Raw genomic sequence first — 105,113 nt, 5'->3', positions numbered from 1 at the left:
GTATTACCGCGGCTGCTGGCACGTAGTTAGCCGTGGCTTTCTGGCCAGGTACCGTCAAGGTACGGGCAGTTACTCCCGTACTTGTTCTTCCCTGACAACAGAGTTTTACGATCCGAAAACCTTCTTCACTCACGCGGCGTTGCTCCGTCAGACTTTCGTCCATTGCGGAAGATTCCCTACTGCTGCCTCCCGTAGGAGTCTGGGCCGTGTCTCAGTCCCAGTGTGGCCGATCACCCTCTCAGGTCGGCTACGCATCGTGGCCTTGGTGAGCCGTTACCTCACCAACTAGCTAATGCGCCGCGGGCCCATCCTGCAGTGACAGCCGAAACCGTCTTTCAAAAGAAGATCATGAAATCTTCGATATTATTCGGTATTAGCCCCGGTTTCCCGGAGTTATCCCAATCTGCAGGGCAGGTTGCCCACGTGTTACTCACCCGTCCGCCGCTGACTTGAACAGAAAAGCAAGCTTTTCAGTCAAGTCCGCTCGACTTGCATGTATTAGGCACGCCGCCAGCGTTCGTCCTGAGCCAGGATCAAACTCTCCAAAAAGTGTTTGATTGCTCAATTGTTTCTATGTAAGATGACAAGCATCTTACATAGAAGTTTCTTGCTTAAAACGTTGACGTTTTTATTGATTTTGTTCAGTTTTCAATGTTCAATTTGTTTCGTTTTTGCTGTCGCCATCTGACGACTTAAATAATATACCATGTATAAAATTAAAGAGCAAGCCTTTTTTGAAAAAAACAGCCTTTTTTAATTGGCTGTTTTCTCTTCACTTTTTTCGATGTACAAGTCTCTTCGTTTTACTAGATCTATGACGTCTCCATTTGGAAGCTGAACGAGCGGTCTTGTTTTATGTCCCGGTTGAACAAACATCACTTTTCCTTCACTTCCATTTGATAATGTGACCTGCATGCCTGGAGATAATTCCGCTACTAATGAAAATAAGGCATCCATAACAGAAAGATCAAACTGTCCGAATAAATCCTGCTGAATCATTTCAACAGCTTTAAAAACAGATTGTCTTCCCCGAAACAGCCGCTCGGTCGTCAATGCATGGTATGTATCCGCCAGTCCGATTAATTGTGAGATCGCATGTACTGCATTTCCTTTTGCACCCGCAGGATAACCAGATCCGTCTAAGCGTTCATGATGCTGATAAATTGCCAGCTTCGCTTCCGGTTTTAAAAGCTTTAAATCTTTTACCATTTTGTAACTGGCGACAGGATGATTTTGAATTTCTTTGTATTCATTCTCAGTCAGCGCTGTACTTTTTGTTAACAGAGACATTTTGGTTTTTGACATGCCGCAGTCTGCTAATAATCCAGCAAGAGCCGATTGAATGATTAATCCTTTGTCATAATTCAGCTTTTGGGCGATCATGCCGCTCAGCAGCCCAACTGATAGTGTATGATGATAAAGATATACGTCTTTTTTAGAGTAAGCTGAAATTTTTTGAAGCTGTTCCGGATTTTCTAACGTATACTCCAGAATTGGCAAAATGATAGTACGCATCCGGGCAATTTCCACATTCATGCCTGACTGCCACCGTTGAAATTCTTCTTTAACACTTTTCAACGTTTTAAAATAAAGTCGCTCCATTGGGTCGTTCATAGGCAGCGCACTAATCGATGGCGATGCTGAGTATAATGATGCGGGCGAATCTTCTTCTACTATTACATCTACTGATTGGATAGAAAAAGCACGTAAAAACCGAATATGCTGGTCTGTCAACATCGTCCCGGATGAGATGATGGGATTGGATGTTCCAGCCATAACTGCTTCTTTTAATAGATATCCTGGTTTAATATTTTCAAGAGCTATATACATTTGCCGCCTCCTCCCATGCCTTTATGCCTAATTATAAAGATATTAGAACAAAATGGATAGACAAAAAAAGCACAGGAGTATTGAAACGCCTGTGCTTTATCTTTATTCTTCGAGTTTTTCTTCGTCTTCTAATTCTTCTTCGAGTTCTTCTTCGTCTTCTTTTTCAACTTTCGCAACGGTAGCCACTGTTGCGTTGTCGCCCAGTCGAATAAGTTTTACGCCTTGTGTATTCCGGCCGGTAATAGAAATTGTTGCAATGTCCATGCGAATCATAACGCCGCCCATTGTAATCAGCATAAGGTCTTCTTCACCAGTGACCGTTTTAACAGCGATAAGAGCCCCATTTTTGCCAGTAATGTTAAGCGTTTTAAGTCCTTTGCCACCACGTGTTTGAATGCGGTATTCGGATTCAGGCGTTAATTTCCCATACCCATTTTCTGTGACAATTAATATATAATCATTTTCTTCAACAAGTTCCATTCCAACCGCGTAATCCCCTTCTGATAAGGTGATTCCTTTTACACCTGTTGACGTACGACCCATGGAACGGACATTGTCCTCTGGAAAACGAATGAGCATACCGTTGCGTGTTCCCATAACAATATGTTTTTCACCATCTGTTAACCGAACAGAAATCAATTCGTCTTCGTCACGAATATTCAAAGCAATCAGGCCATTGGTCCGAATTTTCGCGTAATCCATCAATGGCGTCCGCTTAACGATACCCTGTTTAGTCGCAAAGAACAAGAAGGAATCCTCCGTGAACTCTTCAACGAATAACATAGAGTTGACCCACTCATCTTGTTCTACACCGAGAAGGTTGACGAGGGGGATCCCTTTCGCTGTCCGGCTGTATTCAGGAATCTGATAGCCTTTTAAACGGTACACTTTTCCTTTGTTTGTAAAGAAAAGGATCGTATCATGGGTGGAAGTTGTAAGCAGCTGCTCAACAAAGTCATTTTCATTCGTGCCCATCCCTTGAATACCGCGTCCCCCGCGGCGCTGGCTCCGGTATGTGGAGATTGGCAGGCGCTTAATATACCCTTTGTGCGTTAATGTAATAATAATTTTTTCAACCGGAATTAAATCCTCGTCCATCAAGTCACCTGGCGCTCCGTCTGTAATCTCCGTGCGGCGCTTATCATTAAACCGGTTTTTGATTTCAATCAGCTCTTCGCGGATGATCTCGAGAATTTTCTCTTCATCGGCCAAAATGGCTTTTAACTCTGTAATAACAGCCAGCAGATTCTGATATTCTTCTTCGATTTTGTCACGCTCAAGACCGGTAAGGCGCTGCAAACGCATATCCAAAATAGCTTGTGACTGTTTTTCAGATAGACCGAATTGTTCCATTAAGCCCTCACGAGCAAGATCCGCTGTTTGTGAGCCACGAATCAATGCAATAATACGGTCGATATGATCCAGCGCAATACGCAATCCTTCTAAAATATGAGCACGCGCTTCTGCTTTATTTAAATCAAATTGTGTGCGGCGGCGGATAATTTCCTGCTGGTGCGCTAAATAATGTGTTAAAAATTCTTTTAGTCCGAGGACTTTCGGATGTCCGTCGACAAGCGCCAGCATATTAATTCCAAAACTTGTCTGCATGGCCGTATATTTATATAAATTGTTTAAAACAACACTCGCATTCGCGTCACGGCGGATTTCCATCACGATTCGCATACCTTCTCGGTCAGATTCGTCTCGAAGATCGGTAATACCGTCAACCTTTTTATCACGCACGAGTTCAGCGATGCGTTCAATCAGCTTCGATTTATTAACTTGGTACGGAATTTCCGTCACAATGATCGTTTCTTTGCCATTGGCTTTTTCTTCAATTTCTGTCCGCGCACGTAAAATAATGGACCCACGTCCTGTTTCATAGGCTCGGCGAATACCGCTGCGGCCCATTAAAATACCAGATGTTGGAAAATCAGGGCCGGGAATATGTTCCATCAAATCTAGAACAGACATCTCCGGATTTTTGCTGACAGCAAGGATGGCATCAATGACTTCTCCTAGCTGATGTGGCGGAATATTCGTAGCCATACCAACCGCAATGCCCGAAGCCCCATTTACGAGCAAATTAGGGAATCGGGCTGGCAGAACAACAGGCTCCCGTTCAGATCCATCATAGTTATCCTTGTAATCAATTGTATCTTTATTTAAATCACGCGTAATTTCCATGGCGATTTTGGACATACGGGCTTCTGTATAACGCATTGCTGCGGCTGCATCGCCATCTACTGAACCGAAGTTTCCATGGCCATCCACAAGCATATAGCGATAGTTAAAGTCCTGCGCCATCCGTACCATCGTTTCGTATACAGCTGAGTCGCCGTGCGGATGATATTTACCGATAACATCACCGACAATCCGTGCAGACTTTTTGTATGCCTTATCGGCAGTCATTCCAAGATCATTCATTGCGTACAAAATACGGCGGTGCACCGGTTTCAAGCCATCACGAACGTCCGGAAGCGCCCGGGATACAATAACACTCATCGCATAATCAAGAAACGATGACCGCATTTCCTGGCTTATATTAATCTCTTTCACGTTGGAGCTCGGCATATCAGCCATGAAAAATCCTCCCTTTAAGAAAAGTGCAAGGCGCACAGCTTTAGGTGACATGCATAAGACGAATTGTCTTTAGAGCAAAGGCTAAAATCGCGGCATCGTGCCGCAACGCCTTTTTGACTCACATCCTATGAGCCCTCGAGCTGATGGCGCCTGGAACTGGACAATGTTTAAAAAAGTTGGAGCGTCCGCAAATACGGACGCTTTCTCAACCTATATATCAAGATTTTTTACGTATCGTGCGTTGTCTTCAATAAATTTACGGCGCGGTTCTACTTTATCGCCCATTAAAATTTCAAACGTTTCATCTGCTTCCATTGCGTCTTTCAGTGTTACTTGCAGCAATGTTCGCGTAGATGGATCCATTGTCGTTTCCCATAGCTGGGTCGGATTCATTTCCCCCAGACCTTTATAGCGCTGCAAAATTGGCTTTGCATTCGCCGGAATGGTTTTCATGATTTCATCCAGCTCATGATCGTTGTATGCATAACTAATGTTCTTGCCCTGCTGCACTTTGTAAAGCGGCGGCTGGGCAATATAAACATAACCTGCTTCAATAAGCGGCCGCATGTACCGGAAATAGAATGTTAACAGCAATGTCCGGATATGCGCGCCATCTACATCGGCATCCGTCATGATCACCAATTTATGATAACGCGCTTTCGACAAGTCAAACTCTTCGCTAATGCCTGTGCCAAGCGCCGTAATCATTGCCCGAACTTCATTGTTGGACAAAATTTTATCTAAACGTGCTTTTTCCACGTTTAAGATTTTCCCACGCAGCGGCAAGATTGCCTGAAAGTGGCGGTCACGCCCTTGTTTCGCTGAACCACCCGCCGAATCTCCTTCTACGATATAGAGTTCGCTGATTTTCGGATCACGCGATGAACAGTCCGCCAGTTTACCGGGCAGGCTTGATACTTCAAGCGCGCTTTTCCGGCGTGTCAATTCACGGGCTTTTTTGGCAGCCATTCGCGCACGTGCAGCCATCATCCCTTTTTCAACGATTTTCCGCGCGGTATTTGGGTTTTCAAGCATAAACGTTTCAAAACGGCCTGAAAAGACATTGTCTGTGACAGTACGCGCCTCTGAATTACCGAGCTTTGTTTTCGTTTGACCTTCGAACTGTGGATCTGGATGTTTAACTGAAATAATTGCTGTCAGCCCTTCACGAACATCTTCCCCTGATAAATTGCCGTCAAGCTCTTTAGCTAAGCCATTTTTTCGAGCGTAATCGTTAATCACACGTGTCAGTGCCGTTTTAAAGCCGGATTCGTGTGTACCGCCTTCGTGTGTGCTGATGTTATTGGCAAATGAATAAATATTGCTTGTATAGCCGTCATTGTATTGAAGGGCGACTTCGACTTGAATGCCGTCACGCTCGCCTTCCATGAAGATGGCTTCTTCGTGAAGAGCTTCTTTTGTACGGTTTAAATGTTCTACGTACGATTTAATTCCGCCTTCATAGTAATATTCATTTTTCTTTTCAGTTTCTCTTTTATCTTCAAGTATAATTTTGAGTCCGCGATTCAAGAAAGCCAGCTCACGAAGACGCTGTGCGAGTATGTCGTAATCATACACAAGCGTTTCGGTGAAAATTTCATTATCCGGCACAAAGTGAATGTGTGTGCCGGTCATATCAGTGTCCCCAACGATTTTCAAATCTTCCTGCGGAACGCCCTGCTTAAATGCCTGATAATGAATGTTTCCATCGCGGTGAACATACACTTCTAAAAGCTTCGAGAGAGCGTTAACGACAGATGCGCCGACACCATGAAGACCGCCGGATACTTTGTAGCCGCCGCCGCCAAATTTCCCTCCGGCGTGCAGAACAGTCAAAATAACCTCAACAGCCGGACGGCCCATTTTTTCGTGAATGCCAACTGGAATGCCGCGACCATTGTCTTTTACCGTAATGCTGTTGTCCTCTTCTATGATGACATTGATTTCATCGCAATAGCCGGCCAGTGCTTCATCGATACTGTTATCGACAATTTCCCAGACAAGATGGTGCAGTCCTCTTGCACTCGTTGAGCCAATATACATACCTGGACGTTTTCGGACAGCTTCAAGTCCTTCGAGCACCTGTATTTGAGTTTCATCATAGGAAGGTGTCGTATTATTTTGCGGGCCCATAGTCAAATCCAGTCACCTTCTCTTTCGGTAATATAATCTTATTTTATTTGTGTAATCGCGCCAGCTGTTACGCTGTAAGCCGATGCAGCATTTAATGTGTCATGCTCAATGCCATCTGTATTTGTTGTCGTCACAAACGTCTGCACTTTGCCGTGGATCGTGTTCAGCAAATGCGACTGGCGGTAGTCATCAAGTTCGGATAAGACGTCATCCAGCAGCAAAATTGGGTATTCGCCAATTTCTGATTGAATGAGTTCGATTTCAGCAAGCTTTACAGCGAGAGCAGTTGTTCGCTGCTGTCCTTGTGACCCAAATGTTTGAATATTTTTGCCGTTCACATAAAAAAGGAGATCATCCCGATGTGGGCCGGTTAAGGTAACGCCCCGGTCCACTTCTCTCGTCCGGCCTTTTTGATACGCGGCGAACAAAGCCAAGCGTATTTGCTCGTCGCTCTGCTCTTCCGTTATCCCGGCTGCTGGCTCGTAGACGATGGCAAGTGTTTCAATGCCGCGTGAAATACCTGAATGAAGCGGTCCTGCCCATTTTTGAAGCAGACGAATAAATTCAAATCGCTTTTTCATCACTTTCATCGCCAGCTCCACAAGCTGTTCGGTCAAAACATCAAGCACTGTAAAGTCCGATGCTCTTTTCGTCTGCAGCTGCTTTAAATAATGGTTTCGCTGCTGCAGGACTTTATGATAAAGGCTCAAGTCGTGCAAATAGACAGGTGAGACCTGCCCGATTTCCATATCAATAAACCGCCTTCTTACTTGCGGACTGCCTTTTACAAGCGTTAAGTCTTCGGGTGCAAACATGACGACATTCATGTTTCCAATGTATTGACTAAGGCGTGTCTGCTCCAAATGATTGATCTTGGCTTTTTTTCCTTTTTTTGAAATAACAAGTTCAATCGGGAGCGACTGGTGCTTTTTTTGCACTCGCCCTTTTATTTTAGCATATTCCGCTTCCCAGCGAATTAAATCTTTATCATTCGACGTCCTATGCGATTTGGCCATGGCCAATACATAGATGGATTCAATTATATTTGTTTTCCCTTGGGCGTTTTCGCCAATGACGACATTTACAGTATTATCAAATTCAACGAGGAGCGATTCATAATTCCGATAGTTCTCCAAAGCCAGTTGTTCAATGTGCATATAGAAACACCTTCCGATGGCTGTTAATCGCTGCCTTCCTCAGTTCCAAACCCTACTTCGTATACGCCGTCACCAGGAATTTCAACTTCATCTCCTTCGTAAAGCTTTCGGCCGCGTCTCATATCAAGTTCTCCATTCACGTATACTTCATGCTCACTCAAGTACCATTTTGCCTGACCACCGGTTTGAATAATGCCGGCCAGTTTTAGAAATTGGCCAAGGGTAATGAATTCCTCGTTTTCTGCTTTTTTTGTCATCATAAGTTCTTTTCCTCCGTAAAAATCCTAGTACTTTATTTTAACATAAATACAAAAAAAGCGGGGCCAATACGCCCTGCTTTTTCGGAGATTGATTAATATGTGCGCACCGGCAAAATTAATTGCAGAGTGGAATCATCATGAAGCGGCCGGATAACGAATGGACGCATAGCTCCAGTAAATTGAATTTCAATTTCTGTCCCTTCAATTGCTTTCAGTGCATCCATCATATACTTCGCGCTGAATGAGATTTTTAGTTCATCTCCTTCAGCTGCCAAGCTGTTCACTTGCTCAGTTACTTTACCAATCTCCGGGGAATTAGATGAAATTTCCACGGTTCCATCATCGCCGCTGCTCATTTTAATAACGTTATTTCTTCCTTCACGCGCTAAAAGTGAAGCACGGTCAACCGCCTGTAAATATTCTTTTGTATTTAAGTCAATTTTTGTTTTGTGTTCATCTGGAATAAGGCGACTCGTGTCCGGGTAATTTCCGTCAAGCAATCTTGAGAAAAACAGCACATATTTTGAACGGAACAATACTTGGTTTTCCGTCATGACAATTTCAACCGGTTCATTCGTGTCATCCAAAATTTTACTTAGTTCCGTCAAGCTTTTCCCTGGGATCACAACATTGTATTCCCCTTCCGGAAGTCCAGCTGCTGCGGTTTTACGAAGTGCAAGACGATGGCTGTCAGTTGCCGTGCAAATGAGCGTACCATTTTCAATCTTCCAGTTGACCCCTGTTAAAATTGGACGTGTTTCAGATGTGGATACAGCAAACACAGTTTGTCGAATGAGTGTTTTTACAAGGTCAGCGGGCAGCTTAAAAACATTTTCGTCATCGATTTGCGGCAAATGCGGGTATTCATCTGCATCTTGGCCATTCAAGCTAAACTCCGCGTGGCCTGAACGAATGATCGTTTGGAATGAAGACGATGTTTCAAATTCAATTGTAGATGCGGGCAATTTGCGGACAATTTCATTGAAAAATCGTGCGTTTAAAACAACTCCGCCTGTTTCTTCAATTGTGGCGATTAAGACTTCTCCTTCTTCACTTGGAATGAATGATTCGATTGAAATATCTGAGTCGCTTCCTGTCAGTGTGATCCCCTCGTCTGACGCGTGAATTTTAATTCCTGTCAAAATGGGAATTGTCGTTCTCGAACTTACTGCTTTTAATACATCTTGTATTCCGGCAGCGAGCCGGTCTTTTTGAATCGAAAATTTCATGGGAATACCTCCGAAATTATTTTTGAATAATGTTTCATATAGTGATAATTTTAATTATTTTATATTAAAAAAATATAGTCGTAGTAGTAGGCGCTGTTGATTTGTGGATAAGTGGATAAAAACAGAACAATAACAGTCTATCCACATGTGGACAGACTGTTGATGAACGCCCCTTTTTATTCACAGCTTATTAAGCTTTTAAAATGGTGATGATTTCTTTCACTTTTTGAGCAGCGACAGGATCAGTTTCCATGAGTTTTGAAATTTTCTCATGTGCATGAATCACCGTCGTGTGATCGCGTCCGCCAAACTCCTCGCCGATTTTCGGCAGCGAAAAATCGGTCAGCTCGCGCGACAAATACATCGCAACCTGCCTCGGGAATGCGACTAATTTCGTCCGTTTCCTCGCAGTGAAATCTTCTAGGCGAATACCATATTGTTCTCCGACTACCCGCTGAATGTCCGGAATGGTGACAACTTTCGGACGCGCTCCTGGAATAATGTCTTTCAGCGCCTCTGCTGCTACGGTTGCATTCACTTCTTTGCTGATTAAAGACGAATATGCGACGACGCGGATCAAGGCCCCTTCAAGCTCCCGAATATTTGTATCAATTTGATTCGCGATGTAAAGCATCACTTCATTCGGGACATCCAAGTTTTCTGCACGTGCTTTTTTACGCAAAATAGCAATACGTGTTTCAAGATCCGGCGGTGTAATATCTGTGATCAGTCCCCATTCAAAACGAGAACGTAACCGGTCTTCAAGTGTTGGGATTTCTTTAGGAGGCCGATCGCTTGAGATGATAATTTGCTTGCTTTCCTCATGAAGCGTATTAAACGTATGAAAAAACTCTTCTTGCGTCTGTTCTTTCCCAGCTAAAAACTGTATATCATCAATAAGCAGCACGTCGACATTCCGGTATTTATTCCGAAACTCTACTGCTTTGTTGTCACGGATCGAATTAATAAATTCGTTCGTAAACTTTTCAGATGACAAATACACAACTTTTGCGCCAGGGTTATGTTCAATTACATAATGGCCGATTGCATGCATCAAGTGGGTTTTACCTAGACCAACGCCGCCATAAATAAATAAAGGATTATATGCTTTCGCAGGTGCTTCAGCGACTGCGAGCGACGCGGCATGAGCGAATCGATTACCGGATCCGATGACAAACGTATCGAATGTGTACTTCGGATTCAGCATGCTTTGAATCGTTGCGTCACTGTTCGATTTCGATTTCGGAGTCGGTGTCAGCTGCTCAGAGCGATGCGTTGGTGGAACGTAGGATTCCATATCGTGAACGTCTGGTGAAATAAAATAAACATCCAGCTTTTCGCCTGTTAATTCATCAATAATTTCAGATGTTAAGTGGGTATAATGCCCTTCAAGCCAATCGCGGTTAAAAAAATTAGGTGCCGCCACAACAATGGCATCTCCCTGAAGCGAATGGGCTTTCGTCGACTTTACCCACGTTTCGTAGCTTGGCTTGCTAATTCGTGTCTGGATGCGCTCCAGCACTTTGTTCCATAGATCATCAATATTCTCCATTGGCCCCTCCTTACTAACTGTCAGCACAGCTTGTTTAATGTTTGTACAATACGAATCGAGCGGATTTCAAGTAATATTCATAATTATGCATGATAATGTTTGTGAATAAATATATAATAAGATGAAACTAGTTTTTCGACAAAATCTACAGCTTGTGGATAAAAATAAAAACACCCTGTTCATTATTTTTCCACATACTATCCACAACTGTGGATAGATAATATGTCGAATTTAGTTATCCAGAGTGAAAACAAAATAATAATAGCAGAAAAAATGAGAGCTTGCAATGACTTCAATTAATTATCCACAGGCGTTAAAACACTGTTCAAAAGATTGTCCACAGGGTGAGGACTTGTGAAAAGACCATAGAAGAAGCTGTGGATAATCAGTAAATGCTGTCGATTGCTGTCCACAGTGAAAAATAAGTCAACAAAAAGCGTTTTCTGTACAACTTAGATTCCTCATCAAAAAGACAGTAAAATAATTTGAATCTGTGACCGTTTTAAAATTTGGTTGACAGGATTCATGTACATACTTATAATTAACAAAGACTGTTTTGAAAATATGAATTTTAAAACCTCAGGGAGGTGTTTTAATATGAAAAGAACGTATCAGCCTAATAAACGTAAAAGAAGCAAAGTTCATGGTTTCCGTGCACGCATGAGTTCTAAAAACGGCCGCCGTGTTTTAGCAAGCCGCCGTGCTAAAGGCAGAAAAGTACTATCTGCATAAGACCACTGACCATTCAGTGGTCTTTTTTTCTAAAGATTGCTGAGGGGCCGCAGGATGTGGGTCGCGAAGGCGTTGCCGCAGGAAGCGGCGAAGGTATAGCCTTTGATCCTTAAAAAGAGCCGGCAGGTGCCATAAATGAAAAAATCATTCCGCATTAAAAAAAACGACGATTTTCAAACGGTCTTCAGTAAAGGGAAGTCGTTCGCGAATCGCCAGTTTGTTGTGTATATGTATAAAAAAGAACAAAACGTGCCGTTCCGGATTGGTCTGTCCGTCAGCAAAAAGCTCGGCAACGCTGTCGTGCGTAATCGCATAAAGCGATATATAAGACAGAGTTTTACGGAATTGAAGGCAGACATTAAGCCCGGATATGACTTTATCGTCATTGCACGAAAGCCGGCTGCAGACTTGTCCTGTGCAGAAGTGAAGGGAAGTCTTATACACGTCTTGAAACTGGCGCGGGCGCTTCAGGGAAAACAATCGAATCCACTCAATAAGAATTAAGCCAATGACAGGGGGCGCAACCGCTTGAGAAAAAGAACGCTTTCATTCCTGATCGTGGCTCTTTTTTCCGTCTTGCTCGCAGGGTGTACGGAAGTCAATCAGGACATAACAGCGGACAGTGAAGGATTCTGGAATGAATACGTCATTTATCCGCTATCACAATTTATTACAGCCACGTCTAACTTGGTAGGCGGCTACGGTCTTGGTATCATCGTCGTTACGATCATTATTCGGATCATCATTTTGCCGCTTATGATCAAGCAGACAAAAAGCGCCAAAGCGATGCAGGAGATCCAGCCTGAAATCAAAAAAATTCAAGAAAAATACAAGTCAAAAGATGCGCAGACGCAGCAAAAGCTTCAGCAGGAAACGATGGCGCTATTTCAGCAGAATGGTGTCAATCCGCTTGCCGGATGTTTCCCAATTTTGGTTCAAATGCCAATTATTATTGGTCTTTACCAGGCGATTATGCGGACGGGCGAAATTAAAAACCACACATTCTTATGGTTTGATTTAGGCTCGCCGGACATTATTGTGTCTGTTTTAGCCGGTGTGTTCACGTTTTTTCAGCAAAAGTTAATGATGGCGGGAACAGCCAATCAAAATCCGCAAATGGCGATGATGCTATGGCTGATGCCGATCATGATTATTGTTTTTGGGATTACCCTCCCATCTGCACTTGCGCTTTACTGGGTTGTCGGCAGTATTTTTATGATTGTTCAAACATTGGTAATCAATGGTCTGCCAAAGAAAAAAAATTCAACAGTTTCATAAAAGACTTAATCGAAGACATTGTCTCTAAGACAATGTCTGTTTTTATGTATAAAAAGGGATAGTATTCCAAATAAAGAGCGGATGCAGCGAGAAAGTTATCAACATGTGGATGATTATTCGTCTTTTTTTCACCGGCTGGCTGTGGTATTCTATTTATTTAGGGAATGACATGAAAGCCAGCAGGCGATAACATACATCAATATCAATATGGAAGAGGTGAATGAAGTGGAGTTTGATACGATTGCCGCTATTTCGACGCCGCTTGGCGAGGGAGCGATTGCGATCGTCCGGCTGAGCGGCGATGAAGCGATTGCGATTGCGGATAAAGTGTTTAAAGCACCGGGACAGAAAAAACTGTCCACAGTGCCGAGCCATACGATTCATTACGGTCATTTAATGGAGCCATCCACAGGCCGCATTGCAGAAGAAGTCATGGTGTCTTTAATGAAAGGTCCTAAAACATTTACACGTGAAGATGTTGTGGAAATTAACTGCCATGGAGGCATCACAGCCGTTAACCGTGTTCTGCAGATTGTGTTAAATGAAGGAGCGCGTCTTGCTGAACCGGGAGAATTCACAAAACGTGCTTTTTTGAACGGCCGTATTGATTTATCGCAGGCGGAAGCTGTCATGGATTTAATTCGTGCCAAAACGGATAAAGCGATGAACGTTGCCCTTAACCAAGTAGAAGGGCGGTTGTCAAAGCTGATTGGGCGGCTGCGCCAGGAAATTTTAGAAACACTGGCACACGTGGAAGTAAATATTGATTATCCGGAATATGATGATGTGGAAGAAATGACGCATCGTGTACTGCTCCAAAAATCACAGTTTGTTCGGTCTGAAATTGATCGGCTGCTCCGGACTGCGGAACAAGGGAAAATTTTGCGCGAAGGGTTATCCACTGTCATTATCGGACGTCCGAATGTCGGGAAATCTTCGCTTCTTAATGCACTTGTTCATGAAAACAAAGCGATTGTAACCGATATTCCAGGCACGACACGGGATGTCATTGAAGAATACGTCAACGTGCGGGGTGTACCGCTTCGACTTGTCGATACGGCGGGCATTCGAGAGACGGAAGACATTGTAGAGCGGATCGGCGTGGAACGTTCAAGAAAAGTATTAAAAGAAGCCGATTTAATTTTACTTGTGTTAAACTATTCCGATCAGCTGACGCCCGAAGACGAAAAGTTATTTGAAGCAGCGGCTGGCATGGATGTCATTGTGATTGTCAATAAAACAGATCTTGAGCCGAAAATAAACATGGAGCGCGTAAAAGAACTGGCACATAACAGCCAGCTTGTGACGACATCGCTTCTCGAAGAAAAGGGCATTGATGAACTTGAAGAAGCAGTAGCTGGGCTCTTTTTCTCTGGAGCAGTCGGCGCACAGGATATGACGTACGTTTCTAATTCACGCCATATTGCTTTATTAAATCAGGCGAATCGTTCGATTTCAGACGCCATCAGTGGGGTCGAATCGGGTGTGCCAATTGATATCGTTCAAATTGATTTAACAAGAACGTGGGAGCTGCTCGGCGAAATTATCGGCGAAAGTCTCCACGAAAGCTTAATTGACCAGCTATTTTCACAATTTTGCCTCGGGAAATAAGCAATGGAAAGGATTAATAACAGCATGAATTATTATGAAGCAGGCGAATATGAGGTTGTTGTTATTGGAGCAGGCCATGCCGGCGTAGAAGCGGGTCTTGCTTCTGCACGCACAGGAGCAAAAACGCTCATGATTACGATTAACCTTGATATGATCGCATACATGCCATGTAACCCTTCTGTCGGAGGTCCGGCAAAAGGAATTGTCGTCCGTGAAATTGACGCACTTGGCGGCGAAATGGCAAAAAATATAGATAAAACACACATTCAAATGAGAATGCTTAATACAGGAAAAGGCCCGGCTGTTCGTGCATTGCGCGCGCAGGCGGATAAAGTGCTGTATCAGCAGGAAATGAAAGAAACGATTGAGCAGGAGCCGAATTTAACGCTTATTCAAGGAATGGCGGAGCGTCTGATCATTGAAGAGGGCGAGTGCCGGGGCATCATTACCCAAACAGGGGCGATGTATCGTTCAAAAGCTGTTATTATTACGAGTGGAACGTTTATGCGCGGAGAAATTATTCTTGGCGACTTAAAATATTCGAGCGGTCCTAACAACCAGCAGCCTTCTGTAAAATTATCTGAGCATCTGGAAGAGCTTGGCTTTGAGCTTGTTCGCTTTAAAACGGGTACACCGCCGCGTGTAAACAGCCGGACGATTGATTATTCGAAAACAGAAATTCAGCCGGGAGATGACGTGCCTCGGGCTTTCAGTTATGAAACGAAAGAATACATTACCGACCAGCTGCCGTGCTGGCTTACGTATACGAATGAAGAAACACACAATATTATCGGCGAAAACTTGCATCGCTCACCGATGTATTCCGGTGTGATTAAAGGCCGCGGACCACGATATTGTCCATCTATTGAAGACAAAGTCGTCCGTTTTAACGACAAGCCGCGGCATCAGATTTTCCTGGAGCCGGAAGGACGGAAAACGGAAGAAGTATATGTGCAGGGCTTTTCCACAAGTTTGCCGGAAGACGTTCAGTATCGCATGCTTCGCACGATCCCAGGTTTAGAGAAAGCCCAGCTGATGCGTGCCGGCTATGCAATTGAATACGATGCGATGGTACCGACACAGCTTTGGCCGACATTGGAAACGAAAAAAGTGAAAAACCTATATACAGCGGGACAAATTAACGGTACATCGGGCTATGAAGAAGCAGCAGGACAAGGGTTGATGGCCGGCATTAATGCCGCATGCCGTGTACTCGGCAAAGAAGAAGTAGTGCTAAGCCGCTCCGATGCATATATCGGCGTAATGATCGACGATCTTGTCACAAAAGGAACAAGTGAGCCCTATCGTTTACTCACATCCCGTGCAGAATACCGACTTCTTTTGCGCCACGACAACGCGGATCTTCGCTTAACGGAAATTGGCTATAAACTGGGTACAATTTCAGAAGAGCGTTATGCAGCATTTACCGCAAAAAAAGCAGCGATCATTGAAGAAATTGAACGACTCAAAGCAACAATTATTAAACCGGATGAAAAAACACAGTCGCTCATTCGTGAAGCCGGCGGAAGTGAATTAAAAGACGGCATTCGCGGTGCAGATTTATTGCGTCGTCCGGAAATGACATATGACGCGATCAAGCAGCTGATTCCGGCTGATGCACTGCTTGATGAAGAAATAGAAGAACAAGTGGAAATTCAGATTAAATACGAAGGCTACATTGAGAAGTCCTTGCAACAAGTAGACCGTATGAAAAAGATGGAAAACAAAAAAATTCCGGCTGACATTGACTATGATGCAATTAGCGGTATTGCCAACGAAGCGCGTACGAACTTAAAAGAAGTCCGCCCGCTTTCCATCGCGCAGGCATCGCGTATTTCCGGTGTTAATCCAGCTGATATTTCGATCTTGCTTATTTACATTGAGCAGGGCCGCGTTGCGCGGACCGGCAGCGAATAAGAAAGGACCCGACAAATGAATATCAATCAATTTCAATCCGAACTATCTTTAAAAGGTATTGAATTAACCGAACAGCAGCTCAATCAGTTTAACCGCTACTTTGAGCTGCTTGTGGAATGGAACGAAAAAATGAATTTGACGGCGATTACCGATCGGGAAGATGTTTATATGAAACATTTTTACGACTCGCTTACAGCGGCTGTGTATACAGATTTAACAAAGCCGCTGCGCATTTGTGATGTTGGTGCCGGTGCCGGGTTTCCAAGTATACCACTGAAAATTGCGTTTCCAAATTTAAATGTGACGATCATCGACTCATTAAATAAACGCATTACTTTTTTAAATCATCTAGCATCTGAGCTTAAGCTTGATCACGTCCAGTTTGTTCATGGACGTGCGGAAGAAATGGGACAAAAACCGGAACACCGTGGACAGTATGACCTTGTAACAGCCCGTGCGGTTGCCCGCATGTCCGTCTTATCTGAGCTGTGCCTGCCATTTGCAAAAATCGGCGGCGCTTTTGTTGCCATGAAAGCAGCCAGCGCGGCCGATGAAATGGAAACAGCTGCAAAAGCAATTAAAATACTTGGCGGCAAAACAGAAGATGTCTTTTCATTTCGCCTGCCGATTGAAAACAGTGAACGAACGATTATTGTGGTCCGAAAAGAAAAAGAAACGCCGAAAAAGTATCCGCGCAAAGCCGGTACTCCGAATAAAACACCAATCGAATAGTTCGTGGCAGGAACAGGGCGCCTCATGGCGAATACTATCAGAATGGAGAATGTAAAAGGTGGTGTGAACATGAAGCGTCCTTTTTCCCGTCTATTTGGCGGAAAAAGTGAAACAGACATGATGCTTCCCGTGGATGAAGTAAAAGAAATTGCGGTGGAATGGATCGAGCCAAATCAATTTCAGCCGCGTTTTGTGTTTCATGAAGAAAAAATAGCAGAATTGGCATCAACCATTGCCGTTCATGGCATTATTCAGCCGATTGTCGTCCGGGAAGCAGAAGATGGAAGGTACGAAATTATAGCGGGAGAAAGGCGCTTCCGAGCGGCGAAAAGCCTTGGCCATGAAACGGTTCCCGTCATTATTCGTCCATTTACGGATGAACAGACCGCTTCAGCGGCACTTATTGAAAATGTTCAGCGGGAAGAGCTATCTCCAATCGAAGAAGCGATTGCGTATAAAAAGCTGCTGAATTTAAATAAAACGACGCAGCAATCACTCGCAGAAATGGTCGGGAAAAGCCAGTCATTTGTTGCGAATAAACTCCGCTTGCTAAAATTGCCGGAAGAAGTGCAGCAGGCCGTGGCTGAAAGGAAGATCACCGAACGTCATGCAAGAGCGCTTTTGCCGCTTAAAAAGCCGGAATTGCAATGTGAGCTGCTGAGTATCATGATCAATAAGCAGCTCAATGTAAAGCAGACAGAAGACCGCGTTGTGAAAATGCTGGAAAAAGACCCGCCGCGTCCCCGTACAAAAGCGGTCAGTCGTGATATCCGTATTGCGCTGAATACAATCCGCCAGTCACTTGCCCTCGTTCAACAAAGTGGGATCAACGTAGAACAGTCAGAAGAAGAAAACGAGGATTTTTATCGAATCACGATTCAAATTCCGAAAAAACCAAAATAATGCTTCAAAACGCCGTTTTTACTGAAAAACGGTTTTTTTTTGACGGGCATCAAAAGCCAAAACGCTTCACTTTTGATAAAATAGAAAGCAGACAACACCGACAGACGAAAGCAGGTGGCTTCTTTTGGGAAAAGTAATCGCGGTCGCCAATCAAAAGGGCGGCGTAGGGAAAACGACAACATCAGTGAACCTTGGGGCTTCGCTCGCCTCACTCGGCAAGAAAGTACTGCTTCTTGACATTGATCCACAGGGGAACGCGACAAGTGGTGCCGGGATTGAAAAAAAAAGCGTTGAGCAATGCATTTACGATGTAATCGTAGATGATGTGGAACTCACAGATGTGATTAAGCAAACAGCAGCAGGGATGTACGCAGCACCGGCCACAATTGCGCTGGCTGGTGCTGAAATTGAGCTTGTATCGGCTATTTCCCGGGAATTAAGGTTGAAAAAAGCACTGGAGCCGATTCGTGAAAGTTTTGATTATGTGATTATTGACTGCCCGCCATCGCTTGGCTTATTAACGATTAATGCGTTAACGGCAGCCGATTCCGTTTTAATTCCGGTTCAATGTGAGTATTATGCGCTAGAAGGTTTAAATCAATTATTAAACACCGTTCGGCTCGTTCAAAAGCATTTAAATAAAGACCTTTACATAGAGGGTGTTCTGTTAACGATGTTTGATGCCCGGACGAATTTAAGCATTCAAGTGGCTGAAGAAGTGAAAAAATATTTCCATGATAAAGTATACAAATCAGTCATTCCTCGTAATGTACGGCTAAGTGAAGCGCCGAGCCACGGCAAACCGGTTTTATTGTACGATGGCCGTTCACGTGGTGCGGAAGTGTATCTTGATTTTGCGAAAGAGGTGGCAGAACATGGCTAAAGGACTTGGCAGAGGGCTGGATGCACTTTTTACGGATTTAGGACCGGACAAGAACAGCTCTGTGCAGGATATTTCAGTAAAAGAGATTCGCCCAAATCCGCATCAGCCTCGAAAAATATTTAATGAAGAAGCGATTGAAGAGCTGAAACAATCTATTCAGTCACACGGCATTTTGCAGCCGATTGTGCTTCGGAAAAGCATTAAAGGCTATGAAATTGTGGCAGGCGAGCGCCGGTACCGCGCCGCAAAAGCAGCTGGAATGAAAGAAGTGCCAGCGATTGTCAAAGAATTGACGGAAGCGCAAATGATGGAGCTCGCACTGCTCGAAAACTTGCAGCGCGAAGATTTGACGGTGATGGAAGAAGCAGCTGCATATCAGCTTATTATAGATAAATTAAAGGTAACGCAAGCGGAACTCGCTTCCCGCATTGGCAAAAGCCGGCCGCACATCTCCAACTATGTACGCCTGCTTGACTTGCCTGCAGGCATTCAAGAAATGATCGCGGAAGGAAAGCTGTCGATGGGTCATGCACGTGCTTTGCTTGGTGTAAAGCCACACAAAAAGCAGTTTGAAGCCGCCCAAAAAACAGCAGAAGAAGGTTGGACAGTCCGCCAGCTTGAAAACTGGATCCGGGAAGAGAAAGAAAATGTTTCACGTGAAACAAAGCCGGTTAAAAAAGACGTTTTTATTTTGGATCGAGAAGAAGCGCTCCGGGAACGATTCGGTACAGCAGTTCAAATTCGCCAATCCAAAAGTGGCAAAAAAGGCAAAATTGAAATTGAGTATATGTCAACGGATGACTTAAACCGCATTTTAGAAATGCTTGATAATAAAGGATGAAAAATATTTATAAGCTGTAAGCTTCTCTTTTAGGAGAAGCCTTTTTAATTTGAAAAGTAACCATCATGCAGGAGGTCCGTATTTAATGGATTCTGTTGCCGCTGTGATGACCGGAATTTCGCAAACAGGCTCGTTATAATGTTCTAAGATGGAATTGGAAAAGCTTTTTTCCCCACCTTTGCATTGGCTTTGCCATATTACAAACTTTTCAATCACTTTTCTGTAAAAAAGCGTCTTCTCCTGTTAAACTGAGAACGACTTATTTAACTAGCAGAAGGAGGGCTCTTTTTTGGAGGAACCATCATTATCTACATACCAGCGTGCCCTCGAATCGTTATGGGCTAAATTCACAAATGAAGCAACGTGGCTTGCTTTCGGGGGAGCCGCTCTTAAAATCACCCTGACGATTCTGGCAGCCTGGGTCCTTGTCAAGGTAGGGAAAATTGCGGTCCGCAATTTTTTTGCCATTCGTTCAAAAGCACCGCTTACGTTTTCCGAGCGGCGTGAAAATACACTATTAAAGCTGATTGAAAACGTCCTTGCGTATGTTGTTTATTTTATCGCGCTCGTCAATGTCCTTGGTGTTTTGTCTTTTGATGTTAAAGGATTAATTGCCGGAGCTGGAGTGCTCGGTCTTGCGATTGGTTTTGGCGCCCAAAGCTTAGTAAAGGATGTCATTACCGGCTTCTTCATTATCTTCGAAGATCAGTTTTCAGTCGGAGACTTTGTCCGCATCGGCCAGTTTGAAGGAACGGTCGAAGAAATTGGCTTGCGCACGACAAAGTTAAAAGTGTGGACTGGAGAAACTCACATTCTTCCCAATGGCAGCATTATTGAAGTGACGAACTTCTCGCTTAATAACAGCGTTGCGGTTGTAGATGTAGGAATTGCGTATGAAGAAAATGTTGAAAAAGCAGAAAAAGTGATCAAAGAGCTTTTAGATACTTTAAAAGATAAATATCCGGAAATTGTGGAAACGCCGCAGTTTTTAGGAATTCAAACATTAGCGCCTTCTGACGTGACACTCCGCATTACGGCGGAAACAACGCCGATGAACCACTGGTATGTGGCACGGATGATGCGCAAAGATATTAAAGAATGCTTGGACGCCAATGGAATTGAAATTCCGTATCCACGCATGGTTATGTACTCGCGCACGGAGCAAGAAGCACAAACAGAACCAAAACAGGCAAAAAGCGGGGGGACAGCATGATGGAAGAAAAACAATTTGAGTTAAATAATGTTGTTGAAATGAAAAAAGCCCATCCGTGCGGCACAAACCGCTGGAAGATCATTCGTCTTGGCATGGATATCCGGATCAAATGTGAAGGCTGCGGACACAGCGTGATGCTGCCGCGACGCGAATTTGCGAAAAAAATGAAGAAAGTCCTGACAGAGAACGGCGAATAAGCCGTTCTTTTTTAGGCCCGCAAGGCGGGGTCACAAAGGTGTTGTGACAAGACGTCACGCAGCTAGCCTTTAATTCATAGGAGATGAAATGAAATTGCCTTTTTCCGCTGCAGTCCATATAATGGGGAAAGGTTTAGAATACAGTGTCCGTTTTTACAGAAAACAAGGAGTGAATAAATAATATGGCATTAACAGCAGGGATTGTCGGGCTTCCGAACGTTGGCAAGTCGACATTATTTAACGCAATTACAAAAGCAGGGGCCGAGTCGGCCAACTATCCATTTTGTACAATTGATCCAAACGTCGGCATCGTGGAAGTGCCGGATGCGCGCCTTACAAAGTTAACGGAAATGGTCACACCGAAAAAAACGATTCCAACTGCGTTCGAATTTACCGATATCGCCGGAATTGTCAAAGGCGCGAGCAAAGGCGAAGGACTTGGAAACAAATTTTTATCTCACATTCGTGAAATGGACGCGATCTGCCAGGTCGTCCGTTGTTTTGATGATGAAAATATTACGCACGTGTCTGGAAAAGTAGATCCGATTGATGACATCGAAGTCATTAATCTGGAACTTATTTTGGCGGATTTGGAGTCTGTGGACAAGCGTCTTGCGCGTGTGGTAAAGCTTACCAAACAAAAAGATAAAGAAGCTGTAGCAGAGCATGATGTTCTCGTTCTCGTCAAAGAAGCGCTCGAATCTGAAAAGCCGGCCCGTTCGGTTGAATTTACGGAAGAACAGCAAAAAATCGTGAAACAGCTGCACTTGCTGACAGCGAAACCAATGCTGTATGTAGCCAATGTGAGCGAAGAGGAAATCGCGGATGCGTCCGAAAACGAACATGTGCAAAAAGTGCGTGAATACGCTGCTGGCACAGGCTCAGAAGTCATTGTGATCAGTGCGAAGGTTGAAGAAGAAATTGCAGAGCTTGATGATGACGAAAAAGCAATGTTTCTTGAAGAGCTTGGCATCGAGCAATCTGGTCTGGATCAATTAATCACAGCAGCTTACTCTCTGTTAGGACTTGCCACGTACTTTACAGCAGGCGTGCAGGAAGTGCGCGCATGGACGTTCCGTCAAGGCATGAAAGCACCACAATGTGCCGGCATCATCCATACCGACTTTGAACGCGGTTTTATTCGTGCTGAAACTGTTTCGTACGACGATCTTGTCGAAAACGGCTCCATGGCAGCAGCAAAAGAAGCTGGCAAAGTCCGCCTCGAAGGAAAAGAATACGTGATGAAAGACGGAGACGTTGTTCACTTCCGGTTTAACGTTTAATGATTTGTTCGAATGCTAAAAGCGCCGCTTCGTGCGGCAACGCATTCATGACTCCACTGGATTTCTGGTGGAGTTTTTTCTATGGAGGTCGCTCGTTTGAAAGACATTAGTTATGGTGCTTTGCTGGCGGCTTTTTTATTTATGACGATTCCGCTTTGGCTGTCGTATAAGCAAAAGCTTGGCATTTCAAAAGAGATCCTTGTGGCGTCGATTCGCGCATGTATTCAGCTGATGATCATTGGATACATCATTACGTTTGTGTTTGCCATTCAGTCCCCTATTGTTTTTTCATTGATTATTTTAGTTATGATCGTCATTGCGGCAAGAACATGTGCCAAGCAGGGCAGTTCATTCCATTCCGCTTTTTGGATTGCATTTACAGCTATTTTGGCAACTGAACTTGTGTCTGTGGCGATATGGGTTGTGTTTAATATTGTCGATTATGAAGCGCAATATATTCTGCCGATGAGCGGGATGATTATCGGCAGCTCAATGGTCGCAGTCAGCCTTGTTTTTGACCGATTGCAGCGGGAGTTTGATTTAACAAAAGAACTCATTATGGGGAAACTGGCGCTTGGTGCAACGAATCGTCACGCATCGCAGGAGTTGATCGAAGCGACTGTGAAAGCGGCGCTTATTCCAAGTACGGAAGCGATGAAAACAATTGGTCTCGTGCAGCTGCCTGGTATGATGACCGGTGCTATTATTGCCGGAGCATCACCGGTCATCGCGGTTAAGTACCAGCTGGTCATTGTGCTGACAGCATTCGGAAATACAACGATTGCAGCAATTATGGTCTGCTTTTTAACGTACCCTGCTTTTTTTAAACAAAGAATGTTTTAAAGTTGCAATAATCAAACGTGCGTTCTATGATAGAGGAGTGTTCCCCAATCTAGCCATGAGTACCTTTTTATTTAACTGCATTGCGAAAAACGTTGCGCTGTTGAGAAATTCATGTTATAATTTCGACTTGTGAGTAATGAAAATTTGCTCCTTGCCCTTTTACATAAAAGGGCCGCATAGTCCACGAGGAGGTGAACGAAGATGAGAAAGTACGAATTCATGTACATTATCCGCCCGAACATTGAAGATGAGGCGAAAAAAGCGCTAGTTGAGCGTTTTGACACTATCCTTACTTCAAACGGTGCAGAAATCATCGAGTCAAAAGAATGGGGTAAACGTCGTCTAGCTTACGAAATCAATGATTTCCGTGAAGGCTTCTACCAACTAATTCAAGCTAAAGCTGAAGATGCAGCTGCAGTAAATGAATTTGACCGTCTTGCGAAAATCAGCGATGACATTATCCGTCATATCGTTGTTAAACAAGAAGAAAAGTAATTAAAACACAATAAATACACACATCTTTTTCATCATGTTTCAGTTTGAAACATCTTAAAAGAAAAGGAGTTGATTCTGATGATAAACCGAGTGGTTTTAGTGGGTCGTTTAACGAAAGATCCTGAACTTCGCTACACGCCATCCGGCGCAGCGGTTGCGACGTTTACGCTTGCGGTGAACCGTACGTACACGAACCAGCAGGGTGACCGGGAAGCGGACTTTATTAACTGTGTGATCTGGCGTAAACCGGCTGAAAACGTAGCAAATTTCTTGAAAAAAGGAAGTCTTGCCGGCGTTGAAGGGCGCATTCAGACACGCAATTATGAAGGCCAGGATGGAAAGCGCGTTTACGTGACAGAAGTCCAGGCAGACAGTGTCCAATTTCTTGAGCCTAAATCCGGCGGCGGTGGAGGCAGCAGCCAGCAGTATGGCAATGCTCCTCAGCAGCAGGGTGGCGGACAACAGCCAAGCAATCAGGACTTTCCATTTGGCCAGCCACAGCAGAATCAACAGCGCGGCAATAACAATGCCGGTTATTCTAAAATGAATGAAGATCCGTTTGCAGATAACGGTCAGCCGATTGATATTTCAGACGACGATCTTCCGTTTTAATTAAAGTTAAGAGGAGGGGAAACTCATGGCAGGACGCAGAGGTGGACGTAAGCGCAAAAAGGTTTGTTATTTCACATCTAACGGTATTACACATATCGACTATAAAGATGTTGATTTGCTTAAAAAGTTCGTATCTGAACGTGGAAAAATTCTTCCACGCCGCGTTACAGGAACTAGCGCTAAATACCAACGTCGTTTGACAATTGCAATCAAACGCTCACGGATGGTAGCACTTCTTCCATTCGTTGGAGAAGAAAGATAAGAATAAACACAAAACACAATGCTGATTCGTCGGCATTGTGTTTTTTTTTGCGTTGGAAAACAGAAAAACACTATTTTCATTCCGAAACAAAATATTATCAGATGGATGGTGAAGACCACATCATCGTTTTCAATAATGTTCCTTGTTTAAATTGGATAGCAGGTGCTGTTTTATAAAAGGGCTAATTTACTTGATCGCTCTAAATCAGTTGGACAGTCTCTTCTATGGACAGGAGTTATCCTCCTTCAAGCTCAAGAACAGCTAAAAGCATTCGGACTGTGGCGGAATCATTAGAACAATTAATGGGACTAAGTGCTGAATTAAAAGAAGTAGTGGATCAATTTAAATGGGCTTAAAGAGTAAAAGAGATGCCAAAACGAGAGGCAGCTCTTTTTTCAATATAATCTTTACAATCAATTAATAATATAACGGGTCTATAAAACTATAATGGGATGTGGAGATAGATAGAAAGATGTAGAGTGGTGAAATCAATTCGAATGAAATTTATGTTACCCATTGCATTTGTTCTCATTAGTGCATTTGCCTTTATTATTTTTTTTACCGGATTGAAAACAGAGCAGCGGATTGAAAAGAATATGGCCGTTCAGACGGAAGGGTTTGTCAAAGAATTAAATAATTCAGCAGCCGCATTTTTACAGAAGTACGAAGACAGCATTCAGCTTTTGTCAGAATCGGCGCAAGTGATCCAATACGCTAATTCCACTCAGGCAGCAGTGCGGCCGGACAGTGAATCGGACAGGCAGCAGCAGGCTGTTTTTAACCGTTACACGGATATTTACAAAGATGTGCTTAGTGTGTATTACGTATCGGCTGACGGCGCCTTTAAAATGACACCGGCAACGGTACTTCCGGACGATTTTAATCCGCTTGAAACACCGTCTTATCAGCAAGCAATTGAAAGCGATCAGCCGGTCTGGAGCGAGCCATATGAGAGTAAGACGGGTGATTATGTGATTACCGTTTCAAAAGCCATTATGAACGGAGGAGAAGTGCTTGGGGTCATCGGGACCGATATCAATTTAACGAGTATGACGAACTGGATGAACGAGCTGAATATTGGATATGGAGGTTATCCGGTTGTATTGTCAAACGAAGGAAAAGCGATTATCCATCCGTCAGAAAAAGGAAAGGATGTTTCAAAAGATCCCATTATGACGGCTGTTCTTTCGGGAGAAAAAAACGGCATTATTGAAACAGACAGCGGATTGACCGTGTACAATACAATTGCACAGACCGGCTGGAAAATCGGTGCTGTCTATGAAAAAAAGAATTTATTCGGTGTTTCCAATGACATGAAAAAAATTCTCGCGATTACGGCATTATCTGTTCTTGTCATCGTGATGGTTGTCACGTTTTTACTAACGTCCAGCATTATAAGGCCGATTCAGAAATTAAAGGCATCGGTTAAACAAGTAGCGGACGGCAATTTGCAGACGCATGTCCACGTTTCGGGAAATAATGAAGAATTAATTCAAGCCATTCGTCAATTTCAAATATGAAGAAATAATGAAAGTCCGATCTTGTGTTCGGGCTTTTTTTGTTTTAAAGTTGAATGGGGGACTAAAGGAATGTAGAATAAAGAAGGAGAATGCCGGAATGTACGGCAAATGAACGGAGTGTTAAAGTGGGGAAGACAAAAGTCATAACAGAAGGAGCAATGATGCTGGCAATCTTTACGGTTCTGCTGCTGATCTCAGTGTATGTACCTATTGTTTCAATTGTCGGCGCGCTATTTTTATTGTTTCCTTTTTTGATTTATAGCGCTAAATATCCGGCCGGTCCATCGTTTATGCTGCTGGCTGGCGCAATCGCTGTGGCATTTATTGCGGGAGGTATTGTATCTGTGCCTGTGGCAGTCATGTATGGGACGACGGGGCTTGCGATGGGTATGCTGATCCGGAAGCAGTCGGATGGCTGGATGGTTTACATGGCAGGAAGCCTGGTGTTTCTTGTGAATATTATTATTCAATACGTCGCCACGGTGCTGCTGCTTGATATTTCGTTTGTAGACCAGTTCAGCAGCGCCTTCAAGCAATCCATGATAGAAACAAGCGATATACTTGGGCAGGAAATGCCTTATACAGAAGATCAAATTAATACGGTTATTCAGTATATAGGCGCGCTTTTACCAGCTATTTTTGTGATGATTGCATTTATCGTCGTCCTGCTGCTGATGACGGTTAATTATCCAATCGTCAAACGGCTTGGCATCAGCATAAAACCGCTCAATCCGTTCCGGACAGTTCAGCTTCCGCGTGCGATTTTATGGTATTATCTTTTCTTTATGGTCGGTGCTATCGTCGTAAAACCGGAAAGCGGTACAACGTGGTACGATATTTATGTGAACGTCATGTTTATTTTGCAGGCATGCTTATACATACAAGGGCTCTCACTTGTTTTTTTCTTTGCACACAGCAAAAAATGGCCAAAAGCAATTCCGGTCATTCTGGCCGTTTTATCAATTCCCCTTATTCCACTTCTTTATCTTATCCGATTATTAGGTATAATTGATTTAGGATTTGACTTAAGACAGCGGATGCAAAAAAAGCCTTAAAGCGCTTTTTAAAATCAGCTCTATTGAACGCACCGAATGGAGCTTTAGAATGAGGAGCTGAAGCGAATGCTTTCGTATTACAACAGGCGAATGGTCCAACTGCCGATGATCGTCGTTTTGCTTGTGCTTGCAGCTGCGTCGGTCTGGCTGTTCACCTATAATCGAATCGCCGGCGCCGGATTAATGACCTTAACAATTTTTCTGCTCCTCTTTTTATATTTGGCAGAAAGAAAAGCGCATGAAGATGTACAAAAATATATTACTACCTTATCATACCGGCTGCAAAAAGTCGGCGAAGAAACGCTTCAAGAGCTGCCGATTGGTATTTTGCTTTATAACAAAGAATATGTCGTGGAATGGGCAAATGCTTTTTTGACCTCTTATTTTCAAGAAGAAACGCTCGTCGGAGAATCGCTTTATGAGGTAGCAGAACCATTGCTGCCGGCGGTCAAAAGTGAAAAAGAAGCGATGATTGATTTGAACGGCAAGACATTTCGTGTCATCTCAAAACCGGATGAAAAGCTTCTTTACTTTTTTGATGTTACAAAGCAAGAGCTTACAGCCCGGCAGTTTAAAGAAGAAAAGACGGCGCTCAGCATCATTTTTCTTGATAACTATGATGATTTAACACAAGGAATGGATGATCAGACGCGCAGCAGCTTGAACAGCTTAGTGACTTCTATGCTGAATGGCTGGGCAAAAGAACATGGCATGTTTTTAAAACGCGTTTCCTCTGAGCGTTTCTTTACAGTAATGAATGAGCGGATCTTGCACAAGCTTGAAGAAAATAAATTTTCCATTTTGGATGAAGTACGGGAACAAACAGCGAAGCATTATGCACCGCTCACACTGAGTATCGGTATCGGGCAAGGTATGGTTCCGCTGCCGGAATTAGGTGACCTGGCCCAGTCCAGTTTGGATCTGGCTCTTGGACGAGGCGGCGATCAGGCAGCCATTAAGCAGGGAGACGGAAAAGTAAAGTTTTACGGTGGAAAAACAAATCCGACCGAAAAACGCACCCGCGTACGTGCGCGCGTTATTTCTCATGCGCTTCGTGATATAGTAACAGATAGCGATAAAGTCATTGTGATGGGCCATAAATATCCGGATATGGATGCGGTCGGCGCATCGATGGGGATTCGTCACGTTGCAGAATTAAATGGACGTGAAGGTTACATCGTCATTGATTTTTCGCAAATTGATACAGCCGTTAAACGTCTCCTTGGTGAGGTGAAAGCACAAAATCCATCGCTTTATTCGAGGATTATTACGCCGGAAGAAGCGCTTGAAATTGCGACAAACCGAACATTGCTCGTTGTCGTTGACACACATAAACCGTCTCTTGTCATTGAAGACCGGCTGTTGAAGAAGGCGGAACGGGTCGTTGTGATTGACCATCACCGGCGCGGAGAAGAATTTATTAAACACCCACTCCTTGTGTATATGGAGCCGTATGCATCTTCCACAGCCGAACTTGTGACAGAGCTTTTAGAGTATCAGCCAAAGACGAAAAAAATATCCATGCTTGAATCGACCGCACTGCTTGCCGGCATTATTGTGGATACAAAAAGCTTTTCACTTCGGACCGGCGCCCGGACATTTGATGCGGCAGCTTATTTGCGCACACAAGGCGCGGATACGATTCTTGTCCAAAAATTTTTAAAAGAAGACATCGGCACATATATTCAGCGCAGCCAGCTTATTGAAACGGTTTATTTCTATAAGGATGGCCTGGCAATTGCTAAAGGCGACGATAATTATATTTATGATTCTGTACTGATCGCCCAGGCAGCAGATACGATTTTGACGATGAACGGGGTTCAGGCATCGTTTGTCATCGCCCGACGATCAGAAGATATGATCGGCATTAGCGCCCGCTCGCTTGGCGAAGTAAACGTGCAAATTATTATGGAGCAAATGAATGGCGGCGGCCATTTAACGAACGCAGCCACACAAATTCGTGGTGCATCGGTAGAAGATGCAGAAATAGGATTATGTGGCGTGATTGATGAAATGATTGAAGGAGGAACGGAAGAATGAAAGTGATCTTTTTGAAAGACGTAAAAGGAAAAGGCAAAAAAGGTGAAGTGAAAAATGTTGCAGACGGCTATGCGCATAACTTTTTAATTAAAAATGGCTATGCGGTCGAAGCGACTTCCGGCAACCAAAATGCGCTTGATGCACAAAAGAAAAAGCAAGCTTCACTTGTAGCTGAAGAGCTGGAAGAAGCGAAAAAGTTAAAAGAAACGGTTGAGGCACTAACGGTTGAACTGCACGCAAAAACAGGTGAAGGCGGCCGGCTTTTCGGTTCAGTTACTGCAAAGCAAGTCGCAGACGAGCTGAAAAAAACACACAATATTAAGCTGGATAAACGAAAGATGGACCTTGCGGACGGCATTCGCGGTCTAGGCTATACAAATGTACCGGTCAAATTGCATAATGATGTAACAGCGGTGTTAAAAGTGCACGTAACAGAAGAAAAGTAAACGTATAAAAAATGTGATCGGAATTATCTGATCACATTTTTTTCGCGGGGAGGGTGACGATGAGTGATGTATTAACGGACCGTGTGCCGCCGCAAAATATTGAAGCAGAACAGGCTGTACTGGGGGCGGTTTTTCTTGAGCCGTCCGCGTTAACAGTCGCTTCTGAAATATTAATTCCAGAAGACTTTTACCGGAATGCCCACCAGCAAATTTATCTAACGATGCTCAAGCTTGGTGATCACGGAAAAGCGGTTGATGTTGTAACGGTTACAGAAGACCTGGCAGCCCAGAAACTGATTGAAGATGTTGGCGGTATTTCTTATTTAAGCGAGCTTGCGTCGGCGGTGCCGACAGCAGCCAATATTGAATATTACGCCCGTATTGTCGAAGAAAAATCTCTTTTGCGCCGATTAATCCGGACTGCCACAACAATTGCGTCGGACGGGTATGAACGGGAAGATGAAGTAGAAGGCCTTCTTAGTGAAGCGGAAAAAAGCATTATGGAAGTGGCGCAGCGAAAAAATGCCGGCGCGTTTCATAACATTAAAGACGTGCTTGTCCGCACGTATGACAACATTGAGCTTCTCCATAACCGAAAAGGAGACGTCACCGGCATTCCAACCGGATTTGCAGAGCTCGACCGGATGACAGCTGGTTTTCAGCGGAACGATCTTATTATTGTGGCTGCTCGTCCATCTGTCGGGAAAACGGCGTTTGCGCTCAATATTGCGCAAAACGTGGCGACGAATACGGATGAGACCGTTGCGATTTTTAGTCTGGAAATGGGCGCAGAACAGCTTGTCATGCGGATGCTGTGTGCGGAGGGCAACATTAATGCGCAAAACCTGCGGACAGGTGCACTGACCGATGAGGACTGGCGTAAGCTGACGATGGCGATGGGCAGCTTGTCCAACTCCGGCATTTACATTGATGATACGCCGGGGGTGCGGATTGGGGAAATTCGTTCCAAATGCCGCCGTCTCAAGCAGGAGCAGGGGCTGGGAATGGTTTTAATCGATTATTTGCAGCTTATTCAAGGGAATGGCCGCGCTGGCGAAAATCGTCAGCAGGAGGTATCGGAAATTTCCCGTTCCTTAAAATCGCTCGCTCGTGAACTCGAAGTGCCGGTTATCGCACTTTCCCAGCTTTCCCGCGGCGTTGAGCAGCGGCAGGATAAGCGGCCGATGATGTCAGACATTCGGGAATCCGGTTCGATTGAGCAGGATGCGGATATCGTCGCGTTTTTATACCGTGATGATTATTATGATAAAGAATCAGAAAACAAAAACATGATTGAAATCATTATTGCCAAACAGCGGAACGGCCCGACCGGTACCGTTGAGCTTGCTTTCGTCAAAGAATATAATAAATTTGTGAACGTTGAGCGGCGTATGGATGAGATGGGTGCGCCGCCGGGAGCATAAAAAAGTCAGCGATTCGCTGGCTTTTTTATTTTAAGAAAGCATATGTTTTTGGGTAGTGTCTAGCTCAAGGCGCCTTGCGCTTTTCGAGTAAAAGCGAATGAAAAATTCTTAGTAACTTAAAAATGTTCGTCTTTTCTGTTTGACGAACGGTGTTTTTTACTGGTAAAATGAACGTGTTTGACAAAACGTTTTTCATGAACCTTCGGAGGTGCAAAAAATGTCATCAGTAGTCGTAGTAGGAACGCAGTGGGGCGATGAAGGAAAAGGGAAAGTAACCGATTTTCTTTCTGAAAACGCAGAAGTCGTAGCTCGTTACCAGGGTGGTAACAATGCGGGTCATACAATTAAATTCAATGGTGTTACATACAAACTTCACTTAATCCCATCCGGTATTTTTTATTCGGATAAAATTTGTGTGATTGGAAACGGCATGGTTGTCGATCCGAAAGCGCTTGTAAAAGAACTTGCATACTTGCACGGACACGGCGTATCAACAGATAATCTGCGAATTTCAAACCGTGCGCACGTTATTTTGCCGTACCACTTGAAAATTGATGAAGTGGAAGAAGAGCGTAAAGGCGCGAATAAAATTGGGACAACGAAAAAAGGAATCGGTCCTGCTTACATGGATAAAGCTGCACGTATGGGTATCCGTATGGCAGATTTACTGGATCGTGAAACGTTCGAAGAAAAATTAACGCATAACATCGCTGAAAAAAATCGCCTGCTTGAGCTCTTCTATGAAACAGAAGGCTTTAAAGTGGAAGATATTCTTGATGAATATTATGAATACGGCCAACAAATTAAAGACCTTGTTTGCGACACGTCTGTTGTCTTGAATGACGCGCTTGATGAAGGCCGCCGCGTTTTGTTCGAAGGCGCGCAGGGTGTTATGCTTGATATTGACCAAGGAACATATCCATTTGTTACATCATCCAACCCTGTAGCGGGCGGTGTTACAATTGGTTCTGGTGTTGGTCCATCGAAAATTACACACGTTGTCGGCGTTTCAAAAGCGTATACAACACGTGTGGGAGACGGTCCATTCCCAACCGAGTTAATTAATGAAATCGGCGACCGCATCCGTGAAGTCGGCCGCGAGTACGGCACCACAACAGGCCGCCCGCGCCGTGTTGGCTGGTTTGACAGCGTGGTTGTCCGTCATGCACGTCGTGTCAGTGGTTTGACAGATCTTTCATTGAACTCAATTGACGTCTTAACAGGCATCGAAACATTAAAAATCTGTACAGCATACCGCTATAAAGGCGAATTAATTACAGAATACCCAGCTAACCTTCGCACACTCGCAGAATGTGAGCCTGTATACGAAGAGCTTCCAGGCTGGACAGAAGACGTTACCGGTATGAAAGACTTGAGTGAACTTCCTGCGAATGCACGTCACTATATTGAACGTGTGTCACAACTGACAGGCATTCCATTGTCTGTATTCTCTGTAGGACCGGACCGTAATCAAACAAACGTTGTCCGCAGCGTTTGGGGATAAATATAAGGATGAATGAAAGGCTGTCTTAAAACGAGACAGCTTTTTCTTCTTTGAAGAAATAACTGAACTTATAAAACTACCGCCGCCGGCAATAGGAATCCCATCATGTTTAGATGAAATTTTGTTCATCATGATCGATCATTTCATCAAAAATCGATAGCTAAATAGATGAATCCTTCTCTGCTTACAAAAAACATGTCCATGCTCATGATTAAATGTTCACATATAACGAAAAAATGTAGAATTTTGGCTTTATTTCCTTGGAATGTTTGGGGCTAGACGCAAAAATGTCAAAATTTCATCGTTTTGTTCGTTTATTACGACAAATATGGTGAAAATGTATTGTCACCTTTTCACCCATGTGATACTATTAACAACGTTGCTGGTGAACAGCATATTTATAAATGGTCCGGTAGTTCAGTTGGTTAGAATGCCTGCCTGTCACGCAGGAGGTCGCGGGTTCGAGTCCCGTCCGGACCGCCATTTTTACTTTAACCTATTGTTATGTTATTTCTTGATGGCGGCCGTGCGAACCTATGAATTGTCCTTCATGAACAACGGCCGCTGTATTTTTTAAAACGATGATTTTATATTTATGAATGTATCTGATCTTGGCTCAGTAGCTCAGTCGGTAGAGCAAAGGACTGAAAATCCTTGTGTCGGCGGTTCGATTCCGTCCTGAGCCATCGAAAAAGCATCGCGGTGATTTCGCTCCCGTGGTGCTTTTTGTTATTTCTGTATATATGTTACGGGATGCTGCCGTTCGTCTGCCGTGGTAAAGTTAAGAAAAGCGAAAGAAGCGGAAATATGATAAAATATTATATTTGAAGCCATCTTTTACTCAGTGAAAATAAAAGTGAGGGACATACATGATGCAAAAGAAAATATTGGTTGTCGATGATGAAAGGCCGATTGCAGACATTTTGCAGTTTAATTTGAAAAAAGAAGGATACGATGTGCAGTGTGCTTATGACGGTGACCAGGCCGTTGAAATGGTTGAAGAAATGCAGCCGGACCTTGTGCTGCTTGATATTATGCTGCCAGGCCGTGATGGTATGGAAGTATGCCGTGAAGTACGGAAAAAATACGACATGCCGATTATTATGCTGACGGCAAAAGATTCCGAGATCGATAAAGTATTAGGTCTTGAACTTGGGGCAGATGATTATGTGACGAAGCCTTTTTCTACACGGGAGCTTATTGCGCGTGTAAAAGCGAATTTGCGGCGCCATCAGGCAGCACCGGTTCAGGAAGAAGAAGCAGCGAACACGAATGAAATTACAGTTGGTGCGTTGACGATTCATCCAGATGCGTACATCGTGTCCAAGCGCGGTGAAACGATTGAACTGACCCATCGTGAATTCGAGCTTCTTCATTATTTAGCAAAGCATATCGGTCAGGTAATGACACGTGAGCATTTGCTGCAAACAGTCTGGGGATATGATTATTATGGAGACGTCCGGACTGTAGATGTAACCGTAAGACGCCTTCGTGAAAAGATTGAGGACAACCCGAGCCATCCATCATGGATCGTGACCCGAAGAGGTGTCGGCTACTACTTGCGCAATCCTGAACAGGAGTAATGTGAATGAAACGAGTAGGGTTTTTTCGTTCAATTCAAATGAAATTTGTGCTGATTTATGTGTTGCTTATTTTATTTGCGATGCAGATTATCAGTGTGTATTTCGTCAATTCCCTTGAAGAAAAGTTTACGACAAACTTTAAAACATCCTTGGAGCAACGGGTTAACTTGCTTGAATACAATTTGCGTGAAGAAATGCTGAAAGAGCGTGATGAACAATCAAATACGCTGGAGCAGGATACACAGCGTATTTTGGAAGATTTTTCAGAGGATGATATTATCGAAGTGCGCGTTATTGACATAGAGAATCGGATTATTGGTACATCAGACGCAAATAACCGGGGCATTGTCGGCCAGCGAATGCCCAATATCTCGGTGAAACGGGCGCTCTCAGCCGGGCAAACAGAGGAAGAAATGTACATTGACGAAAACTCCGGCCAGCGGGTCTGGGTGCTGACATCACCGATCTTCTCTAACAGTGAAGTGATTGGTGCTGTCTACTTAGTTGGCAAGATTGAGACGGTCTTTACTCAGCTCGATGATATTAATGAAATTTTGTTTTCCGCGGCGATTTTAGCGCTCGCGATTACGGCCATTCTGGGCATCACGTTAGCTCGAACGATTACCCGCCCTATTACGGATATGAGGCGTCAGGCCGTTGCACTTGGAAAAGGGAACTTCTCCCGGAAAGTAAAAGTGTACGGGCAGGATGAAATCGGTGAACTTGCCGTAACATTTAACAATTTAACGAAACGGCTGCAGGAAGCACAGGCGACAACAGAAGGAGAACGCCGGAAGCTTTCTTCTGTTCTTTCTTACATGACGGACGGGGTTATTGCGACTGACCGGCGTGGACGCGTCATTTTGATTAATGAACCAGCGTCTAAAATGCTGAATGTTTCACGTGAAACAGTTATTTCACAGCCGATTGTTTCACTGCTGAATTTGGAAGAGGACTACTCATTCGACGATTTGTTAAATGAGCAGGATTCGGTTATTTTGGATTACAGCACGCATGACCGGCCATATGTCCTTCGGGCGAACTTTTCTGTTATTCAAAAAGAAACCGGCTTTGTGAACGGCTTAATTACCGTTCTGCACGATATTACCGAGCAGGAGAAAATTGAAATGGAACGCCGCGAGTTTGTAACGAACGTATCGCATGAGCTGCGTACGCCGCTGACAACGATGCGCAGCTACTTAGAAGCGCTTGCGGACGGAGCCTGGCAGGACCCAGACATTGCGCCGAATTTTCTTGATGTAACGCAGACGGAAACCGAGCGGATGATCCGGCTCGTAAACGACTTGCTTCAGTTATCGAAGTTCGACAGCCAGGAATACAATTTAACGAAAAAAGATACAGATTTTATTGACTTTTTCAATAAAATTATTGACCGATTTGAAATGACGAAATCGCAGGAAGTGACATTCAGGAGAAAGCTGCCGCGTTACCCGGTTTATGTCACGATTGACCAGGACAAGCTCACACAAGTCATTGATAACATCATTTCCAACGCGCTTAAATATTCACCAGAAGGCGGACTTGTTTCGTTTAATGTGGAGGAGCATGGAAATACGATTCAAATCAGTATTAGTGATCAGGGCATGGGAATCCCGAAAAAAAGCCTCGACCTCATTTTTGAGCGCTTTTACCGGGTAGACCGCGCCCGTTCAAGAAAAATGGGTGGGACCGGTCTTGGACTCGCCATTGCAAAAGAACTCATTACCGCGCACGACGGCCACATCTGGGCAACGAGTGTTGAAGGGAAAGGAACGACGATTTTCTTCACGCTGCCGGCGGATCTTTCCGAAGAGGATGATTGGGAATGAATTACGAAAAAATCAAATCCGCAGTACTTGCACTGCTCGTGTTGATCAGTCTTGCCTTTACATGGGGAATTTGGAACTACCAGCCATCCTATGAAACGATTGCCGATGGAGCGGACGATATTGTGACGGAAGTAGAGATTGGCCAGCAACGGAAAATTTCCGAATTGGTAAAGCCGTCAAAAATCATCTCACATCAGGGCAGCAGTCATTACGGCACTGTTTCTGAACAAGAGCTGGACTGGATAATGGATGAAATGACAAAGTGGACGTTCTTTGAGCCTGAAGATGTGTCCCGTTCATTATTAAATAAACAGGAATTTTCAGAGCTGTTGTCTAATGATTCGCATGTGGAGCTGTTTTTTTCTTCTTCGGTGCCCTTTAACACAATAAAGACGATGTTTTCTTTTAATGATACAGCCGTTCCAAATGCTGTATTCAACCGAATCATTATTACAGAAGAAGAAAATAAAGCGTTCGTTTATTTTGTTTCTGTACAAGAAAGACTTGTTTTTAGAAGCCAAATTGAAACAAGATCGCTGAAAGAGTTTAAAAATCGCTATGTGGAAAATTCCGAACGATTGAAACCATATATTTCCTATCAAATTCCAAAAGGATCACTTTTATATGTACAGAAAGAACCGCCTGTGTTAACCATGCAAAGTTACTTGTCGGAACAAATTGAGGAAATTGAGGCAGAAACGTTTAAGCGTGCACTTTTTAATGATCCAAGCTATGTAAGACGTGGTTCGCGTTCAGACAGTGACGAATACACGGACGGCTCGAGCTTTATGCGTATTAACAGCAACACAGGAACGGTTAGATACGTAAATTCAGCAGAAACTCCTCAATCCATGCCGCTGGACCAACTTATTGAAAAAAGCATTAACTTTGTTAATGACCATAATGGCTGGGTAGATGATTATCGCTTATTTAAAGCAGAGCCGGGCTCATCTGATATTAGCTATCGTTTGTTTTTAGGTGACTTTCCCGTTTTTGATTCACAAGGCATGGCTGAGCTGTCGCAAAGTTGGGGACAGGACCGGATTTATCAGTATGACCGCTCTTCTTTTATCGTTCAGCGTGATAAACCGTTGCCAGAAGAGACTGTTGAATTACAAAGCGGCCAGAAAGCATTGAATCAAGTTATCAATTTAGAAAGTATCGATCCATTGCTGCTGACAGATATGCGGATTGGGTACGAAATGACGCTGGAACAAGAGTCTCGGAAAATTTTGACACTAAAGCCTTTCTGGTACTATCAATATAACGGCGAATGGCAAAAGCTCTTCACGGATGAAGGGAGACCGGCAGATGGATTGGAGTAAAACAAAAACCATTTTTATCGCCGTGTTTCTCGTGCTGGACATTTTTTTGGCTGTGATGTTTTTTAATAAATACAGCGCATCCCGCTTCGAAGTCATTAAAGCAACAACGATTGAACAAAAGCTGGATGAAGACGGGGTAAAATATGAAAAAATGCCGGCAGATTCCGGCGAGCGTTCGATCATCACCGCCAAGCCGAAAATATTTTCCGAAAACGATTTGCTTTTTTTAACGAAGCAGGAGTTGGCTATTAGTAGTAAGGGCACCAAAATTGCGAGTGTGCTCGACAAGCCATATGATACGGATGGAGCAACACGGGATAAGCTCAATTCATTCGTGAAAAATAACGTCTATCAAGGCGGCGAATATTCATATTGGGAACGAAGTCAAGACGGGCAAACCGTCACGTACTATCAAAAAATTGAAAATAAAAAGCTGTTTGAAAATGCTTATGGGACGCTGACCTTACAGCTCGATGATGATGGAAATATTGAAGAGTACTCTCAAACAATGCTCGAAAGTGACGATGAAGACCGGAACGAAGAAGCTATTTTGCCCGCACTGCAGGCACTTGATGCGCTTTATAAAAATGGGTTCATTCAGCCGGACAGCAAGATCAGTGATGCAGAGCTCGGCTATTATACCGTGCAGCTGAATGAATCACAAGTGCTTGAATCACAAGTGCTTGAATCACAAGTGCTGCAAGTTTTGTCGCCAACGTGGTATTTTCAACTGGAAAAAGGCGATATAACTGAAGAAGTGTATGTAAACGCATTTGACGGATCTATTTATCAGACAGAAAAAGAATCGTAGTAACGTAACTGGAGTGAAAAGCATGACAATGCAATTTAGTGTACTGGCAAGCGGCAGCACCGGCAATGCGATCTTTGTTGAATCAGACGGTCAGTCTTTTCTTGTCGATGCCGGTCTTTCAGGCAAAAAAATGGATGAGCTGTTTTCATCGATTGGACGAAAAATTGCCGACCTGTCCGGCATTTTTGTCACACACGAGCATAGCGACCATATTAAAGGACTCGGTGTGCTGGCGAGAAAATACAAGCTGCCGATTTACGCGAACGAAAAAACGTGGAGGGCGATGGACCGGTTGACCGGTGCAATTGATGACAGCCAGAAGTTTACGTTTGAAACGGAAATGATAAAAACGTTCGGTGCTGTGGATATCGAGTCGTTCGGTGTATCACATGATGCAGCGGAGCCGATGTTTTATATTTTCCATAATGGCGGTAAAAAACTCGTCTTAATTACTGATACCGGCTATGTAAGCGACAGGATGAAAGGGCTCATCTCTAACGCAGATGCGTATGTGTTTGAAAGCAACCATGATGTAAGTATGCTGCGGATGGGCCGTTACCCGTGGAGCATCAAGCAGCGCATTTTAAGCGATGTCGGGCATGTTTCGAATGAAGATGCAGCGCTCGCGATGAATGATGTGATCGGACCGCAAACGAAGCGTATTTATTTGGCGCACTTGAGTGCCGACAATAACATGAAAGAACTCGCGAAAATGAGTGTGACGCAAATGCTTGAACAAAAAGACGCCGGTGTCGGTCATCAGTTTCACCTGTATGACACGGACCCAAAAGTGCCCACACCACTCACGGTGATTTAATAAAACGTTCCGCGGCAATCAGCCCGGAGCGTTTTTTTGCTGTGGGGCATTAAGAGAAATAAAAAATCGTATAGTAAACCTGCAAATCTTCACTTGAAAAATCGCTGACAGCGTATAAGTTGCCCTTCTTTTCGGCAAAAGCGTATAATTTTTTTAGAATAGCCGCTAAGAACGGTGAAACAATAAGTTGGCAGAAAGGGATGAATGATATTGGGCTATTATGATGAAGGGCGCACAGAACGAAACAAGCGCGGCGGAAAAGGCGGCTACTTTTTGTCAGGACTTGCCGGCATCGTGATTGGGGCCGGGCTTGTCGTGACAACACTTCCATCGATTGTGGATTATCAAAATAATGACGTATCCGTTTCTGAAAATGAGCTGGCTGGCAGCTCGGAACAAGTAGCAATAGATGTAACAACAGACGTGACACAAGCGGTAGAAAAAGCGAAGGATGCGGTTGTCGGCATTACAAATATTCAAGCATCAATGAACTTTTTCGGCTCGGAATCAACAACGCAGGAAGCCGGAAGCGGAAGTGGAGTCATTTATAAAAAAGACGGCGACACCGCTTTCATTGTGACGAATTATCATGTCATTGAAGGCGCACAACAGCTCGAAGTAACCCTTGCGGACGGCACGAAGGAACCGGCAGAGCTGTTAGGTGGGGATGTATGGACCGACCTGGCTGTTTTAACCATCAGTGGGGCCAATGTGGAGAAAACAGCCCAATTCGGCGACTCGGAAGCACTTAAAATTGGCGAACCGGTTCTTGCGATCGGAAACCCGCTCGGTCTTGAATTTTCTGGTTCAGTTACGCAGGGAGTCGTATCAGGACTGGAGCGTGCGATCCCAGTTGATTTAAATGGCGATATGGTCAACGACTGGCAGGCGGAAGTGCTACAGACAGATGCAGCCATTAATCCTGGTAACAGCGGCGGGGCACTTGTGAACATTGCGGGTCAGGTGATTGGCATTAACTCGATGAAAATTGCCCAAAGCGCGGTTGAAGGCATTGGCTTGTCCATTCCAATCGACACGGCTTTGCCCATTATTGAAGATCTTGAATCATTCGGTGAAGTGAAGCGCCCGGCCATGGGAGTAACGCTTCAAAATGTTAACGAGCTGCCATCATATCATCAGCAGGAAACGTTAAAGCTGCCTGAAGATATTAAAGAAGGCGTTATTGTTGAGCAAGTGTTAACGAATTCACCTGCTGCGAAAGCAGGACTTCAAGAATACGATGTGATCACTGCGCTCGACGGAGAACCGGTACAAGATGTCATTGCCTTGCGCAAATATATGTACAATAATAAAAAAGAAGGCGACACCGTAAATGTGACGTACTATCGGGATGGAAAGCAAAAAGAAACCGAGATGACGCTCGTTGCGGAAAGTGATTTATAAATGGAGAAACAACAAATGGCATGCTGTCTTGAACACATTGAATTGGCACTTGATATTGCCGTTGATGAATACGAAATAGCCCCGATTATGAAAAAAATTGAAGAACCTGTATCCTGCGAATTTTGTCAAAATCCGGCTTTATATGTTGTCGGAAACTAATATCCGGTCACGAAATGTGGATGAAATCTGTGGGTATGTGGATAAAATCAGAAAATTCCCGTTATCAACATGTTGATAACGGGAATTTTTTCTTTATTTTACAGTGACTTCAATTGGTTCTGAAACGAGTGTCCATTCTTGGTCAAGCATTGTAAATGTGTGTTGAGCGAAAACGTAAGAAGAACCCGATTTCTCTGCTTGAATGGTATTTCCATCAATTTTGACATTGTCACTAGATGAGAAAAGGTTTGTTTCGATATTCTCTTTTTTGTCGGTCCGATAATTCAAGAACGCTTTTGCTTGAATCGTTGCTGTCTGCCCTATATTCAAGTTCCGGGTTTTTATCGGCGTTTCGATCCGGATTGGTGCTTCGGTCAGCCACTGCGTATAATCGGTAATCGGCCCGATCACGCCATTTTGAAGCTGCTCACCAAAGTCGGCTTCATTGCGGAACATCCAATGAAAACTGATCATGCCCCGCTGACGGAGATATGATGTAAATTCGGGAGACAAGCTGCTGTAGCTTGAATTGAGCGTTACATTTAAACGAGTCGCGTAATTCATCATGTTGCGTGCGTCGTTCAGCCGGGCTGCTTCTGTCTGCGGCACAGCTGCTGAATACAAATAACCGGAAGGCATATTTGGCGCAGAAGCGACAGATTGTGTCACACTGTTTAAATGGAAGCTTTGCAAAACAACTTGATCCCTCATGCCTTCTTCTTCAATAATCCGAATCGTATCCTCAGCAATACCATCCGCTTTTAATTCCACTAACAATATGATTTCTTTCCCCTTAAATTCTTGTAAAAATTCACGGAACAAAGGTACTTTTTCGCCGGCGAATTCTTCACTCAAATAAGAGCCGGCATCAAGTGATTGAATATCCGCCAATGTTAAATCTTTGACATTGCCTGTTCCATCTGTGGTCCGGTCAACCGTATAGTCGTGCATAATCACAATTTCACCGTCTTTTGTTTTTTGCACATCTGTTTCAATTAAATCCGCTCCGAGTTCATATGACATACGGTAGCCGGGCATCGTATTTTCAGGAGCGAGTGATGGGATGCCACGATGCGCAGCGACAATCGGCCGCTGAACGAGCGTATTTTCAGGATAACGGCTGAATGCAGCTGTTACTGGTACTGGATCTCTGGCAATGATGCCGTCAACACCAGCATGAATCAGCTATGCGCATCAAGTTCTAATTCGCCTTCCATATCACCCCAAATAGAAACGGCACGGCTATGAAAAGAATGAACGGTATCGGCTGAAAGCAGCTTTTGTGGCAGTATGGCCGTTTTTGCCCCGGACGTATGGACAGACTGGATAAAGCGGTTCAGATCATGCTTATTAAGTGAAGAACGATTATATATGAGTGCCCCGCGTACGGACGGAACGATTTCTTTGACCGTCTTTAGCACTTCTGATTGAGTAGATACGATATGTACATCCTGGACGGACATTTCACTAAGCAACTGAGCTGTTTTTTGAGCTGTTTCTTCATTTTCCAGCTTGATAATGGGAATGGTCTCACCTTTCATCTCTTCTAAATACGTGCGCAAAGGTGTGCCTTGTATAAGTAAATCAGTATCGGGCTTGAGCATCATCGAGGATACACCTTCTTGCTGCTCAAGCTGAGGTGTATCCGAAATAATCGTCGGCGCATTTAATAAATTGGTTTCGGGCTGATCGCCCAAAAAAGCGCTCGTATCGGCCAGTGAAGGAAGTTCCTCTGTTTGTTCCTTTACGTGAATATTATCAAATTTAACAGTTGCGCCGGCTGCTTGAAAGCCGATCCGTCCTTCTTGAAGAGCTGTCGCCTGGTCGGTGTCGATTACAAGCTGGCCATTTATGTATTGCTGTACACGATTTCCTTTTGACACTATTTTCATTTTGTACGTTTTGTTGTAAGCAAATGCTTCGCTATATGGGGCTTTGTTTAAGGCAGACCACCCATTATTCGCATTGCGAAGCGCAAGTTCGACCCCATTTAATGCGTTGGCACCTCGGCGGACAGCCATTTGGTAATACGGATAATCATTACCTTGCACGCGGTACATGATGGATGCCCAGCGTGTGTCTTCAACAGCGGAAACAAACGTCATATCCGCTTCAATAATGTAATCACCGCTAGAAACCGATTCAGGCATAAGTACGCGAGCTGGCTTCGATGTGGAAGGAGACGTTAACATAAGTGAACCGTCTTGAACCGCAGCCTGTCCTTGAATGACTTCCCAGCCATCCGGCAATGCAGCAGCATCAAATGATTCTGTAAAAACGGGCTCAGCAGCCAGCACGTTAACGGGAATGATTTCACCTCCGTTAAATAACATTCCTGTTGCTAAAAACAAAGGCACTACCTTCTTCTTTTTCATCATGATTCCTCCCTAAATAGACTTCGATATCTATTTTGTCAGGGAAATATTAAAGAAATATAAAGAATAGAATAAGTTAACAAAAAACACTGAAAATTCCTTCTTTTGTCATCCGAAATAAAAAAAAACAAACAAAAGACCGATATTCACATGTGAATACTATGGTAAAATATAAACAGGTGAGTTGTTGATATGTGGATAACTTCTGTGGATAAACTGTTCGTAAATTGTTTGTAAAGTGAGGTTTAATTGTGAATATCTCGATTATAACAGTCGGTAAATTAAAAGAAAAGTACTTAAAACAAGGCATCGATGAATATATTAAAAGACTATCCGCGTACGCCAAAATCGACATCATCGAAGTACCGGATGAAAAAGCGCCGGAAATCCTAAGTGAGGCCGAAATGAAGCAGGTAAAAGAAAAAGAAGGAGAACGGATCTTAGCCAAAATCAATCCGGACGCACACGTCATTGCACTCGCTATCAACGGCAAAATGAAATCATCCGAGCAGCTCGCCGCCGACATCGACAATCTCGCTACATACGGCAAAAGCAAAATCGCCTTTGTGATCGGCGGTTCGCTTGGGTTAAGTGACACCGTACTGAAGCGTGCGGATGAAAAGCTGTCTTTCTCGCCTATGACATTTCCACACCAGCTGATGAGGCTGATCTTGGTAGAGCAGGTGTATCGGAGTTTCCGGATTAACCGGGGGGAACCCTACCATAAGTAGAGGCAGTTTTTTTGCATTAATCCCTTAAATTTTACCATAAAGAATTACTGACAGTAAAACAGCACTCCAGCAAGCCCTATCCAGAGTCAGTTGGATAAGGCTTTTTTTAATCCTTTAAATCTTTTAATAAGGTAAATATTTCTAATCCAGGAAACATAATAGCGACCTTTTTAAGTTATAAAGCAGGATTCCATTTTCCAAAAAAACACATTTTATTATTGTATTAGAGTATTTTTAATATTATGATATTAAAAATACTAGGTTCCTTTTTTAGGAGGACAGCATGAATCGAAGATCGTTTTTTTATTTTCTCTTAATATTGTTGTTTATAACGGCATTAGGTTTCTCAGTTTATTTTTATAAACAAGTGCAGGCGATTGATCGAAAAATGGATAAAGTAATTTCTTCACAGACATCTCTGCCGAAGTACCATTTTATCTTGATTGGTGAGGAGATGAATCATGATTATTGGCGTTTAGTGGGAGAAGGCGCCAAGAAAACCGAGACAAAGCATGATGTTTTTGTTGAATATGAGGGGCCTATGCGTTCGAATCCGGATGAACAGCTTAAGCTTTTAGAGAAAGCAATTACAGCAAAAGTAGATGGGATTATTGTTCAGGCTCTTAACGACCAATTTACGCCAATGATTAATAAAGCTGTGAGTGTTGGGATTCCGGTTATCACGATTGATATGGACGCAAAGGAAAGCTCGCGTACCGCATATATTGGCACTGATAATTATTTAGCTGGACAATTAGCAGGAAAGGCTTTGGTAGAAGATACTGGCGGGAGGGCTGCCGTTGGGATTATCACAGCTAATTTTGATAATGTCGATCACCAGCAGCGGGTGAAAGGATTTAAGGATATTGTAGGTCAGTTTGAAGGAATCGAGATCGTAGCGATTGAAGAATCAAATGTTACAAGGGTTGACACAGAGCAAAAAGCGCACAAAATGCTCACCGAGTATCCAAACATTACAGCCTTTTATGGAACGAGTTCTTATAATGGAATGGGCATCGTTGCTGCAGCAAACTCATTGAAAAGGCAGGATGATATGTATGTGATTACCTTTGATACGATTGAGGAAAATATCCAATTGCTCGAAAAAGGAGCTATCGATGCGATTGTTGAACAACGTCCGTTTGAAATGGGCTACCTAAGCATTGAGCTTATGCTAGACATTGTTAAGGGAAAACCGATCGAAGACTTCTACTATACAGAATCATCGATTATCCGTAGATCAGAATACCCTTACAGGATTAGCAAAAGAGGTGGAGCGTGATGAACAAAATTCGCACAAAATTGCTGATTTATTTTGCTGCGATCCTTTTATTAATTATCGCTTTATTTTTTATTCGTGATCAAAGCAACCAAAAAGTGATCGAGCTTTATAATGAGAATGTTGAGCCTTCCTTGCTTTTAAATGAGATCACGAAAAAGACAAATCAGACGTTTCAGTCGCTGCAAATTTACGTCTATGAGCCTTTACCGGAAAACCTATCATTGTATCAAGAAGAGAAGCAGCAGCTGATCCAGCTGCAAAAAGAGTTTAAGGAAAAAGAATTAGCAGGAATCCCAAGCCTAAACTTTTTAAATACAATGTCCAGTTTTCTTGAACATTTAGATGAAACCGTGGAAGGTGTAGAACAGCAAGATATCCAGCAATATTCGAACCATTTAAATGAAGCAGAAAAAACAGCCAGTTATATTCATGAAAACTCACTTGACTTAATTAATAAGAAACTCACAGACTATCGAGAGTTATCCTTGCTGATCGATAAAAAGATTAAGAATACGCAAAAGATGGGGACAGCAATCATTCTCTCTATTATTATTCTCAGTATTCTATTTGCCCTCTGGTTTTCTAATGGAATCACACGAACGATTGAACGGCTCACCTGGGCGGCAAAGGAAATTTCAGCCGGGCGTTTTTCTGGAGAGGATGTTGTTGTTTCAAGAAAGGACGAGCTTTGGTTTTTAACGAAGACATTTAATGAAATGAAAAAGAATATTCTCGAATCGGTTAGTGAGATCGAAGAAAAGGCAAGGCTTGCCCAATTGCTGAAAGAGATGGAATTAAAAAGCTTACAAAATCAGATTAATCCACATTTCCTTTTTAATACATTGAACACGATTTCAAAACTGTCGTATATCGAAGGCGCAGAACGGACAAGCGACTTAATATCATCGGTATCTGCTCTGCTTCGCTATAATATCGGCAATCTCGATCGCCAGACGACAATAAAGGATGAAGTGGAAATTGTAAAAGAGTACTTTTTTATTCAAAAAACACGATTTGGTGACCGCGTGGAGTTTCTGCAAAACGTGGATCCTGCCTGTTTGTCAACGCCGATCCCTTGCCTAACGCTTCAGCCGCTCATTGAGAATGCCTTTATGCATGGAATTGAAAATATGGCTGGTGGTGCGAAACTTGAATTGCACATTTACGAAGACAAAGCAATGGTTTTTATTGATGTAAAGGATAATGGCGCAGGAATGGATCAGGCAACGATTGATCGATTATTGAATTCGAGTAATGCAGAAAAGGGATCTGTATCTAAAAAAGGGTCAGGTCATTCAACTGGAATCGGCATGAGAAATGTGATGGATCGTCTCAGATTATTCAATAATGATAGTGAGATTAACATTTCCTCAAGCCTTGGGAAAGGGACAATCGTGAGTATTCAGCTAAACAAATGCTAAAGGAGAAGGGGGAACTATATGTTAAAGATCATGCTTGTGGAAGATGAACCGCTTGAAAGAGAAGGCCTCAAACTTATGCTTAGTAAAAATCGTTCTAATTTTGACATCATTGCCGAGGCACAAAATGGAATGCAAGCAGTCGAACTTGCTTTGACCCATAAGCCGGATTTAATTTTTATGGATATCAAAATGCCGGAAATTGATGGACTCGAAGTGATTAAGAGGATATCTCCTGAACTTCCGAACACTAGATATATTATGGTGTCGGCTTTTGATACGTTTGACTATGCCCGTAAAGCGATGAAATTTGGGATTAAGGAATATTTGTTAAAACCAAGCAGAGTTTCCGAGGTATTAGAAGCATTTGATCGGATGGCAGTTGAAATCGAGGCTGAAAAACAGACAGTGATCGAAAAAAAGCAAATCAATCGTCGCCTTGAAAGAGTCAGTTCCTTTATCGAAATGGAATTTATTGTTTCGTTAATCATGGATCATGTTCACGAATTCAATCAGGATGACTGGGGTGAATGGCTGGACCTTGAAGATAAGCAAGGATTCGTGGCTGTCTTTTCGTTTGAATCAGACAGCCTATATCAAGGTCGTGAGGAAAAAAGCCGGTGGTATCGAAGCCTGAAAAGAGCGTTGCATGAACATAGTCTCCATTGTCTGGCAGGCCCATTAACAGGGTTCCAGGTTCCAGTCTTGGTACTATTCACTGAGCAAGGAAAAACAGATCATGAAATAAAACAAGACTTTGCACGGTCAATCATTCATTATGTCCAAAATCACCTCGAACACTGCCGCCTATATGCTGGGGTTGGCATGGCTGTATCGGATGTCAAATCCTTTTCCAATTCTTATAAGGAAGCGATCTATGCGCTGGAACTGGTGCATAGCCACTCAGGCGCAGCTTATATGGCCTACAGCGACCGGTTGAAACAGAAGCGCAAAGAGTTAATTCCGTTTGAGATTGAAAAAGAGTTAGTTGACGCTGTTAAGCGGGGCGATATGCAAAAAGGATTGCACATGTTTGAATCCTATTTTCAATCGATCCAGCAGGCATCAGATTATCAGGTAAGAATCATCCACAAGGCGATGGAGGATTTCTTTCTCGTGTTAACCCGTTCTGTCAAAGAGCTCGGCTTTGATGAGGATATACCGGTGAGTCTGGGACAAATCGAAACAGCGATGCAGATCAAAGAAACAGCCAAAGCCCTGCTCGTATTTATTATCGAGCGTTTAGGGGAGTGGCGGATGAACGGGATGAGATCGCTGCTTTTAAAAGCGAAAGAATATATTGACAAACATTATCATACATCGATCTCTCTTGAAGAGGTAGCCGAGCAAATTGGGATTAGCACCTATTATTTAAGCAGGCTATTTAAAGAGCGGTTTCAAGTGACTTTTATCGATTATTTGAAGAACACTAGATTGCAAAAGGCAAAAGAGCTCCTGCGCGATGGCACAATGCCATTAAAAGAAATCACATTGAATATTGGCTATAAAGATCCCAATTATTTCAGCAGGTTTTTTAAAAAAGAAATTGGAATCAGCCCGCGGGAATATCGAAATAATTACCATCAATAATTGAAAAGAATGAATGTACAAACCCGCAAATATTGTTAAGGGCACAAAGTTATGAGTAATTTTGACTTTTATAATTTTAGCGGGCACGGATGTTCTTATTTTGATTAAAATTACAGAATATTCACAAGAATGTCTAGATATTAGCAACAAAGTAAAGGTGAAAGGGCTTTCAAATTAGAGATATCATGATAATTTTAATATGTGAATTAGCTCTGATCGGCTAGTCATCAAAATATGAAAGCGTAATCGATGGAACTGGCGGCTGCGATTTCATAAAAAATTGAAAATATAAGGGGGCTTCACATCTAATGAGAAAGAGGAAAAGCTTTATTTCAGTTTTGGTTGGTTTACTCCTAGTGTTGATGCTTGCAGCTTGCGGACAGGACGCAGGTAATGAAAATAATGGCAGTGGCTCTGAAAAGGAGGGGAAAGGCAATGATGATAAGCTTAAGGTCGGCCTGTCCGTTTCGGATTTAACATTAGAACGCTGGCAGCATGACCGTGACTTCTTTGTTGCAAAAGCAGAAGAATTAGGCGCAGAAGTATTGGTACAATCTGCAAACGGGGATGAAGCAAAGCAATTATCTCAAATCCAGAATATGTTATCTCAAGATATTGACGCACTAGTAATTATTGCGATTAACTCAGATGCATTATCTACGGTGGTCGATCAAGCGAAGGCAGAAGGAATTCCTGTTTTAGCGTATGACCGCCTGATCAATGGCACCGATATTGATGCATATGTATCGTTTGACAATGTTCGCGTTGGTGAAATGCAAGCGGAATATTTAGTGGAGCAAGTACCATCTGGAAAGTATTTCCTAATGGGTGGTTCTCCAACAGATAACAATGCGAAGATGTTTAGAGAAGGGCAAATGAACATAATTCAACCGCTTGTGGATAGTGGAGATATTGAAACCGTCGGTGATCAGTGGGCTAAAAACTGGGATGCAAACGAAGCACTTAAAATTATGGAAAACGCTTTAACAGCAAATAAAAATGATATTGATGCGGTAGTTGCATCAAATGACAGTACTGCTGGCGGTGCAATTCAAGCATTGGATGCACAGGGACTTGCAGGTAAAGTAGTCATTTCTGGACAAGATGCTGACTTGGCTGCTGTACAGCGAATTGCCGAAGGTACTCAAACGATGACAGTCTACAAACCAATCAAGAACATTGCTGAAAAGAGTGCAGAAGTAGCTGTTCAATTGGCAAAAGGGGAAACTCCAACTACTGATTCAACTGTTAACAATGGCAAGATCGATGTGCCATTCATAAAATTGGATCCAATTAAGGTAGGTAAAGAAAACCTTGTTGATACGGTTATCAAGGATGGATTCCACTCTTATGACGATGTTTATAAGAATGTACCTGAAAGCGACCGTCCAGCACGTCCATAACGCTATCAAAAACAGGGGCTCATCGGGCAAGGATCGGTTTCCTTGCTCCCCCTTTTTCTATTTATCTAAAAATATAATTATGGCTATCTATTAGCCCCCTAAATGATGTCACAGTTGATGTATTACGCTCATCTTTACAAAATTGAGTTCCGAATAGGTGGTGACAAGCTAGAATGGATACGTATGCGCTACAAATGAAAGGGATCGTGAAAGAATTTCCAGGTGTTAGAGCTTTAGATAATGTTACATTTTCGGTGCGCAAGGGGGAAATCCATGCTCTATGTGGTGAAAATGGTGCTGGAAAGTCAACGTTGATGAAAATACTGAGTGGAGTATATCCAAACGGTACATATGATGGAGAAATTATTATTAATGGCCAAAAGGTTGAATTTAAAACCATAAAAGAATCTCAGGATGCAGGTGTTGGGATTATCTATCAGGAGCTTGCGTTAGTAGAGGAAATGACTGTCGCTGAGAACTTATTTTTAGGTCATGATTTAATGCGAGAAAGAGTCATTAATTGGAACAAGATTTATGCAGAAGCACAGAAATCCCTCAAACATATCGGCTTGAACATTGATCCACAAACAAAAGTCGGCGATTTAACAGTTGGGAAGCAGCAATTAATCGAAATTGCAAAAGCATTAACGAAAAAAACAGATATTCTTATTTTGGATGAGCCAACAGCCGCTTTAACGGAAAGTGATGTTGAGGTTCTCGTGGGCTTGTTGAATGAACTGCGTACGAAAGGTGTTACATGTATTTATATTTCTCATAAATTAGGAGAGGTAATGGCTCTTGCCGATTCGGTTACGATTTTACGAGATGGTCGAACCATCAGTACTGAACCAATTGAAGAATTAACGGAACAAAAAATTGTCTCAAAAATGGTTGGACGCGAGCTCACTGAGTTATTTCCATATGAACCGCACCTGATTAGTTCAGAAAGCATAATGGAAGTAAGAGATTACTCCGTTTTTGATGATAATGGGAAACAGTTGATTAAGAATGCTTCGTTTTCATTGAAAAAAGGTGAAATCCTCGGTATTTCCGGATTAATGGGGGCGGGCCGCTCAGAATTGTTCATCAGCCTGTTCGGTGGTCTTAAAGGAAAGAAGACAGGAACTGTCTTGATTGATGGAAAAGAGACAATGATCAACAAACCACAAGATGCGATAAAAGAAGGCCTGGCTTACGTATCAGAGGACCGCAAGCGTTATGGCCTCGTGCTGGGAATGGACATAACGAAGAATACCACCCTAGCTGCTTTAAATAAGGTAATGAAATTAAAAATTATTGATGACGCACTAGAAGTGAAGAATGCTGGAGAACTGACTGGAAAAATGAAACTGAAAGCGCCTAACCTGGAGGCGAAGGTTGGCCAGCTGAGTGGTGGAAACCAGCAGAAGGTGGTTCTTGGCAAATGGCTAATGACAAATCCGAAAGTGTTAATCCTGGACGAACCAACAAGAGGAATTGATGTAGGAGCTAAATACGAGATTTATAAGATTATCAATGAACTTGTAAGCGAAGGCGTTGGAATTGTCATTATATCCTCAGAACTTCCAGAGGTTTTGGGAATGTCAGACCGAGTGCTTGTCATGTCAGAAGGCTCCATTACCGGAGAGTTCTTGAGAGAAGAAGCAACACAAGAGAAAATCATGATATGTGCAACAGGAGGGAAGAAACATGGCTAAAACGGCAGCAGCTGAAGGGAAAGCACAGGGAAACAGAGGGGTAAGTTTTAAGTTTGACCTTCAAGCGTACACTCTTATTATTGCACTAGTTTTAATCGCAGTTATTTTCAGTGTTTTTACGGGTGGAGAATTTTTATCTTCGCGCAATATTTCCAATTTAATTATACAAATGTCTGTTATTGCAGTTCTTGCAATTGGGATGACTTTAGTTATCGTTGCTGGTCATATTGATTTATCCGTAGGATCATTGGTTGGATTAACAGGCGGGATTGCAGCCATTCTGCAAGTGTGGCATGGTTGGGGAACTTTTTCAGTTGTGATTGCAGGGGTTGTGATTGGAGCGATCCTTGGATTATGGCAAGGCTGGTGGGTTGCTTACCGGGCTGTTCCTGCTTTCATCGTAACCCTTGGAGGAATGCTTATCTTCCGCGGGATCTTAATCGGTTTAAGTAAAGGACAAACAGTTGCACCGATGGAGGACAGTTTTAAACAAATCGGCAACAGTTATTTCCCTTATATTCCAGGGTATATTTTAGCAGTAATCAGCATTGGATTATTGGTTTTCTGGACGCTTCAAAATCGAAAAAAGCGTAAGCATTTGGGCCTTATGCTTCCTGCTGCAACTCTTGATTTTGGCAAGGTTGGAATCTATGCATTCTTTATTCTTTTAACAACCTATATGTTAAACCGGTATTTGGGAATTCCGGTTCCATTTTTAATTGTAGTTTTATTTGCAGCAGTCTTTATCTTTATTTCGAATAAAACGGCGTTTGGACGTTCGATCTATGCGCTTGGAGGAAACCAAGAAGCTGCAGCATTGTCCGGAATTAATATTAAACGCAATACGCTTTGGGTATTTATTACGATGGGCAGTCTTGCTGGTGTTGCCGGTGTCCTGTTAACGAGCAGGCTGAATGCTGCCACTGTCAGTGCCGGAAATATGTATGAGCTCGATGCAATTGCAGCTTGTGTTATCGGAGGAACGAGCTTAGTCGGTGGCCGAGGGAAAATTATCGGTGCTCTAATTGGCGCCCTGATTATGGCAAGTATCGATAACGGTATGAGCATGATGAATATTCAGGCATTTTGGCAGTATATCGTTAAAGGTTTAATCCTAATCGTAGCAGTATGGATTGATATTTCGAGTAAGAAGTAGTAGAAGAGTAGATCATCATCTAAGATTTTACATCGTAAGACCCTAAGTTAATGAAAAAAAGGATATGCCTTGAACGAACATTATCCTTGTTTAATATTTTTATATAAGGAGAGATAAACAAAATGGGCAGCATACAAGATACAACCCAGAGAACCGTACCATAAGTAAATGAGGTTTTTAAATAAAGTTCAGGAGAAATTATTATATTAACTATTGGACAAATCCATCAAAAAAATTATTTTACAGGGAAAAAAGTATTTTATGAATATACGTCAGAAAAATATTATGATACCCATATAGAACGAAAAGATAATGGTTGGAATTTCTCTTTAACTGAAGAAAGATTTACAGTTCCTTTTGAAAAAAAATTTATTTGGCGGAGTTTAATGAAGAAGAAGCTGCTGTTATAGTAATACAACATATGGAGTGGATTATTGGTAGCAAACAAACGGTAAAAGAAAAGCCGCAGACATTTTGGAGGAAAGCCAGGCGGATGTGATGAAAACATGGTCACTTCCCATGTTTTCGACCACAACGCTCGCTTGTGTTGTTGTATAATTATGACAGAAATTACACAAAGCGATAAATTTTAAACAAAAGGCCCTAGAATCTAACGATTCTAGGGCCTTTTGTTTACGTTATGAGTTATTCGATAGGGAAAATTAAAGGTTTTGCCTTTTTGAATTTGCATCCGTCAAAGGATCGATATTAACATTGTATTTTATTTTAATGTCCATCTTCTCAAACATTTCACTCCATTTTTTTTCTTCCATTGGTTTTGAGAATGGTCTTTTTGTTTGTATGCCAAGCTGTAATGGATCCACTTTCAATTCTTGCATCTTTTTAACTAGTTCATGTGTTTGTTTTTCAAGATGGGTTTCGATATCTTTTTTCATGTTTTCTAACTCCTTTGGGTCAAATAATTGCTTATCTCCCCGGTATTCCTCAATCCTAGTGTCTATATTCACGGTATAGGTCATTGTAGAATAGCTGCTATCGATATCTACTATTATTTTAGATCTAACATGACCCAGTACAATTTCAAATTTTTGAATCGGTAAAACGGCTAAGTAGTGATCGTTGTTTATCAGCTGGAAGATACGATCATCTAAAGATGAAATAGTTTCAACTAGCTTGTCATCTTGAAACAAGGCTGTACCTTCATAGTTGACCCCATCCTCTTCTAATTTGAATACAGGCAAGAAAGGATCTGAATAAGGAGTATAGAGCAAATTTTTAAATTCATGAAGATTAACGACAGTTAATTCTCCTTGGTTTTTTTCCTCATAATGCTTCAGCATTCGGTAAAACGAGTAATCAAAGTTTTCATCTTTGTCCAATTGACTTTCCAAGTATTCATCAAAATCTCCTTTTACGATAACTAAATAAATTCTCGAAGAAATATCCGGATCAGTCAATAATACATTTATAATGGACATAATCCCGTCTTTTCCAAGTTCATCACTAATTACCAGCATCCGCATTTGTCCGGATTTCATTTCCTGGTAGAAGTTTAAGTTGTACTTCTGTACGCCCTCCTTTAATAAGCTGACTTCTTGCGACATAACAAACTTATTTTCTTTACTTAGAGGAGGCATAATTGTACTGACTTTTAATTTCCCTTTATCCCCCTTACTAATTGACAAAAAGGTAATGGGAGAAATTTCTTCAATGAGGTTATTTTCGGTAAAAGGGGCACAGCCAGATAACCAAAAAGTCATAAAAAGGAGTATCAATCTTTTACATATCTTTTTATGTAGACGCATGTTTTTTAACCCCCTCTTTTTTTCATTACTAAAACAATAACAAGTGGAACAAGAAAATAGCTTATGCTTCCAGCTATAATTTGAAGATTAAGTAAAAAGTTCTGCTTCTCCCAAGACTTCCAAAATAATTCATTCACAAGAACCATTCCGATAAAAACAAGGAATACACTGAATAACAAACCTTTTCCACTGGACGGCTTGCTCATTTTACCAAAAGCTATTTTAGATGCTCCATAAAACAATAGTAGAAATAGAGAAACTGCAAAAACCAGGTTAAATAATTCAAAGGAAAGCAGGATCATATCAATTCGTTCAAACACTGGGTTTTGAAGATAACGGGCCATATTAACAATTGGATATTGACTTTTACTTAAAAAATTGGAACCGAAATAAAGTAGGGATGCTATAAATAGGAATACATACTCTACAACGGTGAGAGCGTTGCCGTAAGACAAATAGCGAAAGGTTTTATTATTTGTTTTAAGCCATGGTCCCAAAAATACCAGAAATTCCGGACCGGAATAGGAAGATAAAATTAAAAAAAAGGCTTTCCAATTTTCTACTTTCCACTCCATTGGAATAAGTGGATACAAATCACTGAGTTGAGCTATTGGAGGAAAGAAGAAAAAAACGAAAAATGTGATTGTCCAAAATGTACAGAAAAAAGCAATCAACACAAAACGAATGGTATGTTCAACGCCCTTACCTGCGACATAAAAACAGAACAACAAAATAAAAAAGACAAGAAAATTTGTATCTGTTGCTGGAAACATAAATGTTTGAACAATTTCGCTGTATCCTAACGTTATGACGGAAAGTTTAAGTAGAATAAAGAACAACCCGATGAAAGAGAGAAATCGCACCAATTTTTTTCCAAATAATTGGACGAATCCATTATATCCATTGCTAGATAAACGGGTTAAAAGCCACTTCGATAAAAGAAGAAGGTTTAGTTGGGATAATATCCCGACAGCTATAAGCACCCAAATCATATATGGATTGATCAAGATATTTGGCATAATCAGAAAAAAGTATAGCATTTGGAGGCGATTTACTAACAACATGGCATAGAACCCATTATAGGTTTCATTCTTTTTAAATAATTGGTGGGTTTCCATCAAGTCATCTCCTAATTTTATATCTCTTCAGTTTTAGAGGTTTAAGATGCTCTGGACGCTCCAACATTTTAACTAATGGCCCTCGAATGAATAAGTCAATCCAATCCTTTCTAAAGAAAGGGGAAACTGGTGAAAAATAGGGTTGCTTGATTGAAGACAAGCTATTAAGATGGGCTAAAATAGCAATGCTTCCTAGTGCAATCCCAATTAACCCAAGTAAAGAAGAAAAAACAAGAAACATCAATTGAATTAATGAATTTGCTTTTGTCATAAGGTAGTTGGGAGTAAGAAAGGAAGATATCGTCGAGATCCCAACCAAGACAATTAATACTTTGCTAGCGAATCCAGCCTCAACAGCCGCTTGACCAATCACAATACCACCAATAACCCCAAGTGTTTGACCTGTTTTTGTAGGCATTCTTAAACTTGCTTCTTTTATGATTTCAATAAAAATTAACATGATAAATGCTTCCCAAAAAGGAGTGAAAGGAAGCTTGCTCCTTGAGTCGACCAAGACCAGAAGTGTTTGTATAGGAATCATTTGATAGTGATGAGTTGTCAATGCCACATAGAAAGGAATCAATGTGATTGACAGAATAAAACAGACATATCGGATGATGCGCAAAAAACTGGCAACTACCCATCGATTAATATAGTCCTCGGGTGATTGGAACAAATGGAAAAAAGTAATGGGTGCAACAAGAGCAAATGGTGTATTGTCTACTAGAAGGGTGATCTTTCCTAATCCCAGAGAATAAGCAACTACATCAGGCCGGTCAGTTTGCTGAAACTGAGGAAAAATACTGTTTTGATGTTCCTCCATGAATGCCGCAACTTGAGAGGAGTCAAAGAAGAGATCAAAATTAATTTCAGAAATCTTCTCTTTGACTGTTGAAACAAAATCTGGATTAGTCAGCCCCTCTATGTACATTAAAACAACACTTGTCTCACTCATAGAACCGACAGAAAACTTCTCTGCTTTCAGTTCATGTATGGGGAGTCGTCTTCGAATAAGCGTAATATTGTGTTCTACTTGTTCACTAAAGCTGTCTTTTGCTCCGAACAGGATGGTTTCTGTTTCGGAAGTTTCAATGGCACGTCCAATAGGATTTTTTAATGGCACAGCTAACCAAAGGTTTTGCGAAGAATCAAATAACAAAACGGACCCTGAAAACAACTGTTTTTTTGCCTCTATAAAAATAGAAATGGGAATAATTGAGGAATTCACAATGCAATCTTGAATAGACGGTTTGGAACAATCAGTTAAAGGTTTTATAATGCTTTCATTTAATTTTTCTTGGTCAATGAGAGTTCGTATGTAAACAAGATGAATTTTTCGAATATCGGAAATGTCAATTTCCACAAATTCTGCATCGTCCATTTGAACGAGGCTTTTTTTCAGAGCTTCTATCGATAATTCTGATTCAGCTATTGATTGAGCAACAAGCTTATTTTTAATTTGTTTTTTTTTCCAAAACATGTACATCCCACCCCTCTTATTGAGAAAAAACATTTCTAGTCGTACTTAAAAATTCCATGTTCATACACATTATTAGCAATTTAATTTTAAAATATACAAAACATGTAGAGGTGCATAACGACCCAAGAGGAACAAAGGCAATCCATAATAGATAGGCCTTCTTCATCTTAAAGATTGTTATAATAAAGAAGTGTCAAAAGCTAACTGTAGCTTTGGATGCTCTTTTTTTGTCCAAAACACGAATCTTACTAGCTAGGGAGTTAAAATTAGAGATGAATAACAAAGGTATAGCAGAGATTCGAAAACAATTTAAGTTGGATAACGATTTACTGAAAATAGTGGTGGAAGAAGAGAGTACTCCTACTTTGGATACTAAAGAGATTGAACGTGTGCTGAAGGCGAGCGGCGTAAAAGATGTGAATACGGAAAAAGCGGAAAGGGCATTTCAGCAGGTGGTTGAAGACAAAACGTATGAAATGAAAGCAAGCCATATCGTTCCGAGTCCAAGTACATTAAGATCAGCACAAAAGTAGTGAATATTGCGATCAGCCCTCAAGACTTGAGATATGTCAAACAGGTCAATTACAATGGCAAACGCTGTCTATTGATCGAGGTGGAAGAAGACACGATGATTGAAGGATTTAAGCTGCTTCTGGAAGAGCTGTTGAAGAGAGAGATTGGGGGAACCTTACCATAAGTAACAGCGAAAATTAGATGGTGACGGTTCGCTGGTAACCGCAAACCAAAGCCTTCATCCTTGCAAGAAGCTGGATTAAGGCCTTGGTTTTTGTGTGTTCCTAGGAACTTGTGGACGGACTTCTCACCTTTTATCCGCTTTCAAATAACTCATAACTATCATATAATAGTAGATAGTTTAATCTATAAGTAATTGTAATACACTATGATATGGTTATAATTGAGACAGAAAAGGTGTGTGACTAGGTCGTGCCTTAGCTTGGTGTGACGCCTAATCAGAAGCGCTTACATCCTTTCTGCAAATTTAAGGGGAGAGGGAAGGTAAACATGAGCAACAGAGAAACGAAAACAGACGTCATCTTAATTGGTGCCGGAATCATGAGTGCAACTTTAGGGACGCTTTTGAAAGAATTAGTACCGGAATGGGAAATTAAAGTGTTTGAGAAGCTCGAAAGTGCGGGAGAGGAAAGCTCTAACGAGTGGAATAATGCAGGAACAGGGCATGCGGCACTTTGCGAGCTTAACTACACTGTCGAAAAACCAGACGGATCTATAGATATTAGCAAAGCTATCCAAATTAATGAACAGTTTCAGCTTTCAATGCAGTTTTGGTCTTATCTTGTAAACAGCAAGCTGATACGTAACCCGCAGGACTTTATTATGCCATTGCCTCATATGAGTATGGTACAAGGGGAACAAGATGTAACGTTTTTAAAGAAACGTTTTGAAGCGATGTCAAATAATCCTCTGTTTCAAGGGATGGAATTTTCCGATGACCCTGAAAAACTGATGGAATGGATTCCGCTTATTATACAGGATCGTCCATCGAATGAACCTATAGCAGCAACAAAAATCGACTCTGGAACTGATGTCAACTTCGGTGCTTTAACGCGCATTTTGTTTGACCACTTAAAGAGTAAAAACGTCGATATCAAATACAAACATAGCGTTGATAATATTAAACGTGCTAGCGATGGCTCGTGGGAATTGAAAGTACGAAACGACAGCGGTAACGTCGAACGCCATGCTGCAAAATTCGTCTTTGTCGGAGGCGGGGGAGGAAGTCTGCATCTACTGCAAAAATCCGGTATTCCTGAAGGAAAACATATTGGAGGATTCCCGGTAAGCGGAATATTTATGGTGTGTAATAATCCGGATGTTGTAACGCAGCATCATGCAAAAGTATACGGCAAAGCGAAGGTTGGGGCTCCTCCAATGTCTGTTCCGCATCTTGACACAAGATTTATCGAAAATAAAAAATCGTTGCTGTTTGGGCCGTTTGCCGGCTTCTCACCAAAGTTTTTGAAAACCGGTTCAATGTTTGATTTGGTCACGTCCGTAAAACCTGATAATCTCTTAACAATGTTGTCGGCAGGTGCAAAAAATATGTCATTGACAAACTACCTAGTCCGACAAGTGATGCTATCAAAAGAACAGCGCATGGAAGAGTTGCGTGAGTTTATCCCGAACGCAAAAAACGAGGATTGGGATTTAGTCGTAGCGGGCCAACGTGTGCAAGTGATCAAAGATACTGAAGCTGGCGGCAAAGGTACACTTCAATTTGGTACGGAAGTTATTAGTGCCGCTGATGGCTCGATTGCAGCATTACTAGGTGCTTCTCCAGGTGCTTCTACTGGTGTTCACGTTATGCTTGAGGTATTTAAAAAATGTTTCCCGCAACATATGAAAGAGTGGGAACCGAAAATTAAAGAAATGATTCCTTCTTATGGCGTGTCACTAATGGGAAATCCAGAGCTTCTGCACGAAATTCATACTTCAACAGCAGAGACGCTTGGTCTAAGCGGAAAAGAGCTAGTCAATAATTAATTATTTGGATGTAGAAACAAAGGTATTGAATGAAAGAGTTTAAGCAGCATTTTTCATCAATCTTTTTCTTAATTATGGAAAAATAAGTGGCTGCTTTAGCATTATTTAACATAGCCACAAAAAAACGAGCCCGCATTGTTTATACACAACAATGCGGGCTCACTTTTTACTTTCATTCGTTTGTATTCATCGAGCTGTGTTTTTTGCCATAGGCAAAATAAATAAGAAGCCCGATTAAAAACCAAATACCGCATGCAATCCAAGTATGGATGGAGAGCTGGCTCATTAAAAACAAGCATAGGAGGAATGAAATAATCGGTAAAACTGGAAAGAACGGTACTTTAAAGCCGCCTGTTGGAATGTTTTTATTCTTTCTGAGGTAAACAATACCGATTGAAACGATTGTAAAAGCAATTAATGTGCCCATGTTCACTAATTCCGCCAATTTAGACAATGGAGTAAATCCCGCACAAAAAGCGATAAGGATTGAAAAGATCCACGTGTTTTTAACAGGCGTTTTATATTTTTCATTAAGCTCATACATCGCTTTCGGCAGCAGGCCATCGCGGCCAAATGCATAAAGAAGCCGCGTGCCTCCATATAACATGACAAGGATAACTGTCACCATCCCGACAACAGCGCCGAGTGAAATCACACCGGCTGCCCAATCCTGGTTGACAAGCTGCATAGCGAAGCTGACCGGGTTACTTACGTTCAAGCCTGTATAAGGAACAATACCGGTTAACACAAGTGAGACCGCGACGTAAAGCAATGTACAGATTAACAATGAGCCAATAATGCCAATCGGCAAATTGCGCTGCGGATTTTTTACTTCTTCCGCTGCTGATGAAACAGCATCAAATCCAAGGTAAGCAAAGAATACAAGCGCTGCTCCGCTCATCACGCCACTTACGCCGAACGGCGCAAACGGCTGCCAGTTTGCAGGCTCCACATAAAAAATTCCGACTCCGATAAATAAAAGAATAACCCCTACTTTAACAAATACCATGATCTTATTAAGCTTGGCGGATTCCTGGATCCCGCGTGTTAACAAGAAAGCAATGGCCAGCACAATCGCAACCGCTGGCAAGTTTACATACGTTCCCTCTGCGGGGTTAAAAGGACCCGAGATTGCTTCTGGAATGATGATATTAAATCCTTCTAACAAAGCAGCTAAATAAGAAGACCAGCCAGTTGCGACCGCCGCAACGGCCAAGCCATATTCCAGCACCAGCGCCCAGCCTACTAACCAAGCAACTAACTCCCCAAATACGATATATCCATACGTATAAGCACTGCCTGTTACGGGTACGGATGAAGCGAATTCTGAATAACACATACCCGCGAGCGCACAAACAATCGCAGCGATAACAAATGAAAAAACAATAGCTGGTCCTGAATGAGTCGCAGCTACTGTTCCAGGAAGGATAAATATACCGGTCCCAACAATGGCGCCAACGCCAAGCAGCATTAAATCAAAGGCTCCTAATGTCTGCTTTAGCTGGTTTCGGCCATTGTTGTTCAGTAGTTCTTCGATATTCTTTTTTCTAAACAATACACTTTTCATGATTAGCCCTCATTCTTTTTAAAAACATGTAGAAAATTCTATACGTTTTTTTTTTAAAGGTCAAATACTTTTTGTCGATTTATGACTAATTTTGTCGAATGATGAGATGGTTTTCAAATCACATTGAGAATTAGAGGCAGAAATAGTGTATGCAGATTGGCGCATATTATCCTTGATATGAACGAGCTATTTTCGAAAGCTAATAAGTGTTTAACGATGAGAAATACACTTTTCGATTTTAACTATATTTTCATAAGTACATATTGAAAAACTCCAGAGCTGTCTTCTGGAGTTTTACCTTCTATCTATTAAAGCGCGTCTTTAATGACTTTCTTACAGTACAGCACGGAAAGAATACCGAAAATATGTGTACACGAGCATCACAATCAGCATCGGCGCCCAGAGTAGAGCTCGCCGCCGAAGAAAAACTAGCCGGATTTGATAGCGAAATAGCTGTGAAGCAGTCCTGCTACGAGCGAAATGCCGAAGTTAAACAGCTGCTTCAATTGAATGCTTTTCAGCAGATCTCCTTGGGTAAACCCAAGCTTGCGTAAAATGGTGCAGCTGCTTTTTTTCTGCTCACTTTCGTCCATCTGTTTAAAGTAAAGAATGCAGCCTGAGGCCTAAAAATCCGACAATAAACATAATCAGCCCCATGTTTTGTTTTTGCATGCTGCTCATATCCAGCTGAGAAAATTGCTGGCTGCCGGTAAAGGCCGTCTCTTTAAATACGTCGTTCGTTTCTTCTATCTGTGCGTCATCGGTCAGCTCCAGCCCGATGTAGAGGGAAGACTCTTTTTGAATAGCTGGATCTGCATTCTTTTCAACTGGTTAAACACAGAGTCATCTACTTCAATTAACAGCACTTTAAACAATCCATTCACCACACTTTTAATTTCCTTTTTATTACATTTGATCGAAAGAAATCCAATTAGGCGACTATGGGTTATGCTTCATTTGTTACTTGAAAGGAACAGCTATCTTTATCGACGCCATTCACTAGAATCGTAAGAGTATGCCCGCCAATGTAGTGGGTCCGGGTTGTCATATTGCGGAAAGACTGAGTGCGGCTGTATGTTTTGGACTGTCCACCTGTTAAGAAAGTGTCCGCAAGCTGAAAAATTTTCCGGCTCGGCCGGCCGCTTTTTTTCATATAATCAATCGCGTATTCGATTCGAGCCTTTGTGTCGACGGAAGCGTATAGTTCCACCGAAAAGTGCAAGGCACCGCCAATTGCGATCGAATTTGTTTCTACAGATAAGCAGCGGACAGACACATTCTTGCTGCTTGGATAGCCGAATAGGTGCAGAATATCAGGGTTTCCCTGTTTCAGAAGCGTGCGGGAGGCATGCCGTAAAATCCAGTCTGTGTGATGGTTGTGGCCATGTCGTTGCCTGACCAGCTCAATCAAGCATTCCGGATGGGTCTTGGATATATCGTTTAAATGATTGGCAACGCTTTTGCGCACATACAAAGAAGGATCTTCCAACAGTGGCTCCAGCAGTGGAAAAAGGGGGGAGGGATCTTCCTTAAATAATGGAATAGATTGTCCCCAAGGAAGCCGCGGCCGGGCTCCCTCACTGGCCAGGCGCCGAATATGTTCATTGTCGCTTTTTATCCACTGTTTCATTTGTGCAAGCATACGGTCTGGATCCATTAACAGAAAAGGGCGTACGGCAAACTCAGAAGTAGAATGCACTGTAAGTTCAGCTAGTGCACCTATGGATTCTTCCCAATGATTCAGCCCATACTTCTCTACGTAATCGGGAAAAATAATCCCTGTGAGCCCTTGGAAATGAGGAGCCGCTTTTTTTAAAATTGACAGTGCTTCATCGTAAGGCTTATCCATTCCAATGTGAAGCGCGGACGATAGCCGGCGAACACGCTGTTTAAACGCAAGAGCCGCCCAATCGTTTTCATACGTATGATTCAAAAAGCGCTGGCGTTGAAACGAAGTGTCATATTGTTCAAAAATAGCTGCTAATGACTCTACAAATGCCTGATTGAATAAATCCTTTAAGTCTGCCATGTGCTCACCTCTTTTTCACAAGTATACCACATGAAGGGAATGTATGTTTGTGTAAATGAAAAACCGTTCCTCATAAAGGAACGGTCAGGCTGTTGACAAAGTTGGCAGCTTTTTTTGAAAAGTGCCGATAGGTGGAGCCAGCCGGACTTCGCTTTTCACGGGCGTGCGGACGGCGTGCTTCCTCGCCGCTTCGCGTCTGCGGGATCACGCCCTATCCACTGTTCCCCTAGGAGTCTGCGTCCGGCAGGCTTCACCAAGTGGTATGACAAGCCGCGCGCCCGCCGCCTTTTTGGCTCCCATTTAAAAGCAGCAAACGAAACCTCTCTCACTTCCGTTCACTGTAGAGAGCAAAGAAATACTTATTTTTCTACACTCTGACACATGATTTCTCATATGCTTCGGCTTAAAGTTATATTACTGTGCTTTTGCCGGCACATTTGTTTTTGACCATACGCCGGTAAATTCGTGTTCATTGTAAGCAAAAAAGTTTTTTAGGTTTTCTTCACGATTGTCTAAAAACAGCTGATCCGCTATTTCCGAGACGAGCTTGGGTACGCCATATCGCATGCCTGAGAGAGCTGAAGCGGAAATGCCGCTGTTAATAAGAGCTGAATAATTAAAAGCAAACAAACCGCGGACCTTTTTTTCTCCCTCCTCACTTCTGCCCGTATAAGCAAAACCGGGTGTAAGGTACGGGTGTGCATCAAGCAGAGGAGACGCTTCTTCTACGGGTGCCTTGTAGCGGTCACTCCAGCGGGCAATATGCTGCTCTACCAGCTTTAATTCTGGACGCAGAGCAGGATCAGTTACAAGTCCTGTGCTGATAATTAAAAAATCAAACGTAAATGTCCCTTTTGGTGTTGTCACAACGGCCCCATTTTCAGAAGCTTTCACATCAAGCCAAGGAGAAGCCAGGTGAAGGTGAAAGCCGGGCCAGGCTGCCGCACGTTCAAATGTGTCATTGGTTGGCGGCTGATTATGCTTGAAAAAGTGGCGGATTGCCGCATATTTATCCGCATCTGATAAAGAAGGGAACCGTTCGATCATGCCGGAGACTTCCATTTGACGAATCGGATTTACGCGTGGCATTTCGTTGCGGCGGATAAAAATATGCGCTTCTGCTACGCCTTGTGATAGGGCAAAATTTGCATTATCAAATGCAGAAGCACCGCCGCCAAGCACCGCTGCTTTTTTTCCTTTTAAGGAGTTAAAATCGATTGTTTCAGATGTGTGGGCGTATATGTGACGCGGCAGGCTGTCAGAAATCATGGGCGGGACATGCCACTCGCCGCCGCCTTGAATGCCGGTCGCTAAAACGACTTTTCGTGCTAAAAGCGTAGGAGAAGGAGCGCCTGAACCTCCAATGTGCAGACGGTAAATTCCGTCGTCGCCGGGTTCCAAAAGATTTAGCTTCACTTCATTAACGACAGGCAGGTTAAGGACATTCCGATACCAGCGTAAATAATTCATCCAGTCGCCGCGTGGAATTTTATCGATGGCTTCCCAGCCTTCAGCTCCATGCTGCGCCTCCCACCATGAGCGGAACGTCAACGAAGGAATCCCCAGGTCAATAGAGGTTAAATGTTTCGGCGTTCGGAGTGTCATCATCCGTGCATACGTGACCCACGGTCCTTCTAACCCTTCACTGTTTTCATCAATGACGAGAATATTTGAAACCCGCTCACGCAATAAACCGAAAGCTGCACCTAATCCGCTTTGACCGCCGCCAACAATGACAACATCGTAAACATGTCCGTCTGGATGACTGACAGGCTGCGACCAGTCAGGTCCTCCGAAGGCAAGGTAAGAAAGATCTGTTTTGATTTGTTTGTTTAAAGTATCTAGGCTCAAGATGTTTCCTTCCTTTCAAAAGGTCTATTTAATGTAAAGCGTCAGTGCTTATTTAGACTATATTTTAATGCGCAGACGAGTATATGTTACTTTTTATGACACTCTAGGTTACTTGATTATACATTATCATGTATGAGAAATAATTGCTTGTATGTTTTATCTGAACTTACTTTTTTTATTTGTTTATAATCACTATTAAATCTTTTTTTTCGTCCATATGTATTTATTGCTAGATAAAAAAAGCTAAACACAATTAAGATGTGTTTAGCTTTTTTAAAATGTAAATTTTGCTCTAGATGATTATAACGAAAAGATTATAACGAAATTTTCACTTCAGCGTTCATTCCTGGGAGGACTTTGGCAGATGGATTTTGAAGAGAGATTTTCACGGGCACTTTTTGTGTTACTTTTGTGTAATTAGCGCTTGCGCTTTGCGGCAGCACAGAAAAAACAGAGTTGGCTGCATAGCCAATTTCTACAATCGTTCCTTTAAAAGTGGTTTCCTTGTCTCCGTCAACTGTAATATCAACGCTATCGCCTTTTTCAACATCCTGCAGGTCTGTTTCTTTAATATTGGCAGTGATATAAAGATGATCCATATCGGCTGTTTGAGCGAGCGCTTTGCCCGCCTGAACGAGTTGGCCATTCATCGCTTCGTTTTTAATAATAGTGCCTTTCATCAATGAAGTAACAGAAAGCGCCTGTTCTGAGTCTGTTACTTTGCCGACTGCTGCATTCTGGGCAATAGTGCTGCCTTCATGTAATGTCCAGTCAGTCAGCTTTCCAGAAGCTGGTGCTGTAATTTGGGCCATGTCAGCCGCCACTTTTGCGTCATCTGTTTTAACGAAATGTTCAGCTTCATAATAGTAATATACGCCTCCAAATACGAGACCGACTAAGACGATCATTCCAATAATATTGAACATGATTAATCGCTTCATTTGTTTTGCTTCTCCCTTTATCGTTTTGATGTTTGTTGATATTACATCCTGGCGCATCTCTTTTTGTACAAGAGACCGTCCTTTTCCAGTTACTGCTTTGCCAACTGACGCCACAGTCATCACGATGCCCAGTAATACCATCATGGAAAATAAATCGTGATAAGCATGGAGAACAGCGGTTTTGCGGGCATTTACAACAATAGAAAGAGCTGTTGAATTTTTTGCTTCTGCCAAAGAAAGACCACTGTGCACAAGGTGCTGGACTGAGGCAGCCATTTCCCGTTGAACTTCTGGGTCCAGTTGATTGACCTGTCCTCTTACATGTTCATAGTGAATAGTATTCATTCGATACAAAAACCAGCCGAGAAGGGGCGCACCAATCGCACCGATAAAGTTCCGGACCGTATGAAGAGCAGCAGAACGCAGCGTTGCTTTATGAATATCACCGGCAAGGGCCGTGCCAAGAGCTCCAGAGATCAAGACCATGCTGACTCCTCCGCCAAGACAAGCCATTTGGATATAAAGAGCATGCAAAGAAACGTCAGCACCAATGGTTTTCCATTCCATACCGACAAAGACCACGAAAAGAGAGCCGATGATCCCTAATATCCCCGGTCCTGTTTTGTCATAAAGCAGCGTAGCAATAATACCCGATCCGACGATTCCAGCGAAGAACCAAAGATAAAAATAAGCAAGGTAAGCAAAGGGAGGATTGATAACATTTACCAAAATTCCATTTGTGCCGGCAATGGCAATAATGAGAACGACGTGCGATGTGACGGCCATTATCATTCCGAAAATCGGCTTAGCTGCCCATAATGAGCGGATCGGTACTAAAGGATGTTCGATTCGATAGTCTGTGTAGATAAAGAATACGAGCAGCATAAAAGCTGCAAGCAGAAAAGGCCAAACATACAGTGAGCCAAAACCTTCCTGCTGCAGATGCGTAAGCGGACTTACCAGCGCGATGACGATAAGGCTCAGCAGCAAAAGGCCTTTGCGATCAATCGGGTATTGATCAAGCTGTTCAGGCTTCTGATTTGGCAAAACGTTATATCCGATCCAAAAACAAAAAAGAGAAGAAAGGATATTTAAGATAAACAGCCAGCGCCAGGAGTCGATGCTTAATGACACTGAACCAGCGAAAGCACCCACTGCACTAGAACCAAATAATCCAGCAATCGCAAAAAATAAAAATAAGTTCCTGACTTTGTTCGGATAAGCCTTTAAGCTGACTGGAAGAATGGTTAAAAACAAAATTCCTGCACTGAAGCCTTGAATGATTCGTCCAAAAGTAAGGGACAGGATATTCCAGGAAAAAAGGTCAATGACGGACCCGGCCAGAAAAATAAGAATAAACGTTAAATAAGTTTTCCGAATGCCATATTTTCCTGAAAGAACTCTGCCCAGCGGGACACCGAGAGCAAAAGCTAAATTTGATGTAACAGAAGGCAAAAGCAAATCATGAGTGCTAAGCTGGAGACCATTTTGAATAATAACTTGATTCAGGATGTAAGAAAGATTGAGAAAATATTGAGGGCCAAAAGAAAACAATGTTAACAGGGAGATGACAAGGTATTTAGGGACCCTTCCTTTTTTTGCGGGAACTGTTATTCCATCAAGCGGCTGACTCATCCGGATTCCTCCTTTCATTTTAGAAAAGTTGCACCTTAAGTATTCAAGGTGGAGTGTATAAAAAATAAAGCAAAACCCACAACTTGTATTATGCAACTTGTATTATACAAGTTAGATCGAATAAATCAAGAAAATTTTTTTGTATGAACATTAAAAAGCGGGTATAAGAGAATGGAAAAGAAAAAACCCGAAAAATGTGAACCTGTTTCTCCGGGTTTGCTTTCAAATAACCTTTTTGTTGTGCTGCAACGAGCGTTACGTTCTCCACGCTTTGAAATCCTGATTCAGGCGTGTTAAATTTTCCGCCAGTGTCAGCCGCTCTTCTTCTGACCAATTATGAAGGATTTCATTGTACACGTTATATCGGGCTTGTTGTACTTTTTGGAGAATGCTTTGTCCTTCAGGCGATATTTCAATTAGGCTGATCCGTCCATTTTGAGGATCCGGAAACCGTTCAATCAATTTTTTTGTTTCCAGTACGGCGACCTGCCTGCTTGCAGTGGAAAGATTAAGTTTTAATTTTTCAGCGAGGATATTGATGGCTAATGGTCCATGCTTCTCCATTTCGCTCAATAATAAATATTCAGAACGGTCCATTCTTCCGAGCTGTGGGCTGTGGGTTGTCGTTAAACGGACTAGCAGCGCAATTTCATATTCGATAGAACGCAGCGGGTTGCTCATTTTTTAGTCTCCCTTTTAAAGTCCATATACAAGACATTATTTCTTGTATTATTATGTTTTAGACAGGCTCTGGTCAATGGTTAATGGTGATTAAATATCTGCTTTGAAAAGGAAGTTTAAACATGAACGAACATGAATACGATCAATTTTTATCGATTAAAACAGTGGGCGACCAGCAAGGGTTTCCGCAGCTCGCCCATTATCACCGCTATGAGCCCACCCCTTATGCAGGACTTGACAAGCTGTTTGCGCGCTGTGAGTTGGATGCAGGGGATGGGTTCGTCGATGTCGGCTGTGGAAAAGGGCGCGTGGCTTTTTATGTGCACAACCGCTTTCAAACATCGGTTATAGGTATTGAGATGAATCCGGCTTTTTATGAAGAGTGTCTTCAAAACAAAATAGGGTATATGAAAAAAAGAAAGCGCCAGCGGGGGTTTATTGATTTTCAATGTATGACGGCGCAGAATTATGAAGTAAAGGCGGAGGACACCGTTTTTTACTTTTTTAATCCGTTTTCGGTTCAAATTTTCATGAAGGTAATGCAGCGGATTTTAGCTTCAGTTGAGCAGCTTCCACGGAAAGTAACGATTATTTTGTATTACCCTTCTGACGAATACGTTTATTTTTTGCAAAACCAGACGGTATTTGATTGGGTAGATGAAGTGCGGCTGGACGGCTTGTATGAAAAAAATGATAACGAGCGATTTGTCCTTTTTCAAAACGAAGAGTAGAGGAGTGTTTTAACATGAGAGAATGCAAACTGGATCATTCTTATGCGGATGTGGTGAATAAGCTTGAAAGCCAGAAGTCGTTTCTTCCGGAAGATCTGTATGGATGGGTGCAGCACTATTTGAAGGAAGAACGGACACAGGACTTGTTAAATGAACTTTTTCATTTATTGAAAAAATACGATCTTGTTTCTGAAGAAGAACAGGAAGTCCGGAATAACCGTCTGACAATGATTGTGAATAATTAACGCATCAAACGATAAGCCGCCGGCACATTTCAATACTTGTGCCGGCGGCTTATTTGCGTTATTTTTAAAGATAGAACATTTTTAATTTATGTAATGAAAAGAGGATATAGATAAATGAATAAAGAATCCATTTACGGATTGACGTTTGAGCAGCTGGAGGCATGGCTTCTGCCATATGGATATAAAAAGTTTTGGGCGCAGCGAGTGTGGGATTGGCTGTACCGGAAGCGGGTAACAGAATTTGATGCGATGACAGATGTAAAGCCTGAATGTATCGAGCTGTTAAAAGAGCGTTTTGTTCTTCATACGCTAACCGAACATGTGAAGCAGGAATCAAATGATGGAACAATTAAATTTTTGTTTAAATTAACGGATGGCAATTTGATTGAGACGGTCATGATGCGGCACAAGTTCGGTTTGTCGGTTTGTGTTACGACACAAGTCGGCTGCAACATCGGCTGCAGCTTTTGTGCAAGCGGCCTGTTAAAGAAAACACGAGACCTGTCAAGCGGTGAAATCGTCGAGCAAATTATGAACGTGCAGCACGCGCTTGATGAAGCAGGCAACGGAGAAAAAGTAAGCCATATTGTCGTAATGGGTATCGGTGAACCTTTCGATAATTTCGAAAACATGATGAACTTCCTGAAAGTCGTCATTGATCAAAAAGGGCTGGAAATCGCAGCGCGGCATATTACGGTGTCAACGAGCGGCTTAGCAGACAAAATTTATGAATTTACCGATACAAAAATCCCGGTCAACTTAGCGATTTCCTTACACGCGCCAAATAATAAGCTTCGGACACAGATTATGAAAATCAATCGGGCGATTCCGCTCGAAAAGCTTATGGACGCAGTTGATTATTATTTGGAAAATACGAATCGCCGTATTACATTTGAATATATTTTATTAAAAGATGTGAATGATCGGGTGGAAGACGCATTAGAACTCGCAGAATTAATCGGACATAAAAAGCAGTACGTCAATTTGATTCCATATAACCCGGTTGATGAGCATGGCCAATATCAAAGAAGCACGCCGGAAGCGATCATGGCGTTTTATGATACGCTGAAGAAAAAAGGCTTGAATTGTGTTGTACGCCAAGAGCACGGCACCGACATTGATGCAGCCTGCGGTCAATTAAGAAGCAAACAAATTCAAAAAGCACAGTAAAATAAAAGAAACGAAAAACGGGTATAGGAATAGGATAAAGCAGAAAGATGAATAGGGGGCGCTGAAGATGGATTTTCTTCTCGTTGGATTCCTTTTATGGGGGCTGTTGATTGCCGCTGTCATTCTGCTCATTTTAGGCTTATGGAAAAACTCGTGGCAGGCACTCCTTTGGAGCGGAATCGCTTCTTTGCCGCCGATGCTGCTTATTGCATCAGGGGAAGATGGATTTATATTCAAGCTGGCGCTGCTTATACCGGTTGCGGTCATTGCTGGTGCTTTGTATATGAAAAAAAGAATGACGTATTTTATGTAAAAAAAGCTGAACCTTTTTATTGGGTTCAGCTTTTTTTATTAAGTGCGTGTCCGCCGGCGGTGGCGCCACATCATGTATTGATAGCGAATAAAGCAGCCGATGCAAAAGCCCATCAATGCGACAGCTGCGGCAGCAATAACCATGATGCCAAGCGCATAGCCGGCTGCTGTCCATCCCGCGTAAAAAGAAAGAAGGGAAAGAGCAAGGCAGATTGTCGCAATCCATTGATTAAAAATCTGCTGTTCTTTGTCTTCTTGAATATATTGATTGGCTGGCTTTTTTAAAAACCGGCGGCTGAATAAAATAATCGGATTTTTCTTTGTTACGAGTGTGTAAACACCAATTAAAAATGGCAGAAACAGAATAGCCGAATGAATGATTAATCCTGCTAAAACAGACAGTACCATAAACATCTGATTCGTTTGAACAAGTGGTTTTGGAATACCCATACGCGTTCACCTTCCTTTACTCGTATTATACATAGTTATTTAATCGGAATAAAGGTTTTTGCTATAGAAATAATATTCAAATTAACTCTCGCCTGCAGCACATTGAAAAATAGTAGATATCTTTTTTAAACTGTTGGAGAAAATAAAAGAAAATGTGGTAAAGTGAAAGCCTATACAAAATAACTGAATAAGCGAGGATTTTTTAGATGACAACTCAACACGAAGGCCAGGCAGCACTGCCGCCTAAAACATGTACAATTGAGCGGCTTGTAACGATGAAAGAAGATGTACAAAAAGTATTAAACGGAGAAAAAACAGCGACACGCCGGAATGGACGCTACGCGGATATCGGTGAAGTGATGACACTTGAAGGCCGTGGTTTTGTGGTTGAAAATGTGTATTCCCAATCACTTGGCGAATTAACAGACAATCATGCAAAACAAGAAGGGTTTGCGACGGTTGAAGACTACAAAAATGCGATTTTGTCCTATCATCCGGGCATGCCTTGGCTGCCGCATATGCGTGTATGGGTACATGAATTCCGCGCCGTGTAATGTATGAACTGATTTTGTATGTACATATTTTCAGTGCGATTCTTTCAATCGGTCCTTTTTTTGTGCTTATGCCGATGACGAAAAAAATACGGACAGCAAATCTTGATGGGCTGTCCGCTTATTTGGACGTGTTCCGGTCTGCCGTCCGCCTTGTAAAACATTCTGGGCATGTTCTAGTGACCACAGGTGTACTGCTCATTTGGCAAAGCGCCTGGACGTGGGGGACATCGTGGATTGTCATGACGATAGGGGTCATGGTCGTTTCGATTGTCTTTCTCGCGCGGGCATTTACACCGGTCATTCGTCAGTTTCATGCGGGTGAACGGACACAAAATGACTTGGCTGCTAAGCTGCACCGGGCGGTCTGGGTGTATATTAGCATCTTGGCACTTATGTTATGGTTTATGACGGCAAAGCCGGCATTTTGGTAAATAGAAAAGGAGGAATGAAAGTGGAGTATATTCAAATTAACAGCATTAACGACCCGATGTTTGCGCGCTTGCATAAAACGATGCAGGACGTGTTTCCACCAGAAGAAGTGCTGGAATATGAGTTATGGGCGGAGCCGCTGAAAGACCCGACGATCCGCGTGTTTGTAGCAGTTCAGGACGATGAAGTAATGGGTGTGACTGAATATCGCTACAATAAAGAGTTGAACGTGGCGATGACGGATTTCACCATTATTGTAAAAGAAGGACTTGGTGTCGGTCCGTTTTTAGCGAAAAAACGCTACGAAGATTTAATGCAGCTCGCAAAAGAGCACGATCTTGATTTGATTGGCATGTTTGCGGAAATTTATGACCCGTACCGTATGACGGACCATTCGTTTGCGGGTATTAAAGTGATGGATCCGTTTGTCCGGCGTGAAGTACTTTCCCATCTCGGCTACATGCGCCTTGATTTTCCGTATGTCCATCCGGCGTGGACAAATGAAGGAGAAGCGGTCAATCATTTAGACCTTTGCTTCCAGCCGTTTAAAGAAAATATTCATTCACTCAAAGCAAGTTTTATCCGTGACTTCATTACTGGTTACTATTCGGTTCTATCGAATAAGCCTCAGGAATGGCACGATATGGTGGCAGGCCTTGAAAAAAGAGATAACATACAATTAAAGCCGTTATAAAAACAAGGGAATGTTTCACGTGAAACATTCCCTTATTCTTTTGTTATTCGCCACTTTTTCATCTTTTTCACAAGTGTAGAATGATCAATCCCAAGAAAGTCTGCTGTTTTTCGAATTGACGTATTTTTTTGCAGGGCATCCTGAACGATGCGTTTTTCGTACTGTTCCACACGCTGCTTCAGTGTAGTGGGAGAAACGTTGTCCAGCTGACTTGTAAAATGAGGCGGAAGGTCAACCGGTTCAATGGTGAAAGAAGGGACAGACACAAGCATGCTTTCGACTAAGTTTCTTAGCTCGCGTACATTGCCTGGCCAATGATAGTTTTGTAAAATATGTTTTGTTTCCTCAGATACATTCTTTTTAATCGCATATTGCCGGCTAAAATAAGCAAAAAAGTGATCGAGAAGAATTTCAATGTCTTCCGGCCGTTCACAAAGCGGCGGAATGGACAGTTCCACGACTTGCAGCCGGTAATACAGGTCCTCACGAAATAGTCCTTTTAGGACGAGTTCTTTTAGGTTTTTATTCGTCGCGGAAATGATGCGGATATCCAATTGTTTCGTATTGGTGCCGCCGACACGCTGAATTTGTTTTTCCTGCAGGACGCGCAGCAGTTTTACTTGAAGCGGCAACGGCAATTCGCCGATTTCATCAAGCAGAACCGTTCCTTTATCAGCAAGCTCCAGCAAGCCGATTTTCCCTTCATTGCGCGCCCCAGTGAAAGCTCCTTTTTCATACCCGAACAACTCTGATTCGAGCAGCTGCTCTGGGATAGCACCGCAGTTTACTTTAATAAACGGTTCGTCTTTCCGATCGCTTAATTGATGAATCAAATTGGCAATGACTTCTTTGCCTGCCCCGCTTGAACCGGATAAGAGTACACTTGTCGGGAATGGGGCAATCTGGTGGATTTTATGAATAATCTCTTTCATTCGCATGCTTTGAAAAATAATCTTCTCATCCGAGCCGTCTGTTGAAAATGTATAGCGGTTTTGGCTGAGCTGCGAGAATGTTTTTGCTTTCATTAATTCTTTCGTCAATTCATTTAAATGCGTAATGTCCCGGACGCTGGTGACGACCATCGAAATTGCACCTGATTCATCAAATACAGGATTGCCGGTTGCGATGACGTCTTTTTTCTGCTGGCCGATCTGCTGTAAAATTGAAACTCGTTTCTTTTCGTTCAATACGAGTAATGAAACAGACTGATCAAAATAACCCCGCTTTATTAAATCACCCATGTGAAACCCAATTAATTCTTCCCGCTTAAACCCGGTGATCTCTTCATAAGCGGTATTGACGAATAGGGTAATGCCTTCATGATTCACAACGTAAAGCCCATCCGCTGAAAACTCAATGATTTTCTCCATTTGCCGAAATGCAGTTAAGAAAACGTTTTCAAATAAAGGAATCTGCATATATTTCACTCTTTTCTTTGTCATGATTGGTGAAATAAATCACCATTGCAGGAAAATGATCACCACTAGATAAATCGTTTATAATCAAGAGATCCAATACTATTGTGGTGAATTTTATCACCAATTGATTTAGAAAACAATGAATAAACCTCTTATATAGAGCGTTTTCATTATGGCACACATCTTGCATTATAAAAACGAGGAGGGATTACATGCAAACAAAGCATTTATATATAAATGGGAAGCAAAAGCAGGCAAAACGAACGTATACACTTCATTCCCCTTATAATCATGACGTATTGGCTGAGATTGCGATGGCAGATGAAGAAAATGTAAAAGAAGCCATTACCGGCGCCCATGATGCATATGAAAAAATGAAAAAAATGCCTGCCTACGAGCGGTCAGCGATCTTAAGCCGTGTTGCGCAGTTATTAAGCGAACAGAAAGAAGAAGCGGCACGGATCATCGCGTATGAAGCCGGCAAGCCGATTCGGACGGCAAGAGGCGAGATTGACCGAACAATTGCCACGTATCAGTTTGCGGCAGAAGAAGCGAAACGTATTTATGGGGAAACGATTCCGATGGATGCAGCGCCTGGCGGTGAAAACCGGCTCGGCTTTACGTGGCGTGAACCATTAGGCGTTGTTACCGCCATCAGCCCTTTTAACTTTCCGTTCAATTTGGTCGCCCATAAGCTGGGCCCGGCATTTGCGGCTGGGAACACTGTCGTGTTAAAACCTGCTGAACAAACACCGTTAAGCGCGTATTTTATTGCTGATCTGTTTCAGCAGGCCGGACTGCCAGATGGGGCACTTCAAGTGATCACCGGCAGCGGGAAAGAGCTAAGCGAGGCGCTGATTACGAATCCAGCAGTGAAAAAAGTAACCTTCACCGGAAGCGCTTCCGTCGGAAAAATGATAAAAAAACAAGCAGGGTTGCGAAAAGTCACACTAGAGCTTGGCTCGAATTCTGGTTTAATCGTCGAACCGGACGTGCCGCTTGAAAAAATTATTCCACGCTGCGTAGAAGGCGCATTTTCATTTGCCGGACAAGTATGTATTTCGCTGCAGCGGATTTATGTTCATTCAGCCATTTATGATGAATTTTGTGAGCGGTTTATTGAGCGGGCAAAAACATTAAAAAAGGGCGATCCACTGGATGAAACGACCGATGTGAGCGCAATGATCAGCGAGCGGGAAACCGAAAGAATTTTATCATGGGTAGAAGAAGCGGTAACACAAGGAGCGTCTATCGGGCTTGGCGGATCCGTAAAAGAAGGGATGTTTGAACCGACAGTGCTGCTTAATGTGACCGAACAAATGGCGGTCTCATGCCAGGAAACATTTGCGCCGGTCGTATCGATTGTTAAATACGATGACCTGGATGACGCGATAGATTCTGTAAATAATTCCGTTTACGGATTAAATGTCGCCATTTATACGCAAAACATTATGAATGCCATGCATGCAGCACGAAAATTCGAATCAGGCGGTGTCATCATTAATGATATTCCGACATTCCGCCTTGATCATATGCCGTACGGTGGTGTGAAAGACAGCGGCTACGGCCGCGAAGGAATTAAATATGCGGTGCAGGAAATGACAGAACTAAAATTTGTCACGATTAAAACAACATTTTAAAGGGGGAAAAGAGTATGTGCAACATTATTAAGCCGAACCCGAAACTGTATGTGATGGACAATGGGCGGATGCAAATGGATAAAAACTGGATGATTGCGATGCATAATCCAGCGACAATTGATAACCCGAATGCACCAACTGAATTTGTTGAATTTCCTGTTTACACAGTGCTGATTGATCATCCAGCGGGCAAAATTTTGTTTGATACAGCATGCAACCCGAACTCAATGGGGCCTGAAGGAAGATGGACCGAAACAACGCAGAAAATGTTCCCAATTTCCATGAGTGAAGAATGTTATCTGCACAACCGTCTGGAAGAATTGAACGTTCGGCCGGAAGACATTAAATATGTTGTGGCATCTCACCTTCACCTTGATCATGCCGGCTGTTTGGAATTGTTCACCAATGCGACGATTATTGTCCATGAAGATGAGTTGAACGGCACACTTCAGTCGTATGCGCGTAATCAAAAAGAAGGGGCTTATATTTGGAGCGATATTGACGCATGGATTAAAAATAATCTGCAATGGCGGACAGTTAAGCGCGGAGAAGACAACCTGGAGCTTGCAGAAGGAATTAAAGTCCTGAACTTCGGAAGCGGTCATGCGTGGGGAATGATTGGGCTGCACATTAATATGCCGGAAACAGGCGGCATTATTCTTGCCTCTGATGCCATTTATACAGCAGAAAGCTTCGGACCGCCAATTAAGCCGCCTGGCATTATTTATGACTCACTCGGCTACGCCAACAGCGTCGAAAAAATCCGACGCCTTGCGCAGGAAACAAATTCACAGGTTTGGTTCGGGCATGATCCGGATCAGTTTAAAACATTCCGGAAATCAACAGAAGGCTATTACGAATAAAAGAAAGGAGAGCGAACAATGAGTACTTCTAAACTTGTTTTTGCGCCATTAAGCTATACCGGCTGGGGATCACTTTCACAGCTCGTGACGGAAGTCGAAAAATATAAACCTAAGAATCTATTAGTTATCACCGATCCGATGCTTGAAAAAATCGGACTGACGAAACGAGTCACTGATCCGCTAGAAGAGAAAGGATACAACGTGACTGTTTACACGGATGTTGTCCCAGAGCCGCCCCTTGCAATCGGAGAAAAGCTCGTTATGTTTACGAGAGAAGGCGGCTTTGACCTTGTCATTGGTGTCGGTGGAGGAAGTGCGCTTGATCTGGCAAAGCTTGCTGCTGTTTTAAGTGTGCATGAAGGATCCGTTAAGAACTATTTAAATTTATCTGGAACGAAGCAGGTATCAGAAAAAGGGCTGCCCAAAATATTAATTCCCACTACAGCGGGTACCGGCTCAGAAGTAACGAATATTTCTGTTCTATCACTGGAAACGACAAAAGATGTAGTCACGCATGATTATTTGTTGGCTGATGCCGCTATTGTCGATCCCGAACTGACCGTTTCAGTGCCGGCGAAAGTGACTGCAGCTACCGGAATTGATGCGCTGACACATGCGGTAGAAGCGTACATTTCTGTCAATGCCAGTCCTGTTACAGACGCCCTGGCTTTGCAGGCGATCCATTTAATTGGCCGATCTCTTCGCAAAGCGGTAGAAGATGGTGAGGATCAGCGGGCCCGCACCGATATGAGCAACGGCAGCTACATTGCCGGACTTGCATTCTTCAATGCAGGTGTTGCCGGTGTTCATGCGCTTGCGTATCCGATTGGCGGCCAATTTCATATTTCACACGGTGAATCAAATGCCGTTTTGCTTCCATACGTCATGGGCTATATTCGCAAAAGCTGTCAAGTGAAAATGTCGGATATTCTCGACGCCCTCGGCGGGAATTCAGCTTTACTTTCAGATGAAGAAGCATCTTATAAGTGTGTTGAAGAGCTTGAAAGAATTGTCAAGGATGTCGGCATCCCATCTACATTAGGCGGGTTTGATATTCCTGAATCTGCCCTTGAAAGTTTGACAAAAGACGGTGTTCAGCAAAAACGAATTCTCGCCAGAAGCCCGCTTCCGTTAAAAGAAGAAGACATCCGGGCGATTTATCAATCTGCTTTTACAGGAATCCTCGCGGAGCCTTCCTGAAGCGGACAAAATAAACTCGTTGTTTCACGTGAAACATTGGTGAAAAAACCCGGTCTGTTTTCATAACAGTCCGGGTTTTTTTTCACCAATGACGACGGGGGCCGCAGCAGTTTCTCGGATAACCGGGATCCACGACCTCATTTCTTGTAATCGGCTGATACATGTGGCGGGGCACGTTGACAATGTGCTGTCGGTTAATGTTAATAATCGGGTGAATAACCGGCACTTCACGTTTTATATACGTGTTGTGTACCACACATCTCGGTGGGCAGACGATCGGACGGACATGATGACGATGCATTTTTATCACCTCCAACGTTTCTTTATAAGCAGTAAATGCATCTCCTGTCCTTTCTGCAACGGACAAACATCCAATGGGTCAAATAAACTTAAATAATATCAAGCGGCACTTTCCGCACTGGTGCCGGAAAAATAGTATCTAGCTTGCTCAAATCCTCGTTTGTCAGCTCAATTGCGGCCGCTTCTGCATTAGCGATTACGTGTTTTTCCTGGACTGCTTTCGGAATCGCAATGACATTCCCCGAACGAATAGTCCATGCAAGGGCGATTTGAAGAGGCTCCACATTATGTGTTTTGGCTATTTCTTTTAGGGCAGGATCGCTCATTAATTCTTTTCGAAGCGAACCTCCCTGAGCGAGAGGACTGTACGCCATCAATGGCATCTTTTGCTGTTTTTGCCACGGAAGCAAGTCAAACTCAATGCCTCTTGAACCAAGATGATAGAGAACTTGATTCGTAGAACAGTGGTCACCGCCTGGTGTATTCAACAGTTCCTCCATGTCAGCAGTATCAAAATTCGAGACACCCCAGCGCAAAATCTTTCCGTCTTTTTTCAGCTTTTTCATTCCTTCAATGGTTTCTGCAAGAGGCACGCGGCCCCGCCAATGCAAAAGATACAAATCCAGATGATCGGTTCCGAGCCGCTGCAAGCTTTTTTCGCAAGATGAAGCAATTCGTTCTAAGCCGGCGTTACGTGGATATACTTTCGAAACCAAAAATACATCATCACGAATCCCTCGCAGCGCTTCACCAACAACCTGTTCGGCTTTTCCTTCTCCGTACATTTCTGCCGTATCAATAAGTGTCATCCCGAGATCAACGCCAAGTCTTAGTGCACGTATCTCAGCTTCTTTTTTGGAAGGGTCATCGCCTATGTACCAGGTGCCTTGTCCGATTGCAGGAACAGAAGTGCCATCCGGCAAAGCGACTGTCCGATTTTTCAATGCAGTTTGAATTGCTTGTTTGTCCAAAAAAATCAAATCCTTTCCTTATTATATGTATATCTTTGCCCATACCCTTCTTTTTTAAAACAAAAAAACCGGCCGAGCCGACTCAAATGTCGGACCAGCCAGCTTTAGAAATTTTTTCGTTACGCGGACTCTTCTTTTAATGCATATGCTTTGCGCCATGAAATCTGCGCTATAGTCAATAAAATTAATGCGGCGATACCAACTCCTGCATAAACAGTGAAGCCAGCTGCATACGTACCGGTCATTTGTTTTAACGTGCCGAGAACATTCGGAACGAAAAAGCCGCCTACGCCACCGGCTGCGCCGACGATACCTGTGATCATGCCAATTTCTTTCTGGAAACGCTGCGGCACTAATTGGAATACAGCGCCATTGCCCATGCCAAGGCACATCATGCCCATAAACAGCAGCACTGTTACAAGTGTTAAAGAAGGAAGTGTGCTGACACCGAACATCGTAAGCGCGACACCGATAAACAAAAAGTTTAGCAATTTTGCTCCCCCAATTTTATCGGCAATCAGGCCGCCGACTGGACGGAACAAACTTCCTGCGATGACACAAAGAGTCACGAAATCACCTGCACGTACCTTTGAAAGGCCATATTGATCTACGAAGAAAATACTCAAAAAGCTTGTCAAACCGACAAATCCGCCAAAGGTGACACTATACAGCAGACAGAAGTACCACGTATCTCTTTGTTTAAAGACAGTGAAGTAATTCTTAAGCGGCTGCGGCTCGGGCTGTGTCGGTGCATCTTTTGCAATCATCACATACGTAATAAAAACAAGAGCGAGCGGAATTAACGCGATTCCCATTACACCATGCCAGCCGTATACTTCAGCCAGCCGTGGACCAAACAATGTCGCAAGAACGGTTCCGCTGTTTCCGGCGCCGGCAATTCCCATCGCAATCCCTTGCAGGTGCGGTGGATACCAGCGGCTTGCCATTGGCAGTGCCGCGGAGAAACTGGCACCGGCCACACCAAGTAAAATACCAATGAAATAAAGCTCATTCATCGAGTTTCCGAAAAGCCATCCCCATAAAAGAGGAACCATCGTGACGATCATGCCGCCAATGGCTGTTTTACGCGGTCCGATCCGATCCGTTAAAATGCCAAGAATAATTCGGAAAAAAGAACCAGCCAAAATCGGAATCGCGACAATAAATCCTTTTTCTGCAGGAGAAAGACCGAAGTCCTCTGTAATGTATACGCCTAGTGCACCAAGCATAACCCAGATCATAAAGCTAATATCAAAATAAAGAAATGATGCAAACAATGACGGTGCATGACCGCTCTTTCTTAAGCTTGATAATTTCATTTGTTCCTCTCCTTCGCATCGTTAAGTGGTTTGTTTTGCTTAATGTAAGTGTAGGGGGGTTAAAAGATACTTTCCATATACTTGTTAGAAAACCTAACAAATTATTTTGAAAAGCCAAAAAAATCTGATTGACTTTCTAAAAATCGTCCTATATTGTGTTATTTAAGCTTACACGAAAACAAAAAAGGAGTGTATGAGATGAAAATTTTCACTTTTATGTTGACGTTAATAACGAACGGGGAAGCGTGCCAAGAATCATCAAAAGCCTTACATGATTCATTTACCGGAAACGCGGCTTACTGGAACCCGGCCTTCAAAGCAGACTGAAAAAGGACGGGGGGGTCTTTATTTATGAGTAAACGAAAACTGGTCGTCATAGGAAATGGGATGGCGGGCGTGCGTACGGTTGAAGAAATTTTAGCCATTCATCCAGATAAATTCGAGATTACTATATTCGGAAAAGAGCCTCATCCGAACTATAACCGGATTTTGCTGTCTAAAGTGCTTCAAGGAGACACCACCGTCGAAAGCATCACGCTGAATGATTGGTCTTGGTACGAGGCGCACCAAATCACATTATATACAGGTGAACCGGTTATTCAAATTAATACCGGACAAAAATATGTGGTCACATTAAAAAACCAAATTGTTCCATATGATGAATTAATTATCGCGACAGGTTCACTTCCGTTTATGCTGCCGCTTCCGGGAGCGAAAAAAGAAGGCGTGACAGCATTCCGGGATATTTATGATTGTGAAAAAATGGTCGAAACCTCCAAAAAATATAATAAAGCTATCGTCATTGGCGGCGGACTTCTTGGTTTGGAAGCTGCTCGCGGCCTTTTAAATTTAGGGATGCAAGTCGATGTTGTCCATATTGGCGAATACATTATGGATCGCCAGCTTGATCCGGCCGCAGCAAGGATGCTTCAAAAGGAACTGGAAGAGCAGGGAATGAATTTTCTGCTTCAAAAAAACTCAGCGGAAATTACCGGTCACAAACGTGTCAAAGGTCTCCGTTTTTCGGATGGCAGCTGGCGTGAAGCAGATTTAATTGTCATGGCTGTTGGTGTACGGCCGAATACGGAAGTCGTTGCCGGCACAGATATTGAAACAAACCGGGCGATTTTAGTTGATGACTATATGCGGACGAATATTCCGAATGTGTACGCCGTCGGAGAATGCGCCGAGCACCGTGGGTTTGTTTACGGACTGGTTGCGCCCCTATATGAGCAAGGAAAAGCACTTGCCGCTACATTGTGCGGACAGGAGCATGCCGGCTACCAGGGGTCTGTTCTGTCGACGCAGCTAAAAGTATCCGGTGTTGACGTTTTTTCATCCGGAGAGTTTATGGATAGTGACGAAACACAGTCACTGCAATGGTTCGACGGCATAAAAAACACATATAAGAAAATTATTGTACGGGATAAGAAAGTAACAGGGGCAGTGTTATTTGGTGACATTAGCGAAGGCGCTAAACTGCTTGGGATGATTCAAAAGAAAACGGATTATGCTGTTTTGGAAAAAGAAATGAGCAGTGGATCAAGCAATAAAGATGAGCTCATCGCTTCCATGGCTGATCATGATATTGTCTGTGCGTGCAACGGCGTTTCAAAAGGAACCATCGTGAGCGCTGTTTGCGAGCAGGAATTAGAAAGCGTGGATCACATTAAAGCGTGCACGAAAGCATCCAGCTCGTGCGGAGGCTGCCGTCCGGTGGTGACCGACATTCTTGATTTTATAAAGCGGAATGGAGCAGAAACCGGTACAGCAAAAGAAGCAATTTGTGCGTGCACGGGCGCAGATCATCTGGATATCATTGAAGCCATTCAGCTTTGTCCGAATGAGTCAAGAGAGCAAATTATGAAGAGGCTTTACTGGAAAAATGATACAGGATGCGGCATCTGCCGTCCGGCGCTTCTCTATTATATGGGTATGCATAGCAGTGAGCTGCCGGATATTGTAGAAGAACAGACAGCAGATGGTACGTATATGACCGCCCCGCGCATGTACGGCGGTGTGACCGGCGCGGAACAGCTCCGGAAAATTGCGGACGTTGTGGAAAAGTATGAAATCCCTCTCGTCAAGCTTGTGCCTGGACCAAGAATGGGGTTATACGGCATCGAACCAGACTCGATTGCCGCGGTCCGGGCCGAATTGTCCGCCGCAGCGCCTCTTTACGGGGAAGAATTACGCGCTGTTGGTACGTGCGCCGGCATTCGGTATGCAAAAGGTGCTTTGCAGGATTCGATCAGCCTCGGCCGGCAGCTGGAACAAAAGCTGGAATCATTCGTTTTTCCCGCTCGTATTACGTTGGCTGTCTCATCCAATCTAAATGATGAAGCAAAATCGCTTCGTGAAGAAGTCGGTTTGATCGGAGCTCCAGGCGGATGGGAATTATATACAGCAGGCGAACGGCTGTATGTCACGATGGAACAGGAAGACGCGATTCGAATGACTGAAACACTGCTGTCTTATTACCGGGAGTCTGCTTTTTACGGTGAAACAATGGACAAATGGCTTGGTCGTCTTGGTGTAATAACGATTCGTGAAGAAGTATTGAAACGAAAAATAGAAGAAACCGTAAAAAAAAATCAACAGGCCGCCGTCGCCTTATAAAGTAGGTGAGAAAATGGGAAACGTTATGGAAACACAGTGTCCATTTTGCAGTGTTCAGTGCAGAATGACGATTACCGAAAAAATCGAAGCCGGCCGTAAAACATATGACGTCGCTCCGAAGCAAAATGCCGCATCAGAAGGCCGCCTTTGTATAAAAGGCATGAATGCGTATCAGCACGCACTGAGCGGCGAACGGATTACAGAACCTCTAATGAAAAAAGGCGGACAATTTGTGCCGGTATCATGGGAAGAAGCGTATAAGCTGATTGCTGAGAAGTTCACCACGGCACAAAATGAATCCGGCCGGGATGCCATTGGTGTATATGGGGGCGGATCGCTCACCAATGAAACATCCTATGCACTGGGTAAATTTGCCCGTGTCGCGCTGCAGACGAAGTACATTGATTATAACGGGCGCTTTTGTATGTCCGCCGCCGCCACAGCCGGCAACAAAGCATTTGGTGTCGACCGGGGGCTGACTAATCCGCTTTCTGAAGTAAGGCAGTCCGGCTGCTTAATATTGGCGGGAACCAACATTGCCGAATGCCAGCCGACATTAATGCCATATTTTACGGATGCAAAAGAAAACGGCGCGTTTATCATTGTCATTGATCCGCGCAATACGGCAACAGCTGATATAGCAGATCTTCATTTGAAAGTAAAACCGGGAATGGATGCAGCACTTGCGAATGGCCTGTTGAAAGTGATTATGGATAGCGGGTATGTCGATGAAGTATTTTTGTCAAAGCGCACGACTGGATTTGATGAAGTGCAAGCGCACGTGGACTCACTTCAGTTAGAGGAGATCGCATTTATAACAGGTGTTCCGAAAGAAGACATAGAAGAAGCTGGCCGCAGGTTCGGGCAAGCTGCGTCGGGCATGATTTTAACAGCCCGAGGTGTTGAGCAGCAAACAGATGGATCCATGGCTGTCCGGAATTTTATTAACGTGCTGCTGGCAACAGGCAACATTGGCAAACCAGGGAGCGGCTATGGTGCCGTCACTGGTCAGGCAAATGGACAGGGCGGACGCGAACATGGACAAAAAGCGGATCAGCTGCCCGGCTACCGCTCGATTGAAAATGACGAACACCGTGCTTATATTGCAAAAGTATGGGGCGTTAAACCGGCTGATCTCCCCGGAAAGGGTGTATCGGCATATGAAATGATGGAAAAAATTCACGCACAGGAAATCCGGTCACTTTTTTTAATGGGATCTAATCCGGTTGTATCCAATCCAAACGCCAATTTTGTGGAGGAAGGGCTGCGGAAACTCGATTTTCTTGTCGTCGCGGATATGCTTTTTTCTGAAACCGCTCAGCTGGCAGACTTAATTTTGCCGACCGCCGCTTATTTAGAAAACACCGGTACGTTAACGAACTTAGAAGGACGTGTCCTGCTTCGGGAAGCGGCCCGTCCGGTGCCAGGTATTGTGAAACAGGATTGGGAAGTGCTATCAGATATTGCCGAGTCAATTGGCAAAGGAGCGTATTTTTCGTATTCCTGTGCTGAAGATATTTTCGAAGAGCTCCGGTTAGCGAGCAAAGGCGGCATTGCCGATTATTATGGCATTACGTATGACCGGCTTCGGAGGGAAGAAGGAATTTACTGGCCGTGTCCATCCGTGGATTATCCAGGCGAAAAAAGATTGTTTGAAACATCATTCCCGCGGTCAGACGGAAGGGCAGAAATGGTTGCTGTACCAAATCATTTTCCAAAAGAAAGGGCAGGCGGCAAGTATCCGCTCTACTTAACGACAGGCCGGGTGCTTGGGCATTATTTGACGGGGGTGCAGACGCATAAAAGCCCGACGCTGGAAGCCAGGCAGTTTGAATCTTTCGTGGAGATCCATCCAAAAACAGCGCGCAGCTTAAATATTCAAGATGACACACTCGTCAAAGTCCATTCCCGACGCGGGGAGATTGTGGTTCGAAGCAAACTGACTGCTTCCATTCGAGAAGATACCGTCTTTGTGCCGATGCATTGGGACGGCATGCAAAATATAAACAAACTAACGAGCGAAGAACTCGATCCGGCCAGTAAAATGCCTGGATTTAAAGTATGCGCTGTTTCAGTTACGCCGCTTCCAGCTTAAAAAAGCAATCCATTTTACGGATTGCTTTTTTACTTTAATCCTTATATTCGTTCAAATCACTTATTGTATTGATATTGATGAAAGAGTGTTCTTTTTTAGTAAAGGGAATTGTTTTGAAGGCAGTATTTTTTAAAAGAGCCATTAAACTACGTTTGTTTTCATTTAAAACTTGTTCCATCATCGGCAGACATTGACGGTGGTAAAGAGCAAGAAGCGGCTGCAATTTATTCTCCTGAACCGGCACAATCGCGTTATAATCAGAATGGCGATGTGCAAGCAATTGATAGACAAATGTTTCTGTTACAAACGGAATATCCGCTGACAGCACAAAAAACCATTCTGGCTCATCGTATTGCTTCATGACGTGATGAATCGCAAAAAGAGGACCGTTATGCATTTCGTTTTCAAGGACAAGGTCGACTCGAGCCGTATCGAAGCCGTCAGCAAGCAGGGGGTTTGTGGAAATAATTATAGGATTCAGCCCATTTGCCGAGAGGGCATTGACACTATACTGGTAAAAAGGCTTTTCTTTATACGTCTCAAACATTTTTGGGCGGCCATAGCGAGAGGACTGGCCGCCGGCGAGCACAATACCGGCTGTTTTCATGTTCATCACTCCTACTGTCATTATAACGTGGAGGTCTTTCAAATGGAAAACGTGTTTCAAATTGTTGGCTATCAAAACAGCGGCAAAACGACATTAATGGAAAAACTAATTCGAGCTGCTGCGGAAAAAGGAATGCGCGTGGCAGCGATTAAGCACCACGGTCACGGCGGGGCGCCGGATGCAAAAGACAGCACACGTCATCAACAGGCAGGTGCTGTTCTTGCCGGCGTGGAGGGAGAAGGCATTCTCCAGTTAAATATACAGCAGGACAACTGGCCGCTTGTTGAAATTATAAAACTGTACAGCTTTTTTCCGATCGACTGTATTTTTGTAGAAGGATATAAAAAGGAACCCTATCCGAAAGCAGTATTGATCCGAAACGAAGAAGACCTGCCGCTTTTAAAGCTTGAAAATATCCATTGTGTGATCAGCTGGATTCCGCTTTCTGATGTTCCTTATAAAACGTTTCAAGTGAAACATGAAGAAGAGTATATTCCATTCATTTTGAAAAAAACCACGCTTTAATATAGCGTGGTCAAGGTTTAGGCAGTACAATTTCTTTTTTATTTGATTCGTTAAAAGATGGACGAAATATGCAAATTTCGACAAATGTTTCACGTGAAACAATGAATAAATTTTGCTTTTTCAGGACATCCTTCTTTTGAAAAGGGGGATGGATGAAATGTGGAAATGGCTGTTTGTCATCGTACTGCTTGCTGGGTGCATGGCGGATGAAGCACCAGAAAACATGTCGGCACCGATTAATGAGCCACAAGAAGCAGCTCAAAATCCGGCGGAGCCGTTGCAGGTCATGAAAAAGGAAGAGACTGGACAGTATTTGGCCGATTCAGCGGGTATGACGCTTTATTATTATACGAATGATAAAGAAGGAGTCTCTGCTTGTACGCATTACTGCCTGGAAGAATGGCCGCCATTTTATCTCGGGTCCAGTGATGTGCCGGAAGGATTCAGCAAGTCTGATTTCGGGGTGATCACACGAACGGACACGGGCGAAAAACAGTCCACATATAAAGGATATCCGCTTTACTATTTTTCACGTGATCAAATGGCTGGCCAAACGAACGGATACAGTGCAGATAATGAATGGTATACGGTAAATAATGCAATTGAGCGTATGGTGCAGGCAAAATAAAGAAAGGCTGTCCGGTTTATATGGACAGTCTTTCTTCGATTTCTTCAGGGGAGAGTGGTTTGGCGTATAAATAACCTTGTGCTTCCGTGCAGTTCAACTCCATCAAAAGACGTGCTTGTTCTTTTGACTATACTCCTTCCGCAATCACATTTAAATTTAAATTTCGGGCGAGATCAATGATCGTTTTGACGATTGCCTGTCGATCTTGGGCTAAATCACGAACGAAGGACTGGTCAATTTTCAATTTGGTGATAGGGAACTTGCTTAAATAGCTGAGCGAGCTGTAGCCGGTGCCGAAATCACCAATACTGACATGGATGCCAATGCCGCGCAGACGGCTCAATACTTGCTAGGCATGGGATACGTCCGCCGTCATGCTTTTGGTAATTTCGATATCAAGCCATTCAGGTGCAAGGCCGGTCTGATCTAGAATCTGTTCGACCTGCTCGACAAAATTGAGCTGCATAAGTTGCCGAAGTGACACATTCACACTCATGCGGATCGGCGGCAATCCCGCTTCCTGCCACGCTTTATTTTGAGCACAGGCAGCTTCAAGCACCCAGGTGCCCATTGGAATAATTAAGCCCGTTTCTTCCGCCAGTGGAATAAACTCAATAGGAGAAATGAAGCCGATTTTTGGATGATTCCACCGAAGCAGCGCTTCAACACCGATCATTTTATTGGCCGCCATATTGATTTGAGGCTGGTAAACCAGGTGAAAATGCTGCTCCTCAACGGCGCGGTGCATTTCCCTCTCCAGTATCATTTTATTGCTCATATCACGGTGCAAATCGATCGTAAAAAACTGATAATTATTTTTGTTGCTTTCTTTGGCAAAATACATAGCGGCATCGGCATTTTGAAGCAGCGTTTTCATGTCTTTCCCATCATCAGGATGTACGCTGATGCCGATGCTTGTACTAATGAAAATATCAAGGTTTTCAATGGGGAAAAAATGGTTCATTTCTTCACAAATTCGTTGAGCGATCGATCCGGCTTTTTCTTGCTTAATAGAAGGGAGTAGAATGGCGTATTCATCTCCGCCCAGTCTTGCCGCGATATCGGTCTGACGAAGGCATTTCTGAAGCCGGTCCGCTACTTTCATTAACAATAGGTCACCATTGTTATGGCCAAGCGTATCATTGACGTTTTTAAACCGGTCTAAATCCAGAAACATAACCGCGAACGATTCTTTTTTTCTGAAGCACGGTCTAATTCATTTTTTTACAATAAAGATTCGTGTGAACAAATTATTTTCCTTCGCTAAAATCTGTGTTTTTTGGGCTAAAACGGGTATATAGTACATAATATATAAAATCGGAGGGATCGATATGGGATGGAAATATTGGAAGGTGGTTTTACGGTATGGTCATGTAGGTAAGCGGAATGAGATTAGTGTGGCACGCTATTTGGTAACAGAGGCACACTATACACCAGTGGTGGTTATGGATCAGGCGGCAGATATGCCGGGTGTGAAGCATAATGGCGTTACGTCAGTGAAAGAAATTGCCCGAGCTGAATTTATAGAAGGAAAGCGGCTTGAACAGGAAAATTTCTTTCTTCAAAAAATGAAAGCGTTTCATAACGAGCGCCCAGCATAAAAAAGTGGCTTCTTCTGCCTTTCGTTGGCATTTGGGGCCTTTTTCTTTTATGCTTAATTTATGGGGTGAGCAGAATGGGGCATGTAACAGTTGTTGGAAGCTACGTTGTGGATTTGATGAGCCGGACGCCGCATTTGCCGGTGCCAGGCGAAACAGTTTTGGGCGGGCCTTTTCAAATGGGACCCGGCGGTAAAGGGGGCAATCAAGCTACAGCCGCGGCTAGAAGCGGGTCAGACGTTACATTTATAACAAAAATTGGCCTTGATGTTTTCGGCGAGGAAGCGATGCGGCACTTTGAACGGGAAGGATTTGACGTTCGATTTGTACAAAGAAGTGAAACAGAAGCGACGGGGACAGCCCTTATTGCGGTCGATGATTGTGGTGAAAACGATATTGTCATAGCGCCAGGTGCATGTGGAACGATGAAACGTTTAGATGTGATAGATGCTGAGACTGCCATTAAAAAGGCGGATATTTTGCTGCTCCAGCTAGAAATCAGCTTAGAAGCAATTGAAACGGCGATCGGGCAGGCTTCTGTTCATCATGTGCCGGTTCTGCTGAACCCGGCGCCGTACTTGCTATTCCCTTCTGAGTGGCTGCAGCACGTTACATATTTGACGCCGAATGAAACAGAAGCCCGGGGATTGACTGGCATTGATGTAGTAGATGAACTGTCTGCACAAAAAGCAGCGAACTTTTTGCATGAAAAAGGAGTAAAGATTGTCATCATTACACTCGGGGAAAAGGGAGTATATTTATCGGATGGCACCAGTCATGGAAAACTTATTGAAGGGTTCTCGGTAAAAACAGTGGATACGACAGGAGCCGGTGATGCGTTTAACGGCGGGTTTGCTCATGCTCTCAGCAGCGGTATGCCAGTCGAAGAAGCCGTTCAGTTTGGACAGGCGGTTGCGGCGCTTTCAGTAACGAAAACAGGCACAGCTGCTTCCATGCCTTCTATCGAAGAAATAAAATCGTTTTTAAAAAGTCATCTTTAGGGAATAAAAAGAAAAAAGGAGTGAATAATTTATGGGATTTTTAAATAAGCTGTTTGGTGGTAAAGAAGAGAGCGGTTCAACACAAAATGTCTCTGAAGTAGTGCTTGTATCGCCAATGACCGGTGACGTGGTTGGATTAACAGAAGTACCCGATCCAGTCTTTTCTCAAAAGATGATGGGCGACGGCATAGCGGTTAACCCATCAGAAGGAAAAGTCGTTGCACCAGCTGATGCGAAAGTGCTGAATGTTTTTCCAACAAAGCATGCGATCGGTCTTGAGGCGGCGGGCGGGCTTGAAATTTTAATTCACGTCGGTCTCGATACAGTGAATATGAAAGGTGAAGGATTTGATGTGCAGGTTTCTGAGGGCGATCATGTGAAAAAAGGCGACGTGCTGCTTACGTACAGCCTTGAACTCGTCCGTGAAAAAGCAGCCAGCATCATCACGCCGATGATTATTTCAAATAGCGACATCGTGCAGAACATGGACAAACATGAAAATATCTCAGCAGTTGCCGGCGAAACACCGGTGCTGACAGTAAAATTAAAATAAAAAAAGAAGTCCCGGCTGCCGGGACTTCCTTTTTTGTTGTTTACATAGCGGGAAAGTTCGCCCGACTAAACCGTCTGGGCCGTCGCAACGCCTTCATGATTCGCATCGTGCGGACCTAATATATGTCCAGCGAGCGCGTACAAAATAATCGTGGATGATAAATGGGCAGAAAACTGCGATGGGTCTTGCTGCGGATACACTTCCACAAAGTCCATGCCGATAATGCCCTGCTTGGCAATCTCGTGCACAAGCGTTAACAGCTCATATGATGTCAGTCCATTCCCATCAACTGGTCCGCCTGGATTAAACGCGTAATCAAGAACGTCGCTGCAAATGCTTAAATACACACAGTCAACATATTTGGAGGCCATTTCATGCAGTTTACGGCCAAGTGCTTTTAAATCTTGATGCTCCCGAATATCATTGACCGTCACTGTTACTGCACCGGCATTGCGCGCGTTCCGGCCGCTTTCCGGTTTGTTGCGGGGACCGTGGATACCAGCGTGGATAATGCTTTCATTCCGAACACCCTCCTGCTCATAAAGCCGCATAAACGGGCTGCATCGCGCATACGGGTCGCCGTCATGAGACGGCAGGTTGTCATAGTGGGCATCTAAATGAATGATGCCGACTTTTTTTCCTTGATTCGTTAACGATTTTACAATCGGAAAGGTCACACCATGGTCACCGCCCAGTCCGATTAAAAATTTGCCGCTTTTCCAAAGAGGATCGGTGAAATTTGTAATCCGGTCCATCGTCTCTTCTACATCCGCCGGCACAACATCGACGTCGCCAATATCGCCAAGCTTCAAATGTTCAAATACATCGATATGGTCAAGCTCCGGCAAATAGCCGCTGTAGCGTCCTGAACTTAAACGCATCACCTTTGGACCAAGTTCACACCCCGTGTAATGGCCCCATGTCACAGCGCCTTCCCACGGCACACCATAAACAACAGCGTCAACTTCATCCAAACGATCCTTGTTCACTAAATTTTTTGCTCCTAAAAAACATGGCGTATTTCCATAAATCATTTTAGTCATCAAAACAATCCTTTCATTAGAGAGATTGCTTTTCCTTTTCCCTAACGAAAAGGAAGAAAACCGGGAATTTGAAAATGGGCGGTGGTAAAATGAAAAGAAGAGGTGATGATGATGAAGCTATTATTTCAAATTTTTCTGACCTTTTTTAAACTATCACCAATTACATTTGGCGGCGGCTATGCGATGATCCCGGTTATTCAGCGGGAAGTCGTTGAGGAAAAGCGCTGGCTTGAGGAAGAAGAAGTGACCGACTTATTTGCGCTGGCCGGTTCCATTCCGGGCGCGATCGCGATTAACGCGGCCACGTTTATCGGCTACCGGATCGCAGGGATCACCGGGGCCATTGCTGCTACAATCGGTGTCATGATTCCGACGTTTTTTATCGTGGTTGCGCTCAGCATTTTTTATGTCTTTTTCAGCGGGCATCCGAAAGTGGAAGCGGCATTTGAAGGCATCCGCCCCGCGGTTGTGGCGCTCATTGTGTTCGCGGCGTTCAAAATGCGCAAAAGCGCGGTTGTAGACAAAACGACATTCGCTGTTGCGGCAGCTGCTTTCATGTTGCTCCTGTTTTTTCGTTTTCATCCTGTTTTCGTTATCGCGTTAGGCGCGGTGTCCGGTATCCTGCTTATCGGCATTAAAGACCGGCTAGGCATCGAAACGGCAGTGGATGACCATGAACAGCAGATTGAGTATTTCATGGGGGCGGATATCTAATGCTCTGGCTGTTATTTAAGACTTTTTTTCTCACTGGCCTCGTTTCATTTGGCGGCGGCTACGCCATTATTCCCGTTATTGAAACGGAAGTTGTCTGGCAGGGCTGGATGACAACGCAGAAATTTACTGACATTGTTGCGATTGCCGGCATGTCACCTGGACCGATTGCGACAAATACCGCCGTCTTCACCGGCTATCAAATGGCAGGCTGGGCGGGAGCGGCAATATCTGCTCTTGCGATGGTCCTTCCATCACTTATTCTTGTGTTAATCGTCGCCTCATTTTTTAACCGTTTGAATCACAACCGTGTCATGAAATCTATTTTTTATGGTTTGCGCCCTGTTGTCATTGCACTTATTCTTTTTGCGTCCGTAAAATTCGCGCTGTCAACCGGCATGGCAGCGGAAGTAAACTTGCATACGGCGAGTTTAACGGGAATTTTTATCATGTCTCTTTATTCATTAGTGAAAAGAGGGACACATCCGGCGTATGTCATTGCCATGGCTGGACTTGTGGGGATGGCGTTTTATTCATAACTATCTTTCTCGAGCCGGATTCCGTGGCTGTGGTTTTGGATTCCAGGTAGATAGAATCCGACTCTCATTTTATTTTTGGTTCTTTTTGATTAAGAGTAAGAATAAAATAAAGACTTTGGGCATTTAATCGTTAAAACCCAAAATAGTTTGTTGAATGAAAAAATCATGGTACTTTTAAAAAGTGAAAATAAAAGGTGATGGAAAGAAGGGGAATTAGTGGAAATAGGTATAAGCACATTTGTGGAAACGACGCCTGATGTGGAAACAGGCGAAGTCGTCAGCCATGCACAGCGGCTGCGTGAAGTGGTAGAAGAAATTATTTTGGCAGACGAAGTAGGGCTTGATGTGTTTGGCGTGGGTGAACATCACCGCAGTGACTATGCGGCGTCTTCTCCAGCAGTCGTGCTTGCCGCGGCGGCAACACAGACAAAGCGCATTCGGCTGACGAGTGCGGTGACAGTGCTATCCTCAGCTGACCCGGTGCGGGTGTTCCAGGATTTTGCGACACTCGATGCCCTATCAAACGGCCGTGCGGAAATTATGGCGGGACGCGGATCATTTATTGAGTCCTTTCCGCTCTTCGGCTATGATCTGCAAGATTATAATGAGCTGTTTGAAGAAAAGCTGGATTTATTATTGAAAATTAGAGAATCCGAAAAAGTGACGTGGCAAGGTAAGCACCGTGCGTCCATCAACCATTTGGGCGTATATCCGCGTCCGGTGCAGGACCCGCTTCCTGTCTGGGTCGGCAGCGGTGGCAATCAGGAATCTGTTATTCGTGCTGGTCTGCTTGGTTTGCCGCTAGTGCTGGCGATTATCGGCGGCAGTCCGGTACAGTTTGCTCCGCTTGTAGAGCTTTATAAAAAAGCCGCGGTTCACGCGGGGCATGATCCAGAAACACTGCCGGTTGCATCACATTCACATGGGTTTATTGCGGAAAACACGGAGCTTGCGGCGGATCAGTTTTTCCCGTCCACACAAGCTGTCATGAACAACCTTGGACGAGAGCGTGGATGGGGGCCATACAACCGGTCGAGCTTTGATGCGGCCCGCAGCTTTGAAGGTGCGTTATACGTTGGAGATCCGAAAACAGTCGCCCAAAAAATTATTCATCTTCGTAAACATGTCGGTGTTACCCGTTTTATGCTTCACGTCCCGGTTGGCACGATGCCGCATGATCTCGTGATGAAAGCCATTGAACTGTTAGGCAAAGAAGTAGCACCGATCGTACGAGAAGAAGTGGCCAAATGGGAAGCAGAAGAAAAGCAATAATATTTTAGGGATAGGAAAGGAGTTTATCGATGATCATTCTTGAAAATGAAGAACTAAAAGTCAGCATTGCCACGTCCGGTGCGGAGTTGCGGGAGGTCATAGGCAAAAAAACAGGGCTGCGTTATATGTGGAACGGCGACAGCACCTATTGGGGCCGCGTTTCACCGGTGCTGTTTCCTATTGTCGGCCGGCTGAAGAAAGATCAGTATAAGTTAAACGGAAAGTCCTATCACCTATCACAGCACGGTTTTCTGCGCGATGTAGAGTTTTCTGTACAGGAGCAGGATGCAGATCACGTTTCTTTTGTTTTCGAATCATCAGACGCTTTTTTAGATGTTTATCCATACCGGTTTCAAGCCGTTATTCATTATACGCTGAACGAACAATCAGTAAATGTCCGCTGGGAAATTCACAATATGCAGGGTGAAACGATGTATTTTTCCATTGGTGCCCATCCCGCTTTTAACGTGCCGCTCACAAGTGAGGACAAAGCGGCAGACTACACACTCAATTTTACAAAGGCACCGGGCAAGCGGGTGACGCAATATGAACTGGTCGAATCATTAGTGAAAGAAAAAGAATCCGTCGAAAGCATTGAGCCGATTTCTATTCAGGCATCCTTGTTCAAAAATGATGCGTTTATTTACAGCCACATCGATCGTGTTTCGCTTACTTCTAATCAAACCGGTCACGGCGTTGATGTTGATTTAACTGGTTTTTCATTTGTCGGCATTTGGTCAAGCTACAATCAATCACAAGGCACGATGGCTCCCTTTGTCTGCATTGAACCGTGGTACGGCATTGCCGACACGGTGGACACGACTGGAAAACTAGATGAAAAAATGGGTGTAAACAAGCTTGAAAAAGGCGGCCGTTTTGAAGCAGACTATACAATTACATTTATCTAAAAGCAAAAAAACTGTCTGGTCAGTCTGTTAAAAACGGCCGGACAGTTTGAAAAATTTCCTGAATGTATTGCTAAAAGAAAAGCGGGGATGTTTCAATTAACTTGAGACAACCCCGCTTTTTATGATTTTGGACTACATTATTTTTTCCGCGCTGCGGCTTCATCCCGAATTTCGCTGCGCATACCTTCAATACTTTCTTCACGACGGGCATTTTTCGCTTTAATGGCCGCGCGTTCTTTCTCATTTGCAAAACCCATCGTTTCCTCGGCTGCTTCAATGTTTCCAATCGTGTTTTGTACCATATCTTTCAGCTTTTCAACGTTGTCAGAACGATCATCAGGTTTCGGGCGTTGATGTGACATGAAGAGATCCTCCTTTATCATTTTCAGGCAGTACAGCAATAGAATCCCCATTTAACAGCTGTTTATTCTAAATAAGGAGCGCTCCTCTTCACAGTCAATGGCAACGCCACAATAATAATGTGTAGATTTTTTTTGACAAAACAACACCAAAGACTTATTCAAGTTTCATGGTGTATAATAGTTGTGTCGTATATAATGAAAAAGAGGAACGATATATGAAACGGAGGCACTTTCATGACGATCTATACAGGGTTTATAGGAACCTATACAAAGCAGGATGGAAAAGGAATTCATACGTTCGAGCTTGATACAGAAAAAGCCGAGCTTTCAAACGCAGCAGTTGCAGCGGAAGTAAACAATTCAACATACGTAACGATCAGTGAAAACGAGAAGTTTTTATACGCAGTAGAAAAAGGCGGAAAAGGCGGCGGACTTGCGGCGTTTTCAATCGATAACGGCCAGCTTCATAAGCTGAATGATGTGCTTGATAGTGAAGGGGTACCGTGTCACGTCACTCTTAATAAAAATGGAACGCGTGCGTTTACAGCCCAATATCATACTGGCACAGCGGAAATGTACAGCATTAACGCAGAAACGGGTAAATTGGTTGATTTGCTTGATGTGGCGACGCACGAAGGGACAGGCCCGAATCCGGATCGTCAGGAAAAAGCGCATACACACTTTTTTGGCACAACAAAAGATGAGCGTTACGTCATTGCAGTCGATCTTGGAACAGATGAAATTGTGACATATGAAGTAGCGGGAGAAGATTTATTGAAAAAAGCCGTTTTCAATGCAGAGCCTGGAGCTGGTCCCCGTCACATCGTCTTTCACCCAACTGAATGCGTCGCATACGTGATGACAGAATTAAGTAATGAAGTGCTGGTGCTGGCATTTAACGAACAGGATGGGACGTTTGAGCAGCTTGCTTCTTACAAAACGATCCCAGCTGATTTTACAAAAAACAGCCAAGGAAGTGCGATTCGTATTTCGTCTGATGGCCGCTTTGTTTACGCAGGCAATCGTGGACATAACAGCATTGCGGTATTTGAAACGCTTGAGGACGGTCGTGATGTTCGTTTAGTGGAAATTGTTTCGACAAAAGGCGATTGGCCGCGTGATTTTGATTTAGACCCGACAGAAATGTTTTTAATTGTCGCTCACGAAAAGACACACAATGTCGTTTTATTTAAACGTGGAGCGGAAACAGGCCGGCTAACTCCAGCGAATTCGGAAGTAACGGTACCAGAAGGTGTTTGTGTCACCTTTCTAAACGGAAATTAAGTGAAAGAAGGCCTTTAAATTGGGTGCAATCGACAGCATCGTTCATACGTACGCCTCTTTTTTCGACTGGGATATGTGGATACGTGTTTTAACAGACCCGGTCAGCTGGGGGTTAATTGGTACCCTCGTTGTGCTAGAAGGCCTTTTATCGGCGGATAACGCGCTTGTATTAGCTGTGATGGTACGCCATTTGCCGGAAGAAAAACGAAAAAAGGCCTTATTTTACGGGCTTTTGGGTGCATATACGTTTCGGTTTATCGCAATCGGTCTTGGTGTTTGGCTGATGGAAATCCAATGGGTGAAAATTCTTGGCGCCCTTTATTTAGCATGGCTGTCTTTCAGCCATTTTAAAAAAGGCAGCGAAGAAGAACTGTCCGGCGACAGGAACAAAATGGGGTTTTTAGTGCGGCTGTTTGGTCCGTTTTGGGGAACTGTCGCAGCGGTCGAATTGATGGATATTGCGTTTTCGGTCGATAGCGTTTTGGCGGCATTTGGCATCAGCAAAGAAGTGTGGATTTTGCTTCTTGGCGGGATGCTTGGTGTCCTCATGATGCGGACAGTAGCAGGTGTGTTTATTAAATTAATCGACCGGATTCCAGAGCTGGAAACGACTGCTTATGTTTTAATTGCGATTATATCGGCAAAAATGCTGTTGAGCGTTGTGCATATCGAAATAAGCCATACGATTTTCTTTATTATTTTGGCGATAGCGTTTATAGGGACGTTTATCGTTCATCTTATTCGACGAAACCTTGCCAATTAATGGCAGGGTTTTTTTGAGAGAGTACAGCGGGAAAGGAAAAAACAATGAGCAGCCAAACATTTCAAAGAGAACAAGAGCGTTCAAAGACCGGGCAGCTTTTTCTGCTGTTCAGTATTATTTTGCTGGCACTGAATATGCGGTCTCCGATCACCTCCGTCGGACCGCTCACAACCATTATCCGGGACGACTTACATATATCTAGTATAGCGGCAGGTGCCCTGACAACTATTCCGCTGCTGGCGTTTGCCATATTGTCGCCGTTTGCTTCTAAGCTGGCGCGAAAATTCGGCATGGAAGCAGTGCTGTTCAGTGCCCTGCTTCTTTTAACAGCCGGCCTGCTGCTGCGGCCATCCGGGAGCGCAGCCGGTTTGTTTTCAGGTACCGTTCTGCTTGGGATCGCTATTGCGCTTTGCAACGTCATTATGCCGGCACTTGTCAAATTGAATTTCGCTCATAAAATAGGGCTTATGACCGGTTTTTATGCAACGTCAATGAACTTGTCGGGAGCACTCGCTTCCGGTTTCAGCATTCCAATCGCTGCTTCAAGTAACCTTGGCTGGCGGGCAGCACTAGGCTTTTCGGTTATACTGGCGTGCGCCGCTATCCTGATCTGGCTCACGCAGTGGCGCTACATTCGACGACCATTAAAAGCCGGACAAAGCGTGTACAAAAAAACGTCACTGAAAGGCTCGGCCCTTGCCTGGAAAGTAACCGCATTTATGGGTATTCAGTCTCTTTTGTTTTATTCATTTGTTGCCTGGCTGCCTGATATTTTACAAGAACAGGGACTTGATGCGGAATCAGCAGGGTGGATGCTTTCCATTGTTCAATTTACGCAGCTGCCGTTTACATTTATCGTACCGATTCTTGCAGGTCGAATGAAAAATCAACAGCCACTCGTTATTGTGGCAGCTTTGTTTATGATGATGGGCCTGAGCGGTATTTTATTCGAATGGACAGAATGGATTTTGGTTTGGGTAATGTTAATTGGCGCCGCAGGAGGCTGTGCATTTAGCCTGGCGATGATGTTTTTCAGTTTGCGGACAAGAAATTCCTTTGAAGCCGCTGATTTATCCGGAATGGCGCAATCTGCCGGCTATCTATTCGCGGCATTAGGTCCGGCTTTATTTGGCGCGCTTCATGACATGATGAATGGATGGACGGTCCCTCTTTTGCTTTTAATCGCAGCCGTCATGGGTCTTTTTATTGCGGGAATGGGAGCGGGGAAGGAGGGGTATGTGACAGAAAAGCCTTGATAAGAGGCTTTTCTATTTTAAAAAAATAAAAAAAGACCGTTGTAATTTTCAAAAGATTAGGATAGAATGAAAAAAACGAAGCGCTTACTTACAATGCTCAACCTTCCGCAAAAGGTGTGGAAAAGTATTGCTTTAAATTAGATCGATCTAATTTTTTACTTAAATTTTAGATCGATCTAAAAAATGCAGATTTTTGAAAGCGCTATCTTATTTTTGAAAAAACAAGGGGGTAGGAAAATGAAGAAATTAATAGTTTTGCTTGTGACAATGACAATGATGATTCTGGCAGCTTGTTCTGGTTCTGGTGAAAGTGAAAGCGGTGGCGCGGCTGAAGTAAAAACGATGAAAATGGCAGTTGCCACATCGAAAGACCGTTCTTTAACAAAAGGTCTTGATAAGTTTAAGGAAATTGTTGAAGAAGAAACGAATGGATCGATTAAAGTTGAAGTGTACCCGGACGGACAGCTTGGCGGTGACCGTGTTGTATTTGAAGGTTTGAAAATGAATTCTATTCAAGGAACGACAATGTCATCAGGTCCAATTGCTGGTTTTGTTAAAGAATTTGAAGTGCTGGATTTCCCATACTTGTTTAAAGATGAAGAAACAGCTTATAAAGTACTCGACGGCGAAATTGGAACAGACTTGTTAACAAAGCTCGATAGCCAAGGAATTGTTGGTTTAAACTATTGGGAAAACGGCTTTAGACAGTTAACAAATAATAAGCGTGAAGTAAAGTCAGTAGAAGACGTTAAAGGTTTGAAAATCAGAACGCTTGAAAGTGAACTTCATATTGATCTTTGGAAAACCTTAGGTGCAAATCCTTCTCCAATGCCATACACAGAATTATTTACAGGGCTTGAGCAGGGAGTCGTAGATGGTCAAGAAAATCCTGCAGGCAATATTACAACTGGAAATTTTTATGAAGTACAGGATTATGTAACAAAAACAGACCACATTTACAATGCGAGCGTTTTTATGATTAGCGACAAATTTATGCAGACATTATCTGATGAAGAAAAAGAAATCGTGACGAAAGCATCCGAAGAAGCAAGAGACTACCAGCGTGAACTGAACCAAAAAGAGAGCGAAGAAGCCTTTGCAATCCTTGAAGAAGAAGGAATGACAGTAACAGAGCTTTCTGAAGAAGCACGAAAAGGCTTTGAAGATAAAGCGAAGGAAGTTTATAGCAAGTACACATCAAAAGTTGGGGAAGAACTCGTTGATCAAATTATGAATGAAGTCAAATAAATAACGTAAAAGAAAGCTAAGGAATGTAAATGTCCCTTAGCTTTCTTTCTCAAAAAAGAATGATAATGAAACACTTTTATTTAAGTTTGCTTTAGCTGGAGAGGAGGAGAAGAAATGAATAAAATATCGAGATACTTAGAGAATTCGTTGAACATTATTATGGCTGTCGCATTAGCCATTATGGTCGTTCTTGTCTTTGGCAATGTTGTTCTCCGTTATTTGTTTAACTCGGGAATTACGTGGTCGGAAGAAATGTCACGGTATCTTTTTATTTGGCTGACATTTCTCGGAGCCATTGGCGCGTTTAAAAACAAGGATCATTTGGGTGTAGATATGCTGATTAAAAGGCTGCCTAACAAGATGAAAAAAGTGGTTCTCACAATGATGCAGGATCTTCACCCGCTCTATGAGGGCGGGTGATTTTTATTTTGATGTGTAAGCGGTGTTCTATATAATAAAAATAAAAGTTAAGAGAAACGGGCAGGTGGGGATGATGAAAAAGAAAAGCGGACGTGTAACGCTGCAGCAAGTAGCAGACCATGCAGGTGTGTCAAGGGCAACAGCATCGTTAATTGTGCGGAACAGCCCGAGCATTTCAGAAGCGACGAAGAAAAAAGTGCAGGCATCGATGCAGGAGCTCGGCTATGTGTATGACCGGATAGCGGCTAATTTACGCTCGCAAAGCTCGTCTACGATTGGGGTTGTTGTCACAGACTTTGCCAATCCATACTACTCCGAATTTTTAACAGGCGTGCATCACCAGCTTGAAAAAGAAGGCTATACGGTCTTTCTTGCGACGACGTTTGATTCGGATGCCAAGCAGGACAAGTTGTTATCAACGATGCTCGAGCATCGGGTTGGCGGTGTGATCTTATGTCCGGTATCCGATAACTCACCGGCGACTGTTAAAAAAATACGCCAGTGGAATGTTCCGATCGTCACCGCTGTTCGCGAAATCCCAAATCTCCATTGCGATTACGTTGGCATTAACTACGAAAAAGGTGTTGAGATGGCGATTGACCATTTAATCGAAAATGGACATACACGAATCGCGTTTTTAGGTGGTCTTTCAGATTCATCCGCCTGGAAAAAGCGGTTTGAAGGCTATACAGCTGCTCATGGAAAAGCAGATCTGTCCATCGATGAGACATTGATCTTTCAAAGTCCGGTTACACGAGAAGGCGGCGCTCAGGCGCTTGATGCTAGTTTAAAACATGATAATCCGCCGACAGCAGTTTTCTGTTTTAATGATCTCGTTGCCTTTGGCGTAATGCAGCGGATGAGGGAATTGAACCTTCAGCCGGGCACTGATTTATCGGTTGTTGGATTTGATAACGTACTAGAAGCGGCAACTTTTTATCCATCCTTAACAACAGTTGAATCATTTCCAAAGCATATCGGTACAAATGCGGCAAACTTGCTTCATAAACGGATTAAAGATCAGGCGCGTGAAGAAGAACGGATCATACTAGAACCGGAATTGTTCGTGCGGACATCTTCCGGAAAAAAACCGAATCTATAAACAGAGAAGAGGACTGATTAAGTAAAACAGTCCTCTTCTTTTTGTGAAGAGATCAGGCGTTGGGATATCAAATGTCAATTATGAAAGAATTTACTTGACCGGGTTTTTAATACAGAATATACTTGATTTATAAATTGGACTGCCCAATAGCCCAACAGTCCAAAAAGGAGGCTTTTGAACATGAGCGATACGATGTTCAATGAACTGAGGACCACCCGTATATACGAAAAAATTGTGCTGCAAATCCGGCATTTAATTAAAGAGGGAAAATTAAAACCAAATGACCGGCTGCCGGCAGAGCGGGATTTAGCCAAAACACTTGGCTGCAGCCGCACATCACTTCGGGAAGCGTGCCGCGTGCTGGAATCGGAAGGACTGATCGTTTCAAAGCCAGGAGGCGGGCGGTTTATTCAAAAAGTAGACGAGCGCGTACCGGTGAATGTACATTTTAATCCGGTTGATGTATTGGAGAAGTCCGCTGTGATGCATTTTATCGAGGCGCGGGAAGCACTGGAACCGAGCATTGCTGCTTTTGCGAGTGAGCGGGCGGAAGAAAAAGATATTAAAAAAATGGAAGCAGCGTTAAAAGCAATGGAAGAAAAGCTGAAGAATCCAGACGAGAAAGTCGATGCAGACAGCAACTTTCATCTGGCACTGGCAGAAGCGACACAAAACTTTGTTTTTGTTTCATTGATGGAAACGAATTTAAGCATGTATCGACCGGTCAGGAAGCAGACATTACAGTCGGAAGAGCGGTATGAGCAGTCGCTTCAGGAACATCGCGCCATTTTAAACGCGGTGAAGCGAAAAGATACGCAGGCGGCTGTAGACGCGATGAACGTTCACTTGCACCATATACGTGAAAATGTGTTGAAAGAGAGGGATTAATATGGAACGGAAGAACTTTGGCCCGTTAACGGGTGTGCAAATTTTGGACATTTCGACAATGATCGCGGCTCCATTCGGGGCCACATTGCTGGCGGATTTAGGGGCAGATGTCACAAAGGTGGAGCTGCCAAATAAGGGCGATACGCTCCGCACGGTAGGGCCTTGGAAGGACGGAGAGGCGCTTCGCTGGCCGGGTCTTGCCCGCAATAAAAAATCCGTTACATTGAACATTCACTCGGAAGATGGGAAAGAACTTTTCCTGAAATTAATTCAAGATATTGACGTGCTGATCGAAAACTTCCGACCGGGAACGCTGGAAAAATGGGGACTCGGATACGATGTTTTGAAAGCGGTTAATTCGAAATTAATTTTGATCCGTGTTTCTGGCTATGGACAAACAGGTCCTTACAGTGAAAAAGCAGGATTTGGCACACCGGGGACAGCCTTCAGCGGCCATACGTATTTGCAGGGTTATCCGGACCGTCCGCCTGTCAGCCCTTCCTACTCACTGCTTGACTACATTACCGGTATTTATGCAGCGTTCGCGGCTGTAAGTGCACTGTATCATCGTGATGTGAATGAAGACGGGGATGGCCAGGTTGTTGAAATGGGGTTGTATGAATCGATTTTCCGCATGCTTGAATTTTTAATTGCTGAGTACGATCAAAACGGCAAAGTACGCGGCAGAAGCCCGGGACTTGCGGGTCATTCAAGCCCGGCCGGCACGTATGAAACAAAAGATGGCAAGTATGTTGTCCTCGTTTGCAGCACCGATTCTACATTTAACCGGCTGGCTGAAGCAATGAACCGGACGGATATGCTCGAAGATGACCGTTATTATACAAATTCGGTCCGCTTGCAAAATGATTCAGATGTACAGGAAATTGTTATTGATTTTATTAAAGGGCTTACACAGCAGGAGCTGCAGGAAAAGCTGGATGCATTTGGTGTACCGGTCAGCCCGATTTTAAGCATTGAAGATATTTTCAACGATCCTCATTATGCGGCGCGCCAAAATATTGTTGAAGTGGAGCATCCGCGCCTCGGCAAAGTAAAAGTACCGGGGGTTGTGCCGAATTTCTCTGCTACACCGGGTGCGATCCGTTATCGGGCGCCGGAGCTTGGCGAGCATAATGAAGAGATTTTCAGCGGGAAATTAGGGTTGTCAGCCGAAAAAATGGCTGATTTAAAAGAGAAAGGGGTTATTTAACCAATGCATGATTTATTGTTGCCTCAAAAAGTTGTGATTTGTGAAGTAGCGCCACGTGACGGATTTCAGGCGGAGCATGACTGGATTCCAACTGATACGAAAGTGGAGATTATACGCAGGCTGGCTGATACAGGCGTCAAATCAATGGAAATTACGTCTTTTGTGCATCCAAAAGCGATTCCACAGCTCAAAGACGCAGAAGAAGTGGTATCGCGCTCACAAGACTTAACCGGAATTGCCTTTCGCGCATTGGTGCCAAACGCAAAAGGCGCGCAGCGGGCAATTGATGTCGGGATTAAAAAGCTGAAACTTATGCTGTCTGCAACAGATTCACACAGCTTGTCGAATGCGAATGCAACCGTGGAAGCGGCGCAAAATGCATTGGAGCCGATTATTGAGCTGGCAGCAAAGCACAACGTAAAAGTCGGCGGTTCGATTTCTGTAGCATTTGGATGTCCCTATGAAGGCATTGTGCCAGTTGACCGCTTAGTGCCTGTATTAGATCGATATACTAAGATGGGTATAGATGAAGTATCGCTTGCAGATACGACAGGAATGGCCAATCCGCGACAAGTGTACAGCTATCTTGGTCAATTAAAGCAGCAATTTCCTGAAATGACGTTTTCGATGCATCTTCACAACACACGCGGCATGGCGTTTGCTAACGCAGTGGCGGCAATGCAGCAAGGTGTTATCCATTTTGACAGCTCTGTCGGGGGACTTGGCGGCTGTCCATATGCGCCGGGAGCTACAGGCAATATTGCCACAGAAGACCTTGTCCATGGATTCGAGGAAATGGGCATTAAAACGGGCATTGATCTGGACAAAATGATTGGAACAGCAAAAGACGTACAGCAGCTGCTCGGCAAAACCGATCAGAATAGCAGTTATATGCTGAAAGCCGGTCCATGTTCGACACTCAGTCCTAAGCCCGAGGGACAGGCAAAAATGGGTTAAAATCCGATCTGAAAAGGACTGTCTCAAACTAGGAGACAGTCCTTATTTTATACGTTATTCGGTTCGTATAATTCCCATGCATATTTCAACGAGTCAACGATAAAGTCAGCCACTTCTTCCGCGGACCGGTGATTGATCGACAGCTTTGAATGGTTAATCGCATAAGCACTCTGCCGCTTATAAAACAGTTCTTCAATTTCAGAAATGTTTTTGCTTTGCAAAATAGGCCGGCTGTCAATTAAGAGATTAAGCCGCTCTTTCCATTCTTCCCAGGCGACATCAAGGTAAAACACGATGCAATGATCAAGGCACGCCTTCCGAATATCCGGGTTTAAAAAGGCTCCGCCGCCAATTGACAGGACTTTCAGCTTTTCCTGCGCCAGTGAACACGTTTTTTTCTGTTCGTAATCGCGAAAAAAAGGCTCGCCGTGCTGCTCAAAGATTTCCGGAACGGTCATGCCGAAATCTGTTTCAATTTCTTTATCCACATCAATAAAAGTTCGGTATAATTTCTTCGCCACCAGCTCACCGACTGTCGTTTTGCCGACACCCATAAAACCGATTAGCACAATTGTTTTCTGTCTCGCAGACGTCCGCACATTATTCAATCGAAACACTACTCTCTCTAATATGAATTACCTTTTAGTATAGTACAGCCGTGCAGTATCGTAAATATTTTTTGGAATTTTAAAAAAATAACCCGATGCTGTATGCAATTAAAATACTGGCGCCCATATAAAGCAAAGCGTATCGTACATTCCAGCGGACAATGTGAAACGGATTGACACGCATAAGTTCGGATAAAATAGATACGGATAAATTAAATGGGCTGTACATGACCGTTGCCAGGCTGCATGTAATGAGGACGATCGTCAATGATACAGAAGACACTTCCGGCAGTACCGGCCGCAACAGCTCCCCAAGCAATGTAATCGAGACAAGAGGGTGAAACCCAGTCAGTGAGGTCACAAAAAAATACAAGCCGATCATAAAGTAAAACAGCAATGTCTGATCGGATACACTGCGAAACCCGTCCTGTAAAATGGACAGGGCACCGGACTCTGCGAGCATGCTGACAAATAAGCCTGCACTTAAAAACATAAAGAAATAATTGGACAATCCTGCTGTTCGTTCTTTCCAGTAGGGAATTGTTACGCGTATGTAACGTTTCTGCTTTTTAATGAGCAGCGCCCAAAAAAATGAAATCGGGATGATCACAATGACAACAGACAGCAAATAGCCTTTCTGGAAAAAGTGCTGGAAAACGGATGTTAATAAAATAAACAACAGCAGCATGCCGCCCATTTCCATCATCTTTCGTTTCACATTCGCCGCTGATTGCAGCGCATCCGCAATGTGCAGCCCGAATTCCCGGTATTTAAAAAATGAAATAGTGTAGTCGATTGCGGCGAAAAGCAAGACGATCAAAAACATCGGCACGATCACTTCATAGTACGTTTTTCCAGTCATATCGAGTGAGGCACTGACCATGACCTCCATAGGACTCCAAGAAAGGCACAGT

The 105,113-nt window shown here is 43.4% G+C and carries 96 protein-coding genes, 2 tRNA genes, 1 rRNA gene and 5 pseudogenes (1 of these 104 cut by a window edge); 72 read left to right on the top strand and 32 right to left on the bottom strand.

Features of this window, described 5'->3' with window-relative positions:
• The 8 genes from NLX67_RS11985 to dnaA form a co-directional block, all read right to left on the bottom strand.
• A 16S ribosomal RNA gene (locus tag NLX67_RS11985) occupies nt 1-549 on the bottom strand; the annotation flags it as partial.
• Nucleotides 550-753: 204 nt separating this feature from the next.
• Nucleotides 754-1,830: an HD-GYP domain-containing protein gene (locus NLX67_RS11980; RefSeq protein WP_254311887.1), complete on the bottom strand. Its 1,077-nt coding sequence runs from the start codon at nt 1,828-1,830 to the stop codon at nt 754-756.
• A gap of 102 nt (nt 1,831-1,932) precedes the next feature.
• The gene (gyrA, locus tag NLX67_RS11975; protein ID WP_254311886.1) at nt 1,933-4,413 is read right to left on the bottom strand and encodes a DNA gyrase subunit A; all 2,481 of its coding nucleotides are present in this window, start codon (nt 4,411-4,413) and stop codon (nt 1,933-1,935) included.
• A 210-nt stretch (nt 4,414-4,623) separates the two neighbouring features.
• The gene (gyrB, locus tag NLX67_RS11970) at nt 4,624-6,546 is read right to left on the bottom strand and encodes a DNA topoisomerase (ATP-hydrolyzing) subunit B (protein ID WP_046180651.1); all 1,923 of its coding nucleotides are present in this window, start codon (nt 6,544-6,546) and stop codon (nt 4,624-4,626) included.
• 38 nt (nt 6,547-6,584) lie between these two features.
• A complete protein-coding gene (gene recF / locus NLX67_RS11965) occupies nt 6,585-7,703 on the bottom strand; it encodes a DNA replication/repair protein RecF (protein ID WP_046180650.1) in 1,119 nt (372 codons plus the stop codon).
• A 23-nt stretch (nt 7,704-7,726) separates the two neighbouring features.
• A complete protein-coding gene (gene yaaA / locus NLX67_RS11960) occupies nt 7,727-7,963 on the bottom strand; it encodes a S4 domain-containing protein YaaA (protein WP_046180649.1) in 237 nt (78 codons plus the stop codon).
• A gap of 92 nt (nt 7,964-8,055) precedes the next feature.
• Nucleotides 8,056-9,192 (bottom strand): DNA polymerase III subunit beta, encoded by a 1,137-nt coding sequence (dnaN, locus tag NLX67_RS11955; protein WP_046180648.1) that lies wholly within the window; start codon nt 9,190-9,192, stop codon nt 8,056-8,058.
• Nucleotides 9,193-9,382: 190 nt separating this feature from the next.
• Nucleotides 9,383-10,744, bottom strand: coding sequence for a chromosomal replication initiator protein DnaA (gene dnaA / locus NLX67_RS11950; RefSeq protein ID WP_046180647.1), 1,362 nt, complete (start codon nt 10,742-10,744; stop codon nt 9,383-9,385).
• A 597-nt stretch (nt 10,745-11,341) separates the two neighbouring features.
• On the opposite strand from dnaA, the gene rpmH reads away from it, so the two are divergent.
• From rpmH to NLX67_RS11795, 32 genes are all read left to right on the top strand, one after another.
• Nucleotides 11,342-11,476, top strand: a complete 135-nt coding sequence (gene rpmH, locus NLX67_RS11945) for a 50S ribosomal protein L34 (RefSeq protein WP_046180646.1) — start codon at nt 11,342-11,344, stop codon at nt 11,474-11,476.
• Between the two features lie 135 nt (nt 11,477-11,611).
• On the top strand, nt 11,612-11,980 hold the full coding sequence (gene rnpA / locus NLX67_RS11940) for a ribonuclease P protein component (protein ID WP_046180645.1): 369 nt from the start codon (nt 11,612-11,614) through the stop codon (nt 11,978-11,980).
• Nucleotides 11,981-12,004: 24 nt separating this feature from the next.
• Complete coding sequence (gene spoIIIJ / locus NLX67_RS11935; protein WP_046180644.1) at nt 12,005-12,754, top strand: YidC family membrane integrase SpoIIIJ; 750 nt, start codon at nt 12,005-12,007, stop codon at nt 12,752-12,754.
• A 225-nt stretch (nt 12,755-12,979) separates the two neighbouring features.
• Nucleotides 12,980-14,365 (top strand): tRNA uridine-5-carboxymethylaminomethyl(34) synthesis GTPase MnmE, encoded by a 1,386-nt coding sequence (mnmE, locus tag NLX67_RS11930; RefSeq protein WP_046180643.1) that lies wholly within the window; start codon nt 12,980-12,982, stop codon nt 14,363-14,365.
• A 24-nt stretch (nt 14,366-14,389) separates the two neighbouring features.
• Entirely contained in the window at nt 14,390-16,282 is a 1,893-nt protein-coding gene (gene mnmG / locus NLX67_RS11925) for a tRNA uridine-5-carboxymethylaminomethyl(34) synthesis enzyme MnmG (RefSeq protein WP_046180655.1), read from the top strand.
• 15 nt (nt 16,283-16,297) lie between these two features.
• Entirely contained in the window at nt 16,298-17,014 is a 717-nt protein-coding gene (gene rsmG, locus NLX67_RS11920; protein WP_254311885.1) for a 16S rRNA (guanine(527)-N(7))-methyltransferase RsmG, read from the top strand.
• Nucleotides 17,015-17,083: 69 nt separating this feature from the next.
• Nucleotides 17,084-17,917: a nucleoid occlusion protein gene (noc, locus tag NLX67_RS11915; protein ID WP_046180641.1), complete on the top strand. Its 834-nt coding sequence runs from the start codon at nt 17,084-17,086 to the stop codon at nt 17,915-17,917.
• Nucleotides 17,918-18,041: 124 nt separating this feature from the next.
• A complete protein-coding gene (locus tag NLX67_RS11910) occupies nt 18,042-18,800 on the top strand; it encodes a ParA family protein (RefSeq protein ID WP_046180640.1) in 759 nt (252 codons plus the stop codon).
• Nucleotides 18,793-19,641: a ParB/RepB/Spo0J family partition protein gene (locus NLX67_RS11905; RefSeq protein ID WP_254311884.1), complete on the top strand. Its 849-nt coding sequence runs from the start codon at nt 18,793-18,795 to the stop codon at nt 19,639-19,641. The genes NLX67_RS11910 and NLX67_RS11905 overlap by 8 nt, the downstream gene beginning before the upstream one ends.
• Nucleotides 19,642-19,930: 289 nt before the next feature.
• Complete coding sequence (locus tag NLX67_RS11900) at nt 19,931-20,854, top strand: mechanosensitive ion channel family protein (RefSeq protein WP_046180638.1); 924 nt, start codon at nt 19,931-19,933, stop codon at nt 20,852-20,854.
• The gene (locus NLX67_RS11895; protein WP_046180637.1) at nt 20,854-21,051 is read left to right on the top strand and encodes a DUF951 domain-containing protein; all 198 of its coding nucleotides are present in this window, start codon (nt 20,854-20,856) and stop codon (nt 21,049-21,051) included. The genes NLX67_RS11900 and NLX67_RS11895 overlap by 1 nt, the downstream gene beginning before the upstream one ends.
• A gap of 182 nt (nt 21,052-21,233) precedes the next feature.
• Nucleotides 21,234-22,334 carry a redox-regulated ATPase YchF gene (gene ychF, locus NLX67_RS11890; protein ID WP_046180636.1) on the top strand — a complete coding sequence of 367 codons (1,101 nt, stop codon included), beginning with the start codon at nt 21,234-21,236 and terminating at the stop codon, nt 22,332-22,334.
• Nucleotides 22,335-22,430: 96 nt separating this feature from the next.
• Nucleotides 22,431-23,177, top strand: a complete 747-nt coding sequence (locus tag NLX67_RS11885) for an ABC transporter permease (RefSeq protein WP_254311883.1) — start codon at nt 22,431-22,433, stop codon at nt 23,175-23,177.
• 201 nt (nt 23,178-23,378) lie between these two features.
• Entirely contained in the window at nt 23,379-23,672 is a 294-nt protein-coding gene (gene rpsF, locus NLX67_RS11880) for a 30S ribosomal protein S6 (protein WP_046180634.1), read from the top strand.
• A 78-nt stretch (nt 23,673-23,750) separates the two neighbouring features.
• A complete protein-coding gene (gene ssb / locus NLX67_RS11875; protein ID WP_046180633.1) occupies nt 23,751-24,284 on the top strand; it encodes a single-stranded DNA-binding protein in 534 nt (177 codons plus the stop codon).
• Between the two features lie 25 nt (nt 24,285-24,309).
• Nucleotides 24,310-24,546, top strand: coding sequence for a 30S ribosomal protein S18 (rpsR, locus tag NLX67_RS11870; protein WP_046180632.1), 237 nt, complete (start codon nt 24,310-24,312; stop codon nt 24,544-24,546).
• Between the two features lie 224 nt (nt 24,547-24,770).
• The gene (locus tag NLX67_RS22815) at nt 24,771-24,902 is read left to right on the top strand and encodes a hypothetical protein (RefSeq protein WP_256519803.1); all 132 of its coding nucleotides are present in this window, start codon (nt 24,771-24,773) and stop codon (nt 24,900-24,902) included.
• Between the two features lie 141 nt (nt 24,903-25,043).
• A complete protein-coding gene (locus tag NLX67_RS11865) occupies nt 25,044-26,066 on the top strand; it encodes a cache domain-containing protein (RefSeq protein WP_254311882.1) in 1,023 nt (340 codons plus the stop codon).
• 125 nt (nt 26,067-26,191) lie between these two features.
• Nucleotides 26,192-27,121, top strand: a complete 930-nt coding sequence (locus NLX67_RS11860) for a YybS family protein (protein WP_172645581.1) — start codon at nt 26,192-26,194, stop codon at nt 27,119-27,121.
• Nucleotides 27,122-27,187: 66 nt separating this feature from the next.
• Complete coding sequence (locus tag NLX67_RS11855) at nt 27,188-29,161, top strand: DHH family phosphoesterase (RefSeq protein WP_254311881.1); 1,974 nt, start codon at nt 27,188-27,190, stop codon at nt 29,159-29,161.
• The gene (gene rplI / locus NLX67_RS11850; RefSeq protein WP_046180627.1) at nt 29,158-29,607 is read left to right on the top strand and encodes a 50S ribosomal protein L9; all 450 of its coding nucleotides are present in this window, start codon (nt 29,158-29,160) and stop codon (nt 29,605-29,607) included. Before NLX67_RS11855 ends, rplI begins: the two co-directional genes overlap by 4 nt.
• Before the next feature lie 59 nt (nt 29,608-29,666).
• Nucleotides 29,667-31,031 (top strand): replicative DNA helicase, encoded by a 1,365-nt coding sequence (gene dnaB / locus NLX67_RS11845; RefSeq protein ID WP_254311880.1) that lies wholly within the window; start codon nt 29,667-29,669, stop codon nt 31,029-31,031.
• 217 nt (nt 31,032-31,248) lie between these two features.
• Nucleotides 31,249-32,535 carry an adenylosuccinate synthase gene (locus NLX67_RS11840; protein ID WP_046180625.1) on the top strand — a complete coding sequence of 429 codons (1,287 nt, stop codon included), beginning with the start codon at nt 31,249-31,251 and terminating at the stop codon, nt 32,533-32,535.
• A 406-nt stretch (nt 32,536-32,941) separates the two neighbouring features.
• Nucleotides 32,942-33,018, top strand: a tRNA-Asp gene (locus NLX67_RS11835).
• A 130-nt stretch (nt 33,019-33,148) separates the two neighbouring features.
• Nucleotides 33,149-33,221: transfer RNA gene (locus tag NLX67_RS11830), tRNA-Phe, on the top strand.
• 186 nt (nt 33,222-33,407) lie between these two features.
• On the top strand, nt 33,408-34,118 hold the full coding sequence (gene yycF / locus NLX67_RS11825; protein WP_046180654.1) for a response regulator YycF: 711 nt from the start codon (nt 33,408-33,410) through the stop codon (nt 34,116-34,118).
• 5 nt (nt 34,119-34,123) lie between these two features.
• Nucleotides 34,124-35,947 (top strand): cell wall metabolism sensor histidine kinase WalK, encoded by a 1,824-nt coding sequence (gene walK, locus NLX67_RS11820; RefSeq protein WP_046180624.1) that lies wholly within the window; start codon nt 34,124-34,126, stop codon nt 35,945-35,947.
• Entirely contained in the window at nt 35,944-37,272 is a 1,329-nt protein-coding gene (locus NLX67_RS11815) for a YycH family regulatory protein (protein WP_254311879.1), read from the top strand. Before walK ends, NLX67_RS11815 begins: the two co-directional genes overlap by 4 nt.
• Nucleotides 37,259-38,083, top strand: coding sequence for a two-component system regulatory protein YycI (locus tag NLX67_RS11810; protein WP_254311878.1), 825 nt, complete (start codon nt 37,259-37,261; stop codon nt 38,081-38,083). The genes NLX67_RS11815 and NLX67_RS11810 overlap by 14 nt, the downstream gene beginning before the upstream one ends.
• Before the next feature lie 22 nt (nt 38,084-38,105).
• Entirely contained in the window at nt 38,106-38,900 is a 795-nt protein-coding gene (locus tag NLX67_RS11805; protein ID WP_046180621.1) for an MBL fold metallo-hydrolase, read from the top strand.
• A gap of 210 nt (nt 38,901-39,110) precedes the next feature.
• On the top strand, nt 39,111-40,304 hold the full coding sequence (locus tag NLX67_RS11800) for a S1C family serine protease (RefSeq protein WP_254311877.1): 1,194 nt from the start codon (nt 39,111-39,113) through the stop codon (nt 40,302-40,304).
• Nucleotides 40,305-40,463: a CxxH/CxxC protein gene (locus NLX67_RS11795; RefSeq protein ID WP_082091572.1), complete on the top strand. Its 159-nt coding sequence runs from the start codon at nt 40,305-40,307 to the stop codon at nt 40,461-40,463. It abuts the gene before it with no gap.
• Nucleotides 40,464-40,556: 93 nt separating this feature from the next.
• Here NLX67_RS11795 and NLX67_RS11790 read toward each other — a convergent pair whose 3' ends face one another.
• Both NLX67_RS11790 and NLX67_RS11785 read right to left on the bottom strand, forming a co-directional pair.
• On the bottom strand, nt 40,557-41,528 hold the full coding sequence (locus NLX67_RS11790; protein ID WP_309143130.1) for a glycerophosphodiester phosphodiesterase: 972 nt from the start codon (nt 41,526-41,528) through the stop codon (nt 40,557-40,559).
• A gap of 116 nt (nt 41,529-41,644) precedes the next feature.
• Nucleotides 41,645-42,841, bottom strand: a complete 1,197-nt coding sequence (locus NLX67_RS11785; protein WP_254311875.1) for a 3-keto-disaccharide hydrolase — start codon at nt 42,839-42,841, stop codon at nt 41,645-41,647.
• Between the two features lie 248 nt (nt 42,842-43,089).
• Between NLX67_RS11785 and rlmH the strand changes: the two genes are divergently transcribed.
• The 7 genes from rlmH (at nt 43,090) to NLX67_RS11750 (ending at nt 52,115) form a co-directional block, all read left to right on the top strand.
• Nucleotides 43,090-43,569: a 23S rRNA (pseudouridine(1915)-N(3))-methyltransferase RlmH gene (rlmH, locus tag NLX67_RS11780; protein WP_046180618.1), complete on the top strand. Its 480-nt coding sequence runs from the start codon at nt 43,090-43,092 to the stop codon at nt 43,567-43,569.
• 283 nt (nt 43,570-43,852) lie between these two features.
• Nucleotides 43,853-44,851 carry a sugar-binding protein gene (locus NLX67_RS11775; RefSeq protein ID WP_254311874.1) on the top strand — a complete coding sequence of 333 codons (999 nt, stop codon included), beginning with the start codon at nt 43,853-43,855 and terminating at the stop codon, nt 44,849-44,851.
• Entirely contained in the window at nt 44,851-46,272 is a 1,422-nt protein-coding gene (locus tag NLX67_RS11770; RefSeq protein WP_254311873.1) for a sensor histidine kinase, read from the top strand. Before NLX67_RS11775 ends, NLX67_RS11770 begins: the two co-directional genes overlap by 1 nt.
• 18 nt (nt 46,273-46,290) lie before the next feature.
• The gene (locus NLX67_RS11765) at nt 46,291-47,859 is read left to right on the top strand and encodes a response regulator (RefSeq protein ID WP_254311872.1); all 1,569 of its coding nucleotides are present in this window, start codon (nt 46,291-46,293) and stop codon (nt 47,857-47,859) included.
• A 308-nt stretch (nt 47,860-48,167) separates the two neighbouring features.
• A complete protein-coding gene (xylF, locus tag NLX67_RS11760; RefSeq protein WP_254311871.1) occupies nt 48,168-49,262 on the top strand; it encodes a D-xylose ABC transporter substrate-binding protein in 1,095 nt (364 codons plus the stop codon).
• Nucleotides 49,263-49,435: 173 nt separating this feature from the next.
• Nucleotides 49,436-50,959 (top strand): xylose ABC transporter ATP-binding protein, encoded by a 1,524-nt coding sequence (locus NLX67_RS11755; protein WP_254311870.1) that lies wholly within the window; start codon nt 49,436-49,438, stop codon nt 50,957-50,959.
• On the top strand, nt 50,952-52,115 hold the full coding sequence (locus NLX67_RS11750) for a sugar ABC transporter permease (RefSeq protein WP_254311869.1): 1,164 nt from the start codon (nt 50,952-50,954) through the stop codon (nt 52,113-52,115). Before NLX67_RS11755 ends, NLX67_RS11750 begins: the two co-directional genes overlap by 8 nt.
• 662 nt (nt 52,116-52,777) lie before the next feature.
• On the opposite strand, the gene NLX67_RS11745 is transcribed toward NLX67_RS11750, so the two are convergent.
• From NLX67_RS11745 to NLX67_RS11735, 3 genes are read right to left on the bottom strand one after another with little or no spacing between them, the layout of a single operon-like run.
• Nucleotides 52,778-53,881 (bottom strand): Ger(x)C family spore germination protein, encoded by a 1,104-nt coding sequence (locus tag NLX67_RS11745; protein ID WP_254311868.1) that lies wholly within the window; start codon nt 53,879-53,881, stop codon nt 52,778-52,780.
• A gap of 5 nt (nt 53,882-53,886) precedes the next feature.
• Entirely contained in the window at nt 53,887-54,999 is a 1,113-nt protein-coding gene (locus tag NLX67_RS11740) for a GerAB/ArcD/ProY family transporter (protein WP_254311867.1), read from the bottom strand.
• A 4-nt stretch (nt 55,000-55,003) separates the two neighbouring features.
• Nucleotides 55,004-56,479, bottom strand: a complete 1,476-nt coding sequence (locus NLX67_RS11735) for a spore germination protein (RefSeq protein ID WP_254311866.1) — start codon at nt 56,477-56,479, stop codon at nt 55,004-55,006.
• Between the two features lie 344 nt (nt 56,480-56,823).
• On the opposite strand from NLX67_RS11735, the pseudogene NLX67_RS11730 reads away from it, so the two are divergent.
• Together NLX67_RS11730 and NLX67_RS11725 are read left to right on the top strand one after the other, a co-directional pair.
• Nucleotides 56,824-57,176 (top strand): annotated as a pseudogene (locus tag NLX67_RS11730) (DUF4317 family protein); the annotation flags it as partial.
• A 326-nt stretch (nt 57,177-57,502) separates the two neighbouring features.
• Nucleotides 57,503-59,002, top strand: a complete 1,500-nt coding sequence (locus NLX67_RS11725; RefSeq protein ID WP_046180617.1) for a malate:quinone oxidoreductase — start codon at nt 57,503-57,505, stop codon at nt 59,000-59,002.
• A gap of 172 nt (nt 59,003-59,174) precedes the next feature.
• Here the strand turns inward: NLX67_RS11725 and bcaP are convergent, their stop codons facing one another.
• The 8 genes and pseudogenes from bcaP to NLX67_RS11685 all read right to left on the bottom strand — a co-directional run bounded on the left by bcaP (nt 59,175) and on the right by NLX67_RS11685 (nt 67,706).
• Nucleotides 59,175-60,569, bottom strand: a complete 1,395-nt coding sequence (gene bcaP, locus NLX67_RS11720; RefSeq protein ID WP_254311865.1) for a branched-chain amino acid transporter BcaP — start codon at nt 60,567-60,569, stop codon at nt 59,175-59,177.
• 308 nt (nt 60,570-60,877) lie between these two features.
• Nucleotides 60,878-61,420 (bottom strand): annotated as a pseudogene (locus NLX67_RS11715) (FtsX-like permease family protein); the annotation flags it as partial.
• A 95-nt stretch (nt 61,421-61,515) separates the two neighbouring features.
• Nucleotides 61,516-62,598, bottom strand: coding sequence for a DNA alkylation repair protein (locus NLX67_RS11710; protein WP_254311864.1), 1,083 nt, complete (start codon nt 62,596-62,598; stop codon nt 61,516-61,518).
• 70 nt (nt 62,599-62,668) lie between these two features.
• Nucleotides 62,669-62,806, bottom strand: a complete 138-nt coding sequence (locus NLX67_RS11705) for a hypothetical protein (protein WP_254311863.1) — start codon at nt 62,804-62,806, stop codon at nt 62,669-62,671.
• A 206-nt stretch (nt 62,807-63,012) separates the two neighbouring features.
• A complete protein-coding gene (locus NLX67_RS11700; protein ID WP_254311862.1) occupies nt 63,013-64,449 on the bottom strand; it encodes a flavin-containing monooxygenase in 1,437 nt (478 codons plus the stop codon).
• A gap of 314 nt (nt 64,450-64,763) precedes the next feature.
• Nucleotides 64,764-65,390, bottom strand: a complete 627-nt coding sequence (locus tag NLX67_RS11695) for an HlyD family secretion protein (RefSeq protein ID WP_254311899.1) — start codon at nt 65,388-65,390, stop codon at nt 64,764-64,766.
• 384 nt (nt 65,391-65,774) lie between these two features.
• Nucleotides 65,775-67,025: pseudogene (locus NLX67_RS11690) on the bottom strand (MFS transporter); the annotation flags it as partial.
• A gap of 255 nt (nt 67,026-67,280) precedes the next feature.
• The gene (locus tag NLX67_RS11685; RefSeq protein WP_046180035.1) at nt 67,281-67,706 is read right to left on the bottom strand and encodes a MarR family winged helix-turn-helix transcriptional regulator; all 426 of its coding nucleotides are present in this window, start codon (nt 67,704-67,706) and stop codon (nt 67,281-67,283) included.
• A gap of 122 nt (nt 67,707-67,828) precedes the next feature.
• Between NLX67_RS11685 and NLX67_RS11680 the strand changes: the two genes are divergently transcribed.
• The 4 genes from NLX67_RS11680 (at nt 67,829) to NLX67_RS11665 (ending at nt 70,165) form a co-directional block, all read left to right on the top strand.
• On the top strand, nt 67,829-68,437 hold the full coding sequence (locus NLX67_RS11680; protein WP_046180036.1) for a class I SAM-dependent methyltransferase: 609 nt from the start codon (nt 67,829-67,831) through the stop codon (nt 68,435-68,437).
• A gap of 14 nt (nt 68,438-68,451) precedes the next feature.
• The gene (locus NLX67_RS11675) at nt 68,452-68,682 is read left to right on the top strand and encodes a hypothetical protein (protein WP_046180037.1); all 231 of its coding nucleotides are present in this window, start codon (nt 68,452-68,454) and stop codon (nt 68,680-68,682) included.
• 114 nt (nt 68,683-68,796) lie between these two features.
• Nucleotides 68,797-69,852, top strand: coding sequence for a dual-specificity RNA methyltransferase RlmN (rlmN, locus tag NLX67_RS11670; protein WP_046180038.1), 1,056 nt, complete (start codon nt 68,797-68,799; stop codon nt 69,850-69,852).
• Nucleotides 69,853-69,919: 67 nt separating this feature from the next.
• A complete protein-coding gene (locus NLX67_RS11665) occupies nt 69,920-70,165 on the top strand; it encodes a hypothetical protein (protein ID WP_254311861.1) in 246 nt (81 codons plus the stop codon).
• 38 nt (nt 70,166-70,203) lie between these two features.
• Here NLX67_RS11665 and NLX67_RS11660 read toward each other — a convergent pair whose 3' ends face one another.
• Nucleotides 70,204-70,614: a DUF4395 domain-containing protein gene (locus tag NLX67_RS11660; protein WP_254311860.1), complete on the bottom strand. Its 411-nt coding sequence runs from the start codon at nt 70,612-70,614 to the stop codon at nt 70,204-70,206.
• Between the two features lie 206 nt (nt 70,615-70,820).
• Between NLX67_RS11660 and NLX67_RS11655 the strand changes: the two genes are divergently transcribed.
• Genes NLX67_RS11655 through NLX67_RS11645 form a run of 3 tightly spaced genes read left to right on the top strand, consistent with a single transcriptional unit; the run spans nt 70,821 to nt 72,291 of the window.
• Nucleotides 70,821-71,168, top strand: coding sequence for an ASCH domain-containing protein (locus tag NLX67_RS11655; protein ID WP_254311859.1), 348 nt, complete (start codon nt 70,821-70,823; stop codon nt 71,166-71,168).
• Nucleotides 71,168-71,599 carry a DUF2269 family protein gene (locus NLX67_RS11650; protein WP_254311858.1) on the top strand — a complete coding sequence of 144 codons (432 nt, stop codon included), beginning with the start codon at nt 71,168-71,170 and terminating at the stop codon, nt 71,597-71,599. Before NLX67_RS11655 ends, NLX67_RS11650 begins: the two co-directional genes overlap by 1 nt.
• Nucleotides 71,600-71,619: 20 nt before the next feature.
• Nucleotides 71,620-72,291: a GNAT family N-acetyltransferase gene (locus NLX67_RS11645; protein ID WP_254311857.1), complete on the top strand. Its 672-nt coding sequence runs from the start codon at nt 71,620-71,622 to the stop codon at nt 72,289-72,291.
• A gap of 32 nt (nt 72,292-72,323) precedes the next feature.
• On the opposite strand, the gene NLX67_RS11640 is transcribed toward NLX67_RS11645, so the two are convergent.
• Complete coding sequence (locus NLX67_RS11640; RefSeq protein ID WP_254311856.1) at nt 72,324-73,709, bottom strand: sigma-54 interaction domain-containing protein; 1,386 nt, start codon at nt 73,707-73,709, stop codon at nt 72,324-72,326.
• Nucleotides 73,710-73,921: 212 nt separating this feature from the next.
• On the opposite strand from NLX67_RS11640, the gene NLX67_RS11635 reads away from it, so the two are divergent.
• Genes NLX67_RS11635 through NLX67_RS11625 form a run of 3 tightly spaced genes read left to right on the top strand, consistent with a single transcriptional unit; the run spans nt 73,922 to nt 77,412 of the window.
• Nucleotides 73,922-75,349, top strand: a complete 1,428-nt coding sequence (locus NLX67_RS11635; RefSeq protein WP_254311855.1) for an aldehyde dehydrogenase family protein — start codon at nt 73,922-73,924, stop codon at nt 75,347-75,349.
• Nucleotides 75,350-75,363: 14 nt separating this feature from the next.
• The gene (ahlS, locus tag NLX67_RS11630; RefSeq protein WP_046180046.1) at nt 75,364-76,212 is read left to right on the top strand and encodes an AhlS family quorum-quenching N-acyl homoserine lactonase; all 849 of its coding nucleotides are present in this window, start codon (nt 75,364-75,366) and stop codon (nt 76,210-76,212) included.
• Nucleotides 76,213-76,230: 18 nt separating this feature from the next.
• Nucleotides 76,231-77,412, top strand: coding sequence for an iron-containing alcohol dehydrogenase (locus NLX67_RS11625; RefSeq protein ID WP_254311854.1), 1,182 nt, complete (start codon nt 76,231-76,233; stop codon nt 77,410-77,412).
• Between the two features lie 82 nt (nt 77,413-77,494).
• Here the strand turns inward: NLX67_RS11625 and NLX67_RS11620 are convergent, their stop codons facing one another.
• The 3 genes from NLX67_RS11620 to NLX67_RS11610 all read right to left on the bottom strand — a co-directional run bounded on the left by NLX67_RS11620 (nt 77,495) and on the right by NLX67_RS11610 (nt 80,002).
• Complete coding sequence (locus tag NLX67_RS11620; RefSeq protein WP_046180048.1) at nt 77,495-77,713, bottom strand: hypothetical protein; 219 nt, start codon at nt 77,711-77,713, stop codon at nt 77,495-77,497.
• Between the two features lie 88 nt (nt 77,714-77,801).
• On the bottom strand, nt 77,802-78,683 hold the full coding sequence (locus NLX67_RS11615) for an aldo/keto reductase (protein WP_375143371.1): 882 nt from the start codon (nt 78,681-78,683) through the stop codon (nt 77,802-77,804).
• Between the two features lie 119 nt (nt 78,684-78,802).
• On the bottom strand, nt 78,803-80,002 hold the full coding sequence (locus NLX67_RS11610; protein ID WP_254311853.1) for a nitrate/nitrite transporter: 1,200 nt from the start codon (nt 80,000-80,002) through the stop codon (nt 78,803-78,805).
• A gap of 198 nt (nt 80,003-80,200) precedes the next feature.
• Here NLX67_RS11610 and NLX67_RS22810 point away from each other — a divergent pair, with 198 nt between their 5' ends.
• The 3 genes from NLX67_RS22810 to nasC are packed head-to-tail and all read left to right on the top strand — an operon-like array spanning nt 80,201 to nt 84,716.
• Entirely contained in the window at nt 80,201-80,329 is a 129-nt protein-coding gene (locus tag NLX67_RS22810; RefSeq protein ID WP_256519798.1) for a hypothetical protein, read from the top strand.
• A gap of 24 nt (nt 80,330-80,353) precedes the next feature.
• Nucleotides 80,354-82,621: a nitrite reductase large subunit NirB gene (nirB, locus tag NLX67_RS11605; protein WP_254311852.1), complete on the top strand. Its 2,268-nt coding sequence runs from the start codon at nt 80,354-80,356 to the stop codon at nt 82,619-82,621.
• Between the two features lie 13 nt (nt 82,622-82,634).
• Nucleotides 82,635-84,716 (top strand): assimilatory nitrate reductase catalytic subunit NasC, encoded by a 2,082-nt coding sequence (gene nasC / locus NLX67_RS11600; RefSeq protein ID WP_254311851.1) that lies wholly within the window; start codon nt 82,635-82,637, stop codon nt 84,714-84,716.
• Nucleotides 84,717-84,750: 34 nt separating this feature from the next.
• Here nasC and mobA read toward each other — a convergent pair whose 3' ends face one another.
• Nucleotides 84,751-85,323, bottom strand: a complete 573-nt coding sequence (mobA, locus tag NLX67_RS11595; protein WP_254311850.1) for a molybdenum cofactor guanylyltransferase — start codon at nt 85,321-85,323, stop codon at nt 84,751-84,753.
• Nucleotides 85,324-85,365: 42 nt separating this feature from the next.
• On the opposite strand from mobA, the gene mobB reads away from it, so the two are divergent.
• Both mobB and NLX67_RS11585 read left to right on the top strand, forming a co-directional pair.
• Nucleotides 85,366-85,848 (top strand): molybdopterin-guanine dinucleotide biosynthesis protein B, encoded by a 483-nt coding sequence (gene mobB / locus NLX67_RS11590; RefSeq protein WP_046180054.1) that lies wholly within the window; start codon nt 85,366-85,368, stop codon nt 85,846-85,848.
• Nucleotides 85,849-86,005: 157 nt separating this feature from the next.
• Nucleotides 86,006-86,476, top strand: a complete 471-nt coding sequence (locus NLX67_RS11585; protein WP_254311849.1) for a COG4315 family predicted lipoprotein — start codon at nt 86,006-86,008, stop codon at nt 86,474-86,476.
• Between the two features lie 127 nt (nt 86,477-86,603).
• Here the strand turns inward: NLX67_RS11585 and NLX67_RS11580 are convergent.
• Nucleotides 86,604-87,692: pseudogene (locus NLX67_RS11580) on the bottom strand (putative bifunctional diguanylate cyclase/phosphodiesterase).
• A gap of 115 nt (nt 87,693-87,807) precedes the next feature.
• On the opposite strand from NLX67_RS11580, the gene NLX67_RS11575 reads away from it, so the two are divergent.
• The 3 genes from NLX67_RS11575 to NLX67_RS11565 all read left to right on the top strand — a co-directional run bounded on the left by NLX67_RS11575 (nt 87,808) and on the right by NLX67_RS11565 (nt 89,628).
• Nucleotides 87,808-88,077 carry a hypothetical protein gene (locus tag NLX67_RS11575; protein WP_046180056.1) on the top strand — a complete coding sequence of 90 codons (270 nt, stop codon included), beginning with the start codon at nt 87,808-87,810 and terminating at the stop codon, nt 88,075-88,077.
• A 74-nt stretch (nt 88,078-88,151) separates the two neighbouring features.
• Nucleotides 88,152-89,075: a ribokinase gene (gene rbsK / locus NLX67_RS11570; RefSeq protein ID WP_254311848.1), complete on the top strand. Its 924-nt coding sequence runs from the start codon at nt 88,152-88,154 to the stop codon at nt 89,073-89,075.
• 31 nt (nt 89,076-89,106) lie between these two features.
• On the top strand, nt 89,107-89,628 hold the full coding sequence (locus NLX67_RS11565) for a PTS sugar transporter subunit IIA (RefSeq protein WP_254311847.1): 522 nt from the start codon (nt 89,107-89,109) through the stop codon (nt 89,626-89,628).
• 65 nt (nt 89,629-89,693) lie between these two features.
• Here the strand turns inward: NLX67_RS11565 and NLX67_RS11560 are convergent, their stop codons facing one another.
• On the bottom strand, nt 89,694-90,671 hold the full coding sequence (locus NLX67_RS11560) for an agmatinase family protein (RefSeq protein ID WP_254311846.1): 978 nt from the start codon (nt 90,669-90,671) through the stop codon (nt 89,694-89,696).
• A gap of 111 nt (nt 90,672-90,782) precedes the next feature.
• Between NLX67_RS11560 and NLX67_RS11555 the strand changes: the two genes are divergently transcribed.
• The 4 genes from NLX67_RS11555 to NLX67_RS11540 all read left to right on the top strand — a co-directional run bounded on the left by NLX67_RS11555 (nt 90,783) and on the right by NLX67_RS11540 (nt 94,101).
• Nucleotides 90,783-91,385 carry a chromate transporter gene (locus tag NLX67_RS11555; RefSeq protein ID WP_245618098.1) on the top strand — a complete coding sequence of 201 codons (603 nt, stop codon included), beginning with the start codon at nt 90,783-90,785 and terminating at the stop codon, nt 91,383-91,385.
• Complete coding sequence (locus tag NLX67_RS11550) at nt 91,385-91,921, top strand: chromate transporter (protein WP_254311845.1); 537 nt, start codon at nt 91,385-91,387, stop codon at nt 91,919-91,921. The genes NLX67_RS11555 and NLX67_RS11550 overlap by 1 nt, the downstream gene beginning before the upstream one ends.
• A gap of 216 nt (nt 91,922-92,137) precedes the next feature.
• Nucleotides 92,138-93,193, top strand: a complete 1,056-nt coding sequence (locus NLX67_RS11545; protein ID WP_046180062.1) for an LLM class flavin-dependent oxidoreductase — start codon at nt 92,138-92,140, stop codon at nt 93,191-93,193.
• Nucleotides 93,194-93,222: 29 nt separating this feature from the next.
• A complete protein-coding gene (locus NLX67_RS11540; protein WP_254311844.1) occupies nt 93,223-94,101 on the top strand; it encodes an aldose 1-epimerase family protein in 879 nt (292 codons plus the stop codon).
• A 137-nt stretch (nt 94,102-94,238) separates the two neighbouring features.
• Here NLX67_RS11540 and tlp read toward each other — a convergent pair whose 3' ends face one another.
• Nucleotides 94,239-94,463 carry a small acid-soluble spore protein Tlp gene (tlp, locus tag NLX67_RS11535; RefSeq protein WP_046180064.1) on the bottom strand — a complete coding sequence of 75 codons (225 nt, stop codon included), beginning with the start codon at nt 94,461-94,463 and terminating at the stop codon, nt 94,239-94,241.
• A gap of 234 nt (nt 94,464-94,697) precedes the next feature.
• Here tlp and NLX67_RS11530 point away from each other — a divergent pair, with 234 nt between their 5' ends.
• From NLX67_RS11530 to NLX67_RS11490, 9 genes and pseudogenes are all read left to right on the top strand, one after another.
• Nucleotides 94,698-95,747 (top strand): lactonase family protein, encoded by a 1,050-nt coding sequence (locus NLX67_RS11530; protein WP_254311843.1) that lies wholly within the window; start codon nt 94,698-94,700, stop codon nt 95,745-95,747.
• Between the two features lie 19 nt (nt 95,748-95,766).
• Nucleotides 95,767-96,510, top strand: a complete 744-nt coding sequence (locus tag NLX67_RS11525) for a DUF475 domain-containing protein (RefSeq protein ID WP_375143370.1) — start codon at nt 95,767-95,769, stop codon at nt 96,508-96,510.
• A 44-nt stretch (nt 96,511-96,554) separates the two neighbouring features.
• The gene (locus tag NLX67_RS11520; RefSeq protein ID WP_254311842.1) at nt 96,555-97,766 is read left to right on the top strand and encodes a CynX/NimT family MFS transporter; all 1,212 of its coding nucleotides are present in this window, start codon (nt 96,555-96,557) and stop codon (nt 97,764-97,766) included.
• Nucleotides 97,767-98,003: 237 nt separating this feature from the next.
• The gene (locus tag NLX67_RS11515) at nt 98,004-99,014 is read left to right on the top strand and encodes a TRAP transporter substrate-binding protein (RefSeq protein WP_254311841.1); all 1,011 of its coding nucleotides are present in this window, start codon (nt 98,004-98,006) and stop codon (nt 99,012-99,014) included.
• A 114-nt stretch (nt 99,015-99,128) separates the two neighbouring features.
• Nucleotides 99,129-99,398: pseudogene (locus NLX67_RS11510) on the top strand (TRAP transporter small permease); the annotation flags it as partial.
• 106 nt (nt 99,399-99,504) lie between these two features.
• Nucleotides 99,505-100,536, top strand: coding sequence for a LacI family DNA-binding transcriptional regulator (locus tag NLX67_RS11505; RefSeq protein WP_046180159.1), 1,032 nt, complete (start codon nt 99,505-99,507; stop codon nt 100,534-100,536).
• Between the two features lie 180 nt (nt 100,537-100,716).
• Nucleotides 100,717-101,424, top strand: coding sequence for a FadR/GntR family transcriptional regulator (locus NLX67_RS11500; protein ID WP_052728477.1), 708 nt, complete (start codon nt 100,717-100,719; stop codon nt 101,422-101,424).
• Between the two features lies 1 nt (nt 101,425).
• On the top strand, nt 101,426-102,634 hold the full coding sequence (locus tag NLX67_RS11495; RefSeq protein ID WP_254311840.1) for a CaiB/BaiF CoA transferase family protein: 1,209 nt from the start codon (nt 101,426-101,428) through the stop codon (nt 102,632-102,634).
• 3 nt (nt 102,635-102,637) lie between these two features.
• A complete protein-coding gene (locus tag NLX67_RS11490) occupies nt 102,638-103,591 on the top strand; it encodes a hydroxymethylglutaryl-CoA lyase (RefSeq protein WP_254311839.1) in 954 nt (317 codons plus the stop codon).
• A 47-nt stretch (nt 103,592-103,638) separates the two neighbouring features.
• Here the strand turns inward: NLX67_RS11490 and NLX67_RS11485 are convergent, their stop codons facing one another.
• Together NLX67_RS11485 and NLX67_RS11480 are read right to left on the bottom strand one after the other, a co-directional pair.
• Nucleotides 103,639-104,145, bottom strand: coding sequence for a shikimate kinase (locus NLX67_RS11485; protein ID WP_254311896.1), 507 nt, complete (start codon nt 104,143-104,145; stop codon nt 103,639-103,641).
• A 133-nt stretch (nt 104,146-104,278) separates the two neighbouring features.
• A protein-coding gene (locus NLX67_RS11480) for a hypothetical protein (protein WP_254311838.1) crosses the window boundary here: on the bottom strand, nt 104,279-105,113 show its 3' portion. 512 nt of this gene lie beyond the right edge of the window; the window shows 835 of its 1,347 coding nt (coding positions 513-1,347); its start codon lies off the right edge, out of view; it ends in the stop codon at nt 104,279-104,281.

This window comes from Domibacillus sp. A3M-37, from assembly GCF_024213455.1.
Lineage (GTDB): Bacteria > Bacillota > Bacilli > Bacillales > Domibacillaceae > Domibacillus > Domibacillus tundrae.
This window is presented reverse-complemented; position numbering and strand designations above follow the sequence as displayed.

What these genes read in the sequence shown, in the direction of transcription:
- NLX67_RS11560 (WP_254311846.1), bottom strand. Translation starts at nt 90,671, where the DNA reads ATGACTAAAATGATTTATGGAAATACGCCATGTTTTTTAGGAGCAAAA.
- recF (WP_046180650.1), bottom strand. Translation starts at nt 7,703, where the DNA reads ATGCACATTGAACAACTGGCTTTGGAGAACTATCGGAATTATGAATCG.
- gyrB (WP_046180651.1), bottom strand. Translation starts at nt 6,546, where the DNA reads ATGGGCCCGCAAAATAATACGACACCTTCCTATGATGAAACTCAAATA.
- rpmH (WP_046180646.1), top strand. Translation starts at nt 11,342, where the DNA reads ATGAAAAGAACGTATCAGCCTAATAAACGTAAAAGAAGCAAAGTTCAT.
- NLX67_RS11765 (WP_254311872.1), top strand. Translation starts at nt 46,291, where the DNA reads ATGTTAAAGATCATGCTTGTGGAAGATGAACCGCTTGAAAGAGAAGGC.
- NLX67_RS11500 (WP_052728477.1), top strand. Translation starts at nt 100,717, where the DNA reads ATGAGCGATACGATGTTCAATGAACTGAGGACCACCCGTATATACGAA.
- rsmG (WP_254311885.1), top strand. Translation starts at nt 16,298, where the DNA reads ATGAATATCAATCAATTTCAATCCGAACTATCTTTAAAAGGTATTGAA.
- NLX67_RS11550 (WP_254311845.1), top strand. Translation starts at nt 91,385, where the DNA reads ATGCTCTGGCTGTTATTTAAGACTTTTTTTCTCACTGGCCTCGTTTCA.
- NLX67_RS11505 (WP_046180159.1), top strand. Translation starts at nt 99,505, where the DNA reads ATGATGAAAAAGAAAAGCGGACGTGTAACGCTGCAGCAAGTAGCAGAC.
- NLX67_RS11495 (WP_254311840.1), top strand. Translation starts at nt 101,426, where the DNA reads ATGGAACGGAAGAACTTTGGCCCGTTAACGGGTGTGCAAATTTTGGAC.
- nasC (WP_254311851.1), top strand. Translation starts at nt 82,635, where the DNA reads ATGGGAAACGTTATGGAAACACAGTGTCCATTTTGCAGTGTTCAGTGC.
- NLX67_RS11685 (WP_046180035.1), bottom strand. Translation starts at nt 67,706, where the DNA reads ATGAGCAACCCGCTGCGTTCTATCGAATATGAAATTGCGCTGCTAGTC.
- NLX67_RS11745 (WP_254311868.1), bottom strand. Translation starts at nt 53,881, where the DNA reads ATGCGTCTACATAAAAAGATATGTAAAAGATTGATACTCCTTTTTATG.
- NLX67_RS11650 (WP_254311858.1), top strand. Translation starts at nt 71,168, where the DNA reads ATGTATGAACTGATTTTGTATGTACATATTTTCAGTGCGATTCTTTCA.
- NLX67_RS11755 (WP_254311870.1), top strand. Translation starts at nt 49,436, where the DNA reads ATGGATACGTATGCGCTACAAATGAAAGGGATCGTGAAAGAATTTCCA.
- tlp (WP_046180064.1), bottom strand. Translation starts at nt 94,463, where the DNA reads ATGTCACATCAACGCCCGAAACCTGATGATCGTTCTGACAACGTTGAA.
- yycF (WP_046180654.1), top strand. Translation starts at nt 33,408, where the DNA reads ATGCAAAAGAAAATATTGGTTGTCGATGATGAAAGGCCGATTGCAGAC.
- NLX67_RS11810 (WP_254311878.1), top strand. Translation starts at nt 37,259, where the DNA reads ATGGATTGGAGTAAAACAAAAACCATTTTTATCGCCGTGTTTCTCGTG.
- gyrA (WP_254311886.1), bottom strand. Translation starts at nt 4,413, where the DNA reads ATGGCTGATATGCCGAGCTCCAACGTGAAAGAGATTAATATAAGCCAG.
- rnpA (WP_046180645.1), top strand. Translation starts at nt 11,612, where the DNA reads ATGAAAAAATCATTCCGCATTAAAAAAAACGACGATTTTCAAACGGTC.
- NLX67_RS11660 (WP_254311860.1), bottom strand. Translation starts at nt 70,614, where the DNA reads ATGGGTATTCCAAAACCACTTGTTCAAACGAATCAGATGTTTATGGTA.
- NLX67_RS11805 (WP_046180621.1), top strand. Translation starts at nt 38,106, where the DNA reads ATGACAATGCAATTTAGTGTACTGGCAAGCGGCAGCACCGGCAATGCG.
- NLX67_RS11530 (WP_254311843.1), top strand. Translation starts at nt 94,698, where the DNA reads ATGACGATCTATACAGGGTTTATAGGAACCTATACAAAGCAGGATGGA.
- NLX67_RS11855 (WP_254311881.1), top strand. Translation starts at nt 27,188, where the DNA reads ATGCTTTCGTATTACAACAGGCGAATGGTCCAACTGCCGATGATCGTC.
- NLX67_RS11795 (WP_082091572.1), top strand. Translation starts at nt 40,305, where the DNA reads ATGGAGAAACAACAAATGGCATGCTGTCTTGAACACATTGAATTGGCA.
- NLX67_RS11520 (WP_254311842.1), top strand. Translation starts at nt 96,555, where the DNA reads ATGAGCAGCCAAACATTTCAAAGAGAACAAGAGCGTTCAAAGACCGGG.
- bcaP (WP_254311865.1), bottom strand. Translation starts at nt 60,569, where the DNA reads ATGAAAAGTGTATTGTTTAGAAAAAAGAATATCGAAGAACTACTGAAC.
- rlmN (WP_046180038.1), top strand. Translation starts at nt 68,797, where the DNA reads ATGAATAAAGAATCCATTTACGGATTGACGTTTGAGCAGCTGGAGGCA.
- NLX67_RS11815 (WP_254311879.1), top strand. Translation starts at nt 35,944, where the DNA reads ATGAATTACGAAAAAATCAAATCCGCAGTACTTGCACTGCTCGTGTTG.
- NLX67_RS11695 (WP_254311899.1), bottom strand. Translation starts at nt 65,390, where the DNA reads ATGAAGCGATTAATCATGTTCAATATTATTGGAATGATCGTCTTAGTC.
- rpsR (WP_046180632.1), top strand. Translation starts at nt 24,310, where the DNA reads ATGGCAGGACGCAGAGGTGGACGTAAGCGCAAAAAGGTTTGTTATTTC.
- noc (WP_046180641.1), top strand. Translation starts at nt 17,084, where the DNA reads ATGAAGCGTCCTTTTTCCCGTCTATTTGGCGGAAAAAGTGAAACAGAC.
- NLX67_RS11905 (WP_254311884.1), top strand. Translation starts at nt 18,793, where the DNA reads ATGGCTAAAGGACTTGGCAGAGGGCTGGATGCACTTTTTACGGATTTA.
- rplI (WP_046180627.1), top strand. Translation starts at nt 29,158, where the DNA reads ATGAAAGTGATCTTTTTGAAAGACGTAAAAGGAAAAGGCAAAAAAGGT.
- mnmG (WP_046180655.1), top strand. Translation starts at nt 14,390, where the DNA reads ATGAATTATTATGAAGCAGGCGAATATGAGGTTGTTGTTATTGGAGCA.
- NLX67_RS11515 (WP_254311841.1), top strand. Translation starts at nt 98,004, where the DNA reads ATGAAGAAATTAATAGTTTTGCTTGTGACAATGACAATGATGATTCTG.
- NLX67_RS11775 (WP_254311874.1), top strand. Translation starts at nt 43,853, where the DNA reads ATGAATCGAAGATCGTTTTTTTATTTTCTCTTAATATTGTTGTTTATA.
- NLX67_RS11490 (WP_254311839.1), top strand. Translation starts at nt 102,638, where the DNA reads ATGCATGATTTATTGTTGCCTCAAAAAGTTGTGATTTGTGAAGTAGCG.
- NLX67_RS11750 (WP_254311869.1), top strand. Translation starts at nt 50,952, where the DNA reads ATGGCTAAAACGGCAGCAGCTGAAGGGAAAGCACAGGGAAACAGAGGG.
- dnaA (WP_046180647.1), bottom strand. Translation starts at nt 10,744, where the DNA reads ATGGAGAATATTGATGATCTATGGAACAAAGTGCTGGAGCGCATCCAG.
- NLX67_RS11585 (WP_254311849.1), top strand. Translation starts at nt 86,006, where the DNA reads ATGTGGAAATGGCTGTTTGTCATCGTACTGCTTGCTGGGTGCATGGCG.
- NLX67_RS11655 (WP_254311859.1), top strand. Translation starts at nt 70,821, where the DNA reads ATGACAACTCAACACGAAGGCCAGGCAGCACTGCCGCCTAAAACATGT.
- NLX67_RS11735 (WP_254311866.1), bottom strand. Translation starts at nt 56,479, where the DNA reads ATGTTTTGGAAAAAAAAACAAATTAAAAATAAGCTTGTTGCTCAATCA.
- NLX67_RS11725 (WP_046180617.1), top strand. Translation starts at nt 57,503, where the DNA reads ATGAGCAACAGAGAAACGAAAACAGACGTCATCTTAATTGGTGCCGGA.
- NLX67_RS11710 (WP_254311864.1), bottom strand. Translation starts at nt 62,598, where the DNA reads ATGGCAGACTTAAAGGATTTATTCAATCAGGCATTTGTAGAGTCATTA.
- NLX67_RS11785 (WP_254311875.1), bottom strand. Translation starts at nt 42,841, where the DNA reads ATGATGAAAAAGAAGAAGGTAGTGCCTTTGTTTTTAGCAACAGGAATG.
- dnaB (WP_254311880.1), top strand. Translation starts at nt 29,667, where the DNA reads ATGAGTGATGTATTAACGGACCGTGTGCCGCCGCAAAATATTGAAGCA.
- NLX67_RS11680 (WP_046180036.1), top strand. Translation starts at nt 67,829, where the DNA reads ATGAACGAACATGAATACGATCAATTTTTATCGATTAAAACAGTGGGC.
- NLX67_RS11565 (WP_254311847.1), top strand. Translation starts at nt 89,107, where the DNA reads ATGGGATTTTTAAATAAGCTGTTTGGTGGTAAAGAAGAGAGCGGTTCA.
- rpsF (WP_046180634.1), top strand. Translation starts at nt 23,379, where the DNA reads ATGAGAAAGTACGAATTCATGTACATTATCCGCCCGAACATTGAAGAT.
- NLX67_RS22810 (WP_256519798.1), top strand. Translation starts at nt 80,201, where the DNA reads ATGAAAATTTTCACTTTTATGTTGACGTTAATAACGAACGGGGAAGCG.
- yaaA (WP_046180649.1), bottom strand. Translation starts at nt 7,963, where the DNA reads ATGATGACAAAAAAAGCAGAAAACGAGGAATTCATTACCCTTGGCCAA.
- mobB (WP_046180054.1), top strand. Translation starts at nt 85,366, where the DNA reads ATGGAAAACGTGTTTCAAATTGTTGGCTATCAAAACAGCGGCAAAACG.
- NLX67_RS11635 (WP_254311855.1), top strand. Translation starts at nt 73,922, where the DNA reads ATGCAAACAAAGCATTTATATATAAATGGGAAGCAAAAGCAGGCAAAA.
- NLX67_RS11740 (WP_254311867.1), bottom strand. Translation starts at nt 54,999, where the DNA reads ATGGAAACCCACCAATTATTTAAAAAGAATGAAACCTATAATGGGTTC.
- NLX67_RS11770 (WP_254311873.1), top strand. Translation starts at nt 44,851, where the DNA reads ATGAACAAAATTCGCACAAAATTGCTGATTTATTTTGCTGCGATCCTT.
- NLX67_RS11865 (WP_254311882.1), top strand. Translation starts at nt 25,044, where the DNA reads ATGAAATTTATGTTACCCATTGCATTTGTTCTCATTAGTGCATTTGCC.
- NLX67_RS11675 (WP_046180037.1), top strand. Translation starts at nt 68,452, where the DNA reads ATGAGAGAATGCAAACTGGATCATTCTTATGCGGATGTGGTGAATAAG.
- xylF (WP_254311871.1), top strand. Translation starts at nt 48,168, where the DNA reads ATGAGAAAGAGGAAAAGCTTTATTTCAGTTTTGGTTGGTTTACTCCTA.
- NLX67_RS11610 (WP_254311853.1), bottom strand. Translation starts at nt 80,002, where the DNA reads ATGAAATTATCAAGCTTAAGAAAGAGCGGTCATGCACCGTCATTGTTT.
- NLX67_RS22815 (WP_256519803.1), top strand. Translation starts at nt 24,771, where the DNA reads ATGGACAGGAGTTATCCTCCTTCAAGCTCAAGAACAGCTAAAAGCATT.
- NLX67_RS11620 (WP_046180048.1), bottom strand. Translation starts at nt 77,713, where the DNA reads ATGCATCGTCATCATGTCCGTCCGATCGTCTGCCCACCGAGATGTGTG.
- ssb (WP_046180633.1), top strand. Translation starts at nt 23,751, where the DNA reads ATGATAAACCGAGTGGTTTTAGTGGGTCGTTTAACGAAAGATCCTGAA.
- NLX67_RS11575 (WP_046180056.1), top strand. Translation starts at nt 87,808, where the DNA reads ATGGGATGGAAATATTGGAAGGTGGTTTTACGGTATGGTCATGTAGGT.
- ahlS (WP_046180046.1), top strand. Translation starts at nt 75,364, where the DNA reads ATGTGCAACATTATTAAGCCGAACCCGAAACTGTATGTGATGGACAAT.
- NLX67_RS11555 (WP_245618098.1), top strand. Translation starts at nt 90,783, where the DNA reads ATGAAGCTATTATTTCAAATTTTTCTGACCTTTTTTAAACTATCACCA.
- NLX67_RS11485 (WP_254311896.1), bottom strand. Translation starts at nt 104,145, where the DNA reads ATGGGTGTCGGCAAAACGACAGTCGGTGAGCTGGTGGCGAAGAAATTA.
- NLX67_RS11665 (WP_254311861.1), top strand. Translation starts at nt 69,920, where the DNA reads ATGGATTTTCTTCTCGTTGGATTCCTTTTATGGGGGCTGTTGATTGCC.
- NLX67_RS11980 (WP_254311887.1), bottom strand. Translation starts at nt 1,830, where the DNA reads ATGTATATAGCTCTTGAAAATATTAAACCAGGATATCTATTAAAAGAA.
- NLX67_RS11640 (WP_254311856.1), bottom strand. Translation starts at nt 73,709, where the DNA reads ATGCAGATTCCTTTATTTGAAAACGTTTTCTTAACTGCATTTCGGCAA.
- NLX67_RS11540 (WP_254311844.1), top strand. Translation starts at nt 93,223, where the DNA reads ATGATCATTCTTGAAAATGAAGAACTAAAAGTCAGCATTGCCACGTCC.
- rbsK (WP_254311848.1), top strand. Translation starts at nt 88,152, where the DNA reads ATGGGGCATGTAACAGTTGTTGGAAGCTACGTTGTGGATTTGATGAGC.
- dnaN (WP_046180648.1), bottom strand. Translation starts at nt 9,192, where the DNA reads ATGAAATTTTCGATTCAAAAAGACCGGCTCGCTGCCGGAATACAAGAT.
- mobA (WP_254311850.1), bottom strand. Translation starts at nt 85,323, where the DNA reads ATGAAAACAGCCGGTATTGTGCTCGCCGGCGGCCAGTCCTCTCGCTAT.
- ychF (WP_046180636.1), top strand. Translation starts at nt 21,234, where the DNA reads ATGGCATTAACAGCAGGGATTGTCGGGCTTCCGAACGTTGGCAAGTCG.
- NLX67_RS11895 (WP_046180637.1), top strand. Translation starts at nt 20,854, where the DNA reads ATGGAAGAAAAACAATTTGAGTTAAATAATGTTGTTGAAATGAAAAAA.
- nirB (WP_254311852.1), top strand. Translation starts at nt 80,354, where the DNA reads ATGAGTAAACGAAAACTGGTCGTCATAGGAAATGGGATGGCGGGCGTG.
- walK (WP_046180624.1), top strand. Translation starts at nt 34,124, where the DNA reads ATGAAACGAGTAGGGTTTTTTCGTTCAATTCAAATGAAATTTGTGCTG.
- NLX67_RS11840 (WP_046180625.1), top strand. Translation starts at nt 31,249, where the DNA reads ATGTCATCAGTAGTCGTAGTAGGAACGCAGTGGGGCGATGAAGGAAAA.
- NLX67_RS11625 (WP_254311854.1), top strand. Translation starts at nt 76,231, where the DNA reads ATGAGTACTTCTAAACTTGTTTTTGCGCCATTAAGCTATACCGGCTGG.